Raw genomic sequence first — 111,167 nt, forward strand, 5'->3', positions numbered from 1 at the left:
CACGCAGATGCGCTCGGACTGGCTGTTTCCGATCTGCTCGGGCGCGGAGCGCCTGCGCGACGAAGAGGGCGGCAAGGTGCACCCGACCCAGAAGCCCGAGGCGCTTCTGGCGCGCGTGATCCTGTCGTCCACCAAGCCGGGCGACACGATCCTCGATCCGTTCTTCGGCACGGGCACGACCGGGGCGGTGGCCAAGCGCCTAGGGCGGCATTTCGTCGGCATCGAGCGCGAGGACAGCTATATCGAGGCGGCGGCCGAGCGCATTCTGGAGGTCGAGCCTCTGTCGGCGGACGCGCTGGCGACCAATGGCGGCAAGCGGGCCGAGCCGCGCGTGCCCTTCGCGACGCTGCTCGACATGGGCCTTGTCCAACCCGGCACGATGCTGAGCTGCGCGCGGGGACGGCACCGGGCCTATGTGCAGGCGGACGGGACGATCCGGGCGGAAGGCGCGGAGCCGGCGTCGATCCACAAGATCGGGGCGCGGGTGCAGGGGCTCGACGCCTGCAACGGCTGGACCTTCTGGCATGTCGTGGATGGGGCCAGCCTCAAGCCGATCGACACGCTGCGCCAGATCGTGCGCGACGCCATCGCCAAGGCCGGGCTCTGATGGTCCGAACGTAAGACGTTCGCCTTGGGTGCTCAGGCCTGGGGCGCGTTCCTCCAGCATCACCGTTGGTACAAGCACCCTTGCGTGACCGAATGTCGCGCCGTCCGTGTGCCGTCTCGGATATGATGTTTCTCTAGGTTGTGGATTGGCGTGCCCTTTATTCCGCCTCCGTTCCAAGTTCTTCCGGCGGCTGTCATGTTCCAACATCCAGAGGTGTGGATCGCGCTCTAGCCAGCGGCGATCGCCGCCGAATGGTTGCATCCGTATTGCATTGACAAGAGACCTCGCGCTCCCTTAGCCAAATCTCAGGTTATGGCTTGCGGGCGCAGCCCGCCCCGTTCGGGAGGCGGATGACATCTTGACCAAGACGGACGCTCTTCCGTTCGACCATACCAGTTCCGTGGTCGATCGCTCGCCGCTCGATGTGGCCGGTCTCCTGTCGCGTCCGATCTGGAAGGAGCTCCGAACCTTTCTGGCGGTGGCCAAGAGCCGCTCCTTCGCGGAAGCGGCGGCAATGCTCCATACGAGCGGGCCGACCGTCAGCCGCGAGGTGAAGCGGTTGGAAGAGCAACTCAGCACGCAGCTCGTGGTCTCCAGCCACTCCGGCATCACGCTGACCGAGGCCGGGCGGGCCCTCGCGCTGCAACTGGCCGACCTCGACTTCCAGCTCCACACCTTGTCTTCGAACCTGAGGCGGGACCGGGCCGATGTCGCCGGCACGGTGGCGATCAGCGTCACATCGGGTCTATCGGTGGCCTTCGTCGCGCCGGCGGTGCAGCGCCTCAACGCGCGCTTTCCTCATATCGCGGTCGATCTGAAGGATCAGATGTCCTTTGTGGATTTCGGCAAGAACCAAGCCGAGATCATGCTGTCCATGGCGCCGCTTCAACGCGCCGATGTGACCTCGCAGCAAATCGGGACGCTCCATCTCATCCCCGTGGCGCATCGTCGCTACATCGAGACGCAGGGCGTGCCGATGCTGGGGCGCTTGGGGCAGCACCGCTTTCTGCAATGCAGCTACTACACCGCGACGGGCGAGATCTGGGATCGCTGGCGCGACCTCGTGGCGAGCGGTCTGCCGGCCCATAGCGCGGCCAATTCGCTCGCCTATTACTCCTTCGCCAAGAGCGGGGCCGGTGTGGCGCTGCTCGGGAACTACGTTCTGATCGACCCGGATTTCGTGCCGGTCGAACTGAACGTCCATGTTCCGATCCCGCTCCATCTCGTCGCGCTGACGGATCGCCTGCGCGCCAAGCCGGTGCGGGCCGTGTTCGACTGGCTGGTGGAGATTTTCGCGGACAATCCGATGTTTGCCGCCGATCTCCTGCTCAAGCCCACGCACTCGGCCCCCGAGAACGATTTTCGCGCCTTCTTCAATTTGAACCGAAGCTAGAGCGATAGGCGCCCTGGAGGCCGAGCGTGCGGCGGTTTACCTCGTCGGCGATGTCGAGATAGGCATTGCCGATATCTTCCAGAAACGTGCTGAAATCGGGCGGCAGGGCGCTGGGATCGGCCAGCAGCCGTGCCACCATTTCCGTGTGGATGCGAAGGCGGTTGACGATCTCCACCTGCGCCTGCGCGATGGAAATGTCGGCGTCGAACACGCTCAAGGCGTCGTTGCGGGGTAGGGCGCTCATTCGAAGTCGCTCGGTCGGTCCCATTCGCCTTCGACGCGCAGGAGAACCTGGCTCGGCGATGTCAGGTTGATCGGCTCGGCATGGGGTGTCAGCGTTCCAACCACCGTCAGATAAGGTTCGTCGTGACCCAAGATATAGGCGGGCTCTTCGTCCAGGATCTGAAAGCCGAACAGCTTGGTCCAGAGCTTGGTGAGGCGCGGTTCGGACTGGGTCGTCACCTGCGTGTAGCCTTTGCGGGCGACATGCTCGAACGTGTCCTGGATGCAGCGCTTGATGATGAAGGGATTGCGCGCCTTTTCGCGGAAGCAGGTCCGCTCGTATTTGGCAAAGCCCGCGAACCAGCGGATGCGCAACGCGCCGATCGGCTCGTCGCCATCGTAAAACACGAAATGGGTCGCCTGATGATCGTTGCCGTCGAAGATGAATTTCGGGGGGATGCCCAGCTCATGGACGAAGCAGATGCTTCTCAGAATGGTCACATCCCGCATATGGTCGGCTGTGGTGGCGATCACCGTGCGCAGGCTGTTGCTGCCTTGACGCGTCGGCTTGCCGGAAGAGGAAACGGACATGATCTCGTCCCGTTCATTGCGTTAGATCCATGGTGCCAGTGACCAGCGGGCTCGCAGAAGCATCAAGATGTTGACGGGCCTTTCAGATTTGAACGACTCCGGCGATCTGGAACGGCGCTATGTCGAACTGGCGGTGGAGGGCGTCGGCCTGTTCGGCGACGATCCCGCCCGCGTGCGCCGCCATATCGAGGGGCAACTGGCGCAATGGAGCGAGGGCGATCGCTTTCGCCTGCGCCAGCTCCTGGCGCTGAAGGCGGGCCTGCCGCCGTCCGGGAGCGCAGACGCGCGCACGCTCGGCTGACGCTCACCACCGAAGCCGTCAGGGGCAAACGATGCTCGTCTCCTTCGGAATCACCAGCCCGTCGAAATAGGCGTCCTCCGGTTTCGTCGTGATCACCGCGCGGCACGCGCCGGGCTCGATGCCTTTGAGGACCACGGCCTCATGGGCCGCCAGGCTCGCGCCCACCGCATAGTCCGGGTCCTTGATCTGGAGCGCGAGCTTGTGGCTCTGCGGCGCCACGGGCGCGGCAAGACGCAGGCCGAAGGAAAAGGTGACGATGCCGCCCTGCGCGGCGGCCTTGAAGCCGAAGGGCTCGGGAACGGGTAGCGGCGCGCCGTCGAGGGTCAGGAAGGTGAAGTAATGGATTTCGCCCAGCCGCGCGAAGGTCTCGTTGCCGATCGCCGTGCTCTCGGCCTCGTTGAAGCTGCCGTCGTGATCCTCGTCGTAGTCGGCCAGAAGCTGAGCGCTGAAGGTTTCGTCGAAGGTCCAGCTTTCGCCGATGCCGGTGATCTCGCCGCCTTCGAAATTGAAGAGCAGATGGCACTCCATCAGGATATCGGGATGGGCGAGCGCCGGTGCGGATGCGAGAGCCAGAAGCGCCGCCAGCGGCCAGACCGCGCGCCGCCTCATGGCGCCGACCCCGCGCCGAAGGGGCGGGACATCGGGGCAGAGGACGGAAACAACTCGTCGCCCGCCGCCCCTGCAAAGGGGTTGGCGCGCGGCACGGAGGGCTGCGCGGGCATCGGAGGCAGCAACAGGGGAGCCTCTGTCCGGCGCGGCACGAGCGAGGCCGCTCCATGCAGAAGGCCGATCGCCAGAAGCCAGCTTCCCAGAATGGGCGCGCCGATCGGCGTCCAGCGCGGCGGAAAGGCGCGGACCGTCAGGGCGACGGCTAGAAGCGGCCAGAGCGCGGCGGCAAAGCCGAGCCACGCAATGCGCGGATCATGCAGGGTCGGGTCGGTCAAGCGCATGGCCACCATATGAAGCAGCCCGGCGAGGGCGGCGAGGGGCGGTGCCAGAACCGCCCGAAGCCGGCGCGGCGCAAGCAGAAGGAGCCCGGCCGCCAGCGTCGCCAGCGGCCCGGTCAGGAACAGGTGCTCCGAGGCATGAGGAACGCGCGCCACCAGCGAGAGGTAGAGGCTTTGCGCATTCCAGCCGATGGCGGAGCCGGCACAGAACGCGGCGAGCGACAGGGCAAAGGACGGGCGCGGCGCCAGCGCCAGCGCCGCCCCCAGTCCGACCAGCGGCAGAATCCGCTCGAAGGACAGAACGGACACCAGCATCCAGCGCGTCAAGCTATCGCCCAATCCGGCTCTGCCCAGAAGCAGAAGCGCCACGGCCAAGCCGCCGGCGGCGATCAGCCCCGGACCCGCCCAGCGCAGAGCCCGGCGAAATCGAGCACTAGGTTTTCCCGTGCCCTCAGGCGGCAAGGAAATAGCCGCCGCCCAGCGTGATCATGATCCCGAGCGCGCGGGCGACACGGCCGTGAAACGGGCGCTCCAGAGCAAGGCCGGCTCCGATGCCCAAGAGATGGATCATGCCCGTCGCGAGTACGAAGCCGATCGCATAATCGGCGGGATCGGCGGCATTGGGCAGTTCGGCGCCATGCGCATAGCCATGGCACACGGCAAAGACCGAGATCAGCGCCAGCGCCACCCATTCCGCCGGCTTCCACGAGCAGGCGACGGCCAAGCCCAGCGCCACCAGCGACAGCGCGATGCCGATTTCGATGCCCGGCAGCGCGATGCCCGCAATGCCGACCATGCCACCCAGCACCATGATGAGCGGGAAGGTTACGGGCAGCGTCCAGACTGAGCGCCCCCCCATCTGCGCGCCCCAAAGGCCGACCGCGAACATGGCGAGGAAATGGTCCGCGCCGGTCAGCGGATGCTCGAAGCCGCTACCGAAACCGCCCGCCTGTCCCTGAAGGATATGAGCTTCGGCCGTGCCGGGCACAAGCAGCGCGCAGGCAGCCAGAAGAAGTGGGGCGAGGGCGGGGGCGTAGGGGCGAAGACGCATGGGGTCTCACAAGGCAAGGGCGCGGGAGGCTTCGCGCCAGGACGGATCGGATCGTGCGGAGCCTATCACAAAGGCGAGAGGCTTCCGTGATCTCGATTCCGCCCGAACATGGCGGAAACGGGACGAAGCGCGCAAGAGGCCACGAGAACCTGCTGGTCAACACGCCGAAGGGAAGCGATCTCGCTTCGACGTCTTGCAGCGCCGTGGGTGCTGGCGCCTCACGGCGCGGGCGGACACGGCGGGCCGTGGCTCGCCCGTTGGCCGGCGAGAAGACCCGGCGAGCCGACCCAGCAAGGTTTGTGCTGGGCACTCGCACGGCGCTTTCCGTGCCTCGTCATCGAGGCGATCAGGCGCTGAGCGGCAGTGCGAACACGTGTTCCGATCCCAGCCTTTGTTCGCTGTCATTGGCCGACAAGGGGCGCGCGAAGAGGTAGCCCTGGCCATACTGGCAGGAGGCGGCCTGAAGAAGCCGGCGCTGGTCCTCCATTTCGATTCCCTCGGCCACGATGTTCAGGCCCAGCTTTTCGGCCAGCGCGCAGACCATGTGAATCACCGTGATGCTTTCGGTGTTCTGCACGGCGTTGCGCACGAAGGAGCGGTCGATCTTCAGCTTGTCGAAGGGAAAACGGCAGAGATAGCTCAGCGAAGCGTATCCGGTGCCGAAATCGTCGAGCGAAATGCGGCAACCGTTCTCCCGGAGGGTGTGGAGCGTGCGCACGGCGGTCTCGTCATTCTCGATCAGCGCCGTTTCGGTGATCTCGATTTCCAGCCGCTGGGCGGTGATCCCGTGCGAGCGGATGCAGGAGGAGATGTCCTCGGCCAGGCGCGGGTCCGTCAGCTGCTTGGCCGAGACGTTGACGGCCACGAAGATCGATTCGGGCCAGCGCGCCGCCTGCCGACAGGCCGCCTCCACCACCCAGCGCCCGATCGCGCCGATCTGGCCGGATTCCTCCGCGATCGAGATGAATTCCAGCGGCGGGATGAGGCCGAGCTCGGGGTGCTGCCAGCGAAGCAGGGCCTCGAAGCCGCGCGTGCGCCCCGTCGCAAGATCGACGATGGGCTGGAACAGGAGAAAGAACTCGTCGCGCGCGATCGCCTCGCCGAGGTCGGCTTGCAGCTTCTGGCGGCGCATCAAGGCGTGCTTCATGTCGGGACGGAACGCGCGGAACCGGCCTCGCCCCTCCGTCTTGGAAATGTAGAGGGCGATGTCGGCATTCTTGTAGAGCTCGTCGCTCGTCTCACCCTCGCCGCCCGAATGGCTGAGACCCATCGTGACGCTGGAATGGATTTCGCGCCCGTCGATCAGGAAGGGGATGCGCATGATCGAGAGAATGCGTTCGCAGGCCGCCGTACTGCGGCGGTCCGCGTCCGGGCCGCTGTAGAGAATGGCGAATTCGTCCCCGCCCATGCGCGCGACGAGGCGCCCGTCCGGCGCGGCCCGCTGCAGGCGGCGCGACAGATCGCTGAGGAACAAGTCGCCCGCATCATGGCCGAGCGTGTCGTTCAGCGCCTTGAAGTGATCCACGTCGATGACAATCACCGAATGAGCCTGGCCGCGGATCGCGGGCGAAGTGATGACCGACTTGAAATCGAGGCGGTTGGAAAGACCCGTCAGCGCATCGGTGCGCACGGCCTCGTCGAGCTTTCCGTTCTGCCGGAAGACGAGGGTGATCAGGATGGCACCGAAGGCCACGAGCGCCAGGATGATCGAGTACAGGATGGCGGAGATCAGCTTCAGTTCCTGCTGGTTCTGCAGGATGACATCGCCGGTTCTGGCATGGGACACGGAGACCAGTCGCATGAGCGACGGGACGATGGGCGTCAGGCGCTGGCCTTGCTGCGCGAGGACGGCGATGTCGCGCGACCCCGCCAAGGTCTCGCCGATTTCGCGAATCTGGCTCTCCAGATTTTCGACCATCGGCAAATAGCCGGCTTCCTTAAGGATGGGGTTGCTTTTCAGAACCTTCAGCCGGTTGTTGAAGATGCCGTAGCGCAGGTTGATCTCGCTGATCTGGTTCGGCTGGGGGCGGCGCTCCAGCGCCAGTTGCAGCCGCAAAAGCTCGACGGCGCCTTGGCTGAAATCGAACGTCCCGTTGTAACGGGACGCCTCCACGATCCGCTCCTGGTATCGCATGGCCAGGGCCGAGCAGACGACGGCCACGAGCGCGAGCGCGCCCGTGATCATCGTCAGCCCGATGCGGACATGGCGATGGCGCAGCGGAAGATGGGATTGAGCCCGCACGCTCATGGATCGACTTCGATACGATCGAGCTGCCAGACGGCACGGCTGTAGTAGGCCTGATGCTTCAGCTCGGGGCGGTCATCGAACGGAAACAGGACGAAGATCGGCCCCTTGTCGCTGATCGGCATGGGCTGGCCCTCATGGCGCGTCGCCAGAACCGCGCCGGCGTCGATCATTTCCTGAATCGGTGCGCTCACGAGATAGTCGTTGAGCGCCGTCATTTGCAGGGTGGTGCCCGTGGCCCCCACCGCGCTCAGGATGTCCTTCAACGGCACGCCCGAGAATTCGCGCACGCCATCATACCAAGGGAGGCCGGTTCGAATGCTCGTCTGAGGCATGGCATCCAACGCCGCGAGACTGAACTCGGTGGTCTTCCCGTTGGCGGAGACCTTCAGGATGGTGTCGTCTTCGGCATGGGCCGGGGCGACGACGCCCAGGGACGGAGCGGTGGCCAAGCATGTCCATGCCATTGCGGCAAGGGCGCAGATGGCGGTGCGGCGTGACAGCATGTCTGGCATCCTCGTTGATGCGTCCTTGAAGTAGATTGAAATTCTGATTTTTTGGTTACAGGCTCCATTGAACCTTTCTTGACCTTTTATTTGGAAGGCAGGCTGATCGATGGCCTTGATCAATACAGATGGGTCGGGCTGTGATCTTGAACCATCGCCGGGCCATGTTTCGAGCTTGAGGACTTGGCCGCCCGCCCTATACGGCTTGGTCATTCTTGGAAAACGCCCGTTTTATCTGGTGCGGGCATGTTCACGCGAAATCGGGCCCCTCAGGCAAGCATCCTCGCGCGATGGTTCGACAGCGAAACCTTGCAAACAGGCAAGTGGGTGCGAACAGGAGGATGGGGAGGATGCCGAGCGCGCTGCCCGACACCCTCAAGGCGGATGCCGCAGGGTCCTCATAGGCTCCGACCAATACAGCCTGATGACAGGCTCCGCCCAGAATCGCCCTCGGCTTTCACGGGACATGATCCAAGTGAGAGCCGTTCCTGCTTGACCGTGCCAGGGCGGCGACGCCATGAAGGCGAAGCGCCCTCCGATCGAGCCCCATGAGGCTGCCTATCGGAGGCGCTTCGGCGAACAGGCCGTTGGCAGGAAGGAAACCGCGCTGACCCATATCGCCCCCTCCGATGCGCCGCGCGCGGTGATTCACACCGATGGGTCCTGCGCGGGCAATCCCGGCCCGGGAGGTTGGGCGGCCGTGATCCGCTTCGCGGGCGGGGAGGCGGAACGGGACCCGATCGTCCTGACGGGCGGCGTGGCCCATTCCACCAACAACCGCATGGAACTGACGGCGGCCATCGAGGCGCTCAAGGCGCTTCCTTCGGGAGGTGCCACTCTCTTCACCGACAGTCAGTATCTGGTGCGGGGCATGACCGAATGGCTGCGCCCCTGGAAATCCCACGGCTGGAAGAACGCCGCCGGAGCCAAGGTCCGAAACCGCGATCTCTGGAAGGAACTCGATCTGTTGACCACAGGTCGCGACATCGCCTGGGTCTGGATCAAGGGCCACGACGGACATGCCGGAAACGAGGAAGTGGACCGGCTGGCGGGCGAAGCGGCCCGCCGGGCCTTGGCTCTGTCCGCCAAGCCTCCGCGCCGCATCAAGGCGCGCTGACGGGAGGATCGCCAGCGCTGCGATCAGCCCGACATCGCAACTCCGACATGCGAGGCAGCGTCAGGATCCTTCGAACGAAGGGAAGCGCCCCTTCGAGAGCGCGTTCGTCGGCAGGGCTATGCACGCCCGGCTGAGGCGGCCGGCCTGATGACGGGTCGCGCGATGTTCGCCGTTGTTTCGGAACGGCCTGCGTTCGCTATGCGAAATCTGCATATCAACATCGCACCAGTTCGATAGCGAGAAAGCGCAACCCTCCCTTTCGAGCTTTGCGCTACTGCCCGATCAGCGGGAGGCGTAGGTTCTGCGCATCGGAAGAACACGCACATGCCGGCCACCACCGATGAGAGGCCGGGCACGAAAGGAAGCTACCCATGTCCCTCGCTCGCTCCTTCAGCACCTGGCGCCAGTATCGCAACACGGCCGCCGAGCTGAACCGTCTCTCGCAGCGCGAACTCGCCGACCTTGGCATCGCACGCTCCGACATCCCGGCCATCGCCCGTCAGGCGGTCCGCTAAGAGTTTCCCCCTTTCGCTTCAGCTGGTCCTCCCCCACCTGAAGCGGACTGGCCGAACGGTTCCTCCCACCCTTCGGCTTCTCTCCAACGCCTTTGCCGGTCCTCCCCCGGCAGGGGTGTTTTCGTTTGTTCCGATGGAAGACACATCGCGCGGTCCTTTCCCCATGCGGTGCCGAGGCCGAAGCTGCCGCCGGAAGTGAGCCGTGCGCGCATAAGTCAAAAACCGCCGTAAGCCTGCAGCAGGCGATAAGCACCCAGCGCCATCGCGAAGGTTGCAAATCCGCCACCCAGCATCATCAGGACCGGGATCGGCGAAAACACGCCATCGCTCCGCTCACTCTTCGCCGCATCGTCGTCACTCTCTGTCATGAGGGGACTACGAGACGGAGGCGGGGGGAGTTCCCAATCGACCCTCGACCAGACGGCTTCATGCGAACACCTCGATCCCAAACCGAGGCGTAACGCGCCGCATCAACCATTCGGTGAGCTGCAGGGCGGAGGAAGGAGGCGCAACCGAACCGGTCTCCGAAGCGGGGTTCGCTGTTCACAGGCCCTATACAGGGGCCGCCAGACATCGACCAGAATGCTGAACGAGGCAGCGGTTTCCGACTGCCATTGTTTCCAAAGCCCGGCGCTCCCATTCCCTCAGGCAGCAAGCAGAGAAGACGAGACTTGGGACAGGCAAGGCTCGGATAGGCTCATTCCCCAGCCTTCGTGTCAGGTTCGCGCAGCGGCATGTTCGGCGTGGCGCTTCGTCAGGAACGCGAACATGGCTCCGCCGATCAGGCCTGTCGATGACAGCGTCAAGAGGCCGTCAAGCGTACGAACTGCGGCGACGAAGGTGGGCATCGGCGTGAAGAAGCCCATCAGCTCGAATGCCGTCCAGAGGGATGCGGCCCCCGCCAGCATGTGGATCGGGACCCTTGCAGGCGGAAGGACGCGGGACACCAGCCAAGCGGCAAGAAATGCCGGCAGGAAGGCGGCGGCCGTGATGGCCGCCATCACGGGTCCGAAGAAGGCGATGTCCTGTGCCGTCGTGAGCGCCCCTATCCCAGGTGATACGGGTGCCCCGAAGTCGATCAGCCGCGACAGGTTGATCTGGGTCTGGACGATGCTCGCCGGGATCGCGCTCGCCAGCACCGCCAGAAACAACGCGATCGCCAAACGGCCGACTATTCGGATCATCGTTCACCATTCCTTGTGCCGCGGCGCCGCCAGCCGTTCCGCGCCTATGTTGGCCGTCTACATGGAGGCGAGGCGGTAGGAATGAACCCGAACATTGACGTGAACTCAGAAGCCCGCCTTTCTCGCGGTCCGCTCGCGCTTGTTTGCGCCGCTCTGATCTTCGGTCCGATATGGCCCGCATGGGCCGAGCCGCCGCGCGTCGATCCGAGCCTTTACCGCGTCGTCACCGAGATCGAAGGACTGGAGCGGCCTTGGTCGCTCGCCTTTCTGCCCGACGGGCGCCGCCTCATAACGGAAGCGGTGGGGCGCCTGCGCGTCGTCGGCTCGGACGGCACGCTCGATCCGACGCCGGTGGGCGGCCTGCCACCGATCTACGCCGCGGGCCAGGGCGGGCTGATGGACGTGGCGGTGGACCCGGACTTTCCCGAAACGGGACGGATCTTCCTGACATTCCTGCACGGCGACGCCGAGGCCAACAATGTCAGACTGGTCAGCGCCCGTTTGCGGGACGGCACCCTGCAGGACATGCGCGTCCTGTTCACGGCGACGCCCAAGGCGGGCGCGTTCAATCATGGAAGCCGCATCGCTTTCCTGCCTGACGATACGCTGGTGCTTTCGCTGGGCGACGGGTTCGACCGGCGAGAGGACGCACAGAACCCCTCCAACACGTTGGGCAAGATCGTGCGGCTCAACCGCGATGGATCGATCCCGCCAGACAATCCGCTGGTTCACCGACCCGGCACCGCACCGGAGGTTCTCACGCTGGGGCATCGCAACGTGCAAGGGATCGCGCTGGACCCGACGGACGGCTCGCTTCTCATCACCGAGCACGGACCGCGCGGCGGCGACGAGGTGAACCGACTGGTTCCGGGAGGCAACTATGGCTGGCCGCTTGCGTCCGACGGTGTCGACTACAGTTTCGCGCGCGTCACCCCTTTCGCGTCGCTGCCGGGCTTCGAGGCGCCACTCCTGGAATGGACGCCTTCGATCGCCCCCGCCGGACTTGCCGTCTACGAGGGAAGGCTGTTCCCCCAATGGCGCGGTGCTCTTCTCGTGCCGGCCCTGGTCGAGAAGGCCGTGCGCCTCGTGCATCGGCAGGACGGCGGGATCACCGGGCAGGAGCTGCTTCTGGCGGAATTCGGCGAGCGCATGCGCGACGTGAGGGTGGCTCCGGACGGATCGATCCAGGTCCTGACCGATGGAACAGACGGGCGCCTCCTGTGTCTCCTGCCGCCATCGTGACAAAGGTCGCACCGAAGATCGTCGGATCGACGCGCGGGCGTTCATTGCATGAACCGACTCCCATCGTCTTTTTCAGAAAGGGTCGGATGCGCGGAGAACCGGTCCTATGAGCGGGTCGGCAACTCTTTCTGAAGCGGTTGAGGCAGTCAGCAGGAATGGTGCTCCGACTGCATTTTCCAAAAACGTGTTTTCACCCGTCTCGATGCTTGGCGGTTGGTCCGCATCTGGAACAAGATCGCAGCGATCCGCGGTTCGCGATCGCATCGCGTTTTTTCGAGAATGGAAGAGTTTCGAGAAGGCGCGTCACCTCCAGCGGGCGTCGATAAAGCGCGATACCTCCGCCGCCAAGTCTTGGTCCTCGGGTGTGTTCCCCTGGAATCCACCGTGCGGCATAGCTTCGAAGACATGCAACTCGGCATCCACCTTCGCCCGGCGCAACGCCCGGTGCATTCGTACCGCGTTGGACAGGAAAAGGTCACGCGTGCCCGATTGGAGGAATGTGGGCGGAAGACCCGAAAGATTTCCGAACAAGGGCGAGAGGTAGGGGTGGGACAGATCGGCGCCGCCGGCATACAGCTCGTTGTTGCGCATCAGCGATCCGGGTAGCACCACATCGACCATCTGATGGACTTGGAAGCTGTCGCCGGACTCGGTCAGATCGACCTGTGGGGAGAGAAGGATCAGCCCTGCGGGCAGAGGCAGGCCTTCATCCTTGGCGCGCAGAAGCATCGCCGCCGCTATGTTGCCGCCCGCTGATCGGCCGCCGACGATGACGCGCGATGCTGCGTGCCGTTCCAGCACATAGCGATACGCCGCGATGGCGTCGTCCACCGCGGCAGGGTACGGATGCTCGGGCGGCATCCTGTAATCGACACCGTAGCAAAGCGCCCCGTGCTGATCTGCCTGCATCCGCGCCTGCGCGCGGCATGCCTCTCCGCCGCCAAACACCAGTGCCCCGCCGTGGAAATTCACATAAGCGCAATCCGGCTTCAGCAGCGTTTCGGGCGTTGCCACGTGGAGAGTGGCGTCACCGGTTCGAACCGTCTGGACGTCTGCCCGCAGCGTGCCGGCGAGCCCTTTCACCGCCGCAGCATAGTGTCCATCCGCCGCCGCCTTGATCGTCATCCAGGCGGCATGATCGTTGGTTGGCGGCATCGTGTGGAGCGCATTCAGCGGAACCCCATCGTCGTTCACCCCTCGCTCGAGACTGGCGCGGGCCTCCGGGCTGATAGACGAAGGAAAGGGGATCAAACGGGTCTGAACCCATACGCCCTTTTTGTGGTCGCTCATGTCGTTCCCATGCCTGTCATGCTGCCGGGGCGCAGGTCGGCCATAGCGAAGGTTCGCCTTACCTGCGCATGACGTCTCCCACGCTCGCTCCCCCTTTTCCAGAACCGAATGGTAACCGGCAAACCGCAGCCCATCCGATGATCCGCGCTAGCTGTTCCATCCCAGACTTTGATCACCCACCGGAGGGCGCTCGCCTTACGACGGGGCATAGTTGAGTCCCGAGCATCCCGCGAGTGGCGACGGTCCGTCTCAACGTCTGCCTATGCAACCGGTGCAAAGACGTCCCTCCTCATCAAGGCCGGCGGCCATAATACGATGGCGAATGAGCATTTGTTCCTATTCAGAATATTATAGGAAAATAATCTTTTTCGATTTCGCTTTTTGATGGCATTGTCCCTGGTGTGGATGGCGGGATGCGAAAGGAAGCGGGGATGACGAAGCCTCTGTCGAAGAAGCGGTCGACCCGCTCCCCGGCGATGATCAGTCTCGTGGACTTGCTGTCTGTACACGGGCGACGACGCCACCATCGGACGTAGGTTGCTTTCCCAGCCAGGCGATTTGGCCACGGATAGAGCAACATCGTCGATGCCAAGACAGTCGTTTCAAAATGAGTTCTTCGACGCGCGACGTCGTCTGGATAGGTTCTGACGGAATCTGAGCTGACGACACGTTCATTCAAAAGGAGATGAGAGCATGACTTGGAGAATGACGGACGGGCAGGATCATGGAGTCGTATCGGGCGCCAGCTCGGCGGCAAATCAGTCGGCGATGGTGTCCGCGCGTTCCGCTGCGGGCGGTCCGAACCGCCCGGTCTACCTTGGTCCTGGCGACTTCGGTGTCCAGCAGGTCAAGTCGATGTACGACCAGACCAATGCGGCGACCTATAACAATGCTCGTGGTATGGGCGTCTATATGGGCACCCAGTCGGCGCCGTCCGACACGTGGGATCCGATCATCTATGTCGAGAAGGTTTCCAGCGCCTCGCAGAATGCCGCGAGCGGCCGCATCTGGGATGCCGGCTGCGCTCATTTCGCGATGAGGAAGGTATCCGGCGACAGCTATACGGCCGTTGTCTCGGCCTATGGCCATCATGACGGCGGCAGCAACGATCTCGTCGGCATGCATTCGCGGGTGACAATCTCGACCAATAGCACCGGCGGGCGCGGCTGGGCCTATTGGGGCCAGACGAACAATTACAACCAGACCCGCACGCCTTGGCACGTCATGGAATTGAACGGCCTCAACCAAGGCGTCGATCCCGGCTGGGACGGAGGTGCGCAGGCCCTTCGCATCAACATGACCGATACGTCCGCTGCTGGAAATCGCATGTCGACGGGCGTGTCGATCGGCAAGGCCGTGAATGGCGGCGACAACGGCTTCTATACCGGCCTGAACTTCGAGGCCGGTGCCATCGTCGGCCAGACGGCCGCTGCGACGGATGGTGAAGCCATCCGCATCCAGAGTTCGGACCTGCAGGATCGTTTGATCGGCGGCATTCGGCTGCGCAACGCGCCGGGCGCCTATGTGAACAACCGTTTCAAATACGGCCTGAAGGTGGACGAAGCGGCCTTCGAGGCGGATGCGGTCCTGTTCATGGGCTATGGACAGCGGCTCCAGTGGGGCGGTTACAACAATCCCCGCGCCGTGCAGGGCGTCAATGACGGCATCCAGATCGGTGTTTCGGGCAATGGCGTTCCGCTCCTGCTATTCACGCAGGGCAGCGGCGCCTCGCAGGATGCCGTTCGCGTCAATGGCCAGCGTGTCTTGAGCCAGCGTCAGAACAACGTGCCCAAGATCAACGCCGGGTCGACCAACAACGACACGAAGAACAACGTCATCAACGCGATCATCACGGTTCTTCGCGCCCATGGCCTGATCGATCCGTCAGAGGCTTGGACGAACTAAGCGCGCGTTCTCCCGACGCGCGAACCCTGGGGCACATCGCAGGATGTGCCCCTCCCCAAATTGGTCGAATCCAGAGGATAGGAAAGCTCATGCTGAACAAGGACGCGGCCGCCGCAGCCCAGAAGTTTCTGGAGCGCGTCAATCTCGCAGGCGCTGAGGTTCCCGCCTATTGCGCCGTGATGAACGGTCTTCAACAGATCATCGACGCCGACGGCCCCCGCGTGACCACGATCTCGGACGCGGGCGAGACGCTCGAAACGTCGGAACTCGCCGCGTCTCGCGTCTGACGCGGTGCGAGAGGGGGAGGGCGGGGCCGCCACGAACGGCCCCGTTCTTCCGCCAAAGTCAGCTTTGGGAAGACGCACGCCGAAAACAGAAAGGAACGCTTTGGCGCTCCCGCCTCTTGGTCCTTCGAGGAAATGTCAGGAGCCGATCATGTCCGATACGAGAAAGAGTGACGATAGGCGCGAAGACGCCGACAAGCGCGAGGAAGCGGCGATCGCCGAAGAGTTCGAAGGGCTCGACAATGATCTCGTCAATGTCGGCAAGTTCACCGACCCCGAGGCCGATCCGGGCAGCCCGGACACCCAGCAGGACCATGCCGAGAGGCCGAACGCGCCGAAGCCCTCGGATGTGGGGCAAGGCCCCGCGAGCGATAGTCTCGACACGATCCGCCGGCCGTGACACCGATGTTTCGAGGCACCCCTTGAAGGGGAGGGGTGTCTTAACCATATCAGGATCAACGGCGCGTCCCGAAAGGTCGATGCGTTGTCAGGCCCCGTAGATCGTCCGACCACGGATGTACTGGCGAGGTGAAATGCAGGGCCGTTCTCCCTCCGGGAGACGCTGGAGCCGTTGGGTGAAATCCCCAGCGGCTTTTTCGTGTGCTCTGTTGGCTGAGCGCCGAGCGGCTCCATGAGCGGGATACGAGTGTTCCGTCTGTCAGGCGTGCCCCGCGCGAACGCACGGACGAGGGCCTGCAATCCGGCGCCTCGCTCGCGGCGAAAATCGTGCCCGCGAGGATTGTGAGCGAAAAGGGGCTGGTCAGGGACGGTGCGAAGCCGTATGTCCGGCTTGCGATTTCCTTCGAAGGTGTCACGCCGTCTGGCGGCCCGGCTCATCGCCGCCCGTGAAGCGTTCGTCTCGATCCCATGTCGGTTTCCTCATCCAGCGTCGAGCGTCTCGACGCCGCGCCTGCCCGGCGCAATTTCCGCACCATCGCCCTGATCGTCGCCAGCGCCATGTTTATGGAGCAGCTCGACGCCACGATCCTCGCGACGGCTCTGCCTACGATGGCGCGCGATTTCGGCGTCGATGCGCCCTCCATGAGCATCGCGCTCACCTCCTATCTCATCAGCCTTGCGGTGTTCATTCCCGTCAGCGGCGTGGTGGCCGATCGCTGGGGCTCGCGCACCGTGTTTCGCGCCGCCATCGGCGTCTTCGTGCTCGGCTCTGTCCTGTGCGCGCAGGCGCCCTCGCTGACATTCCTCGTCTTCGCTCGGCTGCTGCAAGGGCTCGGCGGGGCCATGATGATGCCGGTCGGCCGGCTCGTGCTCCTGCGCTCGGTGGAGCGGCGCGATCTCGTTTCGGCCATGTCCTGGCTGCTCGTGCCCGCCCTGATCGGCCCCATTCTCGGGCCGCCCGTCGGTGGTCTCATCGTCACCTATGCCGACTGGCGCTGGATCTTCTATATCAACCTGCCGATCGGGTTTCTCGGCATGGTTCTCGTCAGTCTCTTCATCGAGGAGACCAAGGGCGAGCGCACCGGGCCGTTCGACGCGCTCGGCATGGTCCTGTCCGGCATTTCGCTGGGCTCGCTCCTGTTCGGCTTCGAGAGCGCCAGCCGCGCCGACGAGGGCTGGATGGCCGCCTCGCTGATCGCCGTCGGCGTCGTTGCCGGTGTGCTCTATCTGCGCCATGCCAAGACCCATCCCGCACCGCTTCTCGATCCGCGTCTGATGCGCGTGCCCTCCTTCGGCACCTCGGTCATCGCAGGGTCGCTGACGCGCATCACGCAAGGGGCGCATCCCTTCCTCCTGCCCTTGATGATGCAGCTCGGCTTCGGCCTGTCGGCGGCGACGAGCGGCCTCGTCACAATCGCGACCGCCATCGGCTCGCTGATGATGAAGGCCGTCGCGCCGAAGGTCCTGCGCCGCTTCGGCTTTCGCACGGCGCTGGCGGCCAATGGCATCGTCGCGGCGCTGCTCTACGGCACCTGCGCCTTTTTCCGGCCGGATTGGCCGCTGCCGGTGATCTTCGGCGTGCTGGTCTGCTGCGGCTTCTCCATGTCCTTCCAGTTCACCGCCTACAACACCGTGGCCTATGACCGGATCGCGCCTGCGCAGATGAGCTCGGCGACGAGCTTCTACACGACCTTCCAGCAGCTCATGCTCTCGCTCGGCATCTGCGTGGCGGCGCTGGCGCTGCATGGCTCGATGGGCCTGCGCCAGCACGAGACGCCCGAACTCTCCGACTTCTCGGCGGCTTTCGCCGTGGTGGTGGTGATCTCGCTGGCGGCGACGATCTGGAACCTGCGCTTTGCGGCCGATGCCGGGCGCGAGATCAGCGGCCACGGGCGCGTGGCGGAAACCGTCAAGCGCCCCGCCGCCGAGGCCACCGACGCGCTCGAACATTCGCGCTGACAAAAGGCCGGGCCTGCCGCGTCGGCCCGGCCATGGCTTCGGCCAGGCCGCGCGGCTCCACATGAGGGCGATCTGCGCGGCATAGGGCAGAACCAGAAGACCCGAAAGCTCCCATGACAACAGGGGCAAGGTCTGGCGCAGAATAAGCGCCAGCAACAAAGCAAAGCGTCTCGCACAACAGCCAAGTTAGGTAGGGGACTCATAGCTTAGAACCGGAAGAGTAGGGTGGCCAGCCAGCGCGATGACTGAGAAGAAGACGGGCGGACAGCGATCGTAGCGGGTTGCAACGCGCCTCCAGTCCTTCAGTCTCCCGAACATGCTCTCGATGCGGTTGCGTCTGATGTAGCGGCGTTTGTCATAGCCCACCGGCGCGTTGCGCGACGTGCGCCCTAGGATACAGGGCTTGATGCCCTTCGACGCCAGAGCGTCCGGGAACCAGTCAACATCATAGCCGCGATCACCCAGCAGCCATTGCCTCGGGCAGATCGTCAAGCAAGGCTGCCGGGCCGGTATCGTCGCTGACGGGTCCAGCGGTCAGGAAGGAGCTGAGCGGGCGACCGTTCGCATCGGCTACAGCATGGAGCTTGGTGTTCATGCCGCCTTTTGTCCGACCGGTCAGGTGACCGAGATCTCTTTTTTGAGCGCAAAGCTCGACGCCGCACGATGGGCCTTTAGGTCGGTGCGTCGATCATGATGGTCCTGGGATCGGCGCCGACTGCGGCCAGACCCTCCATCATTCGGACGAAGACGCCCGCTTCGCCCCAACGCTTCCAGCGATTGTACAGCGTCTTCGCAGGCCCATAGTCCTTGGGCGCATCACGCCATCGCAGGCCGTTGCGGTTGACGAAGATGATGCCGCTGAGAACTCGCTGGTCATCGACCCGTGGCCTGCCGCAGAGCGTCCTGCCAGGTTGCGACCCAATACGACGGAAAGGGGCGCGGGATCATCTCCCGCACCCCTTGCACATGACAGTCGCCGCGCCCCCTCACGCGGCCTGTGCCGGCCTGACAAGCTGCATCGCCTTTGAGATCAGCGGCCAAGCCAGAAGCAGGAGGGCCAGCGCCATCAGCGTGCCGACGAGCCCGTTGGACCAGAAGATCGACAGCGACCCGCCGGAATAGAGCATCGACTGGCGGAACGCGTCCTCAGCCTTGTCGCCCAGCACCATGGCGAGCACCAGCGGCGCAATCGGGTAGTCCAGCCGCTTGAAGACATAGCCGACGATGCCGAAGGCGACCGCCATCATCACGTCGAACTCGGCGTTCGCCACCGTATAGGCACCGATCAGGCAGACCACGATGATGATCGGGCCGATGATGCCGAAGGGAATGCGCAGGATCGAGGCGAAGAGCGGCACGGTGGCGAGCACCAGCACCACGGCGATCACGTTGGAGAGATACATCGAGGCGATGAGGCCCCAGACGAAATCGGGCTGCTCGACGAAGAGGAGCGGGCCGGGCTGGAGGCCCCAGATCATCAGGCCACCCATCATCACCGCCGCCGTCGCCGAGCCCGGCACGCCGAGCGCGAGCATGGGCAAGAGCGCCGAGGTGCCGGCCGAATGGTCGGCGACCTCAGGCGCGATGACGCCTTCGGGTTCGCCCTTGCCGAAGTTCCTGCCGTATTTTCCGAAGCGGCGGCCGAGGCCGTAGCTCATGAAGGAGGCCGCCGTCGGCCCGCCCGGCGTGATGCCCATCCAGACGCCGACGAGGGCCGAGCGGACGAAGGTCATCCAGTAATGCGGCAGGCGGGCGAGCGCCTTGAAGATCTCGCGCACCTCGATCTTCGAGGAGACACCCTTGAACTTCAGCTCCTCCTGGACCGTCAGCAGCAACTCGCCGATGCCGAAAAGGCCGATCACGGCGACGAGGAAGGAGATGCCGCGCAGGAGGTCCGGCCAGCCGAAGGTGAGGCGCAACTCGCCCGACACCGTGTCCATGCCGACCGTGGCGAAGGCGAGGCCCGCGAGAAGCGACACCGCCGCCTTCATCGGATCGCCACCGCCGAGCCCAATGAAGGAGCAGAAGGCGAGAAGGTAGATCGCGAAGAATTCGGGGCTGGAGAACTGAAGCGCGAACTGCGCGATCCAGCCGGCGAGAAGCGTGATGACGACGACGCCCGTCAGCGCGCCGATGCCGGCCGAGAAGAAGGCCGTCGAGAGCGCTTCCGTCGCCCGGCCCTGCTTGGCCATCGGATAGCCGTCGAAGGTGGTCGCGACCGACGAGGGCTCGCCGGGAATGTTGAAGAGGATCGACGTCGTCGAGCCGCCGAACAGCGCGCCCCAGTACATCGACGAGAGGAGGATGATCGCCGAGACCGGCTCCATCGTGAAGGTGAGCGGCAGGAGCAGCGTCACGCCGTTCGGCGCGCCGAGGCCCGGCAGCACGCCGACCAGAATCCCGAGCAGCACGCCCATGACGATGAGGGCAACATGATAGAACGAGAAGGCGACGGAGAAGCCGTGCAGGAGATTGGCGATATCGGCCATGGCGAGCGCCTCCTCAGTAGATGCCGAGCAAGGGCATGACGACGCCCTTGGCCAGCGGCACCTGGAACCAGAATTCGAATGTGACGAAGAACACGGCCATGGTGGCGACCGAGATCAGCGTGGCCTTCGCGGCGCCGACCTTGCCAAGCGTCATCATGGAGAAGACGAGGAAGAGCGCGCCGGAGAGATAGATACCGAGCCAGGGGATCAGCGCCGCCGAGACGGCCGTCGGCACGAAGACGGAGGCGATGCGCCCGAGCGCACCGTCCTCCAGAAACCGCTCGTCGAGGCCCGTGGGCTCGTGCAGCGCGGCAGCTCCACCGGCTGCCTGTGCTTCCAGATTGGCGGGCGCGCGGCGGCGGCCCGTCAGGCCGTATTTGACGGCGATGACGAGGCCGAGGATGGCGAGGATCACGCCGATGCGGAACGGGAAATAGCCGGCCGACGGTCCGAAATCCGTCCAGCCGATGCCGTTCTCCAGGCTGCCATAGGCCGTGACGAGCCCAAGAAACACCGCCGACAGGCCGGTCCCCACTTCGATATGACGGCGTGTGACCATCGCGCGTCCTCCCTTGCGATGTCCGCTTCAAAAGTCGGGGCGGCCGATCGCGGCCGCCCCGGTTGTCGATCGGTCGCTCAGTTGACGAGCCAGCCGTCCGCTTCGAACTGCTTGCGCGAGCGCTCGACATCGGCGGCGATGTAGGACTTGAACTCGTCGCCGGTCATGAAGCGAGCGGTCTGCGAGGTGTTCTTGAGATAGGCCTTGAACTCCGGCGTGTCGGAGACGCGCTTCAAGAGGTCGGTGTACCAGGCGACCGCCTCGGCCGGCACGCCGGCGGGCGCGAAGACCGTGCGCGGCATCTGGTAGGCGTCCACCTGAAGACCCTGCTCGCGGCAGGTCGGGATGTCGTTCCATGACATCGTGTCCGTCACCTTGGTCGTGTCGGCCATGCGTTGGTCCGACATCACGCAAAGCGGCTTCGCCTGACCCGCGCGCCACTGGCCGACATTCTCGGCCGGGTTGTTGGTGTTGCCGTCGATATGATTGCCCGCGAGCTGCACGGCGGCTTCCGAGCCCGACTTGAAGGGGATGTAGAGGAACTTCGCCCCCGTTGCGGCCTCGATGCGGCGCACCAGCGTCTGATCGACGTCCTTGGACTGCGAGCCGCCGAAGCGGATCTTGCCGGGCGTCGCCTTGCCGGCCTCAACGAGATCGGTGATCGTGTTGTAGGGGCTGTTCGCCTGCACCCAGACCACGAACTCGTCGACGGCCAAGGTCGCGATCGGCGTCAGGTCGTCGGACTTGTAGCCGAGGCGCGTGACGAGCGGCAGCTGCCACTCGTTGGAGGTTCCGAGAATGAGCTTGTGCGCGTCGCCTTTCGAGCCCGCGCCGTAGATGAAGGCCTCGGCGCCCGAGCCGCCGCCCTTGTTGGAGACGACGACATTGGTGGGCGACAGGTTCTCCTTGGCGATCGCCGCCTGAATCTGGCGCGCGAACTGGTCGGTGCCCCCGCCCGCACCGCCCGCCGCGATGAACTCGACGGGCTTGGTCGGCGCCCACTGCGCCATGGCGGGCGCGGCAAGGGCGAGGGTGACGAGTGCGGTGGTCGCGAAAAGCTTCATGGATCATGCCTCCCAGACGGATCGTTGAAGTGAAGAAGGGAAGGCCGGCTATCCGGCCTTGAGAACGTCGCCCACGGTGCGGGCGCAGAGCGCGAGCGAGACCGCGCCGGCATCGGGATGCCCGATGCTTTTGGCCGCGAGCGGCCGGGCGCGCCCGAGACGGGGCGTGAGCTTGGCGGTCTCCTCGGCGGCGCGCGTGGCGGCCTCGGCGGCCGTGCTCCAGGCGTCGCGCAGCCCGGCACCGCGCGTCACCTCGGCCTCCAGCGCATCGACGAAGGGTACGAGCGCATCCACCAGCGTCTTGTCGCCGGGCTTGGCCCGCCCGAGCGTCATGACGGCCTCGCGAGCCGCGATCATGCCGCGCGATGCGGCAGCCGCATCGACACCCGCCTCGTCGCCCAGCGCCGTGCCGAAGCCGCGCAGGAGAAGGCCCCAGATCGCCCCGGACGTGCCGCCCGCCGTGTCGGCCCAGCGGTCGCCGGCATGGGCGAGGAGCGAGCCCGCCCCAGCTCCGGCGGCGAGGGCCTTGCGCGCGCCCTCAGCGGCGGCAAACGAGCCGCGTCGCATACCCTGCCCATGGTCACCGTCGCCGGCCACGGCATCGATGCGGCCAAGGTCCTCCTCGGCGTCGGCCAGCACGGCGGCCAGCCGCTCGACGATCGCACAGGCGCGGCGAGCGCTTTCGCGCGAGGCGTCCGAAGCGGGCGGAAAGCGCAGCGCCTCCGCGTCCTGCTCGACCGGCTTCCCGGCCACGGCGCGCGGCTCGACATGGCCGCGCCGGAAGGCCGCGCCATGAGCCGGGGCGAGCCATAGCGGCTCCAGCTCGTCGTCGAGCCAGGTGATGGTGAGCGAGCAGCCGGCCATGTCGAGCGAGGTGACGAACTCGCCGACCTCGGGCTGCACGAGCGTCAGACCCGCGCCGCGCAGGCGACGAGCGACATGCGTCCAGAGAACGAACAACTCCTCGTATTTCGTCGCGCCGAGCCCGTTGAGGAGCACGGCCGCCCGCCCGCTCGCGCCTTCGGGGCGCTCGGCCAGTAGCGGCTCGACCAGAAGGTTGGCCAGATCCTTGGCCGGCATCGCCGTTTCGTCGCGGATGCCCGGCTCGCCATGGATGCCGAGGCCGACCGCGACCATGCCCTTGTCCACGGTGAAGAGGGGAGCGCTCGCGCCCGGCAGCGTGCAGCCGGAAAAGGCGATGCCGAAGGACTGGGTCCGTGCGTTGGCGAGTTGTGCCAGCCGCTCCACTTCGTCCAGCGAGAGGCCGGCTTCCGCCGCCGCGCCCGCGATCTTGAATACGGGCACGTCGCCCGCGACGCCCCGGCGCAGAGCCGGCGTCTCCCTCGGGGCGCTCGCCACATCGTCGGTGACGGCGATGACGCGCACGTCGATGCCCTCGTCACGCAGGCGGGTCGCCGCCGCGCCGAAATTGAGAACGTCGCCGGCATAATTGCCGAAGCCGAGCACGATGCCGCCGCCGCGATGGGCTTGCCGACAGATGCGAGCGACCGATTCCGTCGAGGGCGAGGCGAAGACGTCGCCTGCCACCGTCGCGTCCGCCAGCCCGACGCCGACATAGCCGCCGAAGGCGGGATAATGGCCCGAGCCGCCGCCGATCACGAGGGCGACCTTGCCTTGCGGCGTCTCGGTCGCCCGCACAGCGCCGCCCCGCACGGGATGCACCAGATGAGAATGGATGTCGCAGAAGCCTTCGAGGGCGCTCGAAGCAAAGCGTTCGGGTTCGTCGTGGATCAGAGTCATGCCGTGGTTTCCGGTCGCGGAAGGATGCGGCGAAGATAGTCGCGATTGGTGGCGCTGATCGACAGGCCGTCGCCGCCGTAGTGCTCGACCAAGAAGGGCGAGCGGAATCCGTGCGCCAGAGCCATGCGGATGGCGGTGCGGTAGTTGATCGTGCCGAATTCGAGCGGTGCCGGCGCGGTCATGATCGCGCCCGTCGTCTCGTCCTCGATGCGCGTGTAGTTCTTGACGTGCCAGAAGCCGGCGAAGGGCGCGATCTTCTCCATCATCGCCTGCCAGGGCTCGACCGGGCGATGGAGGCGGATGAGGTTGCCGATGTCGGCGTTGATCTTCACGTTCGGCAGACCGACGTCGGTCACCAAGCGCACCGCGCCGTCGGCGGTGCCGATCAACGTGTCCTCGTACATTTCCAGCGAAATTTCGAGCCCGAGGTCGCTTGCGTGCTGGCCGAGATCGCGCAGGCGCGAGACCGCCAGCGCCCAGGTGTCCGGGTCGGTCGGATTGCGCTCGCCCTGCACGGTCCAGAACCAGAGCGCCTTTTTCTGCGCCTCGTTGAGCGGACCGAAGAACCCGAAGGAGACGGCGCTCGCCCCGACCTTGGCCGCCGTGTCGAGGACGCGGTGCCCATAGGCGACATGCGCCTCGCCCAGAGCCGGGTCGATCAGGTTCTTGCGCGCGGTCGAGATCGCGGGGATCGTCAGCCCGTGCGAGGCGGCGACGCCCATGAACTCGGCGAGACGCGAGGGTTCGAGGTCGGCGATGCGCAGCCAGCCGTCCGTCGGGTCGAGTTCGGTGAAGCCCGCATCCGCGACGTCGGCCAACGTCGCGGACCATTCCTCGGGGCTCTGATCCTGCGTGGACCGGCCATCCGGCAAGATGCCGGGATACTGGATCATCGCGGCCGCGATCGGCCAGTTGGTTCGATCGAACTTGCGCCCGTTTGCCTCTGACATGCGGTTTCTCTCCCCCGCCTGTTCGGAACGTTTCGCCTATTCGGCAGCGGCGGCCAGCGCGCGGCGCTGGTTGGCCATGCGAACCGCCAGGCGGAAAGCCTCGCGCGTCGCGCCCAGATCGGCCTTGCCCTTGCCGGCGATGTCGTAGGCCGTGCCGTGGGCGGGGGTGCAGAGCGGGAACGGCAGGCCGCCCATCATGGTCACACCCTTGTCGAAGCCCATCAGCTTCATCGCGATCTGGCCCTGATCGTGATACATGGTGAGCACCGCGTGCCAGCCTTCCTTCAGGGCGCGCAGGAACACGGTGTCGGCCGGGAACGGCCCGTCCACCTCGTAGCCGGCCTCCTTCGCGGCGCGCACGGCGGGCTCGATGATCTCGATCTCCTCCATGCCGAAAGCGCCGCCATCGCCGGCATGCGGGTTCAACCCGTTGATCGCGATGCGCGGGCGTGTGACGCCGGATTGCTTGAGGCAGTCGTGGGTGAGCTTCACCTCGGCCAGGATCGCCTCAACCGACAGGTGGTCCGACACCTCCTTCAAGGGGATGTGCGAGGTGACGCGCGCGTTCCAGACCTTCTCCAGAACGTTGAACTCGCGCACCTTGCCTGAAAAGCCCGTGACGTCGACCACGAAGCGGATCTCGTCGTCGTAGCCGGGATAGGCGAAGCGCATCGCCTGCTTGTTGAACGGCGTGAAGATCACGGCGTCGGCTTGGCCGGCATGGGCCATTTCCAGCGCGCGGCGGAAATTGGTGGTGGCGAAGGTGCCGCCCTCCAGCGTCGCCTCGCCCCGGCGCACGTCCTCGACCGCCAGATTCTTCAGATCCACCATGACGGGCCGCGAGCCGTCGCCGATCGATGTGGCGTCGGCGGCCTCGCCGAGATCGAGCGTCACGCCGGCCTCACTCGCGCCGCGATGGAGAATGCGGCGGTCGCCGAAGACCACGACGCGCGCGCGCTCGTTGGTCTCGGGATCGGCCAGCAGCATGGCGGTGAGTTCCGGGCTGATGCCGGCGGGGTCGCCCATGGCGAGGGCCACGATCGGACGCTCGGTGCCGTTGGTCGCAAAAGCCATTCCCAGTCCTCCCGTATGAAGCGTGGCGCCATTGCTAACCCATCTGAACACACGCATCAAGCCTTTTGTATTCTGCATACAGAATTCCGGTTTGACGGTGTCGTGCGTTTGTGGTGATTGACGGATGAGAAGGCGCGGGCGTCTGCCGCAGGGAGGAACGATGAGCGAAACGGTGTCGGCACCGCGCCCGAGCGACGGCGCGGCCGGTTCGGACATGGGGCGCATCTCGCGCACCTCGCTGCACGACACGATCGTCGGGCGGTTGCGCGACATGATCATCGAGGGCGCGCTGGAGCCCGGCACCCGGTTGCACGAGGGTCAGCTCGGCGAACAGCTCGGGGTGTCGCGCACGCCCCTGCGCGAGGCCATCAAGTATCTGGCGAGCGAAGGGCTGGTGGAGCTGATCCCCAGTCGCGGCGCCACCGTGCGGCGCTTCGACCGCAAGGACGTCCACGACATGCTGGTCGTGATCCGCGAGTTGGAGCACCTCGCCGGCCGCCTCGCCTGCGAGGCCGGCACGGACGCGGGCATCGCCGCCGTCCGACGCGCGCACGACGCCATGATGGAGCGATATCGGGCCGGCGACCGGCTGGCCTATTACAAGCTCAATCAGGAGATCCACACGCGGATCGTCGAACTCAGCGGCAATTCGGCTCTCGCCCATGTCCATGCCGGGTTGCAGATGCGGCTGAAGCGCGTGCGTTTCATCGCGCACGAGGGCGCGGAAAAATGGGCGGCGGCCGTTGCCGAGCATGAAGAGATGATCGTGGCCCTGGAAAAGCGCGACGGTCCCGCGCTCGCCGAAATCCTCACCCGCCATCTTTCCCATGCGTGGGAGAGAGTGGAGAACATGTTGTAGGCGGATCGGCGCTCCACGGAGGGTCTGTTTCGAATAGCCAATTGGCTCGTCGTGATCGGGATTTCCCCATCCGGCGTGTTGGGTCAAGCGCTCCTGAGCTGAGGTCTCGCTCTGGTTGACCCGTGGCCCTTGTCTGTCACGCCTCTCTTCGGGATCGACCCGATCGGGTCCTCCCATGATGGGATCGGAATGAGCGAGGCCGCTCGATCTGTGGCACGCCCTAGCCGTGCCACGGGGCAGACCCGAGACCATGAGCGAGCTTACCTCGCCCCCTTCCGCAAGGGGCGTGTCTGCGCCAGAACGGATTCCCGAATGATCGGCCTGTTCCCGAAGGCTTGCCTGCTTCAGCGCCGCCGGATGCCGTTGCCCCTTGGGCATTGGAACTTGCTTCCGTCTTCAGGCGCGGGCTTCCAGCATGGGGTTGGCGGTGTCTCATCCATGCCTTCCTCGACGCGGACGGCGTGGTCCGCGAGCCGAAGGCTTTCGCCCATGCGGAGGATTGCAGATGGATGCGACGACGTTCGAACGTCGAGACGTGCCGGTCGAAGTCCGGGCGCGGGCGGCAGTGGGGGGGGTACGCCGCATCCTTCGGGATCGAGGCCCGCATCGCCGAGCGCGTCACGCAGACGATCCGGGCGGGCGCTTTCGCCGCTTCTCTGCGGTCCGGCCGTGGTATGCTCGCCCTGGTCGATCATGACCCCAGCCGGGTTCTTGGCCGCACCCAGAGCAGGAGGCCTCGTCTTTCGGGAGACGCGCTTGGCCGGACGTTCTGGCGCTGGCCGGGCGGGGTGATCTCGGCGGCATGTTCTTCAGCTTCAACGCAGTGGACGAGCACTGCACCGGCGACAGGCGCGAGTTGCGCGCCATCGAGCTGCATGAGGTCTCGATCGTCCTCGCGTGGCCGGGTTGCAAGAGGGCGGTGATCACGGCGCTCGCCTGCATCCGCCTCATTGCTGAAACCCTGGCGGCCATGCCGCTCGAGCCGCACCGCTTCAGCGAGGGATGGGGATCGCGCCCGCCACGCACCATGCTGTCTGTCCGGTGCTCCAAGGCGAGACTCGGCCCGGCCTGACCTCCTTCGCCGGGCGCGAATGGAGGATCGCCAGCCTTCTGACCCACGGCAACGCGTTCGCCCGGATCGACTGGAACGGCCGAGGGCAGGCCGCTGCGCTTCATCCTCTTCCGTTCGGCACGGTATCCGCCCGCCGAGCGCTTTCGCTATAAGACCGCGACTCCGAGATCATCCTTAGAGACGAGATGCTGCATGTCCCCACTCGCACAGATGACAAGGTTCGGCGGCGGTAAGACGTTCGAGCGCTTCACCATCTCGAACAAGGACAGCGAGTGTCTGAGCAGCCGGAAAGATTCCGGTCTCGTCATCTCTCGCACTTTCGGCCTCCCGCCCTCCGCGATCGGCATCACCGATAACGCGACCTATCCGAACAAGGGCGAGGAAGGCCGCGCCCTGACCGCTCACGGGGCAGGACCACAAGCCGAAGTGTCTCACTCAACTGGCAAGTTAGACGAAAACGCCCGTAACCCATTGAAATCTAGGGGACAGAAAATAAGCATGGCGGAGGGAGCGGGATTCGAACCCGCGATACGGTTTCCCGTATACACACTTTCCAGGCGTGCGCCTTCAACCACTCGGCCACCCCTCCAGACCGGATCGAAGCCTGCCGCCTACGGGCGGGGCCGGCGTTTGGGGCGCCGCGATCGATCCGATGGCGCGCAGTATCATCGGGGCGGGACGCTCGCAAGGGCTTTTGTGAAAAGCCTGCGACGGTGCCGGCTTCGCGCAAGCTTCGCCGATCGGGACGGAAGGGGCGGGGTTCTGCTTCGCGCCATTGCGCGACGAGCGGGTGCGTCCCATATCTCGGAGAAACGAGGCAAAGCTTGGCGGTCTTCGCCCTCGGGTCGGTTCCGTCGAACGGCAAGAGGCGGAGCGCGGGCTGCGAGGGGAGGTCGGGTCCATGCGGTTTCTGGCTTGGTGCCTGCGAACGCTCGGGGTGCTGGTTCTGGCGGCCGGCGCGGTTCTGGCCGTGGGGGACGTCGCGCGCTCGCTGGCCTCCAGCAATGTGCGCCTTCTCTCGATCTCCGAGACCGTGGCGCTGACGGGCCTCAACGGGGCGGCGGCGGAGCAGCCGACGGCCGATCCGGTGTTCACTGGGGGAGACCGAGGACGTCTTGTCGCGGAGCTTGGCCGTCAGCCCGCCTCGATCGTTCTGGGTCTTGTTGGAATTGCCTTCATCGCCGCCGGAAGCGCGCCCCGCGCGCGCCGGCCCGGCGAGCCACCACGAAAGGTCTAAGGATCATGTTCGGATTGAACTTCCTGAAAAAGACGCAGCTGCCCTCCAGCGCCGATGCCCTGCCGGGCCGCGAGCAGCCGATCCCCACCGCCCAGACGCATTTCGTCAACGGCGCGCCGCTGAAGGCTCCGTTCGGCGAGGGCATGGAGACGGCGATTTTCGGCCTTGGCTGTTTCTGGGGCGCGGAGCGCAAGTTCTGGCAGGTGCCGGGCGTCGTCTCGACGGCGGTCGGCTATGCCGCCGGCATCACGCCCAACCCGACCTATGAGGAGGTGTGCTCCGGCCTGACGGGGCACAACGAGGTCGTGCTCGTCGCCTATGATCCCTCGCGCGTGTCCTACGAGGAACTGCTGCGCGTCTTCTTCGAGGCGCACAATCCGACACAGGGGATGCGACAGGGCAATGATGTCGGCACGCAGTATCGCTCCGGCATCTATGTCACCAGCGAGGCCCAGCGCGAGGCGGCCGAGCGCGCGAAGGAGGCCTATGGCGACGCCCTGCGCCGGGCCGGGCACCGCGACCCGATCACGACGGAAATCCTCGACGCGCCGGAGTTCTACTACGCCGAGACCTACCATCAGCAATATCTCGCCAAGAACCCGCGCGGCTATTGCGGCCTGGGTGGGACGGGCGTGAGCTGCCCCGTTGGTCTGGGCGCTGTTGCCGCCGAGTAAGGCAGTCAGCTTCCGAAACAGGCAAGTGGGAGGGATGCTCGACGCAGCGCCCTCCCGCAGCTTCCCCTTCCGTCTAGGGAAGGTGCAAAGCCGCGTGGATTCACGGCGTTGCGTTGAGGATAACAGCGAATTTTAGGTGCGCGCGCGGGCGCTTCGTGCCAGTTTCCGCAATCGGAAGAGTCCGGCGGCCACAAGCCGGGCCAAAGCCGAGCGAGGCCACGCGCCTCGCCCCAGCAACAGGGATTGCGCGAAACCCATGAAGTCCATCCTCGCCGGCCTCTTCGCCGCCTGCCTCGCCTCCGTCGCCGGCCCCGCGCTCGCGGCCGACCTCAAGCCCGCTGTCATTTTCGACCTCGGCGGCAAGTTCGACAAGTCCTTCAACGAGGCCGCCTTCAATGGCGCCGAGCGGTTCAAGGCGGAGTCGGGCACGCCCTATCGCGAGTTCGAGATGCAGAACGAGACGCAGCGCGAGCAGGTGCTGCGCCGCTTCGCGCGTGACGGAAACTCGCCCATCATCGCGGTCGGCTTCGCGCAGCAGGCGGCCGTGACGAATGTCGCAAAGGAATATCCGAACCTCCAGTTCGCCATCATCGACACGGTGGTGGACCTGCCGAACGTGCGCTCCATCCTCTTCAAGGAGGAAGAGGGCTCCTACCTCGTCGGCATGCTCGCGGCCATGAAGTCGCAGACCGGCACGGTCGGCTTCGTCGGCGGCATGGACATTCCCCTGATCCGCAACTTCGCCTGCGGCTACAAGGGCGGCGTGATGGCGGCCAAGAAGGACGCCAAATATCTGGAGAACATGACGGGTACCACGGCCGCCGCCTGGAACGACCCGGTGCGCGGCGGCGAACTCGCCCGCTCGCAGATGTCGCAGGGCGCGGACGTGATCTTCCACGCCGCCGGCGCGACCGGCATCGGCGTGCTCCAGGCCGCGGCGGATGCCGGCAAGTTCGGCATCGGCGTCGACTCCAACCAGAACATGCTGCATCCCGGCCATGTCCTCACCTCCATGGTGAAGCGCGTCGACAACGCCGTGTACCAGACCTTCGAAGACGCCAAGAAGGGCGAGTTCAAGGGCGGCACGGTGACGCTCGGCCTGAAAGAGGATGGCGTCGGCTATGCCGTTGACGACAACAACAAGGCTCTGCTGACGCCCGAGATGACGGCGGCCGTCGAGAAGGCCAAGGCCGACATCATCGCCGGCACGATCAAGGTCCACAATTACAACACGGACAACACCTGCCCTTATTGAGGTGAGGCTTCTGACGGTATCGCACGGCCCGGAACCGAGGGTTTCCGGGCCGTTTTCGTTGGCGGCGGCCGCCTTCTGGCCAAGCGGGAGGCGGAGTGTTAGACGCCCGCCCGAATGCGGATGAAAAAGGAGCGCGCCATGCGCAAGGTGATTTTCGACACCGATCCGGGGCAGGACGATGCGGTGGCCATTCTCGCCGCGCTGGGCTCGCCTGACGAAATCGAGGTGCTCGGCATCTCGGCGGTCGCCGGCAACATCCCGCTGCATCACACGGTCAACAACGCGCTGCGCCTCGTCGAACTTGCCGGGCGGCCGGATATCCCGGTCTATGCCGGGGCCGATCGTCCTTTCGCCCATCGCCTTGTGACGGCCGAGCATGTGCATGGCGTGACCGGGCTCGACGGGCCGGATCTGCCCCAGCCCGTGACGAAGCCCCGCGAGGGGCATTCGGTGGATTTCATCATCGACACGGTGCGCCGCCTACCGGACAAGACCGTGACGATCGCCGCCCTCGGCCCGCTCACCAATATCGCGCTGGCCTTCCTCAAGGCGCCCGACATCATCGAGCGGCTTCAGGGCGTCGTCCTGATGGGCGGGGCCTATTTCGAGGTCGGCAACATCACGCCGACCGCCGAGTTCAATATCTATGTGGACCCGGACGCGGCCGGGATCGTGTTCCGCTCGGGCGCGGACATCACCGTCCTGCCGCTGGACGTAACGCATCAGATGCATTCGACGCCGCCGCGCATCGAGGCTTTCCGGCAGATCGGCAACAAGGCGGGCGCGGCGGTCGCCGCCATGCTCAGCTTCTCCGAGACCTATGATCTCAAGAAATATGGCTGGAACGGCGCGCCACTGCACGATCCTTGCGTCACGGCCTTCCTTCTGCGGCCGGACCTGTTCGAGGGCCGGCGGGTGAATGTCGAGGTCGAGACCGGCAGCGCGCTGACGCGCGGCATGACGGTGGTGGATTTCTGGCGCGTGACCGACCGCCAGCCCAACGCCTTCTATGTGCGCTCGGGCGATGCGGACGGCTTCTTCTCGCTGCTCACCGAGCGCGTGGCGCGCCTGCCCTGACGGGCTCGCGCGACCCTCAATAATGCGGCGGCTTGGTGATCTCAGGCCGGGGCGTCGCGACCTCTTCCAGCGCCAGGAACCGCTCGGCCAGCGCCTTCATGATCTTGCGGAGCCGGTCGAGCTCCGCGCCCTGCCGCGCCATCTCGCCGGACAGCTCCTCGATCGTGCGGTTCTGATGCGCGATCTGGATTTCCAGCTCGACCAGCCGCTCCTCCGCCCCGCTCATCGCACGATCCTTTCCAGAACCGTCCGCAACTGGTCGGGCAGGGGCGTGGGGCGGCGCGTCGCCGCGCTCACATGCACATGGACGAAGATGCCTTCGGCGGACGCCACGTCCTCGTCATTGCGAAACAGCGCGATGTCATAGGCGATGGACGAGGTGCCGAGCCGCGAGATCGCAAGGCCCACCGTCACCTGATCGGGGAAGCCGATTTCCGAAAGATAGCGGCAGCCCGTTTCGGCGACGAAAAGCAGCGTCTCGCCGGGCGTCGTCGGCAGGCCCTGCTGCAGGAGCCAGGTCGTCACCGCCGTGTCGAAGAAGGTGTAATAGGCCGCGTTGTTCATATGCCCGTAGGCGTCATTGTCCGACCAGCGGGTCGTGATCGGCACGAAGGCGGCGAAGTCCGCGCGGCGGCGGGGCTGGGGGCGGGACGGGTTCGGGTTGGGCGAGGACATGGGCGGCGGCTGGCTCCGGCAAAGTATCCGAAGGAGGTGGCCTGCAATGGCCCGGGGTTCAAGCCGTTTTTGCTCCACGCCTCGTTGCGTCGCCCCGCTGGCAATCAGGCGCGCCCGCCTTTAAGCTTGCGCGCAACAGGAATTTCGAGATCCGGGAACGGCATGGCGCCAGCGATCGAACTGATCGGCATTTCCAAGAGCTTCGGCCCCGTGAAGGCCAATCGCGACATCAACATGCGCGTGGAAAAGGGCACGATCCACGGCATCGTCGGCGAAAACGGCGCGGGCAAGTCCACGCTCATGTCGATCCTCTACGGTTTCTATCAGGCCGACGAGGGCGAGATTCGCGTCAACGGCGCGCCGGTTTCCATCCCCGATTCGAATGCCGCGATCGCGGCCGGCATCGGCATGGTGCATCAGCACTTCATGCTGGTGGAGAATTTCACGGTCGTGGAAAACGTCATGCTCGGCGCCGAGCAGTCGGGCCTCCTGTCGCCCGGCATTCGCCGCGTGCGGGCCGAGCTTCTCCGTCTGGAGCGCGAGCATGGGCTGGCGATCGATCCGGACGCCGTGGTGGAGACGCTGCCCGTCGGCCTTCAGCAGCGCGTCGAGATTTTGAAGGCGCTCTATCGCGGCGCGGAAATCCTGATCCTCGACGAACCGACCGGCGTGCTGACGCCGGCCGAGGCCGACCAGCTCTTTTCCGTGCTCCGCCACCTGCGCGACGACGGAAAGACCGTCATCCTCATCACGCACAAGCTGCGCGAGATCCTGGCCGTCACGGACAATGTCTCGGTGATGCGGCGCGGCGAGATCGTCGCGACGGTGAAGACATCAGAGACTAGCGCGGCGGAACTCGCCGAACTCATGGTCGGTCGGCGCGTGCTTTTGCGCGTCGAAAAGGGCGAGGCCGCGCCGAAGGCTCCGCTTCTCGAAGTGCGAAACCTCACCGTGCGGGACGGGCGCGGTGTCACCATGGTGGACGACGTGTCGTTCAGCTTGCGCGCGGGCGAGATCGTCGGCATCGCGGGCGTGGCGGGCAACGGCCAGTCGGAGCTTCTGGAAGCGCTGTCGGGCATTCGGGCGGCGGAGAGTGGCACGCTACGTCTCAACGGCGAGGCGCTGGACCTGAAGCGCGACATGGACCCCGCCGGCCTTCGCGCGCGGGGCCTCGCCCATGTGCCCGAAGACCGGCACCATATGGGCCTCGTCCTGCCCTTCAAGGAATATGAGAACGCCATTCTCGGCTATCACCGCGACCCCGCCTATGCGAAGGGGCCGTTCTTGAGCGTTTCGGCCATGCGCGCGGAAGCCAAGGAAAAGATCGCGGCCTACGACATTCGCCCGCCCTCGGCGGATCTGAAGACCGCCAATTTCTCCGGCGGCAACCAGCAGAAGGTCGTTCTGGCGCGCGAGATGGAGCGCGACCCCGCCGTGCTTCTCATCGGCCAGCCGACGCGCGGCGTCGATGTCGGCGCCATCGAATTCATCCACAAGCGGATCATCGAGATGCGCGACGCCGGCAAGGCGGTTCTGCTCGTCTCCGTCGAACTCGACGAAATCCGCGCCCTGTCCGACCGCATCCTCGTGATGTGCGCGGGCCGCGTCGTCGGCGAACGCAGCCCCGACACGTCCGAAGGCGAACTCGGCCTGATGATGGCCGGCGAGACGGCGGCGGAGGCGGCCGAATGAGGGACGCGCGCGTCACGCTCGTCACCTTGGGCGTCACCGACCTCGCCCGCGCTGCCCGCTTCTATGAAACGCTCGGCTGGGTGAGGACGGATCGGGGCAACGACAAGGTGATCTTCCTGCAAGGGGAGGGGCTGGTTCTCTCGCTCTTCGGATTGCAGGATCTCGCCGACGACGCGTCGCTGCCGCTGGAAGGGCTGCCGCGCTTTCGCGGCATGACGCTGGCGATCAATCTTGCCAGCGAGGCCGAGACCGACCGGCTCTTCGCGCTCGCCTGCGAGGCCGGCGGCGTGCCCGTGAAGGCCCCGCAAAAGGTCTTCTGGGGCGGATATTCCGGCTATTTCGCCGATCCCGACGGGCATCTCTGGGAGATCGCCCACAATCCCTTCTTCGCGCTCGACGCCGCCGGGCGGCTCGACCTTCTGAATCAGCCGAAGGACCCGGCATGAGCCGACCCTATACCAAGCTTCCCGCCTGGATCGACCATGGCGTCATTCCGCTCGTCAATGTCGTGGTGGCCTTTCTGGTCGCCGGGCTCGTGGTCCTGGCCGTCGGCGAAAGCCCGGTCGAGGCCGCGCGCCTCATGCTGCGCGGGGCCTTCGGCTATGGCGAGGGCTTCGGCTTCACGCTCTACTACACGACCAATTTCATCCTGACGGGCCTTGCCGTCGCGGTCGCCTTTCACGGCGGCCTGTTCAATATCGGCGGCGAGGGGCAGGCCTATGTGGGTGGCCTCGGCGTCGCGCTGGTGGCGCTGAATCTGGGCACCGTCCTGCCCTGGTGGGTGAACCTGCCCTTGGCGGTGGTCGCGGCCGGCGCGTTCGGCGCGGCCTGGGCGTTCCTGCCAGGCTATCTCCAGGCCAAGCGTGGCAGCCATGTCGTCATCACGACGATCATGTTCAACTTCATCGCCTCGGCGCTGATGGTCTATCTCCTGGTCGGCCCCTTGCGCCCGCTCGGCACGATGCAGCCCGAAACGCGCCAGTTCGATGCCGGCGGGCAATTGCCCAAGCTCGGCGGGCTGTTCGAGAGTCTGGGCATGAGCCTTGGCGGCGCGCCCCTGAACATGACCTTCTTCGTCGCGCTTGCGGCTGCGCTCTTCGTCTGGGTGCTGATCTGGCGCACGCGGCTCGGCTATGAAATCCGCACGCTGGGCTTCTCGCCCGCCGCTGCGCGCTATGCCGGCATGAAGGAAACGCGCCTCGTCGTGACCATCATGCTGATCTCCGGCGCGCTCGCCGGCATCATGGCGCTGAACTCGGTGATGGGCGATCAGTACCGGCTTCAGCTCAACTTCCCCGCCGGCGCAGGCTTTGTGGGCATCGCCGTCGCGCTCATGGGCCGGGGCCATCCGCTCGGCATCCTTCCGGCCGCGCTTCTCTTCGGCGTTCTCTATCAGGGCGGGGCGGAACTTGCCTTCGACATGCCCTCGATCTCGCGCGACATGATCGTCATCATCCAGGGCCTCGTGATCCTCTTTGCCGGCGCGCTCGAAAACATGCTGCGGCCGGGCGTCGGCCGGCTCTACGGCTTCGTGCGCCTGCCGCTGACGAAATCCGTGCCCGCCGAGGAGGCCCGCTGATGGAACTGCTCGGCCTTCTCAATCTCCTGGATTCCACCATCCGCCTCTCGACGCCGCTTCTCTTCGCGGCGCTGGCTGGCCTCTATTCCGAGCGCTCGGGCGTCTTCGACATCGGGCTGGAAGGCAAGATGCTGGCGGCGGCCTTCGCTTCGGCCGCCGTCGCCGCGCTGTCGCAGAATGCCTTCGCGGGCCTCGCCGCCGGCATCGGTGTCGCCGTCGTCTTCTCGCTGGTCCATGGCTTGGCCTCGATCACCTATCGCGGCAACCAGATCGTCTCGGGCGTGGCGCTGAACTTCATTGCGTCGGGTCTCACCATCATTCTCGGCGCAGCCTGGTTCGGGCAGGGCGGCAACACGCCGACGCTCAGCCAAAGCGGGCGCTTTCTCGATATCGCGCTGCCGGGCGCGGAGGCGGTCAAGGATGTGCCGGTTCTGGGCTTCGTCTATTCCGGCCTTCTGTCGGGGCAGAATCTTCTCGTCTATCTCGCCTTTCTCGCCGTGCCCTTCACCTGGTGGGTGCTCTATCGCACGCGCTTCGGCCTTCGCCTGCGCGCGGTCGGCGAAAATCCGGGCGCGGTGGATACGGCAGGCATCTCGGTCACATGGCTGCGCTACCGCGCCGTGATCATCTGCGGCGTACTGACAGGCATGGCCGGCACCTATCTCGCCATCGCGCAGTCGGCGGGCTTTGCGCGCGAGATGACGGCGGGGCGCGGCTATATCGCGCTGGCCGCCCTGATCTTCGCCAATTGGAAGCCGGTGCCCGTCATGCTCGCCTGCCTTCTGTTCGGCTTTCTGGACGCGGCCTCGATCCGCCTCCAGACGACGGAACTGCCTCTCATCGGCCAGATCCCGCCGCAGCTCGTCCAGGCGCTGCCCTATATCCTGACGGTGATCCTGCTCGCCGGCTTCGTCGGCAAGTCGCACCCGCCCAAAGCCGGCGGCGTGCCCTATGTGAAAGAGCGCTGATGTCGGAAGACCTGTTCCTCAAGGCGCGCTCGGCCATGAAGAAGTGCCACGCGCCCTATTCCAACTTTCCCGTCGGCGCGGCCCTGCGCACCGAGGACGGGCGCATTTATAGCGGCTGCAATATCGAGGTCGTGAGCTTTCCAGAAGGCTGGTGCGCCGAGACGACGGCCATCGCCCATATGGTGATGGATGGCGGCGGCAAGATCGCCGAGATCGCGGTCGTCGCCGAGCGGCTGCGCGCCTGCTCGCCTTGCGGGGGCTGTCGCCAGCGCATCGCGGAGTTCGCCAGCGCCGAGACGCGCGTGTTCCTGTGCGACGCCGTTGAGGGCGTGGTGGAAACCATGCTGATGGGCGAACTTCTGCCCAAGGCCTTCCCGACGGATGCCGTCTCGTGAGCGCGGCGGCGGATGCCCTGCGGGATCGGCTCGGCGCGCGCCGGCCGCGCGTCGCGCTGGTGCTCGGCTCCGGCCTCGGCGCGCTCGTGCGCGAGGTCGAGGACGCCCATCACATTCCCTATCGCGATCTTCCAGGCTTTCCCGTCTCGGCCGTATCGGGCCATGCGGGCGAGGTGGTCTCGGGCTGGCTGGCCGGCGTCGATGTCCTCATCCTGTCGGGCCGCATCCATTATTACGAGGCGGGCAACGCGGCGGCCATGCGCCCGGCGCTGGAAGCCCTGAAGGCGGTCGGCGTCGAGATCCTGTGCATCACCAACGCGGCCGGCTCGGTGAACCCTGCGATCGCGCCCGGCGAGGTCATGCTGATCGACGATCACATCGCCTTTTCCGGGGCCAATCCGCTGATCGGGGAGCCGACCGACGCGCGCTTCGTCGGCATGACCTCGGCCTATGATCCACAGCTGCGCGAGGCCATGCTGCGCGGCGCGATCAAAGCGGAGGAGACGCTGCATCGCGGCGTCTATATGTGGTTCTCCGGACCGTCCTTCGAGACGCCGGCCGAAATCCGCATGGCGCGGGTTCTTGGCGCGGATGCGGTCGGCATGTCCACCGTGCCGGAAACGATCCTCGGACGTTTCTTGAACCTTCGCGTCGTCGGCGCCTCCGTCGTCACCAATTTCGGCGCGGGCATGACGGGCGCGGAACTCAGCCACACCGAAACCAAGGACATGGCACCGATCGGCGGCGCCAAGCTCGCCCGCATCCTCGCCCACGCCCTGCCGGAGTTCGCCCTATGAGGGATCGCGCAGACGACGCACGCCGGCTGATCGCCTGCCTCGACCTCACCAATCTCAACGAGACCTGCACACCGGCCGATATCGACGCGCTGGTGAAGCGCGCCCGCACGCCCGAGGGCGATGTCGCGGCCATCTGCATCTGGCCGCGCTTCGTGGCGCAGGCGCGGGCCATTCTGCCCGAGACCATCCATCTGGCGACGGTCGTGAATTTTCCGGCCGGGGGCGAGGACGTGGAGGCCACCGCCCGGGAAACGAAGCAGGCCGTGGCCGATGGCGCGGACGAGATCGACCTCGTGATCGCCTATCGGCGCGTCGCCGCCGATCCGGCCTTTGTCGAGGCTCAGGTGCGCGCGGTGAAGGCGGCGGCCGGATCGGCGCGGCTGAAGGCCATCCTGGAAACGGGGGAGCTTGGCGACCCCGACCTGATCCTCTCGGCCTCAGAGGCCGCGCTGCGGGGCGGGGCAGATTTCCTGAAGACCTCCACCGGCAAGGTGCCCGTCAGCGCAACACCCGAGGCCGCGCGCATCCTGCTTCAGGCCATCGCGAATAGCGGCGGCGCGGTCGGTTTCAAGCCGTCCGGCGGCATCAAGACCTACGAGGACGCCAAGCTCTATCGCGACATGGCGGAGGAAGTCTGCGGCGCGGGCTGGGCAACGCCCGACCGCTTCCGGCTCGGCGCATCCGGTGTCCTGACCGACCTTCTGGCGGTGGCCGGCGGGGACGGGCGAGGCGGCGAGACGAGCGGCTATTGATGCGCCTGCCCGCCGAGATCATCCGCGCCAAGCGCGACGGGCTGGCGCTGGGCGGAGCCGAGATCGCGGATTTCGTGCGCGGCGTCAGCGAGGGCGCGATCCCCGATGCGCAGATCGCCGCGCTCTGCATGGCGATCTTCCTGCGTGGGATGGATCGCGACGAGACCGTCGCGCTGACGCTCGCCATGCGCGATTCCGGCGATGTGCTCGACTGGCGCTTTCTGGAGCGCCCGGTCGCCGACAAGCATTCCACCGGCGGCGTCGGCGACAATGTCTCCCTCATGCTCGCGCCGATCCTGGCCGCCTGCGGCGCGGCGGTGCCGATGATCTCCGGCCGGGGCCTCGGCCATACCGGCGGCACGCTGGACAAGCTGGAAGCCATTCCGGGCTACACGGTCACGCCCGAGCCGGAGCGCTTTCGCACCGTAGTCCAAGACGTCGGTTGCGCCATCGTCGGGCAGACGGCACGCCTTGCCCCGGCGGACGGGCGGATCTATGCCGTGCGCGATACGACGGCCACGGTGGAATCGACGCCACTCATCGTCGCTTCCATCCTGTCGAAGAAGCTCGCGGCCGGCCTCCAAAGCCTCGTTCTCGACGTGAAGACGGGCTCTGGCGCCTTCATGGCGGATGAGGCGGATGCGCGCGCACTCGCCCGCGCGCTGGTGGATGTCGCCAACGGGGCTGGCCTGCCCTGCAGCGCGCTGCTCACCGATATGAGCCAGCCGCTGGCAGCGGAAGCCGGCAATGCGCTGGAAGTGGCCAATGCCGTTCGTTTTTTGAAGGGCGAAAGCGCCGGCACGCGGCTGCATCGGGTCACGTTGGCGCTGTGCGCCGAAGCGCTGGTCCAGGCGGGGCTCGCCGGAAACGCCCATGAAGGCGAGACCTTGGCTGCGCGCGCGCTGGAAAGCGGCGTGGCGCTGGAGCGCTTCGGCGCGATGGTGGCCGGGCTGGGCGGCCCTGCCGATTTCGTGGAGCGGATGGACGCTTACCTGCCAGCCGCGCCCGTGGTGCGCCCCGTCGCCGCGCTTTCGGCCGGCATCGTGGCCGGGATGGACACGCGCGCGCTGGGGTTGGCCGTGGTGCAACTGGGCGGCGGTCGCAGCGTGCCGGGCGAGGCGATCGACCCCTCGGTCGGCCTGTCAGCCATCGCGCCGCTCGGGACGTCTGTCGCGCTAGGCGATCCACTGGGCTTCGTTCATGCCCGAAGCGAAGCAGAAGCCGAGCGCGGGGTGGCGCAGGTTCTCGCCGGTATCACGCTGGCCGAGACGGCTCCTGAAAGCCGCGATGTGATCGACCGGATCGGATAAAGCCGTCCCTGCGATGGGGCGCAATGGGTGCCGGAAGCCTGGGCCTCGCGCGACCTATGGCTCGCCCGTCGCCCTCAGGGCACCAGCGTCAGCGTATTGCCGCTGGCCGAAAAGCTCTTCAGGCGCTTGAGGAAGCTCATCCCGAGAAGGGTGGTGGACAGCGCCTCGCCCTTGGCCACCATCACATCGACATCGCGCACCTCCACCGAGCCGATGGCAATGCGTCTCGCCTTGGCGAGCGCGACGGGCATGGGGCCGTTGGCGGTCTGGGCCACGCCGGTGAAGGCTTCGGGCGGAACATTGATGCCGAGTCGGCGCGCCGTGCGCTCGTTGACGGCCACATAGGTCGCGCCCGTGTCGATCAGCACGGGTTCAATGCGCCCCTCGAAGCGCGCCTCCGTGCGGAAATGCCCGTCCGCGTCGGCGCGCAGTTGCAGGCCGCGACCGCTCGCGGGCGCTGGCAGTGCGGCTTCCACCACCTTGGCCGGCGGGGTCAACTGCTCGGCCTCGCCCGTTTGCAGCGTCGCGCGATAGCGCTCGAACACCGATGGAAAGGCCATGGCGACGATCGAGGCGAAGACGGCAAAGCCGAGAAGCCGGGTCATGCTCAAGTTCCCTGGGCAGCGAGCGGAGGCCGATCAAGGAAGCTTGGCGGCAAATGGTGAACGAAGGCTTGGGGAATGCCTCGTCGGACACCTTATGGTTACAGATCAATGGGGCGTCGGGCTTCGATTTTCGCTGACGGCTCCCCGGCTCGCCGAAGCAATGCGGCTCGGACGCTCGGGTTGGGAAACGCGCCGGCCTTCGCGCCGATGATCTCAGGGCCTGTCGGGCCACTTATCGGGCCGGGACGGCGTGAGATGTGTCGTCGGCGTGAAGCGCCCAAGGAAGACGATGCGTGGGCCAAGCCCAGCCTCGGCCGCGAGACGGTGGGTGGATGGGGCAAACCGTTCGGGGGCCTCAACAGCGCGGAGGCTTTCCGACGGCCGATGGATACGACGGCCCAAAAAGGAGAAAGGCCCGCCGTGAAACGGGCCTTTCCTGAGTTCCGACGCATCCGCCTATTTCAGCTTCGCGTCATGCGTATGGTGCGTGTCCTGCTCGCCGCCACCGCCCGAGACTTGCGCGCGAGGGCCGTTGGTCGGCTCGCCCGGCTTGGGGCCGCGACCCTCGGTGGGGTCGGGTCGGTCGGGCGCCTGATGGCTGGAGCCGGGGCCGCCATGATGGCGGTTGGCGCTTTCCGTCTTCGATGAGCTGGACATGGCTAGCGGTCCTGCTGATGACCCTGATGGGTCGTGTTCTGGTGGATATTGCCTTGCCGGCCCTGCGTATCGAGATTGCCGGGGGAGGCCTGAGCGCCTTTGGCGACGGCATCAGCCTTATGGGTCTCGTGGTCGCCCGGTCCTTTCGGGCTCAGATTCTCGGCCGGGATCGGCGGGGATTTGGAGGACATGCGATCGCTCCTTCTCGTTGTTCGAAAAGGTTAATCCCGTTCTCCCCCATGGGTTCCGCGCCTTTCGCCGGGCAAGGATTTGGGCGTCAGGGCCGGGGCGCATCCGTCTTGGGCGCGAGGTCGGCGTCCGTCAGCGTCTTCAGGAAGGCCACGACATCGTCGATCTCGCTCTCGCTCAAGGCTGGCGCGCCGCCCGGCTTGCGGCCGAAGGGCGGCTCCTGGTTCACATTAGCGCGCGCGGCCTCGGGCAGGTCGTCATAGGTTCGGGCGGTGCCGTCGGCCTTGTGCCCGTACCAGCGGCCGGGGTCGGTGTCGCGCGTGGCATAGAAGGCCACCGCATCGCGCAGCGAATGGAACACGCCATTGTGGAAGAAGCTCGTGCGCAGGGCGACATTGCGCAAGGAGGGCGTGCGGAACAGGCCGCAATAGTCGGTGTGATCCTTGAGATCGGTGCGATAGGGGCCGCAGAGGCCGAGGTCGAAATAGCGGGGATCGCGATTGGCCGGGATCGCTTCGTTGCGCGGCGGCGCGATGGCGAGAAAACCGAAGTCGGAGAATTGCGGCGGCTCGCCGTCATTGGCGCGTTCGCTCACATGGCAGCTCGAACAATTGCCCTTGTCCTCCGCCTGAAACAGGGCGAGCCCGCGTTTTTCCTGGTCCGTGAGATCGCCCTTGCCGGCGAGATAGGCGTCGTAGCGGGTGGAATAGGGATAGAACTCGGCCGGGTTCTGCTCGAAGGCAGCCAGAGCCTTGCCGGCCGCGTGCAGCGCATCCTCGGGCCGCTCGAAAATATCGCCCCCGAACAGGCGCTTCAGCTCGGGCGCATAGGGCGCGGCGGCGAGCGAGCGGGTGAGGCTCGCCGCATCCGCATTGGCCATTTCGAAGGGTGAGAGAAGCGGGATCGCCGATTGCGCCGCGCCGCCGTCTACGCGCCCGTCCCAGGTGAGGCCGCCGGTCGGGCCATTGTCCACGCTCTCGTCGGCCTCGTCGTCGGATTCGAAATAATGCTGGGTAAAGGGCGGGACGGCCTGCAGATAGCGCAGCGACGGCACGGCCCTCACGCCCGGCCGGTCCAGCGCCGGCCCGCCCATCATCACGGGCTCGGCCGAGGCCGGACCGAAAGCATGGGCCGGGTCGTGACAGGTCGAGCAGGCTTGGCGGCCGGACGCCGACAGGGACGGGTCGAAGAACATCTCTTGCCCGAGCGCCCGGAGCGCATCGGCCCGCGCAAAGGCCTGCACACGGCTCATCGGCGCGGCATCGGGGCGCGGCGGCCCGCCGGCCTGAACCAGCGCGGGCAGGAAGGGCGCGCCAAAGGCGGTGAGCGTCAGGCCCAGCAGGGCAGCAAGGCGCAGACGAAGGGGCTGCGGGGTCATATCGGCGACTCTTCACATCGACAGGGCGAACCTCGCGCACCCAGCAGCACGCGAAGCGGCGGGCTTGGCCGCAGCGGATCGTCCAGGCAACTCGCAGGCAACAGCGATTCGCCGCGCTTGGCGCTCGCTCCTATCGGCGCGGTTCGTGACATCTCGATGAATTCCAGCGCCGATTTAATTTTCACGCAAATGTGAAACTGTCACGAACCTGTCAGAACTCGGGCCTAGAGCGGCGGCGCGAACCCTCCCGCTGGAGGGCCGTGCCGTTCGCCGCCTTCCCTTGCGGCCGGCCTCTTTCGAAGGGCTCTTGATGATGAAGCTTTCCCAGCTTTCTCGCCGTCTTCTGGCGGGCGCATCCGCCGCGCTCGTGCTCGCGCCGAGCATGGCCTGCGCCGCACCGGCGGGGCTCGACAAGATCGACACCGTGGTCGTGATCTATGCCGAGAACCGCAGCTTCGATAATCTCTATGGCGCCTTCCCCGGCGCGGACGGTATCGCGCAGGCCTCCGCCGAATCCAAGCTCCAGCTCGACCGCGACGGCAAGCCGCTGTCCGAATTGCCGCCGGTCTGGGAAGGGCTGACGGCCAAGGGCGTGACCCCGGTCATCAACGAAACGCAGACCGAGCACCTGCCGAACGCGCCTTTCGCTTTGGACGATCCCAAGGGCTTCGACCTGTCGCTCGGCACCATCACACGCGATCTCTGGCACCGCTTCTATCAGGAGCAGATGCAGATCGACGGTGGAAAGAACGACAAGTTCGCGGCATGGGCCGATTCCGGCGCGCTGGTCATGAGCCATTTCGACGGCTCGAACATGCCGATGTGGAAGGTCGCGCAGAAATACGTTCTGGCCGACCACTTCTTCCAGGCGGGCTTCGGCGGCTCGTTCTTCAACCATTTCCAGCTCGCCTGCGCCTGCGCGCCGGTTTATCCCGACGCCGACAAGAGCCCGGCCAAGGATCTGATCGCGGCGGTGGATGGCGATGGCAAGACGCTGACGCTCGCGGCCAACTCCCCGGCTTCGGCGCTGGAGGGCATGCCGAAATTCGAGAAGGACGGCAATCTGACGCCGGACTTCTACGCCGTGAACACGATGCAGCCACCCTATCAGCCGAGCGCCAACGCCCCGGCCGAGGGCGGCGACAAGGCCTATGCGGACCCGGCCAAGCCCACGACCCTACCGCCGCAGCATGAGGAGACGATCGGCGATCTCCTGTCGCAGAAGGGGATCGGCTGGGCCTGGTATGCCGGCGCCTGGCAGGACACGCTGGACGGCAAGAACGCCCGGCCCGTGCCGAACTTCCAGTTCCACCACCAGCCCTTCAACTATTTCGCGGCCTATGCGCCGGGCACGCCCGCGCGCGCCGAGCATCTGAAGGACGGCGGAATGGCCGGGGCGAAGTTCATCGCCGATATCGACGCGGGCCATCTGCCCGCCGTCACCTTCTACAAGCCGCAGGGCAATCTGAACGAGCACAATGGCTATACGGATGTGGCGAGCGGCGACGAGCACATCGCCGACGTGATCGCCCATCTCGAAAAGAGCCCGCAATGGGGGCACATGCTCGTCGTCGTCACCTATGACGAGAACGGCGGCCTGTGGGATCATGTCGCCCCGCCCAAGGCCGACCGCTGGGGTCCGGGCAACCGCATCCCCGCCATCATCGTCTCGCCCTTCGCACGCAAGGGCACGGTGGACCACACGCAGTACGACACGACCTCGATCCTGCGCTTCATCACCGAGCGCTACGACCTGCCGGTTCTTCCCGGTCTCGCGCTGCGCGACAAGGCGCTGGCGGAGAACCACGAGAAGCCTATGGGCGATCTGACGGCGGCGCTCGACCTGTCGAAGTGAGCGGGGAGGCCTCCACGCCTCTTCCTCATGAAACGCGAAACGGCCCGGATGGCGCGCTCGCCGTCCGGGCCGTTCTCATCCATCGCTCCGCGCTTTCATTGCGCGGCGCGGCTTATTTCGTGCCGTACATGCGGTCGCCCGCGTCGCCCAGACCTGGCATGATATAGCCCTTCTCGTTCAGCCCCTCGTCGATCGAGGCGGTGAAGACGGGAATGTCGGGATGGGCGGCGCGGAAGCGCTGGATGCCTTCGGGCGCGGCGAGAAGGCACAGGAAGCGGATGTTCTTGGCACCGCGCTCCTTCAGCTTCTCCATGGCGGCGGTGGCGGAATTGGCCGTCGCCAGCATCGGGTCCACCACGATGATCAGGCGGTTGGCGAGGTCTTCGGGCGCCTTGAAGTAATATTCCACGGGCTGGAGCGTATCGTGGTCGCGGTACATGCCGATATGGGCGACGCGCGCGGCCGGCACGAGATCCAGCATCCCTTCCAAGAGCCCGTTGCCGGCGCGCAGGATGGAAGCGAAGACCAGCTTCTTGCCTTCCAGGATCGGCGCGTCCATCTCGCGCATCGGCGTTTCGATGCGGGTCGTGGTCAGGTCGAGATCGCGTGTCACCTCGTAGCACAGAAGCGTCGAAATTTCCCGCAGGAGCCGGCGGAAGCTCGCCGTCGAGGTCTCCTTTTTGCGCATCAGAGTGAGCTTGTGCTGCACGAGCGGATGGTCGATGACGGTGACGCCGTCCATGCGGGAACCTCTTCTGGTCGTTCGTTCGTATGACAGGTCTATTGCGTTGCGGCCGGCGCGCCAAGCAGGAGCGCGCGCATGGTCAACAGGGACAGGAGACGCTGGCGCGTCGCCGCGTCCATGAAACCCGCCTCGATGGCGTTGCGCGTCAGCGCCAGCCGTTCGGACGGACCGAAGCCCGCCGCTGTGGCAAAGGCATATTCGCGGGCGAGATCGGTGCCGAAAAAGGGTGGATCGTCGGAATTCACGGTCAGGCGCAGCCCGGCCTCGCGCAGGCGCTTCAGCGGATGGGCCGCCGCGTCGGGATAGACACCGAGCGAGAGATTGGAGCCGGGGCAGACTTCCAGCGTGATCGCCTCGTCGCGCAGGCGTTTCAGGAGGTCCGCGTCCTCGATCGACCGCACGCCATGTCCGATCCGCGTGACCTTCAGCTCATCCAGCGTCTCGGTGATGCCATCGGCCCCCGCGAACTCGCCGGCATGGGCGGTGAGGCCGAGCCCCGCCTCGGCGGCGATGCGAAAGGCGCGGGCGAAGTCGCGCGGCCGGTGACGCCGCTCGTCGCCGGCCATGCCGAAGCCCGTGACGCCCGGCGCGCCGGCGGCAAAGCGCGCGGCTTCCTCCACCGCCTCGGGGCCGAGATGGCGCACGCCGACCACGAGAAAACGGCAGACGATGCCGCTCGCCTGTTCCGCGTCCTTCGCCCCTTGCGAGAGGGCGTTGAGATAAGTCTCAGGCGACAGGCCGCTCGCCCGCGCATGGTCGGGTGAAATCGTCAGCTCGCTATAGATCGCGCCGTCGGCGGCGATGCGCGTCAGATAATCATAGGCGAGACGGCGATAATCCTCCGGCCGACGCAGAAGCGCCGCCGCCCGGTCATAGGCCGCGAGAAAGCCGGAAAAACCCTCCCAGCGATAGGTCTCGCCTTCCGCAAAGCTGCCGAGATCCACGCCCTCGCGCCGCGCCAGTTCGCGGGCAAAAGCCGGCTCCAGCGTGCCCTCGACATGGGCGTGAAGCTCGGCCAGCGGAAAACGGGCGTCGGTGGAGGAGGCGATCACAGGAAGCTCCTTCCATGCGCGCCGGCCGGTAGGCCGAGATGGGCGGCGACGCTTTCGCCGATATCGGCAAAGCTCGGTCGAAGGCCGATGGCGCGGGGCTCCATGCCCGGCCCGAAGCCGAGAATCGGCACATGCTCGCGCGTGTGGTCGGTGCCGGGATAGGTCGGGTCGCAGCCGTGGTCGGCGGTGAGGATCGCGAGATCGCCCGGCCGCAGCAGGGCTTCGAGTTCCGGCAGGCGCGCGTCGAACTCTTCGAGGGCTTTCGCATAGCCCGGCACGTCGCGTCGATGGCCGTAGATCATGTCGAAATCCACGAAATTGGCGAAGACGAGATCGCCATCCCCCGCGTCGTGAACCGCGCCGAGCATGGCGTCGAACAGCGCCATGTTGCCGTCGCCCTTGCGCACCTCGCTGATGCCCTGATGGGCGAAGATGTCGCCGATCTTGCCGATGCCGATGACGCGGCGGCCGGCGGCCACGGCACGGTCGAGCACGGTGGCTTCCGGGGGCGGCACGGAATAATCGCGCCGGTTGGCGGTGCGGCGGAAGCTGTCCGCTGTTTCTCCGGCGAAGGGCCTGGCGATGACGCGGCCGATATTGAGCGGATCGACATGGCGTCGGGCCGCGATGCAAAGCTCGTACAGACGGTCGAGGCCGAAATGGGTCTCGTGCGCGGCGATCTGCAACACGCTGTCGCTGGATGTGTAGAAGATCGGCTTGCCCGAGCGGAGGCTCTCCTCGCCGAAGCGCTCGATGATCTCCGTGCCCGAAGCATGGCAATCGCCCAGAATGCCGGGAATGCCCGTATCGTCCTGGATTGCCGCGATCAGCTCGGGCGGGAAGCAGGGGACCGTGCGCGGGAAATAGCCCCAGTCGAACAGGACAGGGACGCCCGCGATCTCCCAATGGCCCGATGGCGTGTCCTTGCCCCGGCTGATCTCGGCCGCCGAACCCCAGAGCCCGGCGGGCTCGCCGCCATGCCCGCGACCACCGGCCGCATGGAAAAGCCCGAGCCGCTCCATGTTGGGCAGGCGCAGCGGCCCGGTGCGCTGGCCCGTTCGATCGGCCTCCCCGCGCTCGGCGGCTTCCCGGATATGGCCGAACGTGTCGGCGCCTTCGTCACCGAAGGCGCTCGCGTCGCCGGCTTGGCCGATGCCGAAGGAATCCAGAACGATCAGAACGGCGCGGGTCATGAACCAAGTCTCCTTGCCCGTCTTGTGCCATGGCGCGGCCGGCGACGAAAGACGAAGGGAAGGGGCGCATCGCAGACCTCTCCTGTCTTAGCGTTTGCAGGCGATGCTCAGGAGCAGTCCGAGCACTGGATGCCGGCGTTGCCGCTTGTGTTGCGTGGTGCGAAATAGGCGGATTTGCTCATCTCGATCCCATGCGTGAAGCCGAAACCGCCGAGCGGCGTGTAAAGATAGCTGGCTTCCACCACAACGAAGCTGCGCGACGGCTGGTTGGCGAGCGAGTCCGGCAGGATAAACTCCGTGCCCTTGCGCCGTGCCACCGCGCCGTTGACCGCGCTCGACCAATCCACCACCGCCTTGCCCTTGGCGTCGATCAGGATCGAACTCAAGACGATCTTGACCTTCGCGGCGTCCAGCGGCTGCATCAGCGCGCGGGCGATGTCGAGTTCGGCCGTGAGGTCCGCCTTGGTGGTGGCGGAATCCTGCGCGATGAGATCGGCCGTCGCATTGGCGGTAGACTGGAGCTTGCGATGGGCGGTGATCGCCAGCGCCACATCGGACGCGCCAATATAAAGGAGCAACATCACCGGGACGATCACGGCGAACTCGACCGCCGCGATGCCCTGCCTGTTTCGGTGAAACCGGGCCAAAAGGTCTGTTGCCGTACCGCCCATCAATAGGGCTCCGTGCGAAAGGCGGAGACGCTGGCGAGCATCACCGTGCGATCGGCGTCGGATAGAAGATTCAAGACGTCACTCACGGGCGTCCACGGATAATACACGCGCAGGGCCATGATCGTCTTGGCCGAACCTTGCTGAGTCTGCGTGCCATTCCGTTCGCTTTCGGCCGGTTGCGAGAGGTCCACATCCTTGAACGACGAGTAAGTTCGGAGGTCGATCGTCAATTTGTCGCACGACAAAAAGACCTCGACCCGTTCGCAGATGATCTTGCGGAAGGTTTCCGGTTTCAGATCGTCGGCGTCGAGTTGCCCCGTTCGAACCAGTCGCGACACCTGATCGACCCCTCCGTCCAGTGTCAGTTGCGACATGAACAGGAGGCCCGTTTCCACCGTTGCGAAGACCACGAACAGGAACGGAATCACCAGAAGCGCAAACTCGATGGCGGTTGCGCCCGAATTGTCCCGAGAAGGACGCCGTGCCCAGACACCTCGGCGGCTTCGGGCTCTTTCGCCGGGCAGCCTGGCTTTCATCCTCGTCTCCCTTCACGCCGCATGGCGCGGGGGTATAGGGGTGATAGAAGGTTTGAGAAGCCGTTAACTCGGGTGATCACTGGCCGGTGGTGATCATGCCCTCGTGACTCTTGAACTGGGCGAGCGCGCGGCTGAAATTGTCGTCCTCGTCGCCCACCGTCACTTTCGGCTCGCAGCGCGGCGAGCAGGAGAAGGTGGAGCGGGCCGCCTGCCGGTAGATGCGCACGGAACGGTCTTCCCGGCTCGTGACGGTGACATCGTCGTCCAGCACCACGTCGCCCGCAGGGCCGAGCACCACGACATTCGTCACGCCATAGGAGCGGCCCGTCAGCACCAGCGTTTCGGCATCATGCACGGTCACGTCCACGATGGACGGATTGCCGATGATGATCGTGCCGGCCGCGCGCGGGATTTTCAGGATACGCGCGTGGTCCACCGCGACGTCGAGGCCGCCCACGCTTTCGGCCATGGCGGCAGGCGCGCCCGCAGCCAGGACGGCGAGGGTCAGGACGATCGACAAGGGGGCGGACCGGCGCATGAACACGCGAACTCCATCAGGCTCGGGCTATGATCGCCCTTGCGCCCGATCATGTGGAGGCAAGGTTAAGAACAGGTTTCGGTTCGATTCCTCCCTTGTTTACCACTTCGTGATCGGCCGGCATTTTTAGTGATCGTTAAGTACGCTCCTTAACCTAAGGGAAATCCTGAGGGGCTTAGGTTGGGCTTAACCGAACGACGAGGCTGGGCCGGGTCGTCGGGATGAGACCATAACAGCTCCTCAGGGGACCTCATTCATGATGAAGCTTTTCGCTCGCTTCCAGAAGAACGAATCCGGCGCCACGGCCATCGAGTACGGCCTTCTGGCGGCGCTGATCGGCGTGGGCATCATTGCCGGCGCGTCGACTCTGGGCAACAATTTGAACACCAAGTTCAGCAACATCGGCACGAAGATCGGCACGACCGTTCCCTGATCTGAGTCAGGCTGACGAACTCGGACTTTGAGCTGCGCCGGACGGGCTTGGGTGCCCGCCCGGCGCGCTGCTGCGTGATATGTTAACATTTCGCGGCAAGCATGTTGCTTCCCTGGTTGGGAGAGCATCCTTCTGACATCGAATGCACCGGCCCATGCGGGAGGCGACATGCTCGCGACGATCTGCTGCCTGATCTTTGCCGGCGCGCTGCTGCTGGCCGTCGTCACCGATCTCGCCAGCATGACGATCCCGAACCGCCTCGTGGGTGCGGTCGCGCTCTCCTTTTTCGTTTACGCTCTCAGCGCTGGTTGGCCCTGGGCTTCGGTCGGCTGGCATCTGGCGACGGGGGTCGCGATCCTGTGTCTGACCTTCGCCGCCTTCGCTTGCGGGTGGATGGGGGGAGGGGACGCGAAGCTGATCGCGGCGAGTGCCCTCTGGTTCGGCCCGACCTCCGCGTTCTGGGACTATCTGTTTCTGGCCAGCCTGTTCGGCGGCGTTTTGACGTTGGCGATCCTGATGCTGCGCGCGTGTCTGCGTCCCACCACAGGCAACGCCTCGATCGACCGGCTGCTGGATGCCGGTTCGGGCGTCCCTTATGGCGTGGCGCTGGGGCCTGCCGGCCTTCTCGTGCTTGCGCGCTTTCCCGAGATGCAATCTCTTCTGGCGCTGATGTGACGTCGCGAAAGCCGGCGGTGTTTCCGGCTTGTTAACCATGTCTTGAGAGTTTTCCGTCGATAAAGGCTTAACGAGCGGACATCCGGCTCGGAGCACGATCGGGGGAACGCAATGCGTGGGACGCGTCTGGCGATTTTTGGCGTGGCAGGGGCTGCTGCGGCCGGCGCCGGCCTCATTGCCGTCAATCTCACGGCGCCCACCGCCGCACCCGAGACCGTGGTGATCACGGCTCAGCCGGCCGAGCCTCCGATCAAGCTGGTGGAGGTTCTCGCTGCCTCGCGCAACATCGCCATGGGCGAGCGCGTGGATGGCGCGCTGGAATGGGTTCAATGGCCTGAAACCGCGCTGTCGGAAGGGCTTCTTCGCCGCGACAGCAGCCCCAATGCCCTGGAGGAGTCCAAGGGCTCCATCGCCCGGCAGGCCTTCTTCACCGGCGAGCCCATCCGGGATGCCAAGCTGATCAAGAGCGATCGCGGGTTCATGTCGGCCATCCTGCCGGAGGGCAAGCGCGCCATCGCCGTGCAGATCGCCGCCGACACCTCGGCCGGCGGCTTCATCCTGCCGAACGACCATGTGGACGTGATCATGGCGCGCGAGAAGACGACGCCGGGCGCGGCCTCCCAGCCCCAGACGAGCGTCGAGACCACGACGATCCTGAAGAACCTGCGCGTCCTCGCGATCGACCAGACGATCGAGGAAAAGGACGGAACGCGGGTCGTGGTCGGCTCCACGGCAACGCTTGAGGTCGATCCGCAACAGGCGGAAGCCCTGACGGCGGCCAGCCGGATGAGCGATCGTCTCATCCTGTCGCTGCGCGCGCTGGCCGATTCCGTTCCCGGCTCGCCCGGCTATGCCCGCTTCCTGCTGGAGCAGGAGCAGGCTCCGCAGAAAACGCAGATCCGCGTGGTGCGCTACGGCAAGACCACCGACATCACGACGAGGAACTGACGGATGTCGCTTTCCTTCCGCCGATCCCATTCGCGCCGGATCGCCGCTCTCCTGCAAGCTTCGCTGGCCGTCCTGCCTCTCGTGCCGCTGCCGGCGCTGGCCGACAGTGCCGTAATCGCCATCAACCGCCCGCAGCAGACGATCAGCCTCGGCCTCGACAAGTCCAAGGTGATCGACCTGCCGCGCGACGCGCACGACATCGTCGTGTCGAATCCGACGGTGGCCGACGCCGTGACGCGCACGGCCCGGCGCATCTATATTTTCGGCAAGCAGATCGGCCAGACGAACATCTTCGTCTTCGACGCCAATGGGCGCGAGATCGCGGTTCTCGATCTGCGCATCGAGCGTGACATCTCGGCGCTCGCCTCCACCATCAAGCGCTTCATCCCGACCGCCGAGGTGCGGGCCGAGATGCTGAACGACAACGTGATCCTGACCGGCACGGTCGAGAACGCGCAGGATGCCCAGCGCGCGGTCGATCTGGCGAACATCTTCGTCACGGGCGGCGAGGCGACCACCGGCCAATATATCAAGACGGCGACCAGCGGAGCCTCGGCGGCTGGCGGCGGCGGGGTGGCGATCGGCGGCGTGTCGCAGGCGCAGGAACGCCGCCAGAGCAGCCAGATCGTCAACATGCTGCAAATCCAAGGCGAGGATCAGGTCACGCTGAAAGTGACCGTCGCCGAGGTGCAGCGCTCCGTGGTCAAGCAGCTCGGCATCGACGGCACGGGCACCTCCTCGCTCGACGGCATGCTCTTCTCCTCCGTCAGCGACAATCCGTTCGGCCTCGGCAAGGCAATCTCTTCGGCGGGCGCGGCGATTGCCAATGGCGGCAACAGCCCCAACGGCATCTCCGCCCAGCTCCGCGCCATGGAGCAGGCAGGCGTGATGCGCACGCTGGCCGAACCGAGCCTCACGGCCATCTCGGGCGAAAGCGCCTCGTTCAAGGTCGGCGGCGAATTCACCGTTGCCAGCGGCAAGTCGGAAACGCCGGCCAAGCGCACGCCGATCTTGAACGCCAATGGCGGGATCATCGGCTACGACGAAACCCCGGCCAGCGTCGAGTACCAGCACAAGGAAATCGACTACGGGATCGGGCTCGACTTCACGCCGGTGGTCCTGTCGCCGGGGCGCATCAGCCTGAAGATCCGCACGGCGGTGTCCGAGCCCACCTTCGAGTCGCCCTATGCGATTCCGGGCGGCATCGCGCCGGGCGTCAACCTCGTGGGCATTCGCAAGCGCCTCGCCGACACCACGGTCGAGCTGCCCTCCGGCGGCTCGCTGGTGATCGCGGGCCTCGTGCGCGACGAGATGCGTCAGGTCATCTCGGGCTTTCCCGGCCTGTCCAAGCTTCCGATCCTCGGCACCCTGTTCCGCTCGCGCGACTTCCAGCGTTACGAGACCGAACTCGTGGTGATCGTGACGCCCTATCTGGTGCGCCCGGTCGCTCGCCAGCAACTGGCCCGGCCGGACGACAATCTGAACTTCTCGTCGGACGGCGCTTCCAACTTCCTTGGCCGCGTGAACCGCGTCTATGGCGCCGCAGACACCCGTCTTCCCCCCGGCCGCTACCACGGCAACGTCGGATACATCTACAAATGACCGCGCGCCGCAGCCTTTCCCCCCGCCGTTTCCTGCCCCTTGTCGCCCTGTCGCTTCTGGCTGGCTGCGCCAACCAGCATGTGGAGGTCGGCGCCGTTCCCGACGATTATCGCACCCGGCACCCGATCACGGTGCGCGAGGCGACGGAGGATCTGGAACTGTTCGTCGCCTCGTCGGACACGCGACTGACCCATCCCGACCTGACGCGCGTCGAAAGCTTCGGCACCCGCTTTCGCCGGGCGCGGGCTTCGGTCCTGCGCGTTGGTGTGCCGTCGGGCGCGCGCAACGAGGCGGCCGCCCGGCTGGTCGCCGACGACGTGACGCGGGTGCTTCGCCAGATCGGCGTGCCGCGCCAGCGCATTCTGGTCACGTCATACCCCGCGCACGGCGTCGCCGACGTGCCGCCGCTGCTTTTGTCCTTCAACGGGATGGTGGCCGAAGTCGCACCCTGCGGACGCTGGCCGGACGACCTCGCCGACACGAGCGAGAACCGCAACTACCAGAATTTCGGCTGCGCCACGCAGAGCAATCTGGCCGCCCAGATCGCCGATCCGCGCGATCTTCTGGGGCCCCGCGGCGAAAGCGAGATCGATGCCGAGCGCCGCTCGGTGGTGATCGAGAAGTATCGCCAAGGGCAACGGACGGCCTCCGAGCCGCCTCGCCAATCGTCCGATTACAATTGGTAGGCCACACGCGATGACCGATCTTCCCCTCGACGATGCCGCCTATCGTCCGTCCGACATGGACATGCGCGAGCGCCTCGAAGCCCTGCGTCCGGTGCCGCGCATCACCATTCAGGCCTTCTGCGAAACCGCGCCCGTCGCCGCCGCGATCGAGGCGGCGGCCGCCGACCGGCGCATGGTGAAGGCGCACGCACGCGTGCACCTGGGCGGCATCCGCGCGGCGAACGAGCATTACGCCACCGCGCCGACGCCCAATCTCGTGCTCCTGGAATCGGCGCAGTCGCCGGCCGATCTCCTGGCCGATCTCGACGGCCTGGCCGAGGTCTGCGATCCCGGCTCGAAAGTGGTGATCATCGGCCACCACAACGACGTATCGCTCTATCGCGAGCTGACCCGGCGCGGCGTGTCGGACTATATGCTGGCGCCCGTGCAGATGGCCGATGTCATCAGCGTCGTGTCGCAGCTGTTCATGGCCGAAAACGCCGAGCCGCTCGGCCGCACGCTGGCCTTTGTCGGCGCCAAGGGCGGCTCGGGGGCCTCCACCATCTGCCACAATATCAGCTGGACCATCGCCAAGCTGTTCGGCGGCGAGGTCATGCTGGCCGATCTCGACCTGCCCTTCGGCACGGCCAATATCGATTTCGACCGCGACCCGCCGCAGGGCGTGGCGGAGGCGGTGTTCTCGGCCGAGCGGCTGGACGAGGTGTTTCTCGACCGGCTCCTCGTCACCTGCGCCGAGCATCTCTCGCTTCTGGCGGCACCCTCCACGCTGGAGCGCGCCTATGATTTCGACGCGGAAGCCTTTTCGGCTCTGATCGACGCCGCCCAGCGCGGCACGCCCTGCGTCGTGCTCGACGTGCCCCATGTCTGGAACAGCTGGACGCGCACCGTTCTGGAGCGCGCCGACGAGGTGGTGATCGTGGCCGAGCCGGATCTCGCCAACCTGCGCAACGCCAAGAACCTGATGGACACGCTGCGCAAGGCGCGCCCCAACGACAAGCCCCCGCATCTCGTGTTGAACCGCGTCGGCGTGCCCAAGCGGCCCGAGATCGCGCCGGCCGAATTCGTCGAGCCGCTCGGCGTCCAGCCGGCGGCCCAGATCGCCTTCGATCCGCTGACCTTCGGAACGGCCGCCAATACCGGCCGGATGCTGACCGAGATCGACGGCAAACACGCCGCCGTCGCGGCCTTCGAGCATATGGCGCATGTGCTGACGGGGCGCAGCGCCGCCAAGCAGGCCCCGCGCGCGGGTCTCAGTGGGCTGCGCGCCCTGATGCGCCGGCGCTCGGCCTGACGGGCGGCGGGGCCGGCGTTCCGACAAGAGAGAGTGAGGGGCGGCGGTCGCCCCCGCGAGGAATAGGGAACCAGCGGCGATGTTCGGCAAGCGCGGAAACGACACGGGCACTTTGGCACGGCCGGCAGCGGCCGCGCCGCCTGTGACCGCCGCGCCTGTCGCGGCCCCGGCCCCGCGCGAGGCCGCCGCGCCGCCCAAGCCCGTGAAAAGCAACGCTCCCCCGCAGCAGGCCGCCCCCGCCAGCGCGTCCGCACCGGCGGCCGCCAAGCCAAGGCCCGATAGCTACTACGAGACCAAGAGCAAGATCTTCGCCGCGCTGATCGACACGATCGACCTGTCGCAGCTCGCCCGGCTCGAAGCCGAGATGGCGCGCGAGGAAATCCGCGACATCGTCAACGACATCATCTCGATCAAGAATTTCGCGATGACGATCGCCGAGCAGGAAGACCTGCTGGCCGACATCTGCAACGACGTTCTGGGCTACGGTCCGCTGGAGCCGCTTCTGGTTCGCGACGACATCGCCGACATCATGGTCAACGGCGCGCGCCAGACCTTCATCGAAGTCGGCGGCAAGGTGATCGAAGCCGGGGTGCGCTTTCGCGACAACCAGCAGCTTCTCAATATCTGCCAGCGCATCGTGTCGCAGGTCGGCCGACGCGTGGACGAATCTTCGCCCATCTGCGACGCACGCCTGCCGGACGGCTCGCGCGTCAACGTCATCGCCCCACCGCTCGCCATCGACGGCACGGTGCTCACCATTCGTAAGTTCAAGAAGGACAAGCTGACCCTGCCGCAGCTGGTGGATTTCGGCGCGATTTCGCCGGAAGGGGCGACGATCCTCGAGATCATCGGCCGGGTGCGCTGCAACGTCGTCATCTCCGGCGGCACGGGCTCGGGCAAGACCACGCTCCTCAACTGTCTGACGCGCTATATCGACGAGGACGAGCGCATCATCACCTGCGAGGATTCGGCCGAACTCCAGCTCCAGCAGCCCCATGTCGTGCGCCTCGAAACGCGCCCGCCCAATATCGAGGGCGAGGGCGAGATCACCATGCGCGATCTCGTCAAGAACTGCCTGCGTATGCGCCCCGAACGCATCATCGTCGGCGAAGTGCGCGGACCGGAGGTCTTCGATCTCCTTCAGGCGATGAACACGGGCCATGACGGCTCGATGGGCACGATCCACGCCAACAGCCCGCGCGAATGCCTCAACCGTATGGAGGCCATGATCGCCATGGGCGGCTTCTCGCTGCCCTCGCGCACGGTGAAGGAGATCATCGTCGGCTCGGTGGACGTCATCGTCCAGGCCGCGCGCCTGCGCGACGGCTCGCGCCGCATCACCCACATCACCGAGGTGGTGGGCATGGAAGGCGACGTCATCATCACGCAGGATCTCTTCCTCTACGACATTCTGGGCGAAGACTCGCGCGGGCGTCTCCTCGGGCGGCATCGCTCCACCGGCATCGGCCGGCCGGCCTTCTGGGACCGCGCGCGCTACTACAACGAAGAGCAGCGCCTGGCCCGCGCGCTGGACGCGGCCAATGTCGAAGGGGAGCGTGGGCTGTGACCGCTCTTCTCTTCATGCTGCTCGTCGCGCTGGCAACCGGCGCGCTGATCTATGGCCTGGTCCAGCCGCGTCTCGAAAACGACAAGGCGTCGCGCTCGCGCTTCGACCAGTTCTCGGCCTCCGAAAACGATCTGGCGCTGCGCCAGGCGGCGCGCGACCGGATGCAGGAGGTGAGCAAGCGGCGCAAGACGCTTCAGGCCTCGCTTCAGGATCTGGAAGAGAAGAACCGCAAGCGCAACGGCCATCTGCGAAAGGCGAGCCTCGAAGCGCGCTTGTTGCAGGCGGGTCTGCGCATCTCCGTTCGGGCCTATATCATGGCCTGCGTCGCCCTCGGCCTGACCCTGTTCCTCGTGGTGCTGATGGTCAGCGGATCGCTCCTCATCGCGCTCGGGCTCGGGTTCGTGGGCGCGCTCGGCCTGCCGCAATGGTTCTTGAGCCTGCGCAAGAAGAAGCGCCAGACGAAATTCACCGACGAGTTCGCCAACGCGCTCGACGTCATCGTGCGCGGTATCAAGTCCGGCCTGCCGCTGAACGACACGCTGCGCATGATCGCCACCGAAACGCCCGAGCCGGTGCGCTCGGAATTCGCGCGCGTGGTGGAGGCGCTGCAGATGGGCTCCTCGCTGCCGGAGGCCGTCAACCGCCTCTATGTCAGCATGCCCATCCCCGAGACCAATTTCTTCTCCATCGTGGTGTCGATCCAGTCGCAGTCGGGCGGCAATCTGGCCGAGGCGCTGGGCAACTTGTCGCGCGTGTTGCGCGACCGGCGCAAGATGAAGGGCAAGATCAAGGCCATGTCGATGGAGGCCAAGTCCTCCGCCGCCATTATCGGCTCGCTGCCCGTGATCGTCGCCGGGCTCGTGTATCTCACCTCGCCCGACTACATCTCGGTCCTGTTCACCGACCCGATGGGACACATGATCCTGCTCGGCTCGGCGTTCTGGATGTCGTGCGGCATCCTGATCATGCGCAAGATGATCAATTTCGACTTCTAGAGGCTGCTATGGACGCCGTATTTCAGATGCTCGGCCTGTCCAGCCATGTCGCGCTGGGCCTCTGTGTCGCGGTGGCGATGTTTGCGACCGTGGTGTCGCTGGTAGGCCCGCTGCTCAACGGTCGCGACATGAAAACGCGCATGAAGGCGGTGGCGCTGGAACGCGATCAGGTCCGCGCCCGCGAGCGCGCCCGCATGGCCGGCGAGCGGGACAACCAGCGCGTCAGCCTGCGCCAGCAGGCCGACCGATCCTTCGCGGCCAAGGTGGTCGAGGCGCTGGACCTGCGCAAGGCGCTGATGGACGAGGCGACGACCAACAAGCTGCGCATCGCGGGCTTTCGCACCCAGCGTTCGCTGACGCTGTTCCTGTTCTGCCGGGTCAGCCTGCCGCTCCTGTTCGGCGTCGTCGCGGCCTTCTATATTTTCGGCCTCGGCATCATGGCGAGCCACGCCCTGGGCATCCGTCTGTTCGTCTGCATCGCGGTGGCCTATGCCGGCTTCTATGCGCCGATCGTCTTTGTCGGCAACGCGGGCAAGAAGCGCGCGCAGTCGATCTCCCGCGCCTGGCCCGACGCGCTCGACCTGCTTCTGATCTGCGTGGAATCGGGCAATGCCATCGAGGCCGCGTTTCGCCGCGTGGCGGACGAGATCGGCATCCAGTCGGTGCCGCTGGCCGAGGAAATGGTGCTGGTCTGCGCCGAGCTGTCCTATCTGCCCGACCGCAAGCAGGCCTATGAGAACCTCATCACACGCACCGGCCTCGAAAGCGTGCGTTCGGTCTGCACGGCGCTGATCCAGGCCGAGCGATACGGCACGCCGCTGGGCGTCGCCCTGCGCACGCTGGCGCAGGAAAGCCGCGACCAGCGCATGACGGCCGCCGAAGGCAAGGCCGCCGCGCTGCCGCCCAAGCTCACCGTTCCGATGATGGTGTTCTTCCTGCCGGTGCTGTTCGCCGTGATCATCGGGCCGGCCGTGATCAAGGTTCTGCCGAACCTTTGAGGATGGAGGGGCGGCGAGGGGCCGTCCTCCGCCTCGTCTGCGTCAGCCCCGGCGCTCGCTTTTCAGCTCGCTCCACGTGTTGCGCTGGGAGAGCATCTGCTTGAGATAGGCGACATTGGCCTGCGCTTCCTCGGGCGACAGCACGTCGGAGGCGATCTTCTCCGCTTCCGAGAAGCGACCCTGAAGCCCCACGGCGAGCGCCAGATTCTGGCGCACGCGCGGATCGGCGCCCGGTTGGCGGGCGGCGCGGCTGAGATAGGATTCGGCGCTCTTCAGATCGTTCTGCAGAAGCGACGACATGCCGAGATTGGAGAGGATCGAGGGTTCGTTCGGCTGGAGCACCAGCGCCTTCTCGTAGAGAACGCGCGCCTTCTCGGGCTGGCCGAGCTGGTCGAGGATCGCCCCTTCGGCCGACAGGAGACGCCAGTCCGGCCGGTCCGGCGTCTGGGCCCGCTGCACGGTTTCGAGCGCCTTGTTGAGATCGCCCGCCGCCGCCAGCGCCTTGCCATAGGCGCCGAGCACGTCCCGGTCGTTCGGGAAGGCGATGGCGACCTGCTGCATCACGGCCAGCGACTGGTCGTTGCGCCCGGCCGCCTGGAGGGCTGCTGCATAGGCGAGGCCGACATCCTTGTTCTTCGGATTGCGTTCGTAGGACGCGCCGTAAACGCGGATCGCGGCGCGCAGCTCGTCCGCCGTCATGGTGGAGACGTCCCGGCGCGGAGCGGCCTCGCCGCGCGGGGCGATCGAGCCCGTCGTCATGCGCGAGGTGTGCGTGCAGCCGCTGGCCGCCATCAAGGTCAGAAACACAAGCGCCAGCGAACCGCGCCTTGCGCCCGCGCTCCGGCGGGCGTAGTTCGGCGCGGCGTCGCCGCCTTCGGCTCGCGCAAGCGGTCGCATCGATCGACGCATCGGCTTCCCCGTTTCTTCTTCGCCCGCTGCGGGCAGAGTGCAAGCGGGTCATCTTTCGTTAACCCCTACGTCCCGTTCATTTCGCGGGGCTGACGTTCACGAGCGCCTCATGACCGACCGCCTTCTTTCCTCCGCCCTCGATGCCCGTCCCGTCCATGCGGTGGACGAGACCGGCCTGGCGCGACTGCCCGAGGCCGCGCGCCAATGGCTGGACGCGGCCGGCTACAAGGCGAGCGCGGGCTCGGTCGCGCTGTTTCCGGTGGACGGGGGAGGCGCGGGGGCGGTTCTGGGGCTGGGCGAGGCCGAGGCGCAAAGCCCGGCCGCCCGCGCGCTGCTGACCGGAGCGCTGGCACAGAGCCTGCCGGCAGGGGACTGGGCGTTCGAGGTCGAACACGGGCTCAATCCCGATCTCGCCGCGCTGGGTTTCCTGCTCGGCTCCTACCGGTTCGAGCGCTATCTGTCGAAGCCAGCCAAGGCGGGCGCGCGTCTTGCGCTGCCCGCGGGCACGGACGAGGCGGCGGTGCGGCTTCTGGCGAGCAGCGTGTTTCTGGTGCGCGATCTCATCAACACGCCGACCAACGACCTCCTGCCCGATGGCATCGAGGCGGCGGCGCGGGATGTGGCGACCGAGTTCGGGGCCGAGGTCAGCACCATCGTCGGCGACGCGCTGCTGGAACAGAATTTCCCGATGATCCATGCGGTCGGCCGCGCCTCCAGCGTCGCGCCCCGTCTCATCGACATGAGCTGGGGCCCGGAGACCGGCCCCAAGGTGACGCTGGTCGGCAAGGGCGTCGCCTTCGACACGGGCGGGCTCGACATCAAGCCGGCTTCGGGAATGCTTCTGATGAAGAAGGACATGGGCGGCGCGGCCAATGTCCTGGGTCTTGCCCGCCTCGTGATGGGCTCCAAGCTCCCCGTGCGCCTGCGTGTGCTGATTCCGGCCGTCGAGAATTCCATCTCCGCCAACAGCTTCCGGCCGGGCGACATCCTGCGCAGCCGGCTCGGCAAGAGCGTCGAGATCGGCAACACGGATGCGGAAGGCCGATTGATCTTGGCCGATGCGCTGGCGCTGGCCGACGAGGAATCGCCTGAGATCCTCATCGACATGGCGACGCTGACGGGCGCGGCGCGCGTCGCGCTGGGGCCGGACCTGCCGCCCTTCTACACCGACGACGAGGCGTTCGCGGGCGAGATCGCGGCGGCGAGCCACGCGCTGCACGATCCGCTCTGGCGTCTGCCGCTCTGGAAGCCCTATGCCAAGAATCTCGCGTCCAAGGTGGCCGACACGAACAACGTCACATCGGACGGTTTCGCCGGCTCCGTTACGGCCGCGCTCTTCCTCCAGGGCTTCGTGTCCAAGGCCAAGAGCTGGGCGCATTTCGACGTGTTTGGCTGGCGTCCGCAGCCCGGCCCGCTCGGCCCTGCCGGCGGCGAGGCGCAGGGCATCCGCGCCCTTCACCACGTTCTGTCGGGTCGCTACCCGCGGTCTTGAAACCGCCTGAAAGTGCCGGACACTAGGCCCCGAGCGTCGCCTGAGACGAATCGACGCTCCCGAGGGGCGTATGGGACTCGACATCAAGCCGGGGCAGGCCTTGCGCCTGCTCCATCGCAACGCAATGGTTCAATCGCAGCATCCGGGCTCCGATCTCACGGCGCGCCAGACCGCGATTCTGCTGACGATCTATCTCGACCCGCCGCCCCACACGGTGCGCGGTCTCGCCCAGAAACTCCACGTGGCCAAGCCCGTGGTGACGCGCGCGCTCGACTCGATGGGACGCATGAATCTGCTCGAACGCCAGCGTGACCCCAGCGACCTGCGCAATGTCCTGATCCGCCGCACGGTGGAAGGCAGTCTCTTCGTCTCCGAAATGGCCGACCGGCTGGTGAGCGAAGCGGAGGCGCTCGGACGATGACGGCCCCGCTCGATCCGCGCCTGCACGCCCACCGCCCCGATCTCGCCGACCGCCGCCTGCAAGGGCGCGTGGAGGCCGAGCGCTTCGTGGACGGCGCGCCCGCCCATGTCTTCATGCCCGTCGCCGACCTGCGCCGCCGCCCGTCGGCCGACGCGCCGCTGGAAACGCAGGCGCTCTATGGCGAGCGGCTGCGCGTCTTCGAGGAAACCGGCGAGGGCTGGTGCTGGGTTCAGCTCGACAAGGACGGCTATGTCGGCTGGGTGCCGACCGTGACGCTGATGAACGGCGAGCCGCCCGCGCCGACCCATCGCATTGCCGTTCGCCGCACGCTGGTCTTCCCCGGCCCCGACATCAAGCGCCCGCCCATGCACGACCTGCCGCTCGGCGCGCGGCTGCATGTGAAGGGCGAGGCGAGCGACCACAATGCGACCTATGGGCTGATCGCGCCCTTCGGCGCGGTGGTCGTGCAGCATATGAAGCCCGCGACCTCGTTCGAGACCGATTTCGTCGCGGTGGCGCAAGGGTTTCTGGGCGTCGCCTATCTCTGGGGCGGCAAGTCGGCGCTCGGCATCGACTGTTCGGGGCTGGTCCAAGTCGCGCTCGACGCCTGCGGCATCCTGGCTCCGCGCGATACCGACCTGCAAATGGCCTTGGGCGAAGCGCTGAGCGAGGGGGAAAACCCCCGGCGCGGCGATCTCGTCTTCTGGCGCGGCCATGTCGGCATCATGATGAATGAGACGCAGCTTCTCCATGCCAACGCCCATCACATGATGACGGCGATAGAGCCTCTGTCGGAGGCCGTGTCGCGGCTGGAAGCCAAGGGCGCGCCCGTACTTTCGATCCGTCGCCTGCCGGAGATCCGGCAGGGCTGACGCTTGCCGGCGTGGGGCTTAGTACCCCGCCGAACGATCCACGATGTTGGCGAGCGCTTCGCCGCGCCGGTGGGCCGCGATCTGTCGCATGATGATGGGCGCCAGCGCTTCCGGGTCGGAAGACGCGGCGGCATGGGGCGTGACGAAGACCCGCGGGTGGCGCCAAAGCGGGCTGTCGGCGGCCAGCGGCTCGCGCTCGAACACGTCCAGCGAGGCTTCCATCAGGCGATTGTCGTTGAGCGCGCGCAGAATGGCCGAGTCGACCTGCAAGCCGCCGCGCCCGGCATTGATCAGAACCGGCGTGCCCAGCGGCGTTTCGCGCTTGAGCCGCGACAGGAAGGCGTCGTCGATCAGCCCGCGCGTCTCGCTCGTGAGCGGCAGAAGCACGACCAGAATGTCGCTCTGGGCCAGGATCGCCCCGAGCCCCTCCTCGCCATGGAAGGTGGTGACGCCCTCGACCTGACGCTCGCGCCGGCTCCAGCCCGAGACCTTGAAGCCGAGGAGGCGGAGCTTTTCGGCCGCGTCCCGCCCAAGTTCGCCAAGGCCGAGAATGCCGACCTGAACATCGCCGGCGGCGGGCTGGCGGCGCTCGTTCCAGAGACGGGCGGCCTGCTGCGCGCGATAGACCATGCCCCGGCGATGATGATCGAGCACCCGCCAGACGACATATTCGCTCATGCGCGCGGTCAGATCGTCGGCCACGATGCGCACGATCGGCACATCGGGCACGGTGCGGTCGGCTAGAATATGATCGACGCCCGCGCCAAGCGAGAAGACAGCCTGAAGGTTCGGCAGCCCTTCCAGAACGCCCGGCGGCTGCTTCCAGACCACGGCATAGCGGATCGAGGGATCGCCCGCCGTTTCGGGCCGTAGCACGATGGTCTCCCCCGGCGCGGCTTTCAGCATGGCGTCGTGCCAGCGCGTGGGATCGAAGCCGGTGACGGACAGGAGAAGGGTCATGCTGGTCTCTTCGGTCAGCGTTCGATGAAAGGGCGTTTCTGAAAAATCAGGCGACGGGTTCGGCCGCGTCCTGCAGCAGGCGCGCCTGCTGGCGGCCGTGGCGGGCGAACCAATGCGCGGCGGAAACAAGGAAGCCGTTCTCGATCGAGCCCGCGTCCACCGCCTCGATCAGGGCGTCCACCGGCGCTCGGATCGCGATGATGTCCTCCTGCTCGTCCAGCTTGCCGCCATGACCCTGCAGCGCGCCGGCATCCACCAGCGCGAGGAAGAAGCAGGCGACCTCGTCGCACAGGCCGGGGGAGGAGAGGATCGTATAGGCCGGCGCGATCGCATGCGTCACGAGCCCGGTTTCCTCTTCGAGTTCGCGGCTGGCCGCCTCGATCGGATTCTCGCCTTCGTCCACCAGGCCTGCCGGCAGTTCCAGCGCCGCCGCCTTGCCCGACGTCAGCGCCGCGCCGATGCGGAACTGGCGGATCACCACGATCTCGTCGCGCACGGGGTCATAGGGAATGATGATGGCGGCTAGGCCCGAGCGCAGGAATTCGCGCCGCGCCAGCACCGGCTCGTCGCGCCCGAGCGGGGCGTGGCGCACGGTCACGGCGTCCAGCGCGCGAAAGCCCGCGTGAAGGCGCTCGTCCTTCTCGATGGTGAAATCGAGCGGCTGGTCCTCCAGCCTCTGACGGTAGATGTCGCTCATTCCGAAACCTCTCGGGCACCCGCCGCTTCGATGCGGAAGGCCGCCGCCATCAATGCCTTGGTATAGTCGGTCTGGGGATCGTCGAAGATTGCGTCCGACGAGCCGCGCTCCACCACATGCCCGCCGCGCATGACGATCACCTCGTTGGCGAGCGCGCGCACGACCTTCAGATCGTGGCTGATGAAGAGATAGGCCAGATCGTGCTTCTTCTGGAGATGGCGCAGGAGATCGACCACCTGCGCCTGCACGCTCATGTCCAGCGCCGAGGTCGGCTCGTCCAGCATCACGAAGCGCGGGTTGAGCACCATGGCGCGGGCGATCGCGATGCGCTGGCGCTGGCCGCCCGAGAATTCGTGCGGATAGCGAAAGCGCGTGGCCGGGTCGAGCCCGACTTCGGTGAGTGCCGAAACGACGCGTGCATCCCGATCCGCGCTGGAGAGCGAGGGCTGATGAACGCGCAGACCCTCCGCGATGATCTCGCCCACCGCCATGCGCGGCGAGAGCGACCCGAACGGGTCCTGAAACACGATCTGGACGCGGTCGCGCAGGGGCCGCATGTCCTTGAAGGAGCGTTGGTCGATCCGCTCGCCATCGAAGCGGATTTCGCCTTGGCTTCCGATCATGCGGCAGAGCGCGAGACCGAGCGTCGTCTTGCCCGAGCCCGACTCGCCGACGACGCCGACCGTCTGACCGGCGCGCACCGTGATGTCGATCCCGTCCACGGCCTTCACATGGTCCGAAACGCGTCGGAACAGGCCGGTGCGCACGGGAAACCAGACCTTGATGTCCCGTCCTTCCATGACGATCGGCGCATTGGCGTTGGCCGCGGGCGGCCGACCCTTGGGCTCGGCGGCCAGAAGATGGCGGGTATAGGCGTGCTGCGGGTTGGAGAAGATCTCGGCGGTCGGCCCGGTCTCGACGATCTCGCCCTTGGTCATGACGCAGACGCGGTCCGCGATGCGCCGGACGATGCCGAGATCATGCGTGATGAAGAGGAGGCCCATCTGGCGCTCCTCCTGAAGCTTTTTCAGAAGCTCCAGAATCTGCGCCTGAACCGTCACGTCGAGCGCGGTGGTCGGCTCGTCGGCGATCAGGAGGTCCGGCTCGTTGGCGAGCGCCATCGCGATCATCACGCGCTGGCGCTGCCCGCCCGAGAGCTGGTGCGGATAGGCGCCGAGCCGCTTTTCCGGCTCGCGAATGCCGACCTGATGCAGAAGCTCCAGCGTGCGCTCGCGCGCGGCGCGGTCGGACAGGCCGCGATGCACCTTCATGACCTCGCCGATCTGCCGCTCGATCGTGTGGAGCGGATTCAGCGAGGACATGGGCTCCTGAAAGATCATCGAAATGCGGTTGCCGCGCACCGCCCGCAGCGCGTCGTCGCTCGCCCCGATCAGGTCCTGCCCCTCGAACAAGACCTCTCCGCCCGGATGGCTCGCGGCGGGGTAGGGCAGGAGCTTCAGGATCGAGAGCGCGGACACGGACTTGCCCGAGCCGGACTCGCCGACCAGCGCCACGGTTTCGCCCTTGGCGATGGAAAAGGAGACGCCCTTCACCGCAAGGCTGGTCGCCCCGCCCTGCGCGAAGGCCACCTGAAGCCCGCGCACATCGAGAAGCGGGCTTTGCGCGGAGGAGGAAGCAGCTTGGCTCAACGATGTCTCCTCACGCCGGACGGGCGTTCAGCGCGGAAGCGGCGGGATGGACGTTCGCCGCATGGCGATGGTGGCCGTGACCGGTATGGCCCTGATGCCCGTGGTCGTGGTCGTGGTCGTGGTCGTGGTCGTGGTCGTGGTCGTGGTCGTGGGGATGCGCGGCGTCGGCGCAGAGATCGCCTTCGACCTCCACCGTCGCATGGCCGATGGCGAAGTCCTGGCGCAGCGCGGTCTTGATGGCGCGCACGGTGCCCGGCCCGTCCGCGCCCTCCAGAAGCCTGGCATGAAGCGTCGCGGCGCGGCGCTTGGGCGTGATCATCCAGACATGGACATGATGCACTTCGGCCAGGCCCGGCACACGGTCGGCGAGAGCCTGTTTCACCGCCGCACCATCCACGCCGGCGGGCGAGCCTTCGAGCAGGACATGGCCGGATTCACGCACCAGCCGCCAGGCATTGCCGAGGATCAGGAGGCAGACGAGCACCGACAGGATCGGGTCGATCGGCGTCCAGCCCGTGCGCCAGATGACGATCGAGGCGATGATGGCCGCGACCGAGCCCAGGAGATCGCCGAGCACGTGCAGAAGCGCGCCGCGCAGGTTCAGGTCGTCCTTGTCGCCGCCATGCAGCGTGAAGAAGGCGGCGATATTGACGAGGAGCCCGGCGACGGCCACGGCAAACATCGGCCCGGCCAGAACCGGCGCCGGGTTGGCCAGACGCTGCCACGCCTCGAAGATGATGAAGGCGCTGATGCCGAAGAGAACCAGACCGTTGGAATAGGCGACCAGAATCTGGAACCGATCATAGCCGAAGGAGCGGCGCGCATCGGCCGGGCGGCGCGCCATGCGGATGGCGACGAAGGCGAGCGCCAGACCGGCGAAGTCCACCAGCATGTGCCCGGCATCGGCCAGAAGCGCGAGCGAGCCGGAGACGATCCCGCCCGCGACCTCGACCAGCATGAAGACGCCTGTCAGCCCCGCCGCGATGGCGAGCCTGCGCTCGCTCGCATGGGCCGCATGATCGTGGTCGTGGCCGGCATGGCTGTGGCCAGCATGGCCGGCCTGATCGTGGGAATGGCCCATCATGCTCACCTGAAGCTCTTGCGGGGGTCGAAGGCGTCGCGCACCGCTTCGCCGATGAAGACGAGCAGCGACAGCATCAAGGACAGGACGACGAAGCCGGAAATGCCGAGCCAGGGCGCCTGGAGATTGTTGCGCCCCTGTGCCAGCAACTCGCCGAGCGAGGGCGAGCCGGGCGGCAGGCCGAAGCCGAGAAAGTCGAGCGAGGTCAGCGTCGTGATCGAGCCGTTGAGAATGAAAGGCAGGAAGGTCAGCGTCGCGACCATGGCATTGGGCAGGAGATGCCGGCCCATGATGGTCCAGTCGCCGACGCCGAGCGCGCGCGCCGCGTTCACATATTCGAAGTTGCGCGCCCGCAGGAACTCGGCGCGCACGACGCCCACGAACGAGACCCAGGAGAAGAGCAGCATGATGCCCAGCAGAATCCAGAAGCCCGGCGGCAGGATCGCGGCGACGATCAGCAGGAGATAGAGAACCGGGATCGAGCTCCAGATCTCGATGAAGCGCTGGAAGATCAGATCGACCCAGCCGCCGAAATAGCCCTGCACCGCCCCGGCGAACACGCCGATCACGGCCGAGGTGGCGGTAAGGATCAGGCCGAACAGGACCGAGATGCGGAAACCGTAGATCAGGCGAGCCAGCACGTCGCGCGCCTGATCGTCCGTTCCCAGCCAGTTCCAGTTGCCCAGCACGCAGTTGGGATCGTTCACCCCCAACGGATAGCGCGCGCAGCGCTCCTCCTTGGAAAAGGTCCAGGAGGGCGGGGAGGGGGCGGGAACCGGAATCTCGTTGTTGACGCTGCCGTAGGAATAGCGGATCGGCGGCCAGACCATCCAGCCGTTCGCCGCCACCTCGTCCTGAATGAACGGGTCGCGGTAATTGGTGACGGGCAGGAAGCCGCCGAAGACCTCTTCCGGGTAGTCCTTGAAGATGGGCGTGTAATATTCGCCCTTGTAGGAGATCAGAAGTGGGCGATCATTGGCGATGAACTCCGCGCCGAGCGTCAGCACGAAGAGCACGAGGAAGATCCAGAGCGACCACCAGCCGCGCCGATGCGCCTTGAAGTTCTGCCAGCGGCGCTGGTTGAGCGGCGACAGGCGCGGCGGGCGCAGCGTCTCGACGGGCGGCGCCATCTGCGCCAGCGCGCCGGTGTCGGCCTCGGCGTCGGCGGCCTTGATGAGTTCGGGCGGGTTGTCCGAAGAATGCGCCACGGATCAAACCTCCCGCTTCTCGAAATCGATGCGCGGATCGATCCAGGTATAGGTGAGGTCGGAGATCAGCGTGGTGAGCAGGCCGATCAGGGAGAAGATGTAGAGCGTGGCGAAAACCACGGGATAGTCCCGCTTGTAGATGCTTTCGAAGGAGAGAAGCCCGAGCCCGTCCAGCGAGAAGATCGTCTCGATCAGGAGCGAGCCGGAGAAGAAGGCCGAGATGAAGGCGCCGGGGAAGCCCGCGACGATGATCAGCATGGCGTTGCGGAACACATGGCCATAGAGCACGCGGCGCTCGGTGAGGCCCTTGGCGCGCGCGGTGGTCACATATTGCTTGCGGATTTCATCGAGGAACGAGTTCTTGGTGAGCAGCGTCGTCGTGGCGAAGGCCGACAGCGACAGCGCGATGAGCGGCAGCGTCAGGTGCCAGAAATAATCGACGATCCGCTCCGGCCAGGAGAGCTGGGCCCAGTTGTCGGAGGTCAGGCCCCGCAGCGGGAACCAGTCGAGAAACGAGCCGCCGGCAAAGAGCACGATCAGGAGAACCGCGAAGAGAAAGCCCGGAATGGCATAGGCCACGATGATGACGGCGCTCGTCCAGGTGTCGAAGCGCGAGCCCTCCTTCAAGGCTTTGCGGATGCCGAGCGGGATCGAGATGATATAGGAGAGAAGCGTGATCCAGAGCCCGAGCGAGATCGAAACCGGCAGCTTCTGGATGATGAGATCGACCACGGTCGCGTTGGAAAAGAAGCTCGTGCCGAAGTCGAAGCGGGCATAGTCCCAGATCATCGTGGCGAAGCGTTCGAGCGGCGGCTTGTCGAAGCCGAACTGCTGTTCCAGCCGCTTGATGAACTCGGGGTCCAGCCCCTGTGCGCCGCGATAGCCCGAGGATTCGCCCGACATCGCAGCGGCTTCGCCGCCACCTCCGCCGCCCAGCCGGTCGGCCGCGCCGCCGCCCTGGCCCTGGAGGCTGGCGACGACCTGTTCCACAGGGCCACCCGGCGCGAACTGGATCACGATGAAGGAAACGGCCATGATCCCGAACAGGGTCGGAATCATCAAAGCCAGACGTCGAAGAATATAGGCGGCCATTCACCCGTTCCGTTGCGCGGCGATCAGACGGTGCGGCGGGCTCAAGCCCGACCCGCCGCCTTCGCCTTGGCCTCGTCGTACCACCAGAGCCGTTCCACCGGAAACCCGTAATCGGGCTTGGGATCGCGAAAGCCGAACATGTCCCACCATGCGACATTATGCCCGGTGGAGCCGATATTGGGCAGCCAGTCCAGCCGCCAGCGCAAGGTCCGGTCCAGCGCGCGCATGGCGATGGCAAGGCTTTCGCGGTCCTGCGCCTCGCCGACTTTCGCAATCAGGGCGTCCACCGCCGGGCTCGCCGTGCCCGGATAATTGTAGGAGCCGTTGCGATCGCGCGCGGCCGAGCCAAAGAAGAGTCCGAGGCTTTCGCGCGTCGGCGTGCCGTTCAGCGAAAAAGCGCAGAGCATCATGTCGAAGTCGAAGCGGCTTTGCCGGTCCTGATACTGGGCGGCGTCCACGAGGCGCAGCGAGGCGTCGATGCCCAGAAGCTTCATGTTCTCGATCATCTTGCCGTAGACGCGCGCCTGCTCGGGGTCGTTGATCAAATGTTCGAGGCGGAAGACCGTGCCTTGCGCATTCACGAGCTGCGAGCCCTTGCGCGTCCAGCCGGCGGCCTGGAGCAGGTCGGCGGCCTCGCGCAGGAGCTTGCGGTCGCGGCCCGACCCGTCCGAAATGGGCTGGCGCCAGACTTCGCCGAAGACCTCCGGCGGCAGGTCGGCCCGCAGCGGCTCCAGCAGCGCCAGTTCCTCCGGGGGCGGCGCGCCCACGGCCACGAAATCGGAATTCTCGAAAGGCGATTGCGAATGCTCGCGCAGGCCATAGAGAAGATTGGCGTTGGTCCATTCGAAGTCGAAGCAGAGATTGATCGCGCGGCGCACGCGCGCATCCTGAAACTGCGCCCGGCGCTGGTTCAGCGCCCAGCACTGGAAGCGCGGCCATTTTTCTTCCTCGAACTGGCGCATCTGCACGCGCCCATCGGTCACGGCCGGAAACTGATATTCCGTCGCCCAAGCCTTGGTGGTGAACTCCTCGCGATAGGTCGTGTCGCCCTTCTTGAAGGCTTCCAGCGCGCTTTGGCGATCGCGGTAGAACTCGACGCGGATCGTCTGGAAATGGTCCAGCCCGCGCTGGAAGGGCATGTCCTTGGCCCAATGGTCGGGCCGCTTCTCGTATTCGATGAAGCGCCCGGCGATATAGCGGCCGATGCGATAGGGGCCGGAGCCCGGAATTTCGGTGAAGCCGCCCTGCGTGAACGGTCGATCCTGAAAGAAGCTTTCCGGCACGATCGGGATGGAAAGCGCCTGAAGCGCGGTCGGCAGGGTCTGCCGGCCGGAAAAGCGGATCGTCACCCCGCGCTCGCCCTCAGTCGTCACCTCCGTGACCTCGGCCAGCTGAATGGCGAGCGCCGGGTGGCCCTCGCTCTTCATGGTGCGATAGGAAAAGGCGACGTCGGAAGCCAGAACCGGCGCGCCAGTGGAGAAGCGCGCTTGTGGGCGAAGCTCGAAGCGGAATGTGTTATTGTCGGGCGAAACGGACACGCTCTCGGCCAGCTGCCCATAGATCGCGTCCGGCTCGTCCAGCGTCCGGACCATCAGCCCTTCGTAGAGCATTTCGATCCGCGGCGGCGCGTTGCCCTGAAGAATGAAGGTGTTGAACGTGTCGAACGTATCGGGCGCCTGATTGAGCACCCAGCTGGACGCCGTGAAGGTGAAGCGCCCGCCTTGGGGCGCGTCGGGGCTCGCGTAGTCGAACTGCTGGTAATCGGCGGGGTATTTCAGATCGCCGAAGGGCGAGAGGCCGTGCAGCTTGGTGTCGTGCGCGAGCGCCGCGAACCCCAGGCGCGGCAGCGCGGCGACCACGCCCGCCGCCAAGGCCAGCCTGCCGAAGTCGCGGCGCGAGAGGAGGCGGAGGGGGCCGGTCATGGCGCGCCTCTCAAGGCTGCACGGGCGGGATGGCGGGCTTGGCCGCCGGGTCCGGCGCACCGGCCGCCGCCGCATCGGCCGGCGTGTTCACCGGCACCTCGCCCTTCACCCACCAGGAATAAGGGTCGAGCCCGACATAGGCCGGCTGCTTCTCGGGCATTCCGAACTTGTCCCAATAGGACACCCAGATTTCCGGATTGTGCCATTGCGGCACGACATAGAAATTCCAGAGAAGAACGCGGTCGAGCGCGTGGACGGCGGTCACCAGACTGTCGCGGTCGGGCGCGTAGATCACCTTCTCGACCAGCGCATCCACCGCCTCGTTGCGGATGCCGGCCGTGTTCTTGCTACCCGGCTGCGAGGCCGCCGGCGTTGTCCAGAACTCGCGCTGTTCGTTGCCGGGCGACAGCGACTGCGCCATCACGTCGGTCACGATGTCGAAGTCGAAACTGTTGGTCAGCGCCAGATATTGCGAGACGTCCACGATGCGTGTCGAGGTCTCGATGCCGAGCCGTTTCAGCTGGTTGGCGAACGGGTCAATGACGCGCGAGGAAGACGGATCGGTCGCCAGGAACTCGATGCGGAACGGCTCGCCCTTGGCATTCACCAGTTGCGAGCCCTTGCGGGTCCAGCCGGCGGCGGTCAACAGATCGAAGGCCTGCTTCAGATAGGTGCGCTCGGCACTGGGCTGCGAATAATCGGGCAGGGTGAAGGGCGTGGTGAAGACCTCGGGCGGGATCTTGTCGCGCAGCGGCTCCAGAAGCTTCAGCTCGCCCTCGCTCGGCAGGCCGGAAGAGGCCAGTTCCGTGCCCTGGAAATAGCTCGTCGTGCGCTGGTACAGGCCATAGAACAGGTTCTTGTTCATGTCCTGAAAGTTGAAGGCTAGCGTCAGCGCGCGGCGCACGCGCGGATCGGCGAATTTCTCGCGCCTCGTGTTCAGGACATAGCCCTGCATGGGCTGCCCGGTTTCGGAGGCCAGCGCCATCTTCTTCACGCGGCCATCGTTGAAGGCCGGGAAATTGTAGCCCTGCGCCCAGCGGCCGGCGCTGTTCTCAACGCGGTAGTCCGAAAAGCCGCCGCGCTTGTAGGCTTCCCAGCTGGCGCTCTGGTCGCGGAAATAGGTGTAGCGAATTTCGTCGTAATTGTAGCGGCCGATGCGCGCCGGCTTTTGTGCGGCCCAGTAGTCGGGCACCCGCTCCCAGGTGATGTCCGAGCCCGGCGTGAAGCTCTTGATGCGGTAGGGGCCGGAGCCAACCGGCACTTCCAGCGTCGGCGCGGTGATGTCGCGCTTCTGCCCGTTCGACCCCGTGCCTTCCCACCAGTGCTTGGGCAGAACCACGAGATCGCCCATGATGTTGGGCAGTTCGCGATTGCCGATCTGGTCGAAGCGGAAGGTGACCTCGCGCTCGCCGGTCTTCTCCGCGCCCGTTACGCTGCGATAGTAATTGCCATAGAGCGGCGACAGCGCCTTCACCGTCTCGAAGCTCCAGATCACGTCCTCGACCGTGATCGGCTGCCCGTCGCTGAACCGGGCGTCGGGGTCCAGTCGGTAGGTGACCGAAGAGAAGTCCGGGGGATAGCGCAGCGCTTCCGCGATCAGCGCGTGGCTGACGCCAGGCTCGTCGGGCGACTGGTCGAGAAGCGTGTCATAGACGAGGCCCCCGCCCAGCACCGCAAAGCCCGCCGCCGGCGTGCCGCGCACGGGAAACGGGTTGAAGCTGTCGAACGTGCCGGGCGCCGACAGGCGCAGGACGCCGCCCTTCGGCGCGTCGGGGTTCACGTAATCGTAGCGCTGGAAGGTCTCGCCATATTTCGACGGCCGGATCAGCGAGGACGACGTGTGCCATTCCCCCGCCTCCGCCGCCGGAGCGGCGGTCGGGGCGGGCGCCGGTTGCTGGGCATAGGCCAGCGAGGCGGTGCCGGCGAGAAGCGCCGAGGCGAGAAGGAGGGAAACGGCGCGGGATGCGATCGGCAAAGCGAACTCCAGGCGGGACAGGCGAAAAGACGGAGCCCAGACGGCCGGATCAATATGGCCATCCTCGGGCGACGGGCGCCGAGATACGAAAGTGTAATGGCCGAGCGGCCGGTGTCCATGCCCTCGGGCATCACGCTCTCGTCGCAGAGCGGCGCGATCGTCCTGAAACGCGAAAAGTGCTGAAACGCAAAAAGGCCGGGCGTCGCCGCCCGACCTTTTGATCTCGTTGGCGCCCGCCTTACTGCGCGGGTGCCGGGGCCGGGGCTGCCGGAGCCGCGCCGGGGTTCTGCGCCTCGGCCGGGCTTGGAGCCTGCGGCGGGGCGGAGGTGGCGTTGTCGCCCGTGGCCGGCACCGCGCCGGAGGGCGGCGCTGTCGGGGCCGCGCCCGTGGTGGCGTCGGTCGTGCCGCCGCTCTGGGGCTGCGTCACCGGGTCGTTGCCGCCGGGGCTGCTGTTGGTGGTCGTGGCCGGGTTGGTCGGGGCGGGAGCGTTGGCATCGCCCGCACCGGCCGCGGGGGCGGCCGCTTCGCTCGCGCCGGCATCGGGCGCGGGCGGCGGAACCGGCGTGTCGGCCAGCGTGCCGAGATAGGCCAGAAGATCGGCGCGTTCCTGGTCCTTGGGCAGGCCGGCAAAGCCCATGGCGGTGCCGGGAATGTACTGCTTGGGGCCGTGCAGGAAGTGGTTCAGGTGATCCCAGTCCCAGAGGACGGTCTTGCCCTTGGAGAACTCGGTCATGGCGGCCGAGTAGGAGAAGCCCTCGTGCGAGGCCATCGGGCGGTTCACGATGCCCCAGAGATCGGGGCCAACCTTGTTCGGGCCGCCCTTCTCGCCGGAATGGCAGGCCTGGCAGCGCTTGAAGATGGCCGCGCCGGCCTGCGCATTGGCGGTCTGCATGAGCTTGCCGACCGGCGTCACGTCGGCTGCGGCCGGGGCCGCGGAGGCCGCGCCCGCGGCCGGCTCGGCGGCGGTGATCGCAAAGCCCGGCTTTTCCGGCACTTCGGAATGGAAAATGGCTTCGGCCAGAAGGCTGCCGCCGAACAGAACGAAGACGGTGCCCAGAACGGCGCCGAAAATCTTGTTGGCCTCGAAAGAATCCATGTGGCTGGGCGGCTCCCTCTCCAACCGGCCCGGCGACCGGCGAACGCTGCTGACACGAAGTCATGATACCAGGGCCGTCCGCTCGTTCGGTGCGGAAGGCCCCGGGCCGTCGAATGCTCGGCGTCTGAAGGGGAAAAGGACAAGTCCCTTCCTCCGCAAGCGCCTTGGGGCCTTTTGCCGGATAGCGGCACCCCCTATAAGCCCCCTCGGCGTGTCTTTCGAAATGCGAGCGGCGACCTTTCGGCCCGCGCCTTTCGAAAGACACGCAAAGTCTGGAAGCGTTCTGACATTCCCCCCGGAATGGATCAAGCGCCCACCTGTCACAGCTCCGCGTTATCTCGCGCATTCCGGGCGGGATTTCGTGCGATTGGCCCCGAAAGTTGCGTCCATGTCCACACTCGTCCTCATTCCCGCGCGTCTCGCCTCGACCCGCCTGCCCAACAAGCCGCTGGCCGACATTGCCGGCGCGCCGATGATCGTGCGCGTGGCCGAGCGCGCGCGCGATGCCGCCATCGGCCGTGTGGTGGTCGCCACCGACAGCGACGAGGTGCTGCGCGCGGTGCGGGACGCCGGCTTCGAGGCCGTGATGACGCGCGCCGACCATCCGTCGGGCTCCGACCGTATCTTCGAGGCGCTGCAGGCCGTCGATCCCGAGGGCGAGGTGGACGTGATCGTCAATCTCCAGGGCGATCTGCCGACCATCGAGCCGGAGACGGTGCGCGCCGTTCTCAAACCCTTCGCCGACCCGGACTGCGATATCGCGACCGTCGTGGTCGAGATCGGCAACGAGGCCGACGCCAAGGACCCGAACGTCGTGAAGCTGATCGGCACGCCGAACGGCGAGCGCCGGCTGAACGCGCTCTATTTCACCCGTGCCACCGCGCCGACGGGCGACGGGCCGCTGTTCCACCATGTCGGCATCTATGCCTATCGCCGCGCCGCGCTGGAGCGCTTCGTCACGCTGAAGCCCTCGCCGCTGGAGGTGCGCGAGCGGCTGGAGCAGCTGCGCGCGCTGGAAGCGGGCATGCGGATCGACGCCGAGATCGTCGATGCCGTGCCGCTCGGCGTCGACACGGCCTATCAGCTGGAAGAGGCGCGCCGCGCCTTCCTGCCGCCGGCTCGCACCGGGCGCATCGCCTTCCAGGGCGAGCGAGGGGCCAATTCCGACATGGCCTGTCAGGCCATGTATCCCGATCTGGAGCCGCTGCCCTGTCCGAGCTTCGAGGACGCGTTTGCCGCCGTCCAGAACGGCACGGCCGATCTCGCCATGATCCCGATCGAGAACACGCTGGCGGGGCGCGTCGCCGACGTGCACCATCTTCTTCCCTCGTCCGGCTTGCAGATCGTCGGCGAGTTCTTCCTGCCGATCCGCTTCCAGCTCATGGTGAAGCCGGGCATGACGCTGGCCGACATCAAGGAAGTGCACAGCCATGTCCACGCGCTCGGCCAGTGCCGGGGCATCATCCGGCGCAATGGCTGGAAGCCGGTCGTGGCCGGCGATACGGCGGGCGCGGCGCGCATCGTCTCGGAAATGGAGGAGCGCCATGTGGCGGCCCTCGCACCGCGTCTGGCCGCCGATCTCTACGGGCTCGATATCCTGGCCGAGAATGTCGAGGACGCCGAGCACAACGCGACGCGCTTCGTCGTTCTGACGCGAAAAGAGGCAGGCCGGGCGCTTTGGGCAAAGAATGACAACCGCGTGGTCACCACCTTCGTCTTCGAAGTGCGCAATGTCGCGGCAGCGCTCTATAAGGCGCTGGGTGGCTTTGCCACAAATGGCGTCAACATGACCAAGCTCGAAAGCTACCAGCTGGAGGGCAAGTTCGTGGCGACGCAGTTCTATGCCGATATCGAAGGGCACCCGGACGATGTGGGTGTCGCCCATGCACTGGAGGAACTGGAGTTCTTCTCCAAGCGACTGGCCATTCTCGGCGTCTATTCGGCCGCGCCCAACCGGCCCGAACTGCCCGCGCCCGCCATCGGCGAATAAGGGGCTGAGGGGAGGGTGGCCTCGGTCGCCCACCCCTTGTTCGAACCCGAACCCCAAACAGCAAAAAGCCCCGCTTGGCGGGGCTTTTTCGACGGCCGGGTCGAGGTGCCCGGCGGGTTCTTTCTGCGCTTAGCGGCCGACGCGAACCATGCGCTCGATGTCGCCGCGCAGCACGCCGATGTCGCTGAGCATACGGTCGTCCATGCGGCTGAGCTCGGCGACGGTGCGGCGGTGAGAGCGGAGGTTGCGGAGGCGGGAGGCGATCTCGGTGATCATCGGACTGTTCCAGAATGGGTTCGTTTGTTGACCGAGATATAAGCGACCCCTCTGCCTCTTAGGAGAGCAAAGTCTGCACGCCAGTTGTGCAATCTGCGCATGGCATGGTCATATTTCCGTTCATCGCATTTTAAGAAATTGCCTCATAGAAATGCATCATCGCGCTCCCTGCCTTCCAAAAAGGCACGAATCAGGTGGTGCGCAATGGCGAAGGGAGCCGGTAGGGTGAGCCCTTGTGGGTGCTGCCCTTCCAGCATGGCGCGCACCTCCTCGCGGTCGAACCAGCGGCAATCCTCCAGTTCCGCGCCGTCGAACTGGATCTCCGTCGTCAGCGCCTCGGCCGTGCAGCCGATCATCAGCGAGTTCGGAAAGGGCCAGGGCTGCGAGGAATGGTAGCACACGGCGCCGACCGTGATCCCAGCTTCCTCGAAGGTTTCGCGGCGCACCGCGTCCTCGATCGTCTCGCCTGCCTCGATGAAGCCGGCAAGGCAGGACCACATGCCTGCGGGAAAATGCGGCTGCCGCCCCATGAGGCAGCGGCCGGCCCCGTCCTGCACCAGCATGATCGACACCGGGTCCGTGCGCGGAAAGATCATGTGATCGCATTTTGTGCAGCGGCGTCGGAAGCCTGCTGCCTCCGACACGGTTGCGCCGCCGCAGCGCCCGCAGAAGCGGGCCGAATCATGCCAGTTCAGGAGATGGGCGGCTTGGGCGAGCTGCCCTTCCGTGTCGGCGTCGAGGGCTACGTGCAGGCCGAGCGTGCGCAGGTCGAACAGCGACAGGCCACCCAGACGCCGCTCCGCCCCTTCGCCCTCCATCCCGAGTGCTGCGATCCGCGCCTCCGATAGGCGCACGGCCAGACGCGGCTGCCCATCCCCGGTGTGGCCGAGCAGAAGCTCCGCCTCTTGCGAACCCAAAAGCGCCTGCGCTTCCGCGCGCCCGAAGAGCGGGCGAATCGCGTCGCCATCCTGATGCGCCAGCCATTGCCCGGCTGCCTGGACATAGAAGCCGGCCTCCGGGTGATCCAGCGCCTCGGCAAGGCTCGTTTCGGTTCGGAGCTCTCCGTCGCGGACGAGGCGGTTGCCGACAAAGCCGAGGCGGGGGGACGGAGCGCTCATGACAGGCTTTCGAGAAGGCGGGCGCGAAGGGACTGCGCCTCATCGGAGGAATAGGGCTCGCGCGCGCCGAAACCCCAGACGGGGCCGGGCCAGTTCGGATCGCCCTTCTGGCGCGCGACGACATGAAGATGGAACTGACGCACGATATTGCCCAGCGTCGCGACATTCATCTTTTCCGCCCCCGTCAAAGCCTGCATCGCCTTCGCAACGTCACAGGCTTCCGCGTCGAGCTGATGGCGATCCTCGGCTGCGAGATCGAACAGTTCCACGATCCCGGCGCGGCGCGGCACCAAAATCGCCCAGGGCCAGCGGCGGTCGTTCATCAGGAGAAGGCGCGACAGCGGCAGGTCGGAGACGAAAATCGTGTCGGCCCGAAGGCGTTCGTCGAGTTCGTGATCGGTGGTGGCTTGCATTCGGCACGTTTCTCCACGATATGAGCCTTGGGAGGTTGGTGGTGGACGAGCCGCTCGCCAACCGGGTCAGGTCCGGAAGGAAGCAGCCCCAGCGAATCCGGCGCGGGTCATCGTGCCAGCCTCCCACCCTTTCCCTCGCCCGTTTTGATCCGTTCGCCAAGCCCGCTCGCGTGTAAGAGCCGGCTTCGAAGAGCTATGGGCGCGAATGGCCTCCCACGCATGGCCTCGCCTCCTGCGCATTGCATTGAGCGAAAAGCCTTGTAGACCCGTCCCAGCGACAAAGCGCGGGTTCCAATCGGGCCCCTTTGCTTTAGTGTCGCGCCGCGTGGGCTCGCCCCGGCGCGGGGGCGCATTCGAACGAGACGGCATGGCTGAGAACGGCGACGAACTGGCTGAAACGGGGGGCTCGAGCGGCTCCTACCGCGTTCTCGCGCGTAAATACCGGCCGCGCTCCTTCGACGACCTGATCGGCCAGGAGCCGATGGTGCGCACCCTTACCAACGCCTTCGAGGCGAATCGCATCGCCCAGGCCTGGATGCTGACGGGCGTGCGCGGCGTCGGCAAGACGACCACCGCCCGCATCCTCGCCCGCGCCCTGAATTACGAGACCGAGACGATCCACCAGCCGACCATCCATATGGTCGAGCCCGGCATCCACGATCAGGCGATCATGGAAGGCCGGCATGTGGACGTGGTGGAGATGGACGCCGCCTCGCACACGGGCATCGACGATATCCGTGAGATCATCGCGCAGGTGCGCTATCGCCCGGTTTCGGCGCGCTACAAGGTCTATATTATCGACGAGGTGCACATGCTGTCCACGCAGGCCTTCAACGGCCTGCTGAAGACGCTGGAAGAGCCGCCCGAGCATGTGAAATTCGTCTTCGCGACGACCGAAATCCGCAAGGTTCCCATCACCGTCCTGTCGCGCTGCCAGCGCTTCGACCTGCGCCGCGTCGATCCGGCCACGATGATGAGCCATCTCCAGCGCGTGCTCGGCTCCGAAAAGATCGAGGCCGAGGAAGGCGCGCTGCGCCTCATCGCCCGCGCCTCCGAGGGCTCGGTGCGCGATGCGTTGTCGCTCACCGACCAGGCCATCGCGCACGGCGCGGGCCATGTCTCCGCGCAGACCGTGCGCGACATGCTGGGCTTGGCCGATCGCGCGCGGGTGGTGGATCTGTTCGAGCTTCTGATGAAGGGCGACGGGGCAGGGGCCTTGCGCGAGTTCGCCGAGCAATATCAGGCCGGAGCCGATCCGGTCGTGGTGCTGACCGATCTCGCCGATTTCAGCCATCTCGTCACCTCGCTGCGCTTCGTGCCGGAAACGGCGGGCGACGCTTCGCTCTCGCCCGACGAGGTGGAGCGCGGGCGCGACTTCGCCGCGCGCCTCTCCGTGCGCACCCTGTCGGAAGTCTGGCAGATGCTTCTCAAGGCGATCGAGGAGGCGCGCTCCGCCGCCTCGCCCCGTCAGGCCGCCGAAATGGCGCTGATCCGCATCGCCTATGCCGCCGATCTGCCTTCGCCGGACGAACTCGTGAAGCTTCTGCGCGAAGGCGGCGGTCAACTGGCGGCGCTCGGTGGCGCGCTGGGCGGTCAGCCACGCCTGCCGGGCAACGGCGCGCCGGGTGGCTCGGCGGTTGATGCGCGTGGCTCCCTGGGGCCGAACGGCTCGGGGCCCGGCGGCGGGCCGACCATGCAGCTGCGCACGATCCAGGGCGGCGGACTGTCGCTCGCCGCGCGCATGGCCGCGCCCGCGCCGGACGCGCAGCCCGCGCGCGTCGGCGCGGTGGATGCCGATCCGCTCTCTATGCCGGCCTCCTTGCGCGATCTCGAAAAGCTCGCGGGCGAGAAGCGCGATTCGCTGATGAAGACGCGCATTCGCCGCTATCTCCGGCTGGTGCGCATCGAGCCCGGCCGCCTGGAAATCCAGCCCGCCGAAGGCGCGCCGGTGAGCTTTGCCGGCGATCTCGCCAAGCGTCTGTTCGACTGGACGGGCCTGCGCTGGGTCGTCACCGTCGCGCCGTCGGGCGGCAGCGAGACGCTGGAGGAGATCGAGGCGGCGCGGCGCGCGCAGCTGATCCGCGAGGCGGAGGCCGACCCCGATGTCGCGGCCATTCTCGCCGCCATGCCGGGCGCGAAAGTGCGCGAGGTGCGCCTGCGCAGCGAGCCGGAAACGCCGCCCGAGCCGGAACCCGCCGAGCCCCTGGACGATTTCGTCGGGGATGGTGGCCTGCCTGAACAATATGATGTGGGCGAGCCGGACCTTGGCATGGGCGGCGCGGATGACGACATAGCGTTCGACGCGTCGCTGGAACCCGGCGACGACGATGACGACGACTGAGCTTTTCGATTCAACGCGGCAGAAGGAGCACGGCCCGGCATGAAGGATCTCATGGGCATGATGAAGCAGGCCAAGGCCATGCAGGAGAAGATGGGCAACCTGCAGGCCGAGATCGCGACCGCGACGGCCACCGGCCAGGCCGGCGGCGGCGTCGTGTCCGTGACGCTGAAAGGTTCGGGCGAACTGGAATCGCTCAATCTCGACCCCTCGCTTCTCAAGGCCGACGAGAAGGACATTCTCGAAGACCTCATCGTCGCCGCCCATGCCGACGCCAAGCGCAAGCTCGACGCCTTGATCCAGGAAAAGACGCAGGCCCTCACCGCCGGCCTGCCGCTGCCTCCGGGCCTGAAGCTGCCGTTCTAGGCTTTTCGCTACGCCTATGGCGGCCCTGCGGGGCCGCCCCATTGCCTGAGACACCGCTGAAAGCGTCTTCCCGAATGGCCAAGTCCATCGCCGGTCCCGAGATCGAGCGGCTGATCCAGCTTCTCGCCAAGCTGCCGGGGCTCGGCCCCCGCTCGGCCCGGCGCGCCGCCCTGCATCTGGTGAAGCGGCGCGAACAGCTCCTGCGCCCGCTCGGCGCGGCCATGGCCGAGGCGGCGGAGGAGGTGAAGGTCTGCTCGCATTGCGGCAATATCGACACGCGCGACCCTTGCACGATCTGCACCGATGCCGGGCGTGACCGCTCCACCGTGATCGTGGTGGAGGACGTGTCCGATCTCTGGGCGTTGGAGCGTGCCAAGGCGCTGAACGCCAGCTATCATGTGCTGGGCGGCGTGCTCTCGCCGCTGGAAGGAATCGGCCCGGAAGACCTCACCATCCGCCGCCTCGTGGAGCGCGTCACGGAAGGGGGCATTTCCGAGATCATCATCGCCGTGAACGCCACGGTCGAGGGTCAGACAACAGCGCATTACATCATCGACCAGCTCGACGGGTTCGATCTCAAGATCACGCGCCTCGCCCATGGTGTGCCGGTCGGCGGCGAGCTGGACTATCTCGACGAGGGCACGCTCTCGGCCGCCATGCGCTCGCGCACCAAGATATAGACCCTATCCCCGCCGCGCTTCGGCATCGGCGCGCACGCGGTCCCGGCTCGTCATGAAGGGGCCGATCGGCGCGCGCTCGGGCGCGAAGGCGGCGAGGCCGCCGGGCCGGGGCAGGTTGATATAGATCGCCTCGACGCCGCCGCGCGCGTGAAAGGCCTCGTGCCAGAAGCCGCAGGTCTGGGCATCGCGCAGGAAAGCGCGCCACCAGAGCGAATGGGGCTCGGCGCGGGTGAAGCGCTCCAGACTGTCCGGATCGCGCCAATATTGGCGGATGCCGACATGATTCCAACCATAAATGAACTGCTGGTCCCAGAGGAGCCCGTCCGGCGCGTGGTCGCGCAGCGCGCGCAGGCCCCGGCCAATGCGCAGGAGCGCCGGCACGCCGCGCCAGCCCTGCACCTGAAAACCCAGGAGCACCATCACAAGATCGGGAAAGGCGGAGAGATCGACGCTTTGGCGCTTCGGTTTGGCTTGCATCGGGAAGGCTTCCTTGTTTACACCGTAAACGTAGCGCGGAATGTGTACGGCGTAAACAGTCATGTCTCCCATCGAAGAGTCCGGTTTGCGTGCGCGGCTGATCGCAGCCGCTGTGGCGGCGCTGGAAGGGGGGGCGAATGATCTCAGCCTCCGGGCGCTGGCGCGGGATGTCGGCGTCTCGGCCATGGCGCCCTATCGCCACTTCGCCGACAAGGCCGCGCTCATGGGCGCGGTGGCCGGCCATGGGTTCGAGCGGCTTCGCGAGGCCTTGGTGGAAGCCGATGCGACGGCGGAGGGGAGCGAGGCCGTGGTCGCGCAGGGGCTCGCCTATCTCCGTTTCGCGCAAGCGCATCCCGCGCTGTTTCGCCTGATGTTCTCGGGCGCCTGCGTGCCGCGCGAGCCTGTGGGTGAAACGGCTTACGGCGTTCTGGCGCGCCGGGTGGCCACGTTGACGAACGACCCCGCCGCCACGCTCGCCTGCTGGGCGCTGGTGCATGGGCTGGCGGTCCTGGCGCTGGACGGCCGCGCGCCGCCGGACGGGACGGGGACGGGCGACCCGGCCGCCGTGCTGCGCCTTCTGGCCGGCCCTCTCGCCAAGACGTGAGACCCCTCGCCACGAGTTCGACGCAAGCTCGTGGCCTTAGCCTTCCGGCGGGAGAGGGACTGTCTCCCCCAAGGAATCCGCATGATGAAGAAGCGACTGGCGGCCCTGTGCCTTGCCCTGATGGCTGTGACGGCGCCCGCGTTGGCCGCGCCCAAGCCCGAGATCGAGGCCGGCTTCCGCCGCTTTCTGGAGGGTGAAATCTGGCCCGAGGCGCGGGCGAAGGGCGTGTCGCGCGCGACCTTCGACGCCGCCTTCCGGGGCGTGGAGCCCAACTTGAGCCTGCCCGACCTGCAGCTCCCCGGCCAGAAGCCGAAGGTGGAGGAGGTGAACCGTCAGGCCGAGTTCCAGAGCCCCGCCGCCTATTTCGACGAGAAGAAGATCGCGGGCGTCGTCGCCAAGGGCCGCGCGCTCCTGCAGGCCAACGGCGCGCTTCTCCAGCGCATCGAACGCGAAACAGGCGTTCCCGGTCCGATCGTTCTCGCCGTCTGGGGCCGCGAGTCCGGCTATGGCGCGGCGAAGATTCCCTACAATGCCTTCGAGGTGCTCGGCACCAAGGCCTATCTCTCGCGCCGCAAGGAGATGTTCCGCGCCGAGCTGATCGCTGCTCTCAAGATCGTGCAGGAAGGCCATCTCAAGGTCTCGGACATGAAGTCCTCCTGGGCCGGCGCGCTGGGTCAGCCGCAGTTCATGCCTTCGAAATTTCGCGCGCTTGCGGTGGACGAGGATGGCGACGGTCGCCCCGATATCTGGAATTCGGTGCCCGACACGCTCGCCTCCATCGCCCATTATCTCCAGATGTCGGGCTGGCAGCGCGGCCGGCCCTGGGGCTACGAGGCGCGCTTTCCAGCCGGCGTGTCCTGCACGGGTGAGGGGCCGGATCGTCCGCGCCCGATCGCCGATTTCGCCAAAGCCGGGGTCGCGCGCGCCTCGGGCCGCGGCTTTCCCGACGCCGAGCTGAAGCGCCCCGGCCATCTCCTGATGCCGGCGGGCCGCCTCGGGCCGGCTTTCGTCGCGACGCCCAATTTCTACGTCATCAAGGAATACAACAATTCCGACCTCTACGCCCTGTTCATCGGCCATGTGGCCGACCGGATCGCCGGCGGCGGGGGCTTCGACGCGCGCTGGCCGGGCGCGTCCGGCCTGACGCGGGGCGACGTCTCGCGCCTTCAGGAGCGGTTGCAGAAACAGGGTTACGATGTCGGCGGCACGGACGGCTTGGCCGGCTTCAAGACGCGCCGCTCCATCGGCCAGGCGGAGGAGAAGCTGGGCCTGCCCGCCACCTGCTGGCCGACCCCGGCGCTCGCCAAGAAACTCGGTTGATGCCAAGCGGCTCGGCTGACGACGCGTTCGTGAGCGGCCTGTCAGCGTCCGGCAGGCTGCTTCTTTAACCGGCCTGCCCTAGCTCCTTGTCGATTGCCACGACCGGAGCCCTCCGATGCCTGCCGCCGCGCCCGACGAAAGCGCCGTTCTGAAGCTTTCCATCGCCATGACGCTCCTGATCGGGGCGACGGGCGTCGTGTTCGGCATCCTGTCGGGATCGCTGTCGATCGCGTTCGATGGCGTCTTCTCCGTGGTGGATGCCTCGATGACCGGCATGGCGCTTCTCGTCACGCGCCTCATCGCGCGCGACACGAGCCAGCGTTTCCAGATGGGCTTCTGGCATTTCGAGCCCATGGTGCTCGCCTTCAATGGCGGGCTTCTGTCGCTTCTCTCCTTCTATGCCTTCGTCAACGCCATTGGCACGATCCTCGATGGCGGGCGCTCGCTCGAATTCGGCTGGGCCATCGTCTATTCGTTTTTCGTCGTCGTGATCTGCATCGTGATGGCGATCTACGGCCGGCGCGCCAACCGCGTCCTCAACTCCTCCTTCATCGCGCTGGACGCCAAGGGCTGGGTCATGTCCGGCGCGATCACCGCCGCGCTGCTCTGCGCCTTCATCGTCGCCTGGGCGCTGGAGGGCACAGCCTACGCGCATTGGACGCCTTATGTGGATCCGGCGATCCTCGCGCTCCTGACCCTCTGTCTCATTCCCGTTCCGCTTCAGACGGTATTCAAGGCCTTTCAGGACATCCTGCTGCTCGCCCCGGCCGATCTCGACGCCCTGGCCCGGCGGGTAGCCGACGAGACCGTGCGCCGCCACGGCTTCATCCGCGCCCACACCTATGTCTCGCGCGCCGGCCGCTCGCGCATGGTGGAGATCCATTTCGTCGTGCCTCCCGACCGCGACTTCGGCCGCATCGGCGCCTTCGACGCCATCCGTGAGGAAGTCGGCAAGGCCATCGGCGGCGCAGGCCCGGATCGCTGGCTGACGGTGGCGTTCACGGGGGATGAGAAGTGGGCGGTTTGAGCGGGCGAGCGTTTGAGTCTGGGAAGGGGGAGTTTCCGCCCTTCCAACGGTTCGTTGCATCTACTGTCGGCTTCGAGTCTCTCTCCTATCGGATTCGAGCGTATCTGGCGCAGTCTCGCGGACACTGCGAGACGTTCGGATGAAGGAAGTATCGGCGTAGAATGCCCTCTCGGGTCATGCCGGCTTTCTCCATAACCCGTGCAGAGGCGGGATTATCGACATCGCAGAAGGCTTCTGTGCGAAACACCGTTGGATGAGACAAGGCATGCTCAACGAGCCATGTCAGTATCTCGGTCGCGCAACCGTTCCCCCAGGCGCTACGAGCTAGAACGTAGCCGTAGTTCACCTTGCCGGGTTCTACATGGGGATGGAACATGCCGATGATGTCATCGGGATTCGAATTGGGAGACACGACTAACGGGTAGCCGCGTCCCGTCTCCCATTCCTGTGCGACGTTCTCCACAAAGCGTTCGGTCTCGCACAGCTCCGCATGGGGCCGCCAACCCAAGTAGCGGGTGACAGTCGTGTCCCTGGCATAGCTGTCGAAGATCGAAGAAGCGTCCTGCGAAGTGACCCGGCGCAGACGATAGCGCGAGGTCTCGAAACTTTCCGGTAAGCGATAGAGTCCATCCATCGTCCGATGGTCGCGCTTACCGAAGCTCTTCACAAGAGCAGATTCACGGCGCTCACGCAGGAGGCCCCCGGGTCGCTCCGAGGGCCATGCTTTTGTCCAGCGCCCTAAGACCTCACGCGATCTTGCCGCCGCCCTGCTTCGTGATGGCGACGACCGAGGGGCGTGTCGGGCTGGAATTTCGGGCTGATGGTCGAGCGGTTTTCTTCGATGCTCGCTCGCAACGTCCGGGCGGGCCTACCAGAGCAACTCGACCTGCGGCCGTCCGTTCGAGGTCTTCTCCATCGTACGCCCCGTGCCGTCGACACGGCAGGACACGCGCCGGCGAAAGGCCGAGAAACTGTCGAAGGTCACGACATCGACGGGCTCGTCGAACTGGAGCACGAGGCGATAGCGACCGCTCTCGCTCCCCAGCGCCTCGACTCCGAGGACGGACGCCTCGAAGGGCTGGCCGAGATAGAAGCCTTTGACGCGCGCGCCGAGGCGGTACGGGTCGAAGGCGCCGCGATGGCCGATCTGGGCGTGAAGCGTGTTCCAGTCTCGAAAGCCGTGCTGGGCGGCGACAAGCTCCAGCGACTTGGAATAAGACAGGGTCTGGCCGTCCTCGCTGAGTGCGGCGCGCAGACGCTTGGCCTGATCCTTCAGTCCGTCGAGGGCAGGGAGGGGCCTGGGGGAACGTGTCATAAGGGTCTCCGCTCGGTGCATGTCGATATGCGAGGGGAGTCCGCGTTGCCGCCCGCGACATGCCACAAGGGATGACCGTTGGACGCTGTTCGATCGGAGAGCTTCACCAAGGGCGTTCAGCCTGCGGACGGCCGGGGCTCTCCAGCCCGTGGCCGTCACCATAGCGCGCAACAAGGCGGCCCGTCAAAGGCCGCCTTGTTGTATCTGGCGCATTTACTTCGTGCCGAGGCAGAGCACGGGATAGATCGAGTCCTGCACCTTGGCCGTCGCGTCCGGCACGCTTTCCAGCGCGGCCTTGGCATCGGCCGTCTGATAGGCGACCTTGTGCTGGTCGAGGAAGCGGGTGGCGGCGTCCGGGCGGATCGCGAAGTTGATGGACTGCGGAATATCGCCCGTCAGATCGGCAACGGCCACGGCGTTGAGCTTGGCGGTGACGACGCCGACGACGCGGCCGGCCAGATCCACCAGCGGGCCCCCCGAATTGCCGGGCTGCACGGGCGCCGAAATCTGCAGGTAGTTCGCGTCGTTCATCAGCCCCATGAGCGAGGAGATGTTGCCGCGTGTCACGTTCAGGCTATCGGCCAGGATGGACCGCAGTGGGAAGCCGAGGGCGAGAATGTCCTCGCCCAGACGCGGCTTGTTGGTGACGATCGGCAGCGGCTTGCCGACCGGAGCATCGACCTTCAGGAGCGCCAGATCGTGCCCCTCGTCCACCACCACCTTGGACGCCGCGCCGAGATCGCCGACCAGAACGGTCTTGCAGCTCTTGGCGACATGCGCGTTGGTCAGCAGCCAGCCATCCTTGGACACGACGAAGCCGGTGCCTGACGAGTCGAAGCCAGGGGCCGCGAGCGCCGGGCCTTGGGGCTCGCCGGCGGGCGGCGTCGCGGTCTGCGTTTCGTGCTCGCCAAAGGCGACACCTTCAGCGCGGCCGGAGCGAAAGAGCTTGGCCATGGGGCCGAGTTCCTCGCTATGCGGCTCGCCCGCGAACGGGTCGAAAGCATTGGAGGCGACCACCGTATAGGGCTTGATGGCCGCTTCGTGCCCCTTGTCCCAGGCGACGGAGAAGCCGCGCAGATCACCGTTGCGATCGGCGAAGCGAATCAGGAAGGAACGCCCGTCCTCCTGACCGCGAATGGTAAAGCCATCGTTGGACAGCGTGGAGGAGGAGACTGTCTTGTTGTCGCCATCCGTGGACAGGACGTTGAAGACACCCTGAAGCGAGTAACCCTCGTCATGGAAGCGAACCGTCTCGATCTCGACGCCGCTATCGGCCGAGCGCCAGACCGAGCCGACTTCGGTTTCGCCAGCGGGGGAGACGAGCGCGCCGGGCAGGCCGACGCGGACGCCGGTACGATCGTCGCGCACCAGCCGGTAGCCGAGCCCGTCGCGCACCTTGTCGCTCTCGGCAATCACCTTCTTGAGGAAGGCGTCCGTCATCACGCCGTCGGGTTTGAACCCGGTGCGGGCTTGAAAATCGCGAATGGCGCGCAATGTCTGGGGTCCGACGCGCCCGTCGAACGTGCCGTCATAGTCCCCCGTCCAGGCGAGGCGCGTCTGGAGGCCGATGCGGAAAGCCGCGTCGGTATTGTCATTATAGGCCGAAGCCAAATCCGTGCTGGCGAAGGCTTGCGTTGCCATGGCCGGAAGAGCCGCCGGCGACGCGCAGAGCACGAGACTTGCCAGAACTGCCTTCAACATACCACGCATGAGGTGGATCCCCGAATTTCCAGTCCTGTGGAAAACGCGGCGGAAGCATTTTCGATCCCGACACGTTAGCAGATTGTCAAGAATTGGCTGTCGGATTTTTTCCTCGGTTGCCGATTCTTTGGGGGAAACCCTCGGAATTTAACGATCGGCCTGATGACCTCCCCTGCCGCTCTCGGCTGGGCGAGAGGGTTCGCCCGGTTCCAGTTCGAGACTGCCGATTCGCGTTCCGCGCCGCACCAGCTTCTCCGTCGTGGTCAGGATCTGATCGACATCCCGGCCGGCTTGAGAGAAGTGGGTTCGAAGCGCCGAAACACGCGCGTCCAGCCTTTGCAGATCTTCGGTCAGAAGAATGACTTCCTTCTGAATCCTGCCCGCTTCCTGCCGCATTCTTTGATCTTTCAACAGGGCCTTCACGACCTCGATCGACAGCATCAGAAGCGAGGGTGACACAATCACCACACGTGCGCGGTGGGCGCGGCGGATCACGTCCTCGAAATGCTCGTTCAACTCCGCGAAAACCGATTCGGAGGGGAGGAAGATGAAGGCCGTGTCCTGCGTCTCGCCCGGCAGGAGGTACTTCTCGGAGACGGCCTTGATATGGACGTCCATGTCGCGGCGCAGGCGCTGCGCGGCGGCGTCGCGCTGCTCGTCGCTCGGCGCGTCGCGAAAGGCGTTCCAGGATTCCAGCGGGAATTTCGCGTCGATCACCAGCGACGGCGCGCCGTTCGGCATGGGAATGAGACAGTCTGGCCGCTTGCCGTTAGAGAGCGTCGCCTGAAAGGAATAGGCGCCGCGCGGCAGCGAATCCATGACGATGGCTTCCATGCGCGCCTGCCCGAAGGCCCCGCGCGCCTGCTTGTTGGCGAGAATATCCTGAAGCCGAACGACCTCCCCGGCGAGCCCCCGGATTTCGCCCTGCGCCCGGTCGATCACGGCGAGCCGCTCGGCCAGCCGCGTCAGCGTTTCGCCAGTCTGAATCTGCGCGTCCGACAGCGAGCGGCCGACGCGGTGGCCCATCCCGTCCAGCCGCTCCGCTACGCTGCGGGCCAGCTCCGCCTGCCGCGCGCCCAGCATTTCGCCCATGGAATGAACGCGGCCAGCCAGCTCGGCCTGCGCGCGCAAGAGCGCGTCCACCCCTTCGCCCTCGAAGCCTTCGGGCTGGCGAAACCGTCGCAGGAAGCGCCAGACGAGCCAGAGCGCAGCTGCCACGACCAAAGCTTCGCCGAGGCTCACAGGGCGCTGGCCGAGAGCGAACAAAGGCGTGTCGAGAAGGCCGGCGAGGTCAGCGAAGCGCATGGGGGCGAGCCTATGCGATTCGTCCGACATGCACCAGATCAAAAGGAGAACATGGCGCGCTCTGTTGACCGCTCCCGCGCCTGCGTTTACCTGACGGACATGACCGTCAAGCCTCTCGTCATCCTCCCTGATCCCATTCTTCGCCGCGTGTCCGAGCCGGTGGCGCGCATCGACGAATCGGTGCGCCGTTTCGCCGACGACATGCTGGAAACCATGTATGACGCGCCGGGCATCGGGCTGGCCGCCATCCAGGTGGGCGAGCCCCTGCGCATGCTGGTGATCGACCTCGCCAAGGAAGACGAGGAGAAGCAGCCGCAGGTCTTCCTCAATCCGGAAATCCTCGCCTCGTCCGACGAGCGCTCGGTCTACGAGGAAGGCTGCCTGTCGATCCCCGATTATTACGCCGAGGTCGAACGCCCGGCGACGGTGCGCGTGCGCTTTCAGGATCTGACGGGGGAAACGCGCGAGATCGAGGCCGACGGACTGCTCGCCACCTGCCTGCAGCACGAGATGGACCATCTCAACGGCGTCCTCTTCATTGACCATATTTCCAAGCTCAAGCGCGACATGGTGATCCGCAAGTTCACCAAGGCGGCCAAGAAGACGCTCTGACGCGCCACCGCCGTCCGCGCGCCATCCTCCATAAGGGCGAGATCATGACGCTGCGCGTCGTCTTCATGGGCACACCCGCCTTTTCCGTTCCCACGCTCCGCGCCGTCGCGGACGCCGGACACGAGATCGCGGCCGTGTATTCGCAGCCGCCCCGCCCAGCCGGTCGGCGGGGCCTCGCGCCGACGCCCTCGCCCGTTGCGCTTGAGGCCGAGCGGCTGGGGATCGAGGTTCGCACGCCCGTCTCGCTGAAAGGTGCGGACGAGCAGGCGGCCTTTGCCGCGCTCCAAGTCGATGTCGCCGTCGTTGTCGCCTATGGGCTGCTTCTGCCGCAGGCGGTTCTGGATGCGCCGCGCCTCGGCGCGCTCAACGGTCATGGCTCGCTTCTGCCGCGCTGGCGCGGGGCCGCGCCCATCCAGCGTGCCATCGAGGCGGGCGATGCCGAAACGGGCATGATGGTGATGCGCATGGAAGCCGGGCTCGACACAGGCCCGGTGGCGCTGACCGACACGCTCGCCATCGGCGCGCGTGAGACGGCCGGCGAATTGCACGATCGCCTGTCCGAGTCCTGCGCCCGGTTGATGGTGCGGGCGCTGGCCGAACTCGAAGCCGACACGCTCCGCTTTGAGCCGCAGGATGAAATCGCCGCGCGCACGGGGCGCGAGGTGCTCTACGCCCGCAAGATCGAGAAGGGCGAGGCCGAGATCGACTGGACGCGCCCGGCCGCCGAGATCGCGCGCCGCATCAACGCCTTCTCACCCTTTCCCGGCGCGTGGACCACGTTGTCGGGCGAGCGCCTGAAGGCGCTGCGCGCCGAGGCCGTGGACGGGGCGGGCGAGCCCGGCGCGGCGCTGGACGACCGGCTTCTGATCGCGGCGGGGGAGGGGGCGGTGCGCCTTCTCGACGTGCAGCGCGCTGGCGGCAAGGCCGGCCCGGCGGAGGTCTTCCTGCGCGGCTCGGCCGTGCCGGTCGGCACGCGGCTCGGATAGCTCATGCCCCGCTACAAGCTCACTATCGAATATGACGGCACGGCCTATTGCGGCTGGCAGCGCCAGAAAAACGGCATGTCGGTTCAGGAAACGGTCGAGATCGCGCTGAAAGCCTTTTGCAGCGAGGAGGTCACGCTGTTCGGCGCGGGGCGCACGGATGCCGGCGTCCACGCGACGGGGCAGGTGGCCCATGTCGATATCCCCAAGCTCTGGCGGACCGACACGGTGCGCGACGCGCTGAACGCGCGGCTGCGCGAGGAGGGGGGCGTCGCGATCCTCTCGGCCGAGCTGGTGCCCGATCATTTCGACGCGCGCTTCTCGGCCCGCAAGCGGCACTATCTCTATCGCATCCTCAACCGCCGCCCGCCGCCGAGCATCCTGAAAGGTCAGGTCTGGTGGTGCTGGAAGGCGCTGGATGTCGAGGCGATGGACCGCGCGGCCAAGCACCTTCTCGGCACGCATGATTTCAACACGTTCCGCTCGGTGAACTGTCAGGCGAAGAGCCCGGTGCGCACGCTGGAACGGCTGGATGTGGTGCGCGGACCCGGCGACGAGGTGCATATCCATGCCTCGGCGCAGTCTTTCCTGCACAATCAAATCCGCTCCTTCGCGGGCTCGCTGAAACTCGTCGGCGAGCACCGCTGGAGCGAGCATGATCTGGTGGCCGCGCTGGAATCGCGCGATCGCAAGCGCTGCGGCCCGGTCGCCCCGCCCGACGGGCTGTATCTCACCCGCGTCGACTATGCAGCGCCGGGAGACCCGCCGCTTCGCTCAGGCTATGGGTACGCCGACGAGATCGGAGACGGCGGCGTAGGAGAGGAGTGAGACGAAGACCATCATCGTGACGATGGCGACGGACATGGGAATGTCGGTCCCCGTCGCGTTGGCGATCAGCCGCACGCTCAAGACGATCGAGGCGATGGCGACGACGAGTCCGAGCAGCGCCGTCAGGTCGCTCGGCCCCGTCAGCAGCAGGAGCAGGAAAAAGGGCGAGAAGACCCAGGCGAGAAACGCGCCGCCCCAGTTCGTCGCGACCACGAAGGGCACCATCTTCCGTGAGAAGCCGAGCACGCGCGCGAAGGACGCCATGATCAGGATCGGCAGAAGCCAAGCCGTCAGATCGGCCAGCGCATGGGCGCCATAGGTCGAGAAGCGCCCGAGATGCCCCGCAAAGGGCGGCCGCTCGACGCTTTCATATTCCAGCCATGACAGAACCGTCGGCGGCAGGGCGACGACGAGCGCGGCGAAGGATCGCCAGAACCCGTCGGCGCTGATATCGAGAAGCGACAGCCCGTCGCGCCGCCCCGCCATGAGGCGCGCGGCTCCGGTGAAGTAGCGCGCGATCTCGGCCAGACTCGGCATGAAATCAGGACTGGGCGGCGAACCAGCGGGTGAGGAAGGTCTCATAGATAGCCGTCAGCGTTTCGAGGTCCGATAGGGCGACACGTTCATTGGCCATATGCATCGTCTTGCCGACAAGTCCGAATTCGACCACCGGGCAATGGTTTTTGATATAGCGCGCGTCCGAGGTTCCGCCCGAGGTGGAGAGTTCGGGCCGGCGACCCGTCACCGCCTCAACCGCGTCCGACAACTTTTCCACCAAGGGGCCGGGCGCCGTCACGAACACATCCGACACCGGCTCGCGCCATGTCATCTCGTAAAGGTCCGCCATGGGGCGGCCCGGCGCGGCGCTGGACAGGGCTGATTCGATTCGCCGCAGCACTTCGGCGCGCAGCGTCTCGGGCGTCCAGTGATCGTTGAAGCGGATGTTGAAGCGGATAGCGACCCGCGCGGGGATGACGTTGCTGGCCGAATTGCCCGTGTCCACCGTCGTCACTTCCAGATTGGACGGCTGGAAACGCTCCGTGCCGCCATCGAGCGGTGTATCCTGCAAGGCGGCGAGGACGGGGGCGAGGCGGCGCATCGGATTGTCGGCGAGATGGGGATAGGCGACATGGCCCTGCCGCCCGTTCAGCGTGACGACGCCCGACATCGAGCCCCGCCGGCCGATCTTGATCATGTCGCCGAGCGCTTCGGGGTTGGTCGGCTCGCCGAGAAGGCAGGCGTCGAAGCGGTGCCCCGCCTGTTCGGCATGGGCGAGCAGCTTCACCGTGCCGTTGATGGCCGGCCCTTCTTCGTCGCCTGTGATCAGGAAGGACAGGCGGCCTTCGGGCAGCGCGCCCTTCGATTCGAGTCGCGCGACGGCGGCCACGAAGCAGGCGATTCCCCCCTTCATATCCACAGCGCCCCGGCCGTAGATCTCTCCATCTTTAACGATTGCGGCGAAGGGCGGCTGCGACCAATCGGCGTCGGGCCCGGGCGGTACGACATCTGTGTGTCCGGCAAAGCACAGGTGCGGTCCGGCCTGGCCGCGAATCGCCAGAAGGTTCTCGATGGCTGGGGTTCCATCGGCCTCGAAAACCGGGCGTTCCACGAGGAATCCCAAAGGCTTCAGCATAGCCTCCAGCGTGCCCAGAGCCCCTGCGTCCTCGGGGGTCACGGAGGCGCAGCGCAGGAGGCGGGAGAGGTTGTCGGCGGGGTCGAGAAGGGTCGTGCTCATGACTGTTTTCTAACGCGCCGAAAGCCGCTTCGCCACCGAACTTGTCCACAGGCTGGATTCTTCGTTTTTTGGGGGTGGTGCTTTTTAGTCACGATGCGCTAATCTTTGTGAACGGTCGGTAACCTTTGACCCAGCCCTGCCACGTTTCGGCCGGGTTTGGTCACGAAGGCTTGCCACCGAGCGAAATAGCTGAGGGGATTCCTGCATGACGCATCAATGGGCCGAAGGAGCCCGGATCGCTCGCGCGCGTTCCGGCCGCATGGTTTCGGTGGCCTCTTTGGCCCTCCTCGCACCTTTGATGCTTTCGGCATGTGTCTCCGACGGAGACAAGCTCAGCGGCACCGCTGACATCTCCCCCACCAAGACGTCGGGCACCAAGTCCGAAGTCGTGCAGATCGCCAAGAACGACAACGGTCCGACCCGCGTCATCGCTCCGTCCGCCAAGCCGAGCGAGAAGAGCGCCGAACAGACCGAACAGAAGGGCGGGCGCGTCGTCGCCGCCCGCGCCGAGGTCGTAGAGGCCAAGCCCTCCCTCGGCAGCCGCGCCTATGGCACCGCCGTTGCCGCCAAGAACAGGGTCGTGGCCGGCGCGGTGCGGGTCGGTGAAAAAGCCGTCGCCGTCGCCAATGTGTCCGCCGCCACGATCCAGAACGTCGCGCAGGCCGCCAAGGACACGATCACGGGCGATCCGAAGATCGACCGCATGATCGCCGCCGCCGCCGACGAAAACGAGATTCCGCGCGAACTGGCCTATGCCGTGGTGCGCGTCGAAAGCCATTACAATCCGCGCGCTCGCGGCGCGGGCGTCTACGGCCTGTCGCAGATCAAGCCCGCCACGGCGCGGGGCCTCGGCTTCTCCGGCCCGGCGGAAGCCCTGCTCGATCCCGAAACCAATCTTCGCTACGGCATGCGCTATCTCAAGGGCGCCTACGAAGAGGGCAATGGCGACATCTGCCGCACGGCGATGAAGTACAAGGGCGGACACCGGACCACGGTTATGTCCAAATCCGCCAGCGTCTACTGCTCCAACGTCAAGCGCCACATGGCGGAGATCCGCTCGCGCAAGACGCCCGCCATGTCGGACACCGCCTCGCTCGTCGCTGCTGTCGAGCCGACCGTGCGCAAGGGCCTCGTCGCCCGCGCCGTCGCTGCCCATCCGGCCGAAGCGCGCGGCGAGGTCAAGCCGACCGTCGCCGCGACGCTTTCCAGGCCGCAATCCACCAACGCTCCGGCCGCCGCAACGGCTCTGACCGGTACGGACGAAGCCACGAGCGGCGCGATCGCCGCCGTGTCGGCGCCCGTCCCCGCGCCACGCCCGATCATCCGCCTCGCTGAAAATCACATCCCGCCGCTGATCGCCCCGCAGCAGGCCGAAGCCGGCGCTCCCGATGGCAGCCGCGTGACCCATCGCTCGCAGCCCGAGATCGACCGGGACCGCTTCGGCGGCGCCTTCGATGCCTCGACGCGGCCCGCACAGTAAGATTGCCAAGCGTGAGCCCGTTCTGACGGGCAGCCATCGCAAGGAAAAATAAGCCGGGTTCGCCCCGGCTTTTTCATGCGCGGTTGGGAAGGCGCGTGAGGACAGGGAAGTGCGACACCCGTCGCGGCCCGAAACGCCGCCGCGACATGGCGGCGGAACGCTGGGCCGCTGCCGCGCTGGATGCGCTGGGCTGGGAGATCGGACTGTGTCGAAAGTCCGTCCGTGCGCGGCCCGGCGGCGCTCTCCATCCGGGCTGCTTCTCCGATTTCGGCTCATGCTCCTGGTAGAGGCCGCGTTCGTTGTCAGGCCGCAGAGCGGAAACCCCACAGCGATCCCTCGAAGGGCTTCCGAAAGCGATGTCTTAGAAAATGCCGTCGAATGCACGGCGCTGTCTTGCGCCGTGCACCCCCTGTTCGATCAGGCGCGCAAGAGATCGTTGATGGACGTCTTGGAGCGGGTGCGCTCGTCCACGCGCTTGACGATCACCGCGCAATAAAGCGCCGGGCCGGCCTCGCCATTACCCATCGGCTTGCCCGGCAGCGAGCCGGCGACGACGACGGAATAGGGCGGCACTTCGCCATAGGTGATGGAGCCCGTCTCGCGGTCCACGATCTTGGTGGACTGGCCGATGAAGACGCCCATGCCGAGAACCGAGCCCTCGCGCACGATGCAGCCTTCCACGACTTCCGAACGTGCGCCGATGAAGCAATTGTCCTCGATGATGGTCGGGCCGGCCTGAAGCGGCTCTAGGACGCCGCCGATGCCCACGCCGCCGGACAGGTGCACATGCGCGCCGATCTGCGCGCAGGAGCCCACCGTCGCCCATGTGTCCACCATCGTGCCTTCACCGACCGAGGCGCCGAGGTTGACGAAGCTCGGCATCAGGATGGCGTTCTTGCCGATATGGGCGGAGCGGCGCACGATCGCGCCCGGCACGGCGCGAAAGCCGGCCTCGCGATACTGCGTTTCCGTCCAGCCGTCGAACTTCGAGGGCACCTTATCCCACCAGTTCGCCCCGCCCGGCGCACCGGACACGAGTTCCATGTCGTTCAGGCGGAAGGACAGGAGCACCGCCTTCTTCAGCCACTGATGCACGGTCCATTGACCGTCGCCGCCGCGCGTCGCGACCTTGAGCGCGCCTCGGTCGAGTCCGTTCAGGGCCTCGTTCACCGCGTCGCGAACCTCGCCTTGGGTCTGCGCGTTGACGGAGTCCCGGTTGTCGAAGGCGGTTTCGATGATCTGTTCAAGCTGGGCGTGGTCGGTCATCCGTGCGTCCTTGTGTAGCGGCGTGAAAGCTTCGGGCATGACGCTTCCTCTATTGGAAGCCCCCTGGACAATCAACGCGAGGACGATGGCGCGTGGCGATGGAAACCGACAAGGACCTTCTTTCGGGTGCAGAGGGCGAAGAAGCCTTTTCGCCTTTTCCAACTTCGGGCGAGGATCGGGCGCGTCAGACGGCCAAGCCCCGCACGCCCCAGACCCTCTCGCCGACCTATCGCCTTGCCTATGACGACCCGGACTTTCTGGCCTCCGAGCCGATGCGCGGCGTCCGGCTGCAACTGGAACTGATGAAGCCCGACATGGCGCTGACGGAGGCGGGCATCCTGTCCACCGTCGTGCTGTTCGGCGGCGCGCGCATCCCCGAGCCCGGCCACGATCCTTGGGCGGCCCGCACGCCGGAACAGGCCGAGCGGCTGCGCGCCAACAGCCATTACTACGACGAGGCCCGGCGCTTTGCGCAACTCGCCTCGCGCCATTCGGCCAACTCATCCGGCGGCAAGGAATTCGTGATCGTCACCGGCGGCGGGCCGGGCGTCATGGAAGCGGGCAATCGCGGCGCATCCGATGTCGGCGCGGTGTCGATCGCGCTCAATATCACGCTGCCGCACGAGCAGGCGCCCAATCCCTATGCGACGCCCGAGCTTTGCTTCAACTTCCATTATTTTGCGATCCGCAAGATGCATTTCCTCCTGCGGGCCAAGGCCATGGCGATCTTCCCCGGCGGCTTCGGCACGATGGACGAGTTGTTCGAGGCGCTGACGCTGATCCAGACCCGGCGCATGGCGCGCATTCCGGTGGTGCTGTTCGGCGAAAGTTTCTGGCGGCGCGTGGTGGATTTCGAATTCCTGGCGCAGGAAGGCACGATCGCCCCCGACGATCTCGGCCTCATCCATTTCGTGGATACGGCCGAACAGGGCTGGGATATCATCCGCAGCTATTACGAGTTCTGATCCAACCGGAACCCGGCCCATCCCGCGACGTTTTTCTCCCAAGCCATAAATCTTGAGGGAAGGAAACCAGCCATGGGCGAGTTCGATACCGATTCCGCGATGATGCGCCGTCAGCAGAACATGGACGTGCCCGAAACAATCCAGGAGGACGAGACGGGCGCGAAAGCTTCGCCGACCGATCTCGACCCCGAAAGTCGGGCGGCACGCGAAGCCTCGAAAAGCGGCGACGCCGTCTATGCCAACGAGCAGATGGACGCGATCTTCAATCAGAACAAGCGCGCCGGCGCAGGCCGGGCCGAGCTGAACATGATGGAAGACCGGGCGACTGGCGGCATGGCGTCGCTGGTACGGCCCGACCGCTCCATTCTCGGCTCGTAAAAGGTCGAGACGATGAGAGCAAAGGCCGGGGCATTGCGCCCCGGCCTTTTTGCGTCAGCGGATCGAGCGCAGGAAATGCGTCAGATTGTCGGTGACGAAGTCGATATGCTCGCCCTCGCGCCCTTCGTGCTCCCAGGCATCGCCGATGGCCGTCTCGAAATTTTCCGGCACGATCAGCACCGTGCGCATTCCCAAGGTTTTCGGCACTTCGAGATTGCGCGCCAGATCCTCGAACATCGCCGCATGGGCCGTGTCGATCCGGTGCAGGGCCATGAACTTGTCATAGGTTTCGGCAGCGGGCTTCGGGACGAGGCCGGCGGCCACGATGTCGAACACATCCTCGAAATGCTCGAAAATGCCGAGCTGGCGCGCCGTGCGCTCGGCATGGCCCCGGTCGCCATTGGTGAAGATGAACTTGCGGCCGGGCAGGGCCGCGATCTCCGCCCCCAGCTCCGGGTCGGGCGAGAGCCAGGAATAGTCGATATTGTGGACGTAACGCAGGAAGGCGTCCGGATCGATGTCGTGCACCGTCATCAGCCCGCGCAGCGTCGTGCCATATTCGCGATAGAAGCGCTTCTGCACACCCTTCGCCTCGTCGGCCGGCACGTTCAGAAGCTCGGCGACGAAGCTCGTCATGCGCTCGTCGATCTGGCGGAACAGGTCGGTGCGGCGAGGGTAGAGCGTGTTGTCGAGGTCGAAGACCCATGTCGTGACATGGGAGAAGTCCGCGGGCGTGGCGTCGGCGGTGCGCAGGATCGTGGTGTTCTCGGTCATTTCTTCTTTCGACACGGCGGCGGGTTCTGCGTCAATGCGAATGGTCAATAAACGATCGTGGCGCGCAAAAGCGTCGCGTTCACCTCGTCGCCCTCGTCCGGCCCATCGGTGACGCGCGTGTAGGTGTGGCTGGCGGTGAAACGCAGGATGTCGGTCGGATACCAGTTCAGGATGGCCGTCCCGGCGATCTCCGCTCCGCCATCCTCGGCATCGGTCAGGTCGAGCGCATCCAGCCGCGCGCCGATCTCGAAAGCCCCGATGCCGCCTTTGGAGACGGAATGGGCGGGCTTCACACGCTCGAACTGGCCGCCATCCACCTCGTAACGGCGGTGGTCGTCGGTGAGAAAGAGAAGCGCCGAGACATAGCCGCCGTGCAGGACGGCCTCTTCGCCGCGCGCCGCCTCGACGCGGCTCACCGTATATTCGCTCTGGAAGGTGAAGCGGCCGAGCGTCGCGGCCAGTTCGCCGTTCAGGGACAGGAGCCGCGACGATTTCTCGAAATCATCGGTCGAGACGGGGGAAAGCGAAACGAGATTGGTGCCGACGCCGCCCGAGAAGCTCAAGGGCTCCTGCCGGTCGAATCCGCCGGCAAGGCCGAGGCCGAGATGCACGGCGTCCCCACCTTCGAGATAAGGCGCATAGGTCGCGCGTGCGGCCAGCGTCACCCCATCGTCGAAGGGTTGAGCGTTGATGTCGCCGCCGAAGACGCCCGTCTGGAGGCTCCAGCGCTCGCCATGGGCCAAGGCTGTGATGCCGACGGCATCTGACAGTTGCAGCGTGCTGTTCAGCCCGTCCTCGGCGAAGGTGGCCGAGCGGCTGCCCATGATGTTCTGGAGGGAAAACGGAATGTCCTGATAGCCGGCCTGAACGGTCAGCGCTTCCGAGATCTTGTAGTTCAGATAGGCATAGGTGACGGCCGCGTCTTCCCAATTGGCGAAGTCGAGCGTCAGCCGCCCGCCCCAGTCGTCATAGCCGAAATCGGTGTAGAGCCGCCCGCGCCGAACCTCGCCATTGCGCCGGTCGGCCGGGTCCAGGAAATCGCCCGGGGAGGAGGAAGCCCAGCCGCCATCGAACTGGACGAAGGGCGAGAAGCGAATGAAGCGCTCGTCGCTCCCGATCTGCGGCGCGGTTTCGAGGCGCTCGACCAGTGAAGGGCTGGCGTCCTCGGCAAGCGCGGGCGCGGCGGTGGTGGACAGAAGCATGAGGAGGAACAGGGCGCGGCGAGACATCGGGTTCATCCTGGCATGAGTCCTGCGCTGGCATTCCATCCTTGGTGGCAGCGGCCTTCGTCACAGGCCAGTGCGAGGAAGCCACAGACGGAAGCAAAGCCGGCGAAACGCATCCGCCGCGCATCAAAAGAAAAGCCCGGCATCGCGTGAGGGCGATGCCGGGCCGAGTCGTATCAGCGATCGGGTCCTTGCCCGATCAGGAGAACTCGCCCTTGCGCGGGGTGGCGAAGAGGGCGATGGCCGTGATGAGGGCGGCGGCCGAGAGATAGTAGCCGACGGCCGCCAGACCGTGTTCGGTGGCGAGGCGCGTCGCCAGATAGGGCGCGAGCGAGGCGCCGACGATGCCGCCGAAATTGAAGGTCAGCGACGCGCCGGTATAGCGCACGGCGGTCGGGAAGAGGTCCGACAGCGCGGTGCCGAGCGGGCCGTAAGTGAGGCCCATCAGCGCGAAGCCGATGATCTGGAAGGCGATCACGCTGCCGACCGTGCCCGCGCCGAACAGCGGATGGAACACGAAGCCGAACAGGCCGATGCCGACCGTGGCGAAGATCAGCGTCGCGCGGCTGCCGATCCGGTCGGCCATGAGGGCCGAGACGGGGATGGCGAGGCCGAAGAAGACGACGCCGAGCATCTGGATCGGCAGGAAGGTGGAGCGGGAATAGCCGAGCGCCGTCGTGCCCCAGGAGAGGACGAAGGTCGTCATGAGATAGAAGAGCACGAAGGTCGCGAGCGCGGCGAAGGTGCCGGCCAGAAGCCGCCCCTTGTGCTCGGAGAAGACCGCGAAGAGCGGAACCTTGACGCGCTCGTGCCGCTCCATCGCCTTCTGGAAGGCCGGCGTCTCATGAATCTTCAGGCGCACCCAGAGGCCGACGAAGACGAGCAGCGCCGAGGCGATGAAGGGAATGCGCCAGCCGAACTGGAAGAACTGCTCATCCGTCAGGATGTCCGACAGAATCAGGAAGGAGCCCGTGGCGCAGATAAAACCGATCGGCGCGCCGAGCTGCGGGAACATGCCGTACCACGCGCGTTTGCCGGGAGGGGCGTTCTCGGTCGCCAAGAGCACCGCGCCGCCCCATTCGCCGCCGAGCCCCAGGCCCTGGCCGAGGCGGCACAGCGCGAGCAGCAGCGGGGCCAGCACGCCCGCGCTCGCATAGGTCGGTAGAAGACCGATCGCGACCGTGGACACGCCCATCGTCATGAGGGCGGCGACCAGCGTCGCCTTGCGGCCGATCCGGTCTCCGAAATGGCCGAAGATCGCCGCGCCGATGGGGCGCGCAAAAAAGGCGATGGCGAAGGTGGCAAAGCTCTGGAGCGTCGCGGAGGTCGCGTCGGCTGCCGGGAAGAAGAGCTTGGGAAATACGAGAACCGCCGCCGTCGCGTAGATGTAGAAATCGAAGAACTCGATCGTGGTGCCGATCAGGCTGGCGAAGAGAACGCGCGCGCGCGAATTGGCGGGCGCTGCGTCGGCGTTGGATGCGGAAACGGCGGACACGGGACAATGCCTTCAGGATGACGGGAAGCGTACCGCAGGGTACGGATCGCCGAGTACCTGACGTTACCCTCCAATGCAAGCTGAAACCATGCCAGACTGATCAATGCGGCGCTTGGGATGCATGACAACCTGCTGCAGACGAAAGCGGCCGAACCGACGTGATGTCGATCCGGCCACTTCGAAGCTTGGGAGAGCTGAATTCAGCGCACGATCAGCGTGCCGGCGCCATGCTCGGTGAGGAGTTCGAGCAGCACGGCATGAAGCACCTTGCCGTTCAGGATCACGACGCCCTCGACGCCGCGATCGATGGCCTCGATGCAGGTCTCGACCTTGGGGATCATGCCGCCGGAGATCGTCCCGTCGCGGATCAGCTCGCGCGCCTGGCTCACCGAAAGCTCCTTGATGAGCTGGCCGTTCTTGTCGAGAACGCCGGGAACGTCGGTCAGGAACAGAAGCCGGGCTGCCTTCACCGCGCCGGCGATGGCGCCCGCGAACGTGTCGGCGTTGATATTGTAGGTCGAGCCGTCGCGGCCCGGCGCGACCGGCGCGATCACCGGGATCATCTCGGAGCGGGCGAGAAGGTCGAGCAGCGTGCGATCGACTTCCACCGGCTCGCCGACAAAGCCGAGATCGAGCACGCGCTCGATGTTGGAATCGGGATCGACCACGGTCTTCTTGGCCTTTTCGGCGAAGACCATGTTGCCGTCCTTGCCGCACAGGCCGATGGCCCATTCGCCTTCGGCGTTGATGAGAGCGACGATCTCCTTGTTGATCGAGCCTGCGAGAACCATCTCGACGATCTCGACCGTGCGCTCGTCGGTGACGCGCAGCCCGTGCTCGAAGCGGCTTTCGATGCCCATCTTCTCCAGCATCCGGCCGATCTGCGGACCGCCGCCATGGACGACGATCGGGTTGATGCCGGCCTGCTTGAGGAGGGCGATGTCGCGGGCGAAGGCACGGCCGAGCTCGGCATTGCCCATGGCGTGGCCGCCATATTTCACCACGACCGTCTTGTTCTCGTAAGCCTGCATGAAGGGCAGGGCTTCGGCCAGAAGGCTGGCCTGATTCTGGGGCTGGTCGGACATGGCGGCTCCATGGGCGGGAAGGCCTGAAGGACGGGTCGCTTCCTAGCTCAGGACCGGGCCGGAACAAAGGGCGGAAGGGCACGGATGAGCTAAAAAATCGCTCATCCTGTCACCAACCTCGGATGGGAAGGGGCGTGCCTTCGAGCCCGTTTGGAAACGCCCCGGCAGAGGGTCGGCGAGGATGGACGATAAACCGGGGCCGGAAGAGACTCGCCGGACCGACCCGGTGGATTCTCGAGGCAGGCTCCTAGGCGTCGACCCGCTGACGCGCGCTCGCCTTGGCCACGGCCTTGTCGAGATCGCTCATGTCGTAGGGCTTGGGCAGAAGGGCGGTGCGCGCGCCGAATTGCTCGATGCCATCCACATGGCGATCGCCCGTGGCGAAGACGATGCCCATGCCAGGCGTCAGCTCCAGCGCGCGGCGGGCGAGCTCGGGGCCGGACATGCCGGGAAGGTTCACGTCGGTCACGAGAACATCGACGCCCGCCGTTTCCAGCGCCACCAGCGCATCTTCGGCGCTGCCCGCTTCCACGACGATATGGCCGAGATCCTTCAGCATGTCGGCCGTGTTCATGCGAATCAGCGCGTCGTCTTCCACGAAGAGCACGGTGCAGGGCTTGAAATGGCGCGGTGCCGGGGCGTCTGCGGACGGGGCGCTTCGCAGGGAGGTCTCCAAGGAAGGGGCTTCCGCTGCGAGAGCGGGAGCCGCGACATCGGGCTTGCGCACGCCCTTCTGCGCGCGGTTGGCGAGCACATGGCGGAACTTTCGCGCCAGCGCCTCGCGCGTATACGGCTTGGACAGAAGTTCGACGCCCGAATCCAGCCGTCCGCCATGGACGATGGAATTCTCGGTGTAGCCGGAGGTGAAGAGCACGGCGAGGTCGGGCAGGCGCGCCTTGGCCTTTCGCGCCAGTTCCGGGCTTTTCAGCTTGCCGGGCATGACGACGTCGGTGAACAGAATGTCGATCGGAATGCCGCTTTCCACCACCGAGAGCGCCGACTGCGCGTCCACGGCCTTGAGCACGCGGTAGCCGAGATCGGTCAGCATCTCCACCACGGTGGCGCGCACCTCGTCGTCGTCCTCCACCACGAGAACGGTTTCCGTGCCGCCGGAGATCGGCCCGTTGTCGATCGTGACTTCCACGTCCTCGGCCTGTTCGGCGCGGGGCAGGTAGAGCTTGATCGTGGTGCCGTGGCCGATCTCGGAATAGATCTTCACATGGCCGCCGGACTGCTTGACGAAGCCATAGACCATGGAGAGCCCGAGGCCCGAGCCCTTGCCTTCCGCCTTGGTCGAGAAGAAGGGCTCGAACACCTTATCGATGATCTCGGCGCTCATGCCGCAGCCCGTGTCGCTCACCGCCAGCATGACGTACTGGCCCGGCGTCACCTCGGCATGAGTGCGGGCATAGGTGTCGTCCAGCGAGGCATTGCCGAGTTCGATCGTCAGCTTGCCCTGGCCATCCATCGCATCGCGGGCGTTGATGGCAAGATTCAGAAGCGCGTTCTCGATCTGCGTCGGGTCGATGAACGTGTTCCAGAGGCCGCCGCCGACCACGGTTTCGATCTCGATGCCTTCGCCGAGCGCGCGGCGCAGCATGTCGTCCATGCCGCGCACGAAGCGCGTGACGTTGACGACCTTGGGCTCCAGCGCCTGCCGGCGGCCGAAGGCCAGAAGCTGCGCGGCGAGCTTGGAGCCGCGCGCGACGCCGGCCAGGGCGTTGCCGATGCGCCGCTCGGCCCGCTCGTTGCCGGTCAGATCGCGCTGGAGAAGCTGGAGATTGCCCGAGACCACCTGAAGCAGATTGTTGAAATCGTGCGCGACGCCGCCCGTCAGCTTGCCGATCGTTTCCAGCTTCTGCGACTGGGCCAGCGCCATCTGCGCCTGCCGGCGCTCTTCCAGCGCGTCGATGACGCGGCTTTCCAGCGTCTCGTTGAGATTGCGCAACTGTTCCTCGGCGCGCTGGCGATGGCGCACCTGACGCTCCAGCATCTCGGCGTGCTCGCGCAGCGAATCCTCGTAGGCGCGCATGTCCTCGACATCGGTGTGGACGCCGACCCATTCGCGCAGCACGCCCGCCTCGTCGAAGGTCGGCACGGCACGTACCATGAAGCGGCGATATTCGCCGCCGGCCACCAGAACCCGGTGCTCGTGATTGAAGGTCTGGCCGGTTGCAACGGCCTCCTGCCAGGCGGCGACGGAGGCTGGACCGTCATCCGGGTGAACCGCCTTGCTCCAGCCGAGTCCCTGATAGTCGGCATAGCTCTGCCCGGTCAGCCGCGCCCAGCCGGGCTGCTCGCCGACCATGCGCCCGCTCGCCTCGTTGGTCCAGATCGTGCCATGGATGGCGTCGATCGCGGCGCGGAAGCGCTGGTTGGACAGGAAGGTCTGCCGCTCGGCGACGATCCGGTCGGTCTTCTCCAGGACGGTGCAGAGCACCCCGCCGATGCCGCCCGTGACATCGCGGATCGGCGTGTAGAAGAGGTCGAAATAAACGTCTTCGAGCTGTTCGTTGCGCTTCAAGCGCAGAATCTTGTCCCGGAAGGACTGGATTTCGCCCCGGAAACCCGCCTCCAGAATGGCGCTGTTCCAGTCCCAGATTTCGGGCCAGACCTTCGGCACGCGCCCGCCGAAGGCATGCGGATGATTGGCGCCGGCGATCTCGATATAAGGATCGTTGTAGATCATCACGTGGTCCGGCCCCCACATGAGAACCTTGGCCACGGGCGAATCCACCACCGTGTCGATAACCGTTCGAATCCGCTCCGGCCAGCCTTCGCGCGGGCCGAGCGAGGTCGTGGACCAGTCGAACCTTTCCAAGAGACGCCGTGTCTCCGTCTCGACGGGGACTGGTCGGCTCGTCACAGGATCGGCCATGGGCAGACTTCTCTCTTGAGATCGAAATGGCGGCCCCTTCGGGGCCACCATGGAATGACGTTAAATTGTGACGATCACAAGCCTTTGGAAGACGGGAAGGCCAACAAACCGTTCGCCTTGCATCCAATTCGGGTGCCTTTCCGCCGACCATAGGTTCGCCCGAAAGGCACCGGGCTTTTGTTTTCCGCATTGTCCGGCCGCGAAAGCCGGCTCGGCTTTCGCTGGAAATGCTTCACGACAGGAGACCCCGCGCCGCCAGATTGCGCATGAGCGCCGCGATGCCGAAGCGCCAAGGGGCGGCCTTGTCGGTGTGGGTCACCGTGTTGGTCAGCGCGCCAAGGCGCGGCGAGGCGATGGTGACGCGGTCGCCGAGCTTGTGCGTGAAGCCCTTGCCCGGCGTGTCGCGATCCTCCACCGGCGCGAACAACGTGCCGCAGAAGAGCATCATCCCATCGGGATATTGATGATGGGGCCCGAGCGCCTGGCGCACCAGATCGGCCGGATCGCGGCTGATCTCGCGCATGGTGGAGAAGCCCTCCAGCCGGTATCCGTCATCGGCGCCTTCCACGATCAGCGTCAGCTCGGCCGAGCGCACGTCGTCCAGCGTGAAGGCTTCGTCAAACAGGCGGATGAAGGGGCCGATCGAGGAGGAGGCGTTATTGTCCTTGGCCTTGCCGAGCAGGAGGGCGGAGCGGCCTTCCACGTCGCGCAGGTTCACGTCGTTGCCGAGCGTCGCGCCCAGGATCTCGCCGCGCGAACTGACCGTCAGCACCACTTCGGGCTCGGGATTGTTCCATTCCGACATGGGCAGGATGCCGACTTCGGCCCCATGGCCGACGCTTGCCAGAACCGGGGCCTTGGTGAAGACCTCCGCGTCCGGCCCGATGCCGACTTCCAGATATTGCGACCAGTAGCCCTTGTCCTGAAGGATGCGCTTGACCTCGGCCGATTTGGGCGAGCCCGGCACCACCTCGGCCAGCGCGCCGCCGATCACCGATCCGATCTCCTGCCGGATGGCGTTGGCGAGCGCGTAGTCACCCTTGGCGCGCTCCTCGATCACGCGCTCCACCATGGAGCGGGCAAAGGTCACGCCGCAGGCTTTCACCGCCTGGAGGTCGCAAGGGGCGAGCAGGATCGGCCGCGTCTCGCCGGTCTCATGCGTCTCACTGGCGGCTAAAACGTCGGACAAGGCCCAGGAACGGCCGTCCTCGGCCGCGCGCAGCCGGGCCGCGACGTCGGTGCCTTCCAGAAGCTCGGATACGGTGGGGGCGAGCGCGGAGACGTCCACCAGCCGGTCCCCCCGCACATGGACGATGACCGGGCCGCCGACCTCGGGGTCGAACAGGCGACCGACCAGAATCGCCTGGGTCGCATCGGTCGGCAGGGGAGAAGGATAAGACATCCGCAGCACTCGTATCGCCTCGCCGCCGATGCGCCTCCCTCCCGGAATTGCTTGTCCGACGGCGGGACACAGGGGAACGACGGATCGCGCCCGAGCGCAAGCGAAAGCCATGCTGCGGCGCAGCATGGCGGAAGGCTTCGAGCGTCGAGTTCTTGCGGGCGAGCGGGCTTCACGCCCCGCGCAGCTGACCTTCGCGAAGTCCCTTGGCGAGGCCCGTATCGGTCGGCAGAAGCGGAATCAGGCAGGCCTGAAGCGCGTGGTAGAGATCGGGCTTGCCGGCGAAGGGCTCGGGCTTGGGCTGGTTGTCGGGGCCGAGCTGCGGGTGCCAGCCGCCGCGCCGCCGGTCGATCAGGTGGAGCGCCGCGAAGTCCCAGATGCGGCGATACCAGCTCTCGTAGAACGGGTCCTGCGTGACCGCACCCAGTACGGCCGCCGCGCCGATGCCCTCGCAGACCGGCCACCAGTAGCGATCGGCAATGCGGGGCTGGCCGTCCCAGTCGAGCGTGTAGACAAAGCCGCCGCGCGCCTCGTCCCAGCCATCCGACACGGCCTTGGCGAAGAGCGCCTTGGCGGCGTCCGGCATCCAGTCGGTCACCCGTCCTTCCAGCTCCCAGAGCTGGATCAGAAGCCGCGCCCATTCCAGCCAATGGCCCGGCGTGGTGCCGAAGGGTCGGAAGATCGGGTTGCCGTCATAGGCGCGGTCGAACTGCCAGTCCGCATCGAAATGTTCCGGCAGATGCCAGCCGGTGGCGCGGGCGTGACGATTGACGATGAGGTCGGCGATTCGCCCGGCCTTGTCGAGATAATGCCGCTCGCCCGTCGCCTCGAAGGCCGCCATCAGCGCTTCGGTGAGGTGCATGTTGGAGTTCTGGCCGCGATACGTGTCGAAGGGCTGCCAGTCGCGCGTGAACTCCTCGGCCGTCGCGCCATGCGCCTCTTCCCAGAAGCGCGTGTTCAGCGTTTGCGTGATGTCGGCCAGCAGCCGGGGCGCGTCCGGGTGCCCCGCCTGCAGGGCGCTGGACGCCGCCAGCAGCACGAAGGCGTGGCCATAGGCCTGTTTCTTGTCGTCCGCGAAACCGTCCGGGCCGAAGCTCCAGACATAGCCGCCATGCTCGGCGTCGCGATGACGCTCCCACAGGGCCTTCATGCCGTGGTCCACCAGAGCGTCGGCCCCCGGTCGGCCCTGAAGGCTGACGAGCGAGAAGCAATGAACGAGGCGCGTCGTGGTGTGAAGCTCGGTCGGCGCGCCGTCGCGCATCGGCCGACCCTTCGTGTCGGGCACGGAAATTCGCCCGTCGCAATTGAGGCTCGCCCCTTCGAAGAAGCGGAACAGATCGTCCGCTTCGCGCAAGAGCCATTGGCGGTGCGACGCGCGCTCCAGCCAGTTCCCTCCCGCAACCTGTTCCCGATCGGCCATGCTGCCCTCCGCCAAGCCTCTGCGCTTCCAGCGCGCTCGCTATCGGAGAGCACGGCCGAAGGCCAGAGCCGATCAGCCCTCTCGCGCTCCAAACCCTCCTCGGTAACCCCACCATGCAAATCACAATCCATGCACGAATATCGTGACGGGCATGGCAGCTATGCATTATTGGGCTTGCTGGAGTGCGGTGCAGCATGATTATATCTCTGTGCATCGTTTCCTCCCAGATACCTTGCATTCTTCGCCCGCTCGGTCCTCCCCCGAGCGGGCTTTTTCTTTTTCCGGTGGATAGGTCCGCTGCGGTCGCCCGCGTCAGTTCTTCGGAAAAGCGGCTGGGCTAAGCTCGTCCATGCCGGATCGAACCCACGCCGTGTCGTGTGTTCGCCGCCCATCGGGGGATGGGGAGCGGCGCGGGAGAATGCCATGCGAATCGAGACGATCGTCACGCTCTTCGTTCACACGACAGCGCTCGGCATGATGATGGCCGCCGGCTGGCTCCTCCTTAAACTTTTCCTGCCCTGATCGGTATCGCAGACGCATGGCCTGCGTTGCGTTTCTCGCCGGTTTGCGCCGACGTTTATAACCTGAGGGCATTGTTGACGTGCAGGATTGTTTGAAAACGCCCATTTACCATGACCTTGGATTATCAGGTCGTATTGGCTTTTTTCCCAATCGTCTTGGGAACTCTTAACGCCTTTCGGCGAGCTTGCGCTGGATTGCTGCATTCGTGCGAATCCAGGAGTTTCTTATGCGTCTCACCGTTGGGCGGAAACTATTCTTGCTCATGGCCTTTGCGATCACCATCGCCATCGGTTGCGCCAGCGTTCAGCTTTGGACCTTGCGCAACCAGCTTTGGGCCGATCGCGGTGACCTCCTGACCGCGCAGATCCAAGCCGCCATGACGACAATCGCCTCGCTCCAGGAGCGTGTGGAAAAGGGCGAACTGTCCCTCACCGAAGCTCAGAACCGAGCCCGCGAAGCCCTGCGCCCGATCCGCTTCGGCGGGGACAATTATCTCGTCAGCTTCGATTCGAAGGGCATCCGCACGATCTTCCCCAAGGCCGAGCAGGAAGGTGAAAGCGGCTGGGAGCGGCGGGACGAGAACGGCGTCTATCTCAACCAGGAAATGATCCGCCGCGCCATCGCGGGCGGTGGGTTCACGAGCTACTCCACCAAGCGGCTCGGCGGCACGGAGGATGTGCCGAAATACGCCTATTCCGCTTATTTCAAGCCGTGGGACTGGACGGTCGCAACGGGTGTCTATGTCGATGACATCCAGGCCATTCTGCGCCAGCGCATGATCGAAGCGGGTCTGTGGCTGCTGGGCATGGCGCTCGCGATGGCGGCCGGCGGCGTCTTCGTTACCCGCGATATCACCAAGCGGCTGGACACGGCGGTCTCCATGGCTCGTTCGATCGGGGCCGGCGACCTGACGCGCCGGATCGAGGCGAAGGGCTCCGACGAGATCGGGGATCTCCAGCGCGCCATGGCTTTGATGAACCGCAACCTCGCCGAGATCGCCGGGGACGTGAACGCTTCGGCCGCCATGGTGGCCTCCGGCTCGACCCAGTCGGCCGCGACGGCCGAGCAATTGTCCTCGGGGTCCAGCGAGCAGGCGGCGGCATCCGAGCAGTCCTCGGCGGCGATCGAAGAGATGACCGCCAATATCCGGCAGACGGCCGAAAACGCGTCGCAGACCGAAAAGATCGCCGCCGAGGCGGCCCGCCACGCCACCGAGAGCGGCGCGGCCGTCGCGCAGTCGGCAGACGCCATGCGCGACATCGCTTCCAAGATCGCGATGGTGCAGGAAATCGCCCGCCAGACCGACCTTCTGGCCTTGAATGCCGCCATCGAGGCGGCGCGCGCCGGACAGCATGGCAAGGGCTTCGCGGTGGTGGCCTCCGAGGTGCGCAAGCTCGCCGAGCGCAGCCAGGTGGCCGCGCGCGAGATCGGCGAACTCTCCTCCTCGACGCTTGTGGTGGCCGAAAGCGCGCAGATGAAGCTCGCCGCGCTGGTACCGGGCATCGAGCGCACGGCCGAACTCGTCGCCGAAATTTCGGCGGCCTGCCGCGAGCAATCGGCGGGTGCCGACCAGATCAATCAGGCCATCACGCAACTCGACCAGGTCACGCAATCCACCGCCAGCGCGGCGACGGAGATGGCGGCGACATCGGACCAATTGTCCGGCGAAGCCCAGCGCTTGGCCGAGCGCGCGTCCTTCTTCAAGCTGGCGCCGCGCCCGGCGCAGCCCCGCGCCGAGCCCGTGGCCGCCAAGGCGCAGGAGCGGGCGCCGCGCACCCAGCCACGTGAGGCACAGCCCGCACCGAGCCAGCGTCCGTCCGCCGCCCCACCGTCGGCAGGCTCGGGCTTCGACTTCGACTTGAACGACGAGAGTTTCGAGCGCCTGAGCGCCTGATGCGACACGAAGGGCCGGCTCCCGCTCGGGAGGCCGGCCCTTTTTGTTGGCGTCAGTTCGCCGCGAGTTCGTGCACGAGCGGCGCGACGCGCGTTCCAAACAGTTCGATGCAGCGCATCAGATCGGCCTGGGGCAGGGGGCCGGCGCTGTATTTCAACTGGAAGCGGGACAGGCCGAGCGCCTTCACGGTCTTGGCGATCTTGGCGGCGACGGTTTCGGGCGAGCCGACGTAAAGCGAGCCACGCTCGATCTCGCGTTCGAACTGCGCCTTTTCCAGCGGCGGCCAGCCGCGCTCCGCGCCGATCCGATCGTGCATCCGCTTGTAGTCGGGCCAGAAGGCTTCGCGCGCGGCCTCGTCCGTTTCGCCGACGAAGCCCGGCGAGTGAACGCCGATCGGCCGGACAGGGCGTCCCATTTCGGCGCTCGCGCGCGCGAAGAGATCGACATAGGGGCGGAAGCGGGCGGGATCGCCGCCGATAATGGCGAGCAGCATCGGCATGTCGTAGCGCGCCGCGCGCACCACCGATTCCGGGCTGCCGCCGACGCCGATCCAGGTGCGCAGCGGCTCATGCTCGGTGGGCGGAAACACGCTTTGCTCGGTGAGCGGAGGGCGGATCGAGCCCTGCCACGTCACCGGGCCGCCCGTGCGCAGGGCCGCGAAGAGGTCGAGCTTTTCGGCGAACAGGCGCTCGTATTGGCTGAGGTCGAAGCCGAAGAGCGGAAAGGACTCGGTGAAGGAGCCGCGCCCCAGAATGACCTCGGCCCGGCCCGAGGAGAGGCCGTCGAGCGTCGAGAAGCGCTGGAACACGCGGATCGGATCGTCGGAGCTTAAGACCGTGACGGCCGAGCCGAGACGGATGCGGCTGGTGCGCGTGGCGATGGCGGCCAGAACGATGTCGGGCGCGGATACCGCGAAATCGGCGCGATGATGCTCGCCGACGCCGAAGAAATCGACGCCCAGCTCGTCGGCCAGAACGCCTTGCTCCACCAGTTCGCGAAGCACCGCCGCGTGCGGCTGGAGGGCATTGTGCGGCCCGCGCGTCACGTCGCCGAACGTGTCGAGGCCGAGTTCGAGAGAAGAGGCCATGGCCAAGCTCCGCAGGACAGGATGCGAGGGGAGCTATCGATGGCACTGGCCCGTCGGGCCGCCGGGCGGCTCCCTTGGGGCGGAAGCGGGTCCGGCATGGACGGCAGGCCTGATCATCGACAGGTTCGGGCCGTCCTGAGAGCTGTCGCCGAACGCGGCCAGCTTATGCGGGGGCGAAGGCCCCCTGTCGAGCGGGGAGGGGTGAATGCACCGTCACCCCGCAGC

The 111,167-nt window shown here is 66.3% G+C and carries 108 protein-coding genes, 1 tRNA gene, 1 other RNA gene and 3 pseudogenes; 54 read left to right on the plus strand and 59 right to left on the minus strand.

The annotated features are described in order from the left end of the window. Together AUL28_RS14280 and AUL28_RS14285 are read left to right on the plus strand one after the other, a co-directional pair. Positions 1–607 (plus strand): site-specific DNA-methyltransferase (locus tag AUL28_RS14280; protein ID WP_280137279.1); only part of this gene is annotated, 607 nt, incomplete at its 5' end. 358 nt (positions 608–965) lie between these two features. Further along, entirely contained in the window at positions 966–2,000 is a 1,035-nt protein-coding gene (locus AUL28_RS14285; protein WP_062233796.1) for a LysR family transcriptional regulator, read from the plus strand. Here AUL28_RS14285 and AUL28_RS14290 read toward each other — a convergent pair. Then, positions 1,981–2,244: a hypothetical protein gene (locus tag AUL28_RS14290; RefSeq protein ID WP_058636148.1), complete on the minus strand. Its 264-nt coding sequence runs from the start codon at positions 2,242–2,244 to the stop codon at positions 1,981–1,983. The genes AUL28_RS14285 and AUL28_RS14290 overlap by 20 nt on opposite strands. After that, complete coding sequence (locus AUL28_RS14295; RefSeq protein ID WP_244493532.1) at positions 2,241–2,813, minus strand: hypothetical protein; 573 nt, start codon at positions 2,811–2,813, stop codon at positions 2,241–2,243. The genes AUL28_RS14290 and AUL28_RS14295 overlap by 4 nt, the downstream gene beginning before the upstream one ends. Positions 2,814–2,880: 67 nt before the next feature. Here AUL28_RS14295 and AUL28_RS14300 point away from each other — a divergent pair, with 67 nt between their 5' ends. Then, positions 2,881–3,114 carry a hypothetical protein gene (locus tag AUL28_RS14300; protein ID WP_062233800.1) on the plus strand — a complete coding sequence of 78 codons (234 nt, stop codon included), beginning with the start codon at positions 2,881–2,883 and terminating at the stop codon, positions 3,112–3,114. An 18-nt stretch (positions 3,115–3,132) separates the two neighbouring features. Here the strand turns inward: AUL28_RS14300 and AUL28_RS14305 are convergent, their stop codons facing one another. The 5 genes from AUL28_RS14305 to AUL28_RS14325 form a co-directional block, all read right to left on the minus strand. Continuing rightward, positions 3,133–3,723 (minus strand): DUF1007 family protein, encoded by a 591-nt coding sequence (locus AUL28_RS14305; RefSeq protein WP_062233803.1) that lies wholly within the window; start codon positions 3,721–3,723, stop codon positions 3,133–3,135. Then, positions 3,720–4,400 carry a hypothetical protein gene (locus AUL28_RS14310; protein ID WP_153003746.1) on the minus strand — a complete coding sequence of 227 codons (681 nt, stop codon included), beginning with the start codon at positions 4,398–4,400 and terminating at the stop codon, positions 3,720–3,722. The genes AUL28_RS14305 and AUL28_RS14310 overlap by 4 nt, the downstream gene beginning before the upstream one ends. Before the next feature lie 112 nt (positions 4,401–4,512). After that, on the minus strand, positions 4,513–5,112 hold the full coding sequence (locus AUL28_RS14315) for a HupE/UreJ family protein (protein WP_062233809.1): 600 nt from the start codon (positions 5,110–5,112) through the stop codon (positions 4,513–4,515). A 346-nt stretch (positions 5,113–5,458) separates the two neighbouring features. Further along, positions 5,459–7,360, minus strand: a complete 1,902-nt coding sequence (locus AUL28_RS14320) for a putative bifunctional diguanylate cyclase/phosphodiesterase (protein ID WP_062233811.1) — start codon at positions 7,358–7,360, stop codon at positions 5,459–5,461. Next, entirely contained in the window at positions 7,357–8,076 is a 720-nt protein-coding gene (locus tag AUL28_RS14325; RefSeq protein WP_156420021.1) for a molybdopterin-dependent oxidoreductase, read from the minus strand. Before AUL28_RS14325 ends, AUL28_RS14320 begins: the two co-directional genes overlap by 4 nt. A 304-nt stretch (positions 8,077–8,380) precedes the next feature. Here AUL28_RS14325 and rnhA point away from each other — a divergent pair, with 304 nt between their 5' ends. Together rnhA and AUL28_RS22155 are read left to right on the plus strand one after the other, a co-directional pair. Further along, complete coding sequence (gene rnhA, locus AUL28_RS14330) at positions 8,381–8,980, plus strand: ribonuclease HI (protein WP_082640476.1); 600 nt, start codon at positions 8,381–8,383, stop codon at positions 8,978–8,980. A 371-nt stretch (positions 8,981–9,351) separates the two neighbouring features. Next, positions 9,352–9,495, plus strand: coding sequence for a DUF1127 domain-containing protein (locus AUL28_RS22155; protein WP_082640477.1), 144 nt, complete (start codon positions 9,352–9,354; stop codon positions 9,493–9,495). A 215-nt stretch (positions 9,496–9,710) separates the two neighbouring features. On the opposite strand, the gene AUL28_RS22720 is transcribed toward AUL28_RS22155, so the two are convergent. Both AUL28_RS22720 and AUL28_RS14335 read right to left on the minus strand, forming a co-directional pair. Further along, positions 9,711–9,863 carry a hypothetical protein gene (locus AUL28_RS22720; protein WP_156420022.1) on the minus strand — a complete coding sequence of 51 codons (153 nt, stop codon included), beginning with the start codon at positions 9,861–9,863 and terminating at the stop codon, positions 9,711–9,713. 348 nt (positions 9,864–10,211) lie between these two features. Continuing rightward, complete coding sequence (locus AUL28_RS14335) at positions 10,212–10,679, minus strand: hypothetical protein (RefSeq protein ID WP_062233817.1); 468 nt, start codon at positions 10,677–10,679, stop codon at positions 10,212–10,214. Positions 10,680–10,760: 81 nt separating this feature from the next. Here AUL28_RS14335 and AUL28_RS14340 point away from each other — a divergent pair, with 81 nt between their 5' ends. Further along, the gene (locus AUL28_RS14340; protein ID WP_062233820.1) at positions 10,761–11,921 is read left to right on the plus strand and encodes a PQQ-dependent sugar dehydrogenase; all 1,161 of its coding nucleotides are present in this window, start codon (positions 10,761–10,763) and stop codon (positions 11,919–11,921) included. A gap of 303 nt (positions 11,922–12,224) precedes the next feature. On the opposite strand, the gene AUL28_RS14345 is transcribed toward AUL28_RS14340, so the two are convergent. Continuing rightward, positions 12,225–13,211, minus strand: a complete 987-nt coding sequence (locus AUL28_RS14345; RefSeq protein ID WP_062233823.1) for an alpha/beta hydrolase — start codon at positions 13,209–13,211, stop codon at positions 12,225–12,227. 693 nt (positions 13,212–13,904) lie between these two features. Between AUL28_RS14345 and AUL28_RS14350 the strand changes: the two genes are divergently transcribed. The 4 genes from AUL28_RS14350 to AUL28_RS14365 all read left to right on the plus strand — a co-directional run bounded on the left by AUL28_RS14350 (position 13,905) and on the right by AUL28_RS14365 (position 17,758). Then, positions 13,905–15,116, plus strand: a complete 1,212-nt coding sequence (locus tag AUL28_RS14350) for a hypothetical protein (protein ID WP_156420023.1) — start codon at positions 13,905–13,907, stop codon at positions 15,114–15,116. An 89-nt stretch (positions 15,117–15,205) separates the two neighbouring features. Next, positions 15,206–15,403 carry a hypothetical protein gene (locus tag AUL28_RS14355; RefSeq protein ID WP_058636356.1) on the plus strand — a complete coding sequence of 66 codons (198 nt, stop codon included), beginning with the start codon at positions 15,206–15,208 and terminating at the stop codon, positions 15,401–15,403. A 148-nt stretch (positions 15,404–15,551) separates the two neighbouring features. Continuing rightward, positions 15,552–15,800 (plus strand): hypothetical protein, encoded by a 249-nt coding sequence (locus AUL28_RS14360; protein ID WP_062233828.1) that lies wholly within the window; start codon positions 15,552–15,554, stop codon positions 15,798–15,800. A 467-nt stretch (positions 15,801–16,267) separates the two neighbouring features. Continuing rightward, on the plus strand, positions 16,268–17,758 hold the full coding sequence (locus AUL28_RS14365; RefSeq protein ID WP_062233832.1) for an MDR family MFS transporter: 1,491 nt from the start codon (positions 16,268–16,270) through the stop codon (positions 17,756–17,758). 186 nt (positions 17,759–17,944) lie between these two features. Here AUL28_RS14365 and AUL28_RS22160 read toward each other — a convergent pair. The 7 genes and pseudogenes from AUL28_RS22160 to AUL28_RS14400 all read right to left on the minus strand — a co-directional run. Continuing rightward, positions 17,945–18,651, minus strand: a pseudogene (locus AUL28_RS22160) (IS5 family transposase); the annotation flags it as partial. Positions 18,652–18,744: 93 nt separating this feature from the next. Then, entirely contained in the window at positions 18,745–20,247 is a 1,503-nt protein-coding gene (locus AUL28_RS14375; RefSeq protein WP_058636359.1) for a tripartite tricarboxylate transporter permease, read from the minus strand. Between the two features lie 13 nt (positions 20,248–20,260). Beyond that, on the minus strand, positions 20,261–20,806 hold the full coding sequence (locus AUL28_RS14380; RefSeq protein WP_062233835.1) for a tripartite tricarboxylate transporter TctB family protein: 546 nt from the start codon (positions 20,804–20,806) through the stop codon (positions 20,261–20,263). 77 nt (positions 20,807–20,883) lie between these two features. Continuing rightward, positions 20,884–21,870: a Bug family tripartite tricarboxylate transporter substrate binding protein gene (locus tag AUL28_RS14385; RefSeq protein ID WP_062233838.1), complete on the minus strand. Its 987-nt coding sequence runs from the start codon at positions 21,868–21,870 to the stop codon at positions 20,884–20,886. 48 nt (positions 21,871–21,918) lie between these two features. Further along, positions 21,919–23,631, minus strand: coding sequence for a dihydroxyacetone kinase family protein (locus tag AUL28_RS14390; RefSeq protein ID WP_062233841.1), 1,713 nt, complete (start codon positions 23,629–23,631; stop codon positions 21,919–21,921). Further along, a complete protein-coding gene (locus tag AUL28_RS14395) occupies positions 23,628–24,581 on the minus strand; it encodes a sugar phosphate isomerase/epimerase family protein (protein WP_062233845.1) in 954 nt (317 codons plus the stop codon). The genes AUL28_RS14390 and AUL28_RS14395 overlap by 4 nt, the downstream gene beginning before the upstream one ends. 36 nt (positions 24,582–24,617) lie before the next feature. Next, on the minus strand, positions 24,618–25,655 hold the full coding sequence (locus tag AUL28_RS14400; protein ID WP_058636364.1) for a 4-hydroxythreonine-4-phosphate dehydrogenase PdxA: 1,038 nt from the start codon (positions 25,653–25,655) through the stop codon (positions 24,618–24,620). A gap of 214 nt (positions 25,656–25,869) precedes the next feature. On the opposite strand from AUL28_RS14400, the gene AUL28_RS14405 reads away from it, so the two are divergent. The 3 genes and pseudogenes from AUL28_RS14405 to AUL28_RS23320 all read left to right on the plus strand — a co-directional run bounded on the left by AUL28_RS14405 (position 25,870) and on the right by AUL28_RS23320 (position 27,586). Then, positions 25,870–26,514: a GntR family transcriptional regulator gene (locus AUL28_RS14405; protein ID WP_192843473.1), complete on the plus strand. Its 645-nt coding sequence runs from the start codon at positions 25,870–25,872 to the stop codon at positions 26,512–26,514. 509 nt (positions 26,515–27,023) lie between these two features. Further along, positions 27,024–27,266, plus strand: a pseudogene (locus AUL28_RS23315) (HK97 family phage prohead protease); the annotation flags it as partial. 50 nt (positions 27,267–27,316) lie between these two features. Then, entirely contained in the window at positions 27,317–27,586 is a 270-nt protein-coding gene (locus AUL28_RS23320; protein ID WP_062233847.1) for a hypothetical protein, read from the plus strand. A 499-nt stretch (positions 27,587–28,085) separates the two neighbouring features. Here the strand turns inward: AUL28_RS23320 and AUL28_RS14420 are convergent. After that, positions 28,086–28,175: transfer RNA gene (locus AUL28_RS14420), tRNA-Ser, on the minus strand. Between the two features lie 312 nt (positions 28,176–28,487). On the opposite strand from AUL28_RS14420, the gene AUL28_RS14425 reads away from it, so the two are divergent. From AUL28_RS14425 to AUL28_RS14440, 4 genes are all read left to right on the plus strand, one after another. Then, complete coding sequence (locus AUL28_RS14425) at positions 28,488–28,823, plus strand: hypothetical protein (protein WP_062222973.1); 336 nt, start codon at positions 28,488–28,490, stop codon at positions 28,821–28,823. Between the two features lie 5 nt (positions 28,824–28,828). After that, positions 28,829–29,497 (plus strand): peptide-methionine (S)-S-oxide reductase MsrA, encoded by a 669-nt coding sequence (gene msrA / locus AUL28_RS14430; protein ID WP_062233853.1) that lies wholly within the window; start codon positions 28,829–28,831, stop codon positions 29,495–29,497. Positions 29,498–29,753: 256 nt separating this feature from the next. Then, a complete protein-coding gene (locus AUL28_RS14435; protein ID WP_058636370.1) occupies positions 29,754–30,752 on the plus strand; it encodes a BMP family lipoprotein in 999 nt (332 codons plus the stop codon). 138 nt (positions 30,753–30,890) lie between these two features. Then, entirely contained in the window at positions 30,891–31,829 is a 939-nt protein-coding gene (locus tag AUL28_RS14440) for a nucleoside hydrolase (protein ID WP_062234300.1), read from the plus strand. A gap of 16 nt (positions 31,830–31,845) precedes the next feature. Here AUL28_RS14440 and AUL28_RS14445 read toward each other — a convergent pair whose 3' ends face one another. Continuing rightward, positions 31,846–32,055, minus strand: a complete 210-nt coding sequence (locus AUL28_RS14445; RefSeq protein WP_062233855.1) for a SlyX family protein — start codon at positions 32,053–32,055, stop codon at positions 31,846–31,848. After that, positions 32,052–32,504: an acyl-CoA thioesterase gene (locus tag AUL28_RS14450; protein ID WP_062233858.1), complete on the minus strand. Its 453-nt coding sequence runs from the start codon at positions 32,502–32,504 to the stop codon at positions 32,052–32,054. The genes AUL28_RS14445 and AUL28_RS14450 overlap by 4 nt, the downstream gene beginning before the upstream one ends. A 162-nt stretch (positions 32,505–32,666) precedes the next feature. On the opposite strand from AUL28_RS14450, the gene AUL28_RS14455 reads away from it, so the two are divergent. The 8 genes from AUL28_RS14455 to deoA are packed head-to-tail and all read left to right on the plus strand — an operon-like array spanning position 32,667 to position 39,997. After that, positions 32,667–34,196: an ABC transporter ATP-binding protein gene (locus tag AUL28_RS14455; RefSeq protein WP_062233861.1), complete on the plus strand. Its 1,530-nt coding sequence runs from the start codon at positions 32,667–32,669 to the stop codon at positions 34,194–34,196. After that, entirely contained in the window at positions 34,193–34,642 is a 450-nt protein-coding gene (locus tag AUL28_RS14460; protein ID WP_062233864.1) for a VOC family protein, read from the plus strand. The genes AUL28_RS14455 and AUL28_RS14460 overlap by 4 nt, the downstream gene beginning before the upstream one ends. Then, the gene (locus tag AUL28_RS14465; protein WP_062233867.1) at positions 34,639–35,775 is read left to right on the plus strand and encodes an ABC transporter permease; all 1,137 of its coding nucleotides are present in this window, start codon (positions 34,639–34,641) and stop codon (positions 35,773–35,775) included. Before AUL28_RS14460 ends, AUL28_RS14465 begins: the two co-directional genes overlap by 4 nt. Further along, positions 35,775–36,743 (plus strand): ABC transporter permease, encoded by a 969-nt coding sequence (locus tag AUL28_RS14470; protein ID WP_062233870.1) that lies wholly within the window; start codon positions 35,775–35,777, stop codon positions 36,741–36,743. The genes AUL28_RS14465 and AUL28_RS14470 overlap by 1 nt, the downstream gene beginning before the upstream one ends. Beyond that, the gene (locus tag AUL28_RS14475; protein ID WP_062222959.1) at positions 36,743–37,138 is read left to right on the plus strand and encodes a cytidine deaminase; all 396 of its coding nucleotides are present in this window, start codon (positions 36,743–36,745) and stop codon (positions 37,136–37,138) included. Before AUL28_RS14470 ends, AUL28_RS14475 begins: the two co-directional genes overlap by 1 nt. Beyond that, on the plus strand, positions 37,135–37,935 hold the full coding sequence (locus AUL28_RS14480; protein ID WP_062233875.1) for a purine-nucleoside phosphorylase: 801 nt from the start codon (positions 37,135–37,137) through the stop codon (positions 37,933–37,935). Before AUL28_RS14475 ends, AUL28_RS14480 begins: the two co-directional genes overlap by 4 nt. Next, a complete protein-coding gene (gene deoC / locus AUL28_RS14485) occupies positions 37,932–38,687 on the plus strand; it encodes a deoxyribose-phosphate aldolase (RefSeq protein WP_062233878.1) in 756 nt (251 codons plus the stop codon). Before AUL28_RS14480 ends, deoC begins: the two co-directional genes overlap by 4 nt. Continuing rightward, entirely contained in the window at positions 38,687–39,997 is a 1,311-nt protein-coding gene (gene deoA / locus AUL28_RS14490) for a thymidine phosphorylase (protein ID WP_062233881.1), read from the plus strand. The genes deoC and deoA overlap by 1 nt, the downstream gene beginning before the upstream one ends. A gap of 74 nt (positions 39,998–40,071) precedes the next feature. Here the strand turns inward: deoA and AUL28_RS14495 are convergent, their stop codons facing one another. From AUL28_RS14495 to AUL28_RS14510, 4 genes are all read right to left on the minus strand, one after another. Further along, the gene (locus AUL28_RS14495; RefSeq protein ID WP_062233884.1) at positions 40,072–40,602 is read right to left on the minus strand and encodes a retropepsin-like aspartic protease family protein; all 531 of its coding nucleotides are present in this window, start codon (positions 40,600–40,602) and stop codon (positions 40,072–40,074) included. Positions 40,603–41,058: 456 nt separating this feature from the next. After that, complete coding sequence (locus AUL28_RS14500) at positions 41,059–41,259, minus strand: hypothetical protein (protein WP_062233887.1); 201 nt, start codon at positions 41,257–41,259, stop codon at positions 41,059–41,061. A gap of 2 nt (positions 41,260–41,261) precedes the next feature. After that, a complete protein-coding gene (locus tag AUL28_RS14505; RefSeq protein ID WP_058636944.1) occupies positions 41,262–41,450 on the minus strand; it encodes a hypothetical protein in 189 nt (62 codons plus the stop codon). Between the two features lie 86 nt (positions 41,451–41,536). Continuing rightward, entirely contained in the window at positions 41,537–42,826 is a 1,290-nt protein-coding gene (locus tag AUL28_RS14510; RefSeq protein WP_062233890.1) for a cytochrome-c peroxidase, read from the minus strand. A 313-nt stretch (positions 42,827–43,139) separates the two neighbouring features. On the opposite strand from AUL28_RS14510, the gene AUL28_RS14515 reads away from it, so the two are divergent. Beyond that, the gene (locus AUL28_RS14515) at positions 43,140–44,681 is read left to right on the plus strand and encodes an acid phosphatase (protein WP_374701430.1); all 1,542 of its coding nucleotides are present in this window, start codon (positions 43,140–43,142) and stop codon (positions 44,679–44,681) included. A 112-nt stretch (positions 44,682–44,793) separates the two neighbouring features. Here AUL28_RS14515 and upp read toward each other — a convergent pair whose 3' ends face one another. From upp to AUL28_RS14545, 6 genes are all read right to left on the minus strand, one after another. After that, entirely contained in the window at positions 44,794–45,423 is a 630-nt protein-coding gene (upp, locus tag AUL28_RS14520; RefSeq protein ID WP_058600977.1) for a uracil phosphoribosyltransferase, read from the minus strand. Between the two features lie 38 nt (positions 45,424–45,461). Beyond that, the gene (add, locus tag AUL28_RS14525) at positions 45,462–46,478 is read right to left on the minus strand and encodes an adenosine deaminase (RefSeq protein WP_062233896.1); all 1,017 of its coding nucleotides are present in this window, start codon (positions 46,476–46,478) and stop codon (positions 45,462–45,464) included. Further along, a complete protein-coding gene (locus AUL28_RS14530) occupies positions 46,475–47,671 on the minus strand; it encodes a phosphopentomutase (protein WP_062233899.1) in 1,197 nt (398 codons plus the stop codon). The genes add and AUL28_RS14530 overlap by 4 nt, the downstream gene beginning before the upstream one ends. Before the next feature lie 107 nt (positions 47,672–47,778). Continuing rightward, positions 47,779–48,342 (minus strand): TadE/TadG family type IV pilus assembly protein, encoded by a 564-nt coding sequence (locus tag AUL28_RS14535; RefSeq protein WP_062233902.1) that lies wholly within the window; start codon positions 48,340–48,342, stop codon positions 47,779–47,781. Further along, entirely contained in the window at positions 48,342–48,878 is a 537-nt protein-coding gene (locus AUL28_RS14540) for a TadE/TadG family type IV pilus assembly protein (protein ID WP_062233905.1), read from the minus strand. The genes AUL28_RS14535 and AUL28_RS14540 overlap by 1 nt, the downstream gene beginning before the upstream one ends. Positions 48,879–48,954: 76 nt before the next feature. Beyond that, a complete protein-coding gene (locus tag AUL28_RS14545; RefSeq protein WP_062233908.1) occupies positions 48,955–49,416 on the minus strand; it encodes a pilus assembly protein N-terminal domain-containing protein in 462 nt (153 codons plus the stop codon). A gap of 256 nt (positions 49,417–49,672) precedes the next feature. Here AUL28_RS14545 and AUL28_RS14550 point away from each other — a divergent pair, with 256 nt between their 5' ends. The 9 genes from AUL28_RS14550 (at position 49,673) to AUL28_RS14590 (ending at position 58,611) form a co-directional block, all read left to right on the plus strand. After that, complete coding sequence (locus tag AUL28_RS14550; RefSeq protein WP_062222939.1) at positions 49,673–49,849, plus strand: Flp family type IVb pilin; 177 nt, start codon at positions 49,673–49,675, stop codon at positions 49,847–49,849. Between the two features lie 168 nt (positions 49,850–50,017). Further along, positions 50,018–50,524, plus strand: coding sequence for an A24 family peptidase (locus tag AUL28_RS14555; RefSeq protein ID WP_062233911.1), 507 nt, complete (start codon positions 50,018–50,020; stop codon positions 50,522–50,524). Positions 50,525–50,635: 111 nt separating this feature from the next. Next, positions 50,636–51,472: a Flp pilus assembly protein CpaB gene (cpaB, locus tag AUL28_RS14560; protein WP_058600984.1), complete on the plus strand. Its 837-nt coding sequence runs from the start codon at positions 50,636–50,638 to the stop codon at positions 51,470–51,472. A gap of 3 nt (positions 51,473–51,475) precedes the next feature. Continuing rightward, on the plus strand, positions 51,476–53,074 hold the full coding sequence (locus AUL28_RS14565) for a type II and III secretion system protein family protein (protein ID WP_062233914.1): 1,599 nt from the start codon (positions 51,476–51,478) through the stop codon (positions 53,072–53,074). Continuing rightward, positions 53,071–53,760 (plus strand): CpaD family pilus assembly protein, encoded by a 690-nt coding sequence (locus tag AUL28_RS14570; RefSeq protein WP_062222933.1) that lies wholly within the window; start codon positions 53,071–53,073, stop codon positions 53,758–53,760. The genes AUL28_RS14565 and AUL28_RS14570 overlap by 4 nt, the downstream gene beginning before the upstream one ends. A gap of 10 nt (positions 53,761–53,770) precedes the next feature. Further along, the gene (locus AUL28_RS14575) at positions 53,771–55,051 is read left to right on the plus strand and encodes an AAA family ATPase (RefSeq protein ID WP_058600987.1); all 1,281 of its coding nucleotides are present in this window, start codon (positions 53,771–53,773) and stop codon (positions 55,049–55,051) included. Positions 55,052–55,130: 79 nt separating this feature from the next. Continuing rightward, positions 55,131–56,618 (plus strand): CpaF family protein, encoded by a 1,488-nt coding sequence (locus AUL28_RS14580; RefSeq protein WP_062233917.1) that lies wholly within the window; start codon positions 55,131–55,133, stop codon positions 56,616–56,618. Between the two features lie 14 nt (positions 56,619–56,632). Further along, the gene (locus AUL28_RS14585) at positions 56,633–57,613 is read left to right on the plus strand and encodes a type II secretion system F family protein (protein ID WP_058601028.1); all 981 of its coding nucleotides are present in this window, start codon (positions 56,633–56,635) and stop codon (positions 57,611–57,613) included. An 8-nt stretch (positions 57,614–57,621) separates the two neighbouring features. Further along, complete coding sequence (locus AUL28_RS14590) at positions 57,622–58,611, plus strand: type II secretion system F family protein (RefSeq protein ID WP_058600989.1); 990 nt, start codon at positions 57,622–57,624, stop codon at positions 58,609–58,611. 42 nt (positions 58,612–58,653) lie between these two features. Here the strand turns inward: AUL28_RS14590 and AUL28_RS14595 are convergent, their stop codons facing one another. Further along, on the minus strand, positions 58,654–59,520 hold the full coding sequence (locus AUL28_RS14595) for a tetratricopeptide repeat protein (protein ID WP_082640478.1): 867 nt from the start codon (positions 59,518–59,520) through the stop codon (positions 58,654–58,656). 109 nt (positions 59,521–59,629) lie between these two features. On the opposite strand from AUL28_RS14595, the gene AUL28_RS14600 reads away from it, so the two are divergent. From AUL28_RS14600 to AUL28_RS14610, 3 genes are all read left to right on the plus strand, one after another. Further along, on the plus strand, positions 59,630–61,012 hold the full coding sequence (locus tag AUL28_RS14600; RefSeq protein ID WP_062233923.1) for a leucyl aminopeptidase family protein: 1,383 nt from the start codon (positions 59,630–59,632) through the stop codon (positions 61,010–61,012). 70 nt (positions 61,013–61,082) lie between these two features. Beyond that, positions 61,083–61,433, plus strand: a complete 351-nt coding sequence (locus tag AUL28_RS14605) for a MarR family transcriptional regulator (protein WP_062222921.1) — start codon at positions 61,083–61,085, stop codon at positions 61,431–61,433. Further along, positions 61,430–62,305: a C40 family peptidase gene (locus AUL28_RS14610; protein ID WP_062233926.1), complete on the plus strand. Its 876-nt coding sequence runs from the start codon at positions 61,430–61,432 to the stop codon at positions 62,303–62,305. The genes AUL28_RS14605 and AUL28_RS14610 overlap by 4 nt, the downstream gene beginning before the upstream one ends. Positions 62,306–62,323: 18 nt before the next feature. Here AUL28_RS14610 and AUL28_RS14615 read toward each other — a convergent pair whose 3' ends face one another. From AUL28_RS14615 to AUL28_RS14655, 9 genes are all read right to left on the minus strand, one after another. Further along, complete coding sequence (locus tag AUL28_RS14615; protein WP_062233930.1) at positions 62,324–63,265, minus strand: 2-hydroxyacid dehydrogenase; 942 nt, start codon at positions 63,263–63,265, stop codon at positions 62,324–62,326. A gap of 46 nt (positions 63,266–63,311) precedes the next feature. Beyond that, complete coding sequence (locus tag AUL28_RS14620) at positions 63,312–63,962, minus strand: NUDIX domain-containing protein (RefSeq protein ID WP_062222914.1); 651 nt, start codon at positions 63,960–63,962, stop codon at positions 63,312–63,314. Then, positions 63,959–65,611 carry an ABC transporter ATP-binding protein gene (locus AUL28_RS14625; RefSeq protein ID WP_062233932.1) on the minus strand — a complete coding sequence of 551 codons (1,653 nt, stop codon included), beginning with the start codon at positions 65,609–65,611 and terminating at the stop codon, positions 63,959–63,961. Before AUL28_RS14625 ends, AUL28_RS14620 begins: the two co-directional genes overlap by 4 nt. A 10-nt stretch (positions 65,612–65,621) precedes the next feature. Continuing rightward, entirely contained in the window at positions 65,622–66,695 is a 1,074-nt protein-coding gene (locus AUL28_RS14630) for a cation diffusion facilitator family transporter (RefSeq protein ID WP_374701424.1), read from the minus strand. A gap of 2 nt (positions 66,696–66,697) precedes the next feature. Further along, positions 66,698–67,822 carry an ABC transporter permease gene (locus tag AUL28_RS14635; RefSeq protein WP_062223030.1) on the minus strand — a complete coding sequence of 375 codons (1,125 nt, stop codon included), beginning with the start codon at positions 67,820–67,822 and terminating at the stop codon, positions 66,698–66,700. Positions 67,823–67,903: 81 nt separating this feature from the next. Then, positions 67,904–68,992, minus strand: coding sequence for a microcin C ABC transporter permease YejB (locus AUL28_RS14640; RefSeq protein ID WP_058600997.1), 1,089 nt, complete (start codon positions 68,990–68,992; stop codon positions 67,904–67,906). 41 nt (positions 68,993–69,033) lie between these two features. Then, positions 69,034–70,914 (minus strand): extracellular solute-binding protein, encoded by a 1,881-nt coding sequence (locus AUL28_RS14645; protein ID WP_062233935.1) that lies wholly within the window; start codon positions 70,912–70,914, stop codon positions 69,034–69,036. Between the two features lie 10 nt (positions 70,915–70,924). Then, complete coding sequence (locus AUL28_RS14650) at positions 70,925–72,889, minus strand: extracellular solute-binding protein (protein ID WP_062233938.1); 1,965 nt, start codon at positions 72,887–72,889, stop codon at positions 70,925–70,927. Positions 72,890–73,127: 238 nt separating this feature from the next. Next, positions 73,128–73,985 (minus strand): c-type cytochrome, encoded by an 858-nt coding sequence (locus AUL28_RS14655; RefSeq protein ID WP_062233941.1) that lies wholly within the window; start codon positions 73,983–73,985, stop codon positions 73,128–73,130. A 388-nt stretch (positions 73,986–74,373) separates the two neighbouring features. Here AUL28_RS14655 and AUL28_RS23325 point away from each other — a divergent pair. Continuing rightward, positions 74,374–75,033 (plus strand): annotated as a pseudogene (locus tag AUL28_RS23325) (3-deoxy-manno-octulosonate cytidylyltransferase); the annotation flags it as partial. 120 nt (positions 75,034–75,153) lie between these two features. Then, positions 75,154–75,975 carry a prephenate dehydratase gene (locus tag AUL28_RS23330; protein ID WP_058601032.1) on the plus strand — a complete coding sequence of 274 codons (822 nt, stop codon included), beginning with the start codon at positions 75,154–75,156 and terminating at the stop codon, positions 75,973–75,975. 129 nt (positions 75,976–76,104) lie between these two features. Here the strand turns inward: AUL28_RS23330 and AUL28_RS22175 are convergent, their stop codons facing one another. The 3 genes from AUL28_RS22175 to AUL28_RS14670 all read right to left on the minus strand — a co-directional run bounded on the left by AUL28_RS22175 (position 76,105) and on the right by AUL28_RS14670 (position 77,782). Then, positions 76,105–76,251, minus strand: coding sequence for a DUF1127 domain-containing protein (locus AUL28_RS22175; protein WP_082640480.1), 147 nt, complete (start codon positions 76,249–76,251; stop codon positions 76,105–76,107). A gap of 143 nt (positions 76,252–76,394) precedes the next feature. Continuing rightward, positions 76,395–77,369, minus strand: a complete 975-nt coding sequence (nudC, locus tag AUL28_RS14665) for an NAD(+) diphosphatase (protein ID WP_062233944.1) — start codon at positions 77,367–77,369, stop codon at positions 76,395–76,397. After that, complete coding sequence (locus AUL28_RS14670) at positions 77,366–77,782, minus strand: HIT domain-containing protein (protein WP_058601001.1); 417 nt, start codon at positions 77,780–77,782, stop codon at positions 77,366–77,368. The genes nudC and AUL28_RS14670 overlap by 4 nt, the downstream gene beginning before the upstream one ends. Before the next feature lie 30 nt (positions 77,783–77,812). Between AUL28_RS14670 and ffs the strand changes: the two genes are divergently transcribed. From ffs to recR, 4 genes are all read left to right on the plus strand, one after another. Further along, positions 77,813–77,909, plus strand: an RNA gene (ffs, locus tag AUL28_RS14675) — signal recognition particle sRNA small type. Between the two features lie 240 nt (positions 77,910–78,149). Beyond that, positions 78,150–80,123 (plus strand): DNA polymerase III subunit gamma/tau, encoded by a 1,974-nt coding sequence (locus tag AUL28_RS14680; RefSeq protein WP_062233947.1) that lies wholly within the window; start codon positions 78,150–78,152, stop codon positions 80,121–80,123. Positions 80,124–80,162: 39 nt separating this feature from the next. Next, positions 80,163–80,486 (plus strand): YbaB/EbfC family nucleoid-associated protein, encoded by a 324-nt coding sequence (locus tag AUL28_RS14685; protein ID WP_062233949.1) that lies wholly within the window; start codon positions 80,163–80,165, stop codon positions 80,484–80,486. Positions 80,487–80,560: 74 nt separating this feature from the next. Next, positions 80,561–81,166 (plus strand): recombination mediator RecR, encoded by a 606-nt coding sequence (gene recR, locus AUL28_RS14690; protein WP_062222899.1) that lies wholly within the window; start codon positions 80,561–80,563, stop codon positions 81,164–81,166. 3 nt (positions 81,167–81,169) lie between these two features. Here the strand turns inward: recR and AUL28_RS14695 are convergent, their stop codons facing one another. Continuing rightward, positions 81,170–81,643 (minus strand): monooxygenase family protein, encoded by a 474-nt coding sequence (locus tag AUL28_RS14695; protein WP_062233952.1) that lies wholly within the window; start codon positions 81,641–81,643, stop codon positions 81,170–81,172. Between the two features lie 61 nt (positions 81,644–81,704). Here AUL28_RS14695 and AUL28_RS14700 point away from each other — a divergent pair, with 61 nt between their 5' ends. From AUL28_RS14700 to AUL28_RS14710, 3 genes are all read left to right on the plus strand, one after another. After that, positions 81,705–82,247: a TetR/AcrR family transcriptional regulator gene (locus tag AUL28_RS14700; protein WP_082640481.1), complete on the plus strand. Its 543-nt coding sequence runs from the start codon at positions 81,705–81,707 to the stop codon at positions 82,245–82,247. A gap of 84 nt (positions 82,248–82,331) precedes the next feature. After that, positions 82,332–83,567 carry a lytic murein transglycosylase gene (locus tag AUL28_RS14705; protein WP_062234306.1) on the plus strand — a complete coding sequence of 412 codons (1,236 nt, stop codon included), beginning with the start codon at positions 82,332–82,334 and terminating at the stop codon, positions 83,565–83,567. A 115-nt stretch (positions 83,568–83,682) separates the two neighbouring features. Next, positions 83,683–84,594, plus strand: a complete 912-nt coding sequence (locus AUL28_RS14710; RefSeq protein ID WP_062233955.1) for a cation diffusion facilitator family transporter — start codon at positions 83,683–83,685, stop codon at positions 84,592–84,594. An 85-nt stretch (positions 84,595–84,679) separates the two neighbouring features. Here AUL28_RS14710 and AUL28_RS22180 read toward each other — a convergent pair whose 3' ends face one another. The 4 genes from AUL28_RS22180 to AUL28_RS14725 form a co-directional block, all read right to left on the minus strand. Then, on the minus strand, positions 84,680–85,228 hold the full coding sequence (locus tag AUL28_RS22180; protein WP_082640482.1) for a GNAT family N-acetyltransferase: 549 nt from the start codon (positions 85,226–85,228) through the stop codon (positions 84,680–84,682). 234 nt (positions 85,229–85,462) lie between these two features. After that, the gene (locus AUL28_RS14715) at positions 85,463–85,909 is read right to left on the minus strand and encodes a glyoxalase superfamily protein (protein ID WP_062233958.1); all 447 of its coding nucleotides are present in this window, start codon (positions 85,907–85,909) and stop codon (positions 85,463–85,465) included. Positions 85,910–86,122: 213 nt separating this feature from the next. Further along, positions 86,123–87,619: a serine protease gene (locus AUL28_RS14720; protein WP_062233961.1), complete on the minus strand. Its 1,497-nt coding sequence runs from the start codon at positions 87,617–87,619 to the stop codon at positions 86,123–86,125. Positions 87,620–87,757: 138 nt separating this feature from the next. Further along, on the minus strand, positions 87,758–88,915 hold the full coding sequence (locus AUL28_RS14725) for a DNA recombination protein RmuC (protein WP_062234309.1): 1,158 nt from the start codon (positions 88,913–88,915) through the stop codon (positions 87,758–87,760). Between the two features lie 99 nt (positions 88,916–89,014). Between AUL28_RS14725 and def the strand changes: the two genes are divergently transcribed. From def to truA, 3 genes are read left to right on the plus strand one after another with little or no spacing between them, the layout of a single operon-like run. After that, positions 89,015–89,527, plus strand: coding sequence for a peptide deformylase (gene def / locus AUL28_RS14730; RefSeq protein WP_062234312.1), 513 nt, complete (start codon positions 89,015–89,017; stop codon positions 89,525–89,527). A 44-nt stretch (positions 89,528–89,571) separates the two neighbouring features. Then, complete coding sequence (fmt, locus tag AUL28_RS14735; protein ID WP_062233964.1) at positions 89,572–90,513, plus strand: methionyl-tRNA formyltransferase; 942 nt, start codon at positions 89,572–89,574, stop codon at positions 90,511–90,513. Between the two features lie 3 nt (positions 90,514–90,516). After that, positions 90,517–91,338 carry a tRNA pseudouridine(38-40) synthase TruA gene (gene truA / locus AUL28_RS14740; protein ID WP_062233968.1) on the plus strand — a complete coding sequence of 274 codons (822 nt, stop codon included), beginning with the start codon at positions 90,517–90,519 and terminating at the stop codon, positions 91,336–91,338. On the opposite strand, the gene AUL28_RS14745 is transcribed toward truA, so the two are convergent. After that, positions 91,285–91,875: a hypothetical protein gene (locus AUL28_RS14745; RefSeq protein ID WP_058601014.1), complete on the minus strand. Its 591-nt coding sequence runs from the start codon at positions 91,873–91,875 to the stop codon at positions 91,285–91,287. The genes truA and AUL28_RS14745 overlap by 54 nt on opposite strands. 4 nt (positions 91,876–91,879) lie before the next feature. Next, a complete protein-coding gene (dapE, locus tag AUL28_RS14750) occupies positions 91,880–93,073 on the minus strand; it encodes a succinyl-diaminopimelate desuccinylase (protein ID WP_062233971.1) in 1,194 nt (397 codons plus the stop codon). 205 nt (positions 93,074–93,278) lie between these two features. Here dapE and AUL28_RS14755 point away from each other — a divergent pair, with 205 nt between their 5' ends. After that, positions 93,279–94,553, plus strand: coding sequence for a lytic transglycosylase domain-containing protein (locus AUL28_RS14755; RefSeq protein WP_062233974.1), 1,275 nt, complete (start codon positions 93,279–93,281; stop codon positions 94,551–94,553). 417 nt (positions 94,554–94,970) lie between these two features. Here AUL28_RS14755 and dapD read toward each other — a convergent pair whose 3' ends face one another. After that, positions 94,971–95,819 carry a 2,3,4,5-tetrahydropyridine-2,6-dicarboxylate N-succinyltransferase gene (gene dapD / locus AUL28_RS14760; RefSeq protein ID WP_058601035.1) on the minus strand — a complete coding sequence of 283 codons (849 nt, stop codon included), beginning with the start codon at positions 95,817–95,819 and terminating at the stop codon, positions 94,971–94,973. A gap of 98 nt (positions 95,820–95,917) precedes the next feature. Here dapD and AUL28_RS14765 point away from each other — a divergent pair, with 98 nt between their 5' ends. Together AUL28_RS14765 and AUL28_RS14770 are read left to right on the plus strand one after the other, a co-directional pair. Then, positions 95,918–96,784: an LOG family protein gene (locus tag AUL28_RS14765; protein WP_058601017.1), complete on the plus strand. Its 867-nt coding sequence runs from the start codon at positions 95,918–95,920 to the stop codon at positions 96,782–96,784. A gap of 72 nt (positions 96,785–96,856) precedes the next feature. Beyond that, entirely contained in the window at positions 96,857–97,162 is a 306-nt protein-coding gene (locus AUL28_RS14770; protein ID WP_058601018.1) for a hypothetical protein, read from the plus strand. Between the two features lie 54 nt (positions 97,163–97,216). Here AUL28_RS14770 and AUL28_RS14775 read toward each other — a convergent pair whose 3' ends face one another. The 7 genes from AUL28_RS14775 to AUL28_RS14805 form a co-directional block, all read right to left on the minus strand. Then, the gene (locus tag AUL28_RS14775) at positions 97,217–97,936 is read right to left on the minus strand and encodes a pyrimidine 5'-nucleotidase (protein ID WP_062233976.1); all 720 of its coding nucleotides are present in this window, start codon (positions 97,934–97,936) and stop codon (positions 97,217–97,219) included. A gap of 44 nt (positions 97,937–97,980) precedes the next feature. Then, the gene (locus AUL28_RS14780) at positions 97,981–99,165 is read right to left on the minus strand and encodes an OprO/OprP family phosphate-selective porin (protein WP_062233979.1); all 1,185 of its coding nucleotides are present in this window, start codon (positions 99,163–99,165) and stop codon (positions 97,981–97,983) included. A gap of 196 nt (positions 99,166–99,361) precedes the next feature. Further along, on the minus strand, positions 99,362–100,657 hold the full coding sequence (locus AUL28_RS14785) for an MFS transporter (RefSeq protein WP_062233982.1): 1,296 nt from the start codon (positions 100,655–100,657) through the stop codon (positions 99,362–99,364). 200 nt (positions 100,658–100,857) lie between these two features. Continuing rightward, positions 100,858–101,742, minus strand: coding sequence for an acetylglutamate kinase (argB, locus tag AUL28_RS14790; RefSeq protein WP_058601021.1), 885 nt, complete (start codon positions 101,740–101,742; stop codon positions 100,858–100,860). Positions 101,743–101,989: 247 nt separating this feature from the next. Continuing rightward, entirely contained in the window at positions 101,990–104,620 is a 2,631-nt protein-coding gene (locus tag AUL28_RS14795) for a response regulator (protein ID WP_062233986.1), read from the minus strand. 232 nt (positions 104,621–104,852) lie between these two features. After that, positions 104,853–106,022: a fumarylacetoacetate hydrolase family protein gene (locus AUL28_RS14800; RefSeq protein ID WP_062233989.1), complete on the minus strand. Its 1,170-nt coding sequence runs from the start codon at positions 106,020–106,022 to the stop codon at positions 104,853–104,855. Positions 106,023–106,191: 169 nt separating this feature from the next. Then, the gene (locus tag AUL28_RS14805) at positions 106,192–107,439 is read right to left on the minus strand and encodes an AGE family epimerase/isomerase (protein WP_062233991.1); all 1,248 of its coding nucleotides are present in this window, start codon (positions 107,437–107,439) and stop codon (positions 106,192–106,194) included. A 784-nt stretch (positions 107,440–108,223) separates the two neighbouring features. Here AUL28_RS14805 and AUL28_RS14810 point away from each other — a divergent pair. After that, a complete protein-coding gene (locus AUL28_RS14810) occupies positions 108,224–109,855 on the plus strand; it encodes a methyl-accepting chemotaxis protein (RefSeq protein WP_062233994.1) in 1,632 nt (543 codons plus the stop codon). A gap of 52 nt (positions 109,856–109,907) precedes the next feature. Here AUL28_RS14810 and AUL28_RS14815 read toward each other — a convergent pair whose 3' ends face one another. Then, complete coding sequence (locus tag AUL28_RS14815) at positions 109,908–110,942, minus strand: LLM class flavin-dependent oxidoreductase (RefSeq protein ID WP_062233996.1); 1,035 nt, start codon at positions 110,940–110,942, stop codon at positions 109,908–109,910. Positions 110,943–111,167: the final 225 nt, after the last annotated feature.

The sequence above is a fragment of the Aureimonas sp. N4 genome (assembly GCF_001463925.1).
Classification (GTDB): Bacteria; Pseudomonadota; Alphaproteobacteria; order Rhizobiales; family Rhizobiaceae; genus Aureimonas; species Aureimonas ureilytica_A.

Excerpts from the sequence above, each read along its gene's own strand:
- truA (WP_062233968.1), top strand. The coding sequence starts at position 90,517 with ATGCCCCGCTACAAGCTCACTATCGAATATGACGGCACGGCCTATTGC.
- AUL28_RS14590 (WP_058600989.1), top strand. The coding sequence starts at position 57,622 with ATGGACGCCGTATTTCAGATGCTCGGCCTGTCCAGCCATGTCGCGCTG.
- AUL28_RS14355 (WP_058636356.1), top strand. The coding sequence starts at position 15,206 with ATGCTGAACAAGGACGCGGCCGCCGCAGCCCAGAAGTTTCTGGAGCGC.
- AUL28_RS14505 (WP_058636944.1), bottom strand. The coding sequence starts at position 41,450 with ATGTCCTCCAAATCCCCGCCGATCCCGGCCGAGAATCTGAGCCCGAAA.
- AUL28_RS14695 (WP_062233952.1), bottom strand. The coding sequence starts at position 81,643 with ATGCAAGCCAAACCGAAGCGCCAAAGCGTCGATCTCTCCGCCTTTCCC.
- AUL28_RS14315 (WP_062233809.1), bottom strand. The coding sequence starts at position 5,112 with ATGCGTCTTCGCCCCTACGCCCCCGCCCTCGCCCCACTTCTTCTGGCT.
- AUL28_RS14305 (WP_062233803.1), bottom strand. The coding sequence starts at position 3,723 with ATGAGGCGGCGCGCGGTCTGGCCGCTGGCGGCGCTTCTGGCTCTCGCA.
- AUL28_RS14685 (WP_062233949.1), top strand. The coding sequence starts at position 80,163 with ATGAAGGATCTCATGGGCATGATGAAGCAGGCCAAGGCCATGCAGGAG.
- AUL28_RS22155 (WP_082640477.1), top strand. The coding sequence starts at position 9,352 with ATGTCCCTCGCTCGCTCCTTCAGCACCTGGCGCCAGTATCGCAACACG.
- AUL28_RS22720 (WP_156420022.1), bottom strand. The coding sequence starts at position 9,863 with ATGACAGAGAGTGACGACGATGCGGCGAAGAGTGAGCGGAGCGATGGC.
- AUL28_RS14340 (WP_062233820.1), top strand. The coding sequence starts at position 10,761 with ATGAACCCGAACATTGACGTGAACTCAGAAGCCCGCCTTTCTCGCGGT.
- AUL28_RS14670 (WP_058601001.1), bottom strand. The coding sequence starts at position 77,782 with ATGCAAGCCACCACCGATCACGAACTCGACGAACGCCTTCGGGCCGAC.
- AUL28_RS14725 (WP_062234309.1), bottom strand. The coding sequence starts at position 88,915 with ATGCGCTTCGCTGACCTCGCCGGCCTTCTCGACACGCCTTTGTTCGCT.
- AUL28_RS14630 (WP_374701424.1), bottom strand. The coding sequence starts at position 66,695 with ATGATGGGCCATTCCCACGATCAGGCCGGCCATGCTGGCCACAGCCAT.
- AUL28_RS23330 (WP_058601032.1), top strand. The coding sequence starts at position 75,154 with ATGGCCTGTCAGGCCATGTATCCCGATCTGGAGCCGCTGCCCTGTCCG.
- AUL28_RS14495 (WP_062233884.1), bottom strand. The coding sequence starts at position 40,602 with ATGACCCGGCTTCTCGGCTTTGCCGTCTTCGCCTCGATCGTCGCCATG.
- AUL28_RS14405 (WP_192843473.1), top strand. The coding sequence starts at position 25,870 with ATGGGGCGCATCTCGCGCACCTCGCTGCACGACACGATCGTCGGGCGG.
- AUL28_RS14345 (WP_062233823.1), bottom strand. The coding sequence starts at position 13,211 with ATGAGCGACCACAAAAAGGGCGTATGGGTTCAGACCCGTTTGATCCCC.
- AUL28_RS14765 (WP_058601017.1), top strand. The coding sequence starts at position 95,918 with ATGGAAACCGACAAGGACCTTCTTTCGGGTGCAGAGGGCGAAGAAGCC.
- dapE (WP_062233971.1), bottom strand. The coding sequence starts at position 93,073 with ATGAGCACGACCCTTCTCGACCCCGCCGACAACCTCTCCCGCCTCCTG.
- AUL28_RS14465 (WP_062233867.1), top strand. The coding sequence starts at position 34,639 with ATGAGCCGACCCTATACCAAGCTTCCCGCCTGGATCGACCATGGCGTC.
- AUL28_RS14705 (WP_062234306.1), top strand. The coding sequence starts at position 82,332 with ATGAAGAAGCGACTGGCGGCCCTGTGCCTTGCCCTGATGGCTGTGACG.
- AUL28_RS14620 (WP_062222914.1), bottom strand. The coding sequence starts at position 63,962 with ATGAGCGACATCTACCGTCAGAGGCTGGAGGACCAGCCGCTCGATTTC.
- AUL28_RS23320 (WP_062233847.1), top strand. The coding sequence starts at position 27,317 with ATGTTCTTCAGCTTCAACGCAGTGGACGAGCACTGCACCGGCGACAGG.
- AUL28_RS14530 (WP_062233899.1), bottom strand. The coding sequence starts at position 47,671 with ATGACCCGCGCCGTTCTGATCGTTCTGGATTCCTTCGGCATCGGCCAA.
- AUL28_RS14550 (WP_062222939.1), top strand. The coding sequence starts at position 49,673 with ATGATGAAGCTTTTCGCTCGCTTCCAGAAGAACGAATCCGGCGCCACG.
- deoA (WP_062233881.1), top strand. The coding sequence starts at position 38,687 with ATGCGCCTGCCCGCCGAGATCATCCGCGCCAAGCGCGACGGGCTGGCG.
- AUL28_RS14780 (WP_062233979.1), bottom strand. The coding sequence starts at position 99,165 with ATGTCTCGCCGCGCCCTGTTCCTCCTCATGCTTCTGTCCACCACCGCC.
- msrA (WP_062233853.1), top strand. The coding sequence starts at position 28,829 with ATGTTCGGATTGAACTTCCTGAAAAAGACGCAGCTGCCCTCCAGCGCC.
- deoC (WP_062233878.1), top strand. The coding sequence starts at position 37,932 with ATGAGGGATCGCGCAGACGACGCACGCCGGCTGATCGCCTGCCTCGAC.
- AUL28_RS14335 (WP_062233817.1), bottom strand. The coding sequence starts at position 10,679 with ATGATCCGAATAGTCGGCCGTTTGGCGATCGCGTTGTTTCTGGCGGTG.
- AUL28_RS14515 (WP_374701430.1), top strand. The coding sequence starts at position 43,140 with ATGAAGCTTTCCCAGCTTTCTCGCCGTCTTCTGGCGGGCGCATCCGCC.
- AUL28_RS14770 (WP_058601018.1), top strand. The coding sequence starts at position 96,857 with ATGGGCGAGTTCGATACCGATTCCGCGATGATGCGCCGTCAGCAGAAC.
- AUL28_RS14540 (WP_062233905.1), bottom strand. The coding sequence starts at position 48,878 with ATGAAAGCCAGGCTGCCCGGCGAAAGAGCCCGAAGCCGCCGAGGTGTC.
- AUL28_RS14535 (WP_062233902.1), bottom strand. The coding sequence starts at position 48,342 with ATGGGCGGTACGGCAACAGACCTTTTGGCCCGGTTTCACCGAAACAGG.
- AUL28_RS14555 (WP_062233911.1), top strand. The coding sequence starts at position 50,018 with ATGCTCGCGACGATCTGCTGCCTGATCTTTGCCGGCGCGCTGCTGCTG.
- AUL28_RS14500 (WP_062233887.1), bottom strand. The coding sequence starts at position 41,259 with ATGTCCAGCTCATCGAAGACGGAAAGCGCCAACCGCCATCATGGCGGC.
- def (WP_062234312.1), top strand. The coding sequence starts at position 89,015 with ATGACCGTCAAGCCTCTCGTCATCCTCCCTGATCCCATTCTTCGCCGC.
- AUL28_RS14775 (WP_062233976.1), bottom strand. The coding sequence starts at position 97,936 with ATGACCGAGAACACCACGATCCTGCGCACCGCCGACGCCACGCCCGCG.
- AUL28_RS14545 (WP_062233908.1), bottom strand. The coding sequence starts at position 49,416 with ATGCGCCGGTCCGCCCCCTTGTCGATCGTCCTGACCCTCGCCGTCCTG.
- AUL28_RS14300 (WP_062233800.1), top strand. The coding sequence starts at position 2,881 with ATGTTGACGGGCCTTTCAGATTTGAACGACTCCGGCGATCTGGAACGG.
- AUL28_RS14450 (WP_062233858.1), bottom strand. The coding sequence starts at position 32,504 with ATGTCCTCGCCCAACCCGAACCCGTCCCGCCCCCAGCCCCGCCGCCGC.
- AUL28_RS14635 (WP_062223030.1), bottom strand. The coding sequence starts at position 67,822 with ATGGCGCCGCCCGTCGAGACGCTGCGCCCGCCGCGCCTGTCGCCGCTC.
- AUL28_RS14510 (WP_062233890.1), bottom strand. The coding sequence starts at position 42,826 with ATGACCCCGCAGCCCCTTCGTCTGCGCCTTGCTGCCCTGCTGGGCCTG.
- AUL28_RS22180 (WP_082640482.1), bottom strand. The coding sequence starts at position 85,228 with ATGGATGGACTCTATCGCTTACCGGAAAGTTTCGAGACCTCGCGCTAT.
- AUL28_RS22175 (WP_082640480.1), bottom strand. The coding sequence starts at position 76,251 with ATGATCACCGAGATCGCCTCCCGCCTCCGCAACCTCCGCTCTCACCGC.
- AUL28_RS14795 (WP_062233986.1), bottom strand. The coding sequence starts at position 104,620 with ATGGCCGATCCTGTGACGAGCCGACCAGTCCCCGTCGAGACGGAGACA.
- AUL28_RS14815 (WP_062233996.1), bottom strand. The coding sequence starts at position 110,942 with ATGGCCTCTTCTCTCGAACTCGGCCTCGACACGTTCGGCGACGTGACG.
- AUL28_RS14470 (WP_062233870.1), top strand. The coding sequence starts at position 35,775 with ATGGAACTGCTCGGCCTTCTCAATCTCCTGGATTCCACCATCCGCCTC.
- AUL28_RS14720 (WP_062233961.1), bottom strand. The coding sequence starts at position 87,619 with ATGCGTGGTATGTTGAAGGCAGTTCTGGCAAGTCTCGTGCTCTGCGCG.
- AUL28_RS14810 (WP_062233994.1), top strand. The coding sequence starts at position 108,224 with ATGGCCTTTGCGATCACCATCGCCATCGGTTGCGCCAGCGTTCAGCTT.
- fmt (WP_062233964.1), top strand. The coding sequence starts at position 89,572 with ATGACGCTGCGCGTCGTCTTCATGGGCACACCCGCCTTTTCCGTTCCC.
- AUL28_RS14715 (WP_062233958.1), bottom strand. The coding sequence starts at position 85,909 with ATGACACGTTCCCCCAGGCCCCTCCCTGCCCTCGACGGACTGAAGGAT.
- AUL28_RS14710 (WP_062233955.1), top strand. The coding sequence starts at position 83,683 with ATGCCTGCCGCCGCGCCCGACGAAAGCGCCGTTCTGAAGCTTTCCATC.
- AUL28_RS14645 (WP_062233935.1), bottom strand. The coding sequence starts at position 70,914 with ATGACCGGCCCCCTCCGCCTCCTCTCGCGCCGCGACTTCGGCAGGCTG.
- AUL28_RS14390 (WP_062233841.1), bottom strand. The coding sequence starts at position 23,631 with ATGACTCTGATCCACGACGAACCCGAACGCTTTGCTTCGAGCGCCCTC.
- AUL28_RS14565 (WP_062233914.1), top strand. The coding sequence starts at position 51,476 with ATGTCGCTTTCCTTCCGCCGATCCCATTCGCGCCGGATCGCCGCTCTC.
- AUL28_RS14380 (WP_062233835.1), bottom strand. The coding sequence starts at position 20,806 with ATGGTCACACGCCGTCATATCGAAGTGGGGACCGGCCTGTCGGCGGTG.
- rnhA (WP_082640476.1), top strand. The coding sequence starts at position 8,381 with ATGAAGGCGAAGCGCCCTCCGATCGAGCCCCATGAGGCTGCCTATCGG.
- argB (WP_058601021.1), bottom strand. The coding sequence starts at position 101,742 with ATGTCCGACCAGCCCCAGAATCAGGCCAGCCTTCTGGCCGAAGCCCTG.
- AUL28_RS14435 (WP_058636370.1), top strand. The coding sequence starts at position 29,754 with ATGAAGTCCATCCTCGCCGGCCTCTTCGCCGCCTGCCTCGCCTCCGTC.
- AUL28_RS14680 (WP_062233947.1), top strand. The coding sequence starts at position 78,150 with ATGGCTGAGAACGGCGACGAACTGGCTGAAACGGGGGGCTCGAGCGGC.
- AUL28_RS14360 (WP_062233828.1), top strand. The coding sequence starts at position 15,552 with ATGTCCGATACGAGAAAGAGTGACGATAGGCGCGAAGACGCCGACAAG.
- AUL28_RS14440 (WP_062234300.1), top strand. The coding sequence starts at position 30,891 with ATGCGCAAGGTGATTTTCGACACCGATCCGGGGCAGGACGATGCGGTG.
- AUL28_RS14365 (WP_062233832.1), top strand. The coding sequence starts at position 16,268 with ATGTCGGTTTCCTCATCCAGCGTCGAGCGTCTCGACGCCGCGCCTGCC.
- AUL28_RS14600 (WP_062233923.1), top strand. The coding sequence starts at position 59,630 with ATGACCGACCGCCTTCTTTCCTCCGCCCTCGATGCCCGTCCCGTCCAT.
- AUL28_RS14800 (WP_062233989.1), bottom strand. The coding sequence starts at position 106,022 with ATGTCTTATCCTTCTCCCCTGCCGACCGATGCGACCCAGGCGATTCTG.
- AUL28_RS14395 (WP_062233845.1), bottom strand. The coding sequence starts at position 24,581 with ATGTCAGAGGCAAACGGGCGCAAGTTCGATCGAACCAACTGGCCGATC.
- AUL28_RS14290 (WP_058636148.1), bottom strand. The coding sequence starts at position 2,244 with ATGAGCGCCCTACCCCGCAACGACGCCTTGAGCGTGTTCGACGCCGAC.
- AUL28_RS14655 (WP_062233941.1), bottom strand. The coding sequence starts at position 73,985 with ATGGATTCTTTCGAGGCCAACAAGATTTTCGGCGCCGTTCTGGGCACC.
- AUL28_RS14575 (WP_058600987.1), top strand. The coding sequence starts at position 53,771 with ATGACCGATCTTCCCCTCGACGATGCCGCCTATCGTCCGTCCGACATG.
- AUL28_RS14745 (WP_058601014.1), bottom strand. The coding sequence starts at position 91,875 with ATGCCGAGTCTGGCCGAGATCGCGCGCTACTTCACCGGAGCCGCGCGC.
- AUL28_RS14295 (WP_244493532.1), bottom strand. The coding sequence starts at position 2,813 with ATGTCCGTTTCCTCTTCCGGCAAGCCGACGCGTCAAGGCAGCAACAGC.
- AUL28_RS14425 (WP_062222973.1), top strand. The coding sequence starts at position 28,488 with ATGCGGTTTCTGGCTTGGTGCCTGCGAACGCTCGGGGTGCTGGTTCTG.
- dapD (WP_058601035.1), bottom strand. The coding sequence starts at position 95,819 with ATGACCGACCACGCCCAGCTTGAACAGATCATCGAAACCGCCTTCGAC.
- AUL28_RS14455 (WP_062233861.1), top strand. The coding sequence starts at position 32,667 with ATGGCGCCAGCGATCGAACTGATCGGCATTTCCAAGAGCTTCGGCCCC.
- AUL28_RS14350 (WP_156420023.1), top strand. The coding sequence starts at position 13,905 with ATGACTTGGAGAATGACGGACGGGCAGGATCATGGAGTCGTATCGGGC.
- AUL28_RS14605 (WP_062222921.1), top strand. The coding sequence starts at position 61,083 with ATGGGACTCGACATCAAGCCGGGGCAGGCCTTGCGCCTGCTCCATCGC.
- AUL28_RS14320 (WP_062233811.1), bottom strand. The coding sequence starts at position 7,360 with ATGAGCGTGCGGGCTCAATCCCATCTTCCGCTGCGCCATCGCCATGTC.
- AUL28_RS14445 (WP_062233855.1), bottom strand. The coding sequence starts at position 32,055 with ATGAGCGGGGCGGAGGAGCGGCTGGTCGAGCTGGAAATCCAGATCGCG.
- AUL28_RS14805 (WP_062233991.1), bottom strand. The coding sequence starts at position 107,439 with ATGGCCGATCGGGAACAGGTTGCGGGAGGGAACTGGCTGGAGCGCGCG.
- cpaB (WP_058600984.1), top strand. The coding sequence starts at position 50,636 with ATGCGTGGGACGCGTCTGGCGATTTTTGGCGTGGCAGGGGCTGCTGCG.
- AUL28_RS14325 (WP_156420021.1), bottom strand. The coding sequence starts at position 8,076 with ATGACCAAGCCGTATAGGGCGGGCGGCCAAGTCCTCAAGCTCGAAACA.
- AUL28_RS14615 (WP_062233930.1), bottom strand. The coding sequence starts at position 63,265 with ATGACCCTTCTCCTGTCCGTCACCGGCTTCGATCCCACGCGCTGGCAC.
- AUL28_RS14460 (WP_062233864.1), top strand. The coding sequence starts at position 34,193 with ATGAGGGACGCGCGCGTCACGCTCGTCACCTTGGGCGTCACCGACCTC.
- AUL28_RS14610 (WP_062233926.1), top strand. The coding sequence starts at position 61,430 with ATGACGGCCCCGCTCGATCCGCGCCTGCACGCCCACCGCCCCGATCTC.
- AUL28_RS14580 (WP_062233917.1), top strand. The coding sequence starts at position 55,131 with ATGTTCGGCAAGCGCGGAAACGACACGGGCACTTTGGCACGGCCGGCA.
- nudC (WP_062233944.1), bottom strand. The coding sequence starts at position 77,369 with ATGAGCGCTCCGTCCCCCCGCCTCGGCTTTGTCGGCAACCGCCTCGTC.
- AUL28_RS14385 (WP_062233838.1), bottom strand. The coding sequence starts at position 21,870 with ATGAAGCTTTTCGCGACCACCGCACTCGTCACCCTCGCCCTTGCCGCG.
- AUL28_RS14570 (WP_062222933.1), top strand. The coding sequence starts at position 53,071 with ATGACCGCGCGCCGCAGCCTTTCCCCCCGCCGTTTCCTGCCCCTTGTC.
- AUL28_RS14475 (WP_062222959.1), top strand. The coding sequence starts at position 36,743 with ATGTCGGAAGACCTGTTCCTCAAGGCGCGCTCGGCCATGAAGAAGTGC.
- AUL28_RS14375 (WP_058636359.1), bottom strand. The coding sequence starts at position 20,247 with ATGGCCGATATCGCCAATCTCCTGCACGGCTTCTCCGTCGCCTTCTCG.
- AUL28_RS14640 (WP_058600997.1), bottom strand. The coding sequence starts at position 68,992 with ATGGCCGCCTATATTCTTCGACGTCTGGCTTTGATGATTCCGACCCTG.
- recR (WP_062222899.1), top strand. The coding sequence starts at position 80,561 with ATGGCCAAGTCCATCGCCGGTCCCGAGATCGAGCGGCTGATCCAGCTT.
- upp (WP_058600977.1), bottom strand. The coding sequence starts at position 45,423 with ATGGACGGCGTCACCGTCATCGACCATCCGCTCGTGCAGCACAAGCTC.
- AUL28_RS14400 (WP_058636364.1), bottom strand. The coding sequence starts at position 25,655 with ATGGCTTTTGCGACCAACGGCACCGAGCGTCCGATCGTGGCCCTCGCC.
- AUL28_RS14595 (WP_082640478.1), bottom strand. The coding sequence starts at position 59,520 with ATGCGTCGATCGATGCGACCGCTTGCGCGAGCCGAAGGCGGCGACGCC.
- AUL28_RS14585 (WP_058601028.1), top strand. The coding sequence starts at position 56,633 with ATGCTGCTCGTCGCGCTGGCAACCGGCGCGCTGATCTATGGCCTGGTC.
- AUL28_RS14700 (WP_082640481.1), top strand. The coding sequence starts at position 81,705 with ATGTCTCCCATCGAAGAGTCCGGTTTGCGTGCGCGGCTGATCGCAGCC.
- AUL28_RS14755 (WP_062233974.1), top strand. The coding sequence starts at position 93,279 with ATGACGCATCAATGGGCCGAAGGAGCCCGGATCGCTCGCGCGCGTTCC.